This is a genomic window from Streptomyces sp. NPDC031225, from assembly GCF_055570355.1.
Genome location: NZ_JBVIHJ010000002.1, coordinates 206073 through 317861, shown reverse-complemented (window position 1 = coordinate 317861; position 111789 = coordinate 206073). Strand labels below are relative to the sequence as shown.

Below are 111789 nucleotides of genomic sequence, written 5' to 3'. Positions count from 1 at the left end.
CGCCGGTGCGCAGGAGGCCATGCAGTTCGGCATCCTCGCGGGCTACGAGATGACGGGCGTCCGCGTCACGCTTCTCGACGGTGGCTACCACGAGGTCGACTCCTCGGAGCTCGCCTTCAAGATCGCCGGTTCGCAGGCCTTCAAGGAGGCCGCGCGCAAGGCCAGCCCTGTGCTCCTTGAGCCGATGATGGCCGTCGAGGTCACCACGCCCGAGGACTACATGGGTGAGGTCATCGGCGACATCAACTCCCGCCGTGGTCAGATTCAGGCCATGGAGGAGCGGGCCGGTGCCCGCGTCGTGAGGGGCCTCGTGCCCCTCTCGGAGATGTTCGGCTACGTCGGAGACCTCCGCAGCAAGACGTCGGGTCGCGCAAGCTACTCGATGCAGTTCGACTCCTACGCCGAGGTTCCGCGGAACGTCGCCGAGGAGATCATCGCGAAGGCCAAGGGCGAGTAACGCGCCGCGTTCGCACGCTTTAGGCTTGACTCCGGAGCCCGGAGGGGCATTCACCCGCATTTGTGGGAGAGTGCCCCCGGGCCGAGGCTTTCCAGCAAAGATCACCTGGCGCCGATGAAGCAAGGCGTTCCAGAACCACTCCACAGGAGGACCCCGTGGCGAAGGCGAAGTTCGAGCGGACTAAGCCCCACGTCAACATCGGCACCATTGGTCACATCGACCACGGTAAGACGACCCTTACGGCCGCCATTACCAAGGTGCTGCACGACGCGTACCCGGACCTGAACGAGGCCTCGGCCTTCGACCAGATCGACAAGGCTCCCGAAGAGCGCCAGCGCGGTATCACCATCTCGATCGCGCACGTCGAGTACCAGACCGAGACGCGTCACTACGCCCACGTCGACTGCCCCGGTCACGCGGACTACATCAAGAACATGATCACGGGTGCGGCGCAGATGGACGGCGCCATCCTCGTGGTCGCCGCCACCGACGGCCCGATGCCGCAGACCAAGGAGCACGTGCTCCTGGCCCGCCAGGTCGGCGTCCCCTACATCGTCGTCGCCCTGAACAAGGCCGACATGGTGGACGACGAGGAGATCCTGGAGCTCGTCGAGCTCGAGGTTCGTGAGCTCCTCTCCGAGTACGAGTTCCCGGGCGACGACCTGCCGGTCGTCAAGGTCTCGGCGCTCAAGGCGCTCGAGGGCGACAAGGAATGGGGCCAGACGGTCCTCGACCTGATGGCCGCCGTCGACGAGGCGATCCCGCAGCCCGAGCGTGACGTCGACAAGCCGTTCCTGATGCCGATCGAGGACGTCTTCACGATCACCGGTCGTGGCACCGTCGTCACCGGTCGTATCGAGCGTGGTGTCCTCAAGGTCAACGAGACCGTCGACATCATCGGCATCAAGACCGAGAAGACCACCACCACGGTCACCGGTATCGAGATGTTCCGCAAGCTGCTCGACGAGGGCCAGGCCGGTGAGAACGTCGGTCTGCTCCTCCGTGGCATCAAGCGCGAGGACGTCGAGCGCGGCCAGGTCATCATCAAGCCGGGCTCGGTCACCCCGCACACCCAGTTCGAGGCGCAGGCGTACATCCTGTCCAAGGACGAGGGCGGCCGTCACACGCCGTTCTTCAACAACTACCGTCCCCAGTTCTACTTCCGTACGACGGACGTGACCGGCGTCGTGACCCTCCCCGAGGGCACCGAGATGGTCATGCCGGGCGACAACACTGAGATGAGCGTCGAGCTCATCCAGCCCATCGCCATGGAAGAGGGCCTGAAGTTCGCCATCCGCGAGGGTGGCCGCACGGTGGGCGCCGGCCAGGTCACCAAGATCAACGCCTGATCTTGACCCGGTAGGTCCGTAGTTCCTGAGGGGCCCGTACGACTTCGGTCGTACGGGCCCCTTCGGGTTGCCCCCCGCCAGTAGGTGAAGTCTCCGAGAACTCCTGGGGACGGCTCGGCGAGGGTTGCGGCAACTCCCCGGCGCCGGTGCGAGGAATGTTCTTGTCTGGTCGCTGTGGGGTGGTTGTGAGGGTCGTAGCCTGAGGCGTCCGGTGGCCACTCCCGGCCTGGGACCCCCTCGCGAGGACGGACGGACACGCAGGTGTCGATGCAGGACGCGGAGAGCAGAACGTCGGTACCGCGAAGGGTCGTCGGTGGCCGGCCGCTTCCGCCCCTCGCGGTGCCTGCCGCGCCGGGACAGCCCGCCCGCGCCGCGGTACCGGGCCGCGCGGGCCGTCGGCTCTACGCCATCGACGGCATCCGGCTCCTCGCCGCGCTCATGGTCGCCATGCACCACTACGCCGGCACCCGCCGCGTCGACCAGCCAGGCAACCGCATCTGGGACCGGCCGGTCTCCGACATCATGCCGACGGTCTTCCGGTTCTCGTCCTACGGCTGGATCGGCGTCGAGATCTTCTTCGTGATCAGCGGCTTCGTGATCTGCATGTCGTGCTGGGGCCGTACCCCCAGGCAGTTCTTCACGTCGCGGGTGATCCGGCTGTACCCGGCCTACTGGTTCGCCATCGCCTTCACCAGCACCGTCCTGATGCTGCTGCCCGGCGTCTGGGACCGCCTGCGCACGCGGGACGTACTCCTCAACATCACGATGCTCCAGTCCGGTTCGGGCGTCATGAACGTCGACGGCGTCTACTGGACCCTCTGGTCGGAGCTCCGTTTCTATCTGCTGTTCCTGGTCGTGGTGTGGACCGGTCTGACCTACCGCAAGGTCGTCGTCTTCTGCTGTGTGTGGGGCGCCGCGGCCATGCTCGCCCCGATCTCCAAGCTGCCTCTCCTGGAACTGGTCGCGAACCCCGAGGGCGCCTGGTACTTCATCGCGGGCCTCTCCCTCTATCTCATGCACCGCTTCGGCCAGGACCTGCTGCTCTGGGGCATCCTCGCGATGGCCTGGCTGATGGGCCAGCGCGAGCTGGGCATCCGCATCGACGAGGTCGAGCATGTGTCGGGGTGGCGGGGGAGCGTTCTGATCTTCACGGTCTTCCTGCTCGCCATGGTCGCCATCGCCCTCGGCGCCACGGACCGCATCCGCTGGAAGTGGCTGGTGACGGCGGGCGCGCTCACCTATCCGCTGTACCTGATGCACTACGCGGCCGGTACGGCGGTCATCAACCGCCTGCGCGACACGATGGACGCCCGGCTGCTGATCGTGTGCGTCATCGCCGGGTTCATGGTGCTGAGCTGGCTGGTGCACCGGTTCGTGGAGCGTCCGGTGGCGCGGCTGCTGAAGCAGGGGCTGGACACGTCGTTCGCGCGGTTGCGGAACGCGAGGGTCTGACCCCCCGTACGACAGCTCGGGGAACCTGAGTACGAACGCTCATGCGACCGCGTCGCCCGGGCGGTGTGATGGACCCATGCCGGACCTCATACTCGACGACGACCGCGCGACCGGCGCCTGGGTCGCCCCGCTGGTCTCGACGCTCCTCACCCTGCCCGCGTGCCTGGCCGCCTACGTCTTCGGCGGGCTCTCCGTGATGGCGTGCGACTCCTGCGCGGGCCCCGAGGCCGACCGTTTCGCGTCGAGCTTCGACCTCGCCTTCCCGGTGCTGCTCGGGGGCCTGGGTCTCACCCTGTTCCTGCTGGCGGCCGGCTGGGCGCTGCCGTGGGAGCGCCGCAACGCGGCCCGCCGGGTGGCGCTCGCGCTCGCCGCGCCGGCGATGGTGCCGTGTGTGTACCTCGTGTTCGCGGTGTTGGTCGACTGGCCGTAGGGCGGGTGAACGTCATGATCGGGTCATGGGATGGTCTGCCCCGCTCCCTCTCGTGCGCCCGGGGTGTCGTCCTCCTGCCATGAACTCACCCCATCGATATATCCCTGTATTGCAAAAGGAACGCAAATCGCAAGACGGCTTGATCCCTGCTTGAGTGGGGCTTGATCCGGCTGCGTAACACTCAATCCAGCGACAAATCGAGTGACCGTTCGTCCAGTGTCCTGGGGTGGGGATAATGGTTGATGTCGGCGTGATCGGTGGAGGGCCAGGCGGACTTTTTCTGGCCCGGCTCCTGCTGATGCGGGGAATAGCGGCCCGGGTTCATGTGCGTGAGCGCAATCCCGTGGGGGCGACGTTCGGATTCGGGATCGTCTTTTCCGACCGGACCATGTCGGCTCTGCGTGCGGCGGACCCCGAGACGCACGACCGCATCGTCGCGGCCAGCCGTTCCTGGCGCGACATGGAGGTGCGCGTCGGCGGGCGGGAGCTCCGGTACGGCGGGTACGGCTTCACCGCCATCGCCCGGCGTGCTCTGCTGGACATCCTCCAGGAGCAGGCCCTGGCCAGCGGGGCACGGCTCGACCACCGCACCGAGGCCGACGCGGCGGACCTGTGTGCCGAGCACCAGCTCGTCGTGGCCGCCGACGGGGTCGGTTCGGTCACCAGGAGCGCACGCGAGGCGGTATTCGGAACAACGGTGGAGGAGGGCTCCGCCAAGTTCGTCTGGTATGGCACCACTGCGCCGATGCAGCGAGTGACTTTCCCGTTCGTCAAGACCGCATTCGGAGTCTTCGCCGCGCACACCTACCCGTTCGCCGACGGTCTCAGCACCTTCATCGTGGAAACTGATGAGCAGTCATGGCGTGCTGCCGGAATGGATGTCTCCACGGAACGGGCGAATTCCGCAGGCGGAAGTGACGAGTATTCCCAGCAATTGATGGAGGAGGTGTTCGCCGACCATCTCAAGGGACACCCGCTGTTGGTGAACAACAGTCGCTGGGCCAATTTCCGAGTGGTCCACAACCGGGTCTGGTGGCACGACAACCTGGTGCTCCTCGGTGACGCCGCGCACACCGCTCACTTCTCCGTCGGCTCGGGAACGAAGCTCGCGATGGAGGACGCGATCGGTCTGGCCGATGCCCTCGGGGAGTGGAGCGGCTCCGGCAGCCCGCGAACGGTCGCACCCGCCGATCTGGCCCCGGCGTTCAAGTCGTACGAGGAGGCCCGTCGGCCGGCGGTGGCCCGCACCCAGAGCCTGGCGGCTCCCAGCATGCGGTGGTGGGAGACCTTCTCCCAGCGGGTCGACCGGGACCCCGAGAGGTTCGGTTTCCACTTTTTGACCCGTACACCGGCGATCAGCCTGGCGGGACTGCGGCGCCGGCATCCGGAGCGCATCGCCGAGGCGGAGTCGGCCTTCGCCGGCGAGGCCGGGTCGCTCGGTGTCGCGTCGGCCGGGCTCGACACGTCGGCGTCCGAGGGCGGCACGCCTCATGCGCTGGCGTTCCCGCTGCGGCTTGGCGAAACGATTCTCCACAACCGGTTGCTCAGCGTGGTTCCTCCGTCGCCCGGCCAGTCGGACCTCTGTGTGGCTCAGGCGCTGACGGGGAGCAGCCTCGTTCTCGCCGACTGGAGCGGCACCGCCCGGCAGCACGTCACCTGGGTCGGGTCGGCCGCCGCGGAGGAATGGCGCACGGCCGTCCACGAGGCGGGGCTCGCCGGCGCGCTGATCGGGGCGGTGGTGGACGCCGAGGGTGTCCGGGCACAGCCACCGGAGCGGCTCCGGGAGATGCCGGTACTGGTCCTGCTCCTCGGCGATCCGACGCCGGGCACCTTCGCCCGCGCCGTCGCAGCGCTGCCCCCGCGGGAGGCCGGCCGACAGGTTCTCATCGGCCTCGCGTGTCCCGCCGGCCGTCCGAGCCGGCAGTACGCCGACCGGTTGTCGGCCTGCGCGTCGGCAGCCGCGGCGGCGGGCGCGGTCGGCATCCATCTGCGCCTGCCGGACCCCGGCACCTCGACGGAGTCGGCCGCCGGGGTCGGAGAAGACCTCTGGACGGTGGTCCTGGAACTGGCCGACCGGCTGCGAACCGAGTCCGGACTGCCCTTGATCATCGATGCCGTCGGAGGCTGGGCCCTCGACGCCCCGGGGCACACGGCCGACAACTGGCCCGCTCGTCTGCACACCGCGCTGGTCGCGGGGCGCGTGGACGCCGTCGCGTCCTTCCCGCTGACGCCCTCGACCCGCTGACGCACCCGCTCCTTCCTCACCCCCCACCGCTCACCACCGTCGCCATGCCCTATCGAGTGGAGATTGCTGAGATGACTGCTTCCTACGAACCCGACGAGGCGGAACGCCCTTCGGACGAGGCCGAGTCGACGCCCTTCGTCCGAAGAACGCCGGAGCCCGTCGCCGTCGTCGGCATGGGCTGCCGGTTCGCCGGCGGCGTCGGCTCACCCGAGGACTACTGGCGACTCCTGATGGAGCGCCGCGACGGCATCGGGGAAGTCCCTCAGGAGCGCTGGGAGTCCTACGAGGAGGCCGGCCCCCAGAGCGCCGCGGCCCTGCGCGAGGTGACCCGCGGCGGCGGCTTCCTGGACGACATCGCGGGCTTCGACGCCGACTTCTTCGGCATCCTGCCCCGTGAGGCAGAACTGATGGACCCTCAGCAGCGCATCGTGCTGGAGGTCGCCTGGGAGGCGCTCGAACACGCCGGGATACGGCCGCGCTCGCTGGCGGGCGGTGACACGGGCGTCTTCATCGGCGTCGGTTCCGACGACTACGGGCGCCGGATGCTGGAGGACCTGCCGCGGATCGAGGCATGGACGGGGATCGGCGCGGCCTTCTGCGCGGTCGCCAACCGTGTCTCCTACACCCTCGACCTGCGCGGATCGAGCCTGGCCGTGGACACCGCCTGCTCCGCCTCGCTGGTCGCCCTCCACCTCGCGTGCCAGGCGCTGCGCTCCGGCGAATGCCCGGTGGCGCTGGCGGGCGGCGTGAACATCATGGCCGGCCCCGGGCTGACCATGGTCCTGGACGCGGCCGGTGCGGTCTCGCCGGACGGGCGCAGCAAGTCCTTCGACGCCTCCGCCGACGGCTACGGCCGCGGTGAGGGCGCCGGCGTCGTCGTACTCAAGCGTCTGTCCGACGCGCAGCGCGACGGCGACCGGGTCCTCGCGGTCATCCGCGGCAGCGCGGTCAACCAGGACGGCCGTACCAACGGCATCATGGCGCCCAGCGAGGAGGCCCAGGCGCATCTGCTGCGCCAGGCGTACCGGTCCTGCGGCATCGACCCCGCCACCGTCGACTACGTCGAGGCGCACGGCACCGGCACCCGGGCCGGAGACCCGATCGAGGTCGGGGCCATGGCCCAGGTCTTCGGCCCGCGTCCGGCCGACCGGCCCTGCCTGGTGGGCTCCGCGAAGCCCAACATCGGGCACCTGGAGGCCGGTGCGGGCGTGGCCGGGCTGATCAAGGCCGTACTCGCGCTGCACCACGGTCAGATACCGCCGCAGGCCGACTACTTCACCACCCCCAACCCGGCCATCCCGTGGGACGAGGCGGGGCTGAAGGTGGTCACCGAACCCACCCCCTGGCCGGTCACCGACCACCCCCGGCGAGCCGGTGTCTCCGGTTACGGCTACGGCGGAACCATCGGCCACGTCGTCCTGGAGGAGGCCCCCGCCCCGGCACCCCGTCGGCAGGTGGGCGGCGAGAACTCGGGCACGCTGCTCCTCCCGCTGTCCGCGGTCACCGAGGCGGGCGTGCGCGCCCAGGCCGGACGCCTGGCCGAGTGGCTGGCCGGACCCGGCGCCGGGACCCCGTTGACCGACGTCGCGGCCACGCTGTCGGTGCACCGCGACCACGTCCAGTCCCGGGCCGGAGTCGTGGTGGCCGACGCGGAGCAGGCCGTGCGACGGCTCACCGCGCTGGCGGAGCAGCGCCCCGAGGACGGGGTGGAGACCGGTGCCGTCCTTCCCGCGGCCGACGACGCGGTCTGGGTCTTCTCCGGCCACGGCGCCCAGTGGATCGGCATGGGCCGCGAACTCCTGGAGCGCGAGCCGGTGTTCGCCGCCGTGCTCGACGAGATCGAGCCGGTCTTCCTGGCGGAGATCGGGTTCTCGCCCCGCCAGGTGCTGATCGACGGCGATCTCGTCGAGGTGGACCGGATCCAGCCGATGATCTTCGCGATGCAGGTGGCGCTCTCCGCCGTCTGGCATGCGCGGGGCCTGCGGCCGTCCGCCGTGATCGGTCACTCGGTCGGCGAGATCGCCGCCGCTGTCGAGGCCGGCGTCCTGAGCCTGCTCGACGGCTCCCGGCTGATCTGCCGGCGCTCGGCCCTGCTGCGCCGGGTCGCGGGCAAGGGCGCGATGGTCATGGTGAACCTGCCCTTCGACGAGGTCGCCGAGCGCCTGGCCGACCGGGCGGACATCAGCGCCGCCATCGCCGCCTCGCCCGGCTCCACCGTGGCCGCCGGCGGCGTCGACACCGTCGCCTCGGTCGCCACCGGCTGGGAGGCGCAGGGCCTGACCGTCCGCCGGGTCGCCTCCGACGTCGCCTTCCACAGCGACCACATGGACCCGCTCCTCGACGACCTGCGGCGCGCCGCCGACGATCTGCGGCTGAACGAGCCCGTGATCCCCGTCTACAGCACCGCCCTCGCCGACCCGCGCAGCGTCGCCCCGCGCGACGGCGACTACTGGGCCGCCAACCTGCGCAACCCGGTCCGTTTCGGCAGTGCCGTCCAGGCGGCCGCCGAAGACGGCCACCGCGCCTTCCTGGAGGTCTCCGCCCACCCTGTGGTCGCGCACTCGATCGTGGAGACCCTGGGCGAGAGCGGCATCGACGACATCGTCGTCGCGCACACGCTGCGCCGGAACAAGCCGGAGCTCGACACCCTGCTGGCGAACGCCGCCGCCCTGTTCAGCCACGGCGTCCCGGTCGACTGGTCCGCCACCGCCCGCGGCACGCTGGTCGACCTGCCGGTCCGTGCCTGGCAGCACCGGCCGTTCTGGTACGGCTCCGCGCCGGCCGCTCAGCTCGGCGGCGGACAGCACGACCCGCTGAGCCACACCCTGCTCGGCCGCGGGGTGACCGTCAACGGCACCACCCCGTCGCGGCTCTGGCAGACCTACCTGGACGAGAAGTGCCGCCCCTACCCCGGCGACCACCCGGTCCAGGGCGTCGAGATCATCCCGGCGACGGTCCTGCTGAACACGTTCTTCACCGCCGCCGCGGACGGATCCGCCCTCCCCGGCCTCACCGAGGTCAACCTGCGGGTCCCGGTGGCCGTCAGCACCCCGCGGGAGGTGCAGGTGGTGCTCCAGGAGGGCGCCCTGCGCATCGCCTCACGCATCGTCGGCGCCGAGGAGGCCGACTCGGACGGCGCCTGGCTCACCCACACGACCGCGGTGGTCTCCCCGGCCACCGAGGTGGGGACGTGCCGGCTGGAACCGGCCGGGATCCGCTCGCGCTGCCCGGAGGTGCTGCCCGAGGAGTACGTGATCGACCGGCTCGCCGGCATCGGCGTGGCCGCCATGGGCTTCCCCTGGCGGGTGCGCGAGATGCGGCGGGGTGAGGGCGAGCTGGCCGCCGTCGTCAGTGCCACGCCGGACGGCTCCGCCCCGTCGTCCTGGGCGAGCGTTCTCGACGCCGCCCTCTCCATCGCCTCGGTGGCCTTCCCCGGCAGCCCGATCCTGCGGATGCCCGCCCACATGCACGAGGTCGCCGTGCTCGGGGACTGCCCGGCGGAGGTCGTCCTGCACGTGCGCTGCGCCGACGGTCCGGCGGCGGTGGACACCGTGGACGTGCTGATCGCCGATTCCGACGGCGAGGTCGTCGCCCGGTTCGGCGGACTGCGCTACGGCGTCCTCGACGGCGACCCGGGTGCGACCGCGAGCCCGCGCCGCCTGGTGAGTGAGCTGTCCTGGCAGGCGCAGGACCCGTCCGGGGAGCGCGGACCGCTGACCGACGTGGTGCTGCTGGGCGACCGGGAGGCCGCGCGGCTGATCGGCGAGGGCTTCTCACGGGCGGGTGTCCCGTGGCGCGCGGCCGCCGACCCCGAGCAGCTCGGGACGGTCGGCCCCGGGACCGCGGTCCTGGTCGTTCCCGGCCGTGAGCACGGTCCCGCCCCGGCCGCGGTCACCGCCTCCTGGCTGCTGACCCGAACGGTCCAGCAGCTGGCCCGACAGCGGTCCGGCGAGCGCCCGGTCGTACGCGCGGTGACGCGAGGCGTCCGGGAGAGCCTGCGTCAGGAGGCGCTGGGCGACTCGGTGCTGTGGGGTCTCGGCCGGGTGCTGGCCGGTGAGCACCCCGATCTGTTCGCGGGGGTGGTCGACCTCTCCGCCCGTCCGGCCGACGAGGAACTGGCCGCCCTGGTCGACCTGGTCCGCGAGGACGCCGGACGGCGACCCGGTGAGGAGGTCGTCTCCCTGCGCGGTGCCCTGCGCGAGGTGCCGAGGCTGGTCGCGGTCGAACGCGAGCCGGAGCGAGCCGCCCTGGAGTGCCGTGCCGACGGCACCTACCTGGTCACCGGCGGTCTCGGTGTGCTGGGTCTGGAGGTGGCCACCTGGCTGGCGGGCCGCGGCGCCCGGCGCCTCGTACTGGCGGGCCGGACGGCTCTGCCGCCGCGTTCGCAGTGGCACTCGGTCCAGGACCCCGCGACACGTCAGCGGGTCGACGCGGTGCAGATGCTGGAGGGCCTGGGCGTCACGGTGCGCACCGTCGCCGTCGACGTCGCCGACCGCGAGGCCCTCGCGGCGGCGCTCGACCCGGAGACGCTGGGGCTGCCCCCGATCCGCGGTGTCGTGCACGCGGCCGGTGTGCTCGACAACCGGATGGCCGTCGACGTCGACGAGGCGTCGTTGGCCGCCGTGCTGCGCCCCAAGGCCGCGGGCGCCCTGGCCCTGCACGAGCTCTTCCCCGCCGGCGTCCTCGACTTCATGGTCCTCTTCTCCTCCTGCGGCCAGCTTCTCGGCCTGCCCGGCCAGGCCAGCTACGGCTCGGCCAACGCCTTCCTGGACGCGCTGGCCTGGCATCGCGCGGCCCTCGGCGACCGCACGCTGAGCGTCGCCTGGACCTCCTGGCGCGGGTTGGGGATGTCGACCTCCTCCGAACTGATCGACATCGAGCTGGCCGCCCGCGGCACCGGGGACATCTCGGCCGCCGAGGCCTTCCGCAGCTGGGAGTTCGCCTCCCGCTACGACCTGTCCTACGCGGCGGCCATGCGGATCCTGCCGCCGGAACCCGGCGTGGAGCGCCCTCGGCTGCTGGCCGAGCTGGCCGTCCCCGACGCAGACACACCCGGCCAGGCGGAGACCGAGTGGGCGGCGCTGGCCCCCGAGGAGCTGCGCGGCTACCTGGTGGACGAGGTCCGCTCCCAGGTGGCCGGGGAGCTGAAGTTCGACCCGGACACCTTCGACGTCCGCCGCCCGCTCATGGAGATGGGCCTGGACTCGGTGATGACCGTGGTGATCCGGCGCCGGCTGGAGAAGATCTTCCGGCTCTCGCTGCCGAGCACGCTGCTCTGGGACCGCCCCACGGTGGCGGCCATCGGCGAGTTCCTGTTCGAGCTGCTCCGGACCGCGGGCACCGAGGAGCCGCGCGGAGCGGAGCCGGAGCTGGTCGAGCCGCTCGTCGGCTGACCCGCTGCGAGCACGTCTCAAGGCCATGGCGGGCCGGACGACCGGCCCGCCCGACTACGGGACCCATGGTGCCGCCCGGCTCGCACGAGCTGCCGGCCGGGCGGCACCACCAGGGAGGGGAGAAGATGTTGCGTACCGGCGTGGTCGGTTGGCCCCGTGAGGCCGCCGACCGGTACATCGCCTCGGGACTGTGGCGACGGCGACCGCTGGGCAGCTGGGTGTGGGACTGGGCGGACCGCTACGGGCACCGCACCGCCGTGGTGGACGGCGGGATCCGGCTCAGCTATCGCGAACTCGCCGAGCGGACCGACGCGTTGGCGGAGCGCCTGCTCGGGCTCGGTCTGGGGAACGGCGACAACCTGCTGGTCCAGCTGCCCAACTGCTGGGAGTTCCTCGGCCTGTTCCTGGCCTGCCAGCGGATCGGGGTGGCGCCGCTGCTGGCGCTGCCGGCACACCGGGAGCACGAGCTGGCCTACCTCGCGGATCTCGCGGACGCCGCGGCCATCGTCGTACCGGACATGCTGCGGGGCTTCGACCACCAGTCGCTGGCCGCGCGGATCGCCTCGGAACGCCCGGGGGACTGCCCGGTGCTGGTGCTCGGTGGCGAGCCGGATCCCGGGCATCTGGATCTGTCGGCGATGCTCAGCCCGGAATCCGGCGCCACGGAACGGCGTGCCCGGCTCGACGCGTTGGCCCCGGAGCCCGAGGAGGTCGCGTTCTTCCTGCTCTCCGGTGGGACGACCGGCCTGCCGAAGATCATCGCGCGGACCCACAACGACTACGAGTACAACGTCCGGCGCAGTGCCGAGGTCTGCGGTTTCTCCCCGGAGACCGTCTACCTCGCGGTGCTGCCGGTGGCCCACAACTTCGCGCTGGGCTGTCCGGGAGCGCTCGGCGCCCTGTCCGTCGGCGGCCGGGTCGTGATGTGCCCGTCGCCGCGTGCCGAGATCGCCTTCCCGGAGCTGGCCAGGGAACGGGTCACGGTCACCTCCGTGGTCCCGGCCGTCGCCAGGACCTGGCTGGAGGCCGCCGATGCCGCAGGACCGGACCTGGAGAGCCTGCGCGTGCTCCAGGTCGGAGGGTCGGTGCTGCCGGCCGATCTGGCGCAGGGCCTCGCCCCCACCCTGGGCTGCACCCTGCAGCAGGTGTTCGGGATGGCGGAGGGGCTGCTCAACTACACCCGGCTGACCGACCCGCCGTTCGTGGTCAGGACCACCCAGGGCCGGCCGATCTCCGAGGCGGACGAACTCCTGATCGCCGGTCCCGACGGCCGGCCGGTCGAGGAGGGCGAGACCGGGGAGCTGCACACGCGCGGCCCCTACACACCGCCCGGCTACTTCCGCGCACCGGAGCACAACGCCCGCGCCTACACCCCGGACGGCTGGTACCGCTCCGGTGACCTGGTGCGCCTCCACCCCAGCGGCAACCTGGTGGTCGTGGGGCGGATCAAGGACCAGGTCAACCGGGGCGGCGAGAAGATCGCCATCGACGAGGTGGAGGGTCTCGTCCGCCGTGCGCCGGGGGTCACGGACGCGGCCGCCGTCGCCCTGCCCCACCCCGTCCTCGGGGAGTGCGTGGGGGTGTGCGTCGTACCCCAACCCGGCTCGCACCCGACGCTGGCGCACATCCGGGCGTACTTCGAGGAATGCGGCGTCGCGGCCTTCAAGCACCCGGACGAACTGCGGCTCGCGCCGGCCCTGCCGCTGACGGCGGTGGGCAAGGTCGACCGCAAGCAGCTGCTGGACCTGTTCGCCGTCGCACAGCCCACCACGGCACCCGCCCTCGGCCGTATCGCCTGACGGACCGAGCCATCCGCTCATCGAGCAAGGAGTCGATCCATGACCGACCGAGTTCCCGAGGTCGTGCTGTCGCCGGAGCAGGCGGCGCTCCGCCTGAAGGGCGTGGACCACCTCGCCTGGGTGACCTGGAAGCCCGAGGAGACCGTGCGTTTCTACCGTGACGTGCTGGGTCTCCCCCTGGTGCACGCGATCACCGCCACCGGCTGGGTGAGCGAGACCTTCCCGGACTTCGTGCACTTCTTCTTCGCCCTCGGCAAGGGCGACCACCTGGCCTTCTTCTACTATTTCGGGCTTCCCGAGGAGGAGCAGCCCGGTGACCTGATGCACAGGTCCCGGCACCTGGCGCTGCACGTCGACACCGAGCAGGAACTGCTCGACTGGCGGGCCCGGCTCAAGGCGCACGGTGTGCGGGTCACGCCGCCACTCGCCCACGAGCTGCTGGAGTCCATCTACTTCGACGACCCCAACGGGATCCAGCTGGAGATCACCCGCCCGCTGCGCCCGTTCGCGCCCATCGACGCCCGGGACGCCGAACTCACCCTGCGCGCCCTGTCCGACGTCACCCGCAGCGGCAAGCCGACCGTGGAGGAGATGTGGCTCCGCAAGGGCGAGCTGTCCCGAGCCCACACCGAGGAGCAGAACCGATGACGACCCTGTACGTGCTCGGCATCCCCGAGTTCGGTGCCTTCGTGGCGGCCGCCGAGAACCAGGACATGACCGTCCGCCGGTCCGGTGACTACGTCGAGGTGACCACGGACGGACCGCTGGAGATCCAACGGGCGCAGGTGGGTGCCGGGCCCGCGATCTGGTTCGCGGCTCTCACCGCGGGCTACCGGGGACGCCTGGTCACCTTGGACGAGGACCGCCTGCTTCTGGTCGACGAGTGACCGAGGGCGTGCGGCCCGTGCCTCACCCGTGGTCCCGGCGGGTGGTGGTGTGCCGGCCCAGCAACGTCCCGGTGGTGTCGAGGAAGGGCAGCAGCGCCGGGGCCTGTTGCCCGTCACGCCGCCAGGTCGCGTGGATGGGGGCCTCGTACTGGAGCCCCTGCCACGGGACCAGGCCGACGGTGCCCCGGGCCAGGTCCGCGGCCACGGCGATCTGGGGCAGCAACGCACAGCCCATACCGGCCGCGACGCAGGTCCGCAGGGCGCCGATGCTGGTCAGTTCCGCCGCCACGCGCGGGCGGGGCCCCGGCGCGGATCCGAGTGCCTCCTCGAACATCAGCCGGTAGCTGCAACCGGACTCCGTCACCAGGAAGTCGACGCCGGCGAGATCGGCGTTGGTCACCGACTCCCGCTGTGTCAGCGGGTGGCCCTTGGGGGCCACGACGACGACCGGTTCCGGTACCAGCGGCATGCTCTCCAGATCCGGGTGGTCCGGGGGCGCGCCGAAAGTGAAACAGAGGTCCAGTGTTCCTTCACGCACTCCGCTGCGGCACTCCTCGCGGTTCCCGGGGCGCAGCACCACATGCACCTTCGGGCAGTCCTCACGGAAGCGGGTGAGCAGCGCGGGGAGCCGGTAGACGCAGAGTGTCTCCGGTGCCCCGATCAGCAACTCCCCTCCGGGACTGCCGACTTCTGTGACGGCCGCCCTGGCCTCCTCGGCGAGGGAGAGCATTCTCTCGGCGTAGTCGACCAGGCGGCGGCCGGCCGGGGTGAGCCGCAGACCCCGGTTGGACCGCTCGAACAGGCGCACACCCAGATCCTGTTCCAGTGCCTTGATCTGTTCGGTCACGCTCGACTGCGCGTAGTTCAACCGCTCGGCGGCGCGCGTCACGTTCAACGCGTCGGCCACCGTGCGGAACGTACTGAGCTGCCGCAACTGCATGATGCTGTCCCCCCGGCGTCGGCATCGGCTCTCCCGATGATGCCATCGGAAGCTCCCGTTTCCGATCGACTTCCGCTCTTGTCAAGCTTTGGTTCCGACCTCTTTTACGGCCGCCACTCTTCCCCCCGGCCGTTGCCGCTTCATGAAAGGTGTGTCATGTCTGCGCCAACTACGCAGGCCTCCGGTGTCTCCAGCGAGGCGCTCGCCGAGGATCCCGGACGCCGACGGCTGCTGCTCATCGGCCTCTCGCTCGGCTACTTCATGGTTCTCCTCGACACCAGTGTGGTGAACGTCGCCCTGCCCGCCATCCGCAGCGACATCGGCGGCGGACTGTCCGGGCTCCAGTGGGTGGTCAACGGCTACACCCTGACCTTCGCCGCCCTGCTGCTCACCATGGGAGCCCTGTCCGACCGCTTCGGCGGGCGCCGGGTCTTCATCGTCGGCACCTGGGCCTTCCTCCTCGCGTCGCTGATCACGGTCTTCGCGCCGAACCTCGGCGTGCTGATCACCATGCGCGCCCTGCTCGGTGTCGCGGGAGCCGCGCTGCTGCCCTCCTCCATGGCCGTCATCGCCACCACCTTCACCGACCCGGCTCAGCGCGCCCGCGCACTCGGCTCCTGGGCGGCCATCACCGGTGCCGCGCTGGCCACCGGCCCGGTCCTCGGCGGCGTCCTCACCGACGCCCTCGGCTGGCGCAGCATCTTCGCCATCAACGTGCCCGTGGCGCTGGTCAGCGTGCTCGTCGCCCGTGCCCACGCGCCCGAGACCAAGCGGAACACCGGCCGTGGCGTGGACCTGCCCGGCCAGATCAGTGCGGTGCTCGCGCTCGGCGGACTCACGTTCGCCGTGATCCAGAGCGAGAACCTCGGCTGGGGCTCGAAGCCCGTGCTGGGGGCGCTCGCCGTGGCGGTGGTGGCCGGGGCGGTCTTCCTGGTCGTGGAGCGCCGGCCGGCCGGGCCGCGCGGCCCGATGCTCCCGCTGATGCTCTTCCGCAACGCCACGTTCTCGGCCAGCGTGCTCAACGGCCTGCTCGTCAACTTCGGCCTCTCCGGGCTGCTGTTCGTCATGTCCCTGTACTTCCAGCAGGCCCGTGGCCTCTCCGCCCTGCTGGCCGGCTGCGCCTTCCTGCCGCTCACCCTGCCGACGGCGTTCAACCCCGTCTACACGGGCCGGCTGGTCGCACGGTCCGGACCGCGGAAGCCGTCCGTCCTGGGCTTCGCGCTCCTGACGGTCGGCGCGGCCGTTCTCATCGGCGGCGTCACGGGGACGGGAACCACCCACACCCTGCTGATCGGGATCGGCCTGCTGGCCTTCGGGTTCGGTGTGTCCTTCGCGATTCCCTCCCTGGTCACGGCGACCGTCTCGGCCACACCGAAGGAGCAGGTCGGCATCGCGTCCGGCGTGCTGAACTCCGCTCGCCAGACCGGTGCCGTCATCGGGGTCTCGGTGCTCGGCTCGGTGCTGCACGCGGCCGGCGACCCCACGGACGGCAGCCGCACCGCGCTGATCATCGCCACAGCGGTGCTCCTGCTCGGGCTGCTGCTGTCCATCGCCTTCATCGGACGGAACAGGCAGCCGGCCTAGCCGGCTGACCGGTTGCGTGCCGTCGGCGCCGTCGCCTCGGCACGCAACCGGCAAAACCGCCCTGCGGAAAAAATCAGGAGCATGACAATAGTGACGTGATCGTTCGCACCGGACCGGGGGAGAAGGATGTTGCACGTCAACATACTTGGCACGCTGAGCGCACGAATAGGCGAGTGCTCCGTGGAACCGACCGCTCTCAAACAGCGCAGAGTCCTGGCTCTGCTCGCGCTGTCCGGGGGGATGGTCTCCAACGACCAGCTCATCGAGGAGATCTGGGAGGAGACCCCGCCCAAAAGCGCGGTGACAGCACTTCAGACCTACGTGCTCGCCCTGCGCAAGCGCATCAGCGGCGCCGGCGTGGACGGAAAGCAGGTCCTTGTCACCCATGACGGGGGCTACCAGATCAGGCTCGCCGACGGCGGACTGGACGCCGACGTCTTCGGGGAGCACGTGCAGACCGGTCACCGGCTCGTCGCCGCCCGGGACTTCCAGAGCGCGGTCGACGCGTACCGCAGGGCGGAGGGTCTGTGGCGCGGCGGCCCGTTCACCGACGTGTCACCCGGCCCGCTCCTCGCCATCGAGGCGGCTCGCCTGGAGGAGCTGCGCATCGGTGCTACGGAGGGACGCATCGAGGCGGAGCTGCGTCTGGGCCGACATCGCAGCGTCGTGAGTGAACTGAGCGCACTCACGGCTCAGCATCCGCTTCACGAACATCTCCACGCCCAGTACATCCTCGCCCTGCACCGCTCCGGCAGACGGGACCAGGCGCTCGCCGCGTACAGCAGAGTGCGTACGTCGTTGCGACGGGAACTCGGCGTCGAGCCGTCGCCGCGGCTGTGGCACCTCCAGCGCGACGTGCTGATGGCCGAGAACCTCTACACCAGCGCGAACGACGAGCTCGGCGGCTTCCCTGGCGAGCGCAAGTCCGCCTGACCGGCGCGGGAGCACAGACCCGGGTCGTGCCGACATCCCCCGCGGCGCGGCCCGCGAGCGCCGGCCGGGCCCTGGGAGCCCCCGTCTCCAGCAGGGCCCGGCCGGCCGCCGCTCTTTCCCACCGTCCCCGTAGATACGGAGTGTCATGACTTCCCTGCTCGACGGACCGACCACCGTTCGCGGAACCGGAGCGAGAGCGGCAGAACTCGGCGAACTGCGAAGAAAGGTGCTGGCGGGGCCGAGTGAGGCGGCGACCCGGGCACAGCACGCGAAGGGGAAACTGACCGCACGCGAGCGGATCGAACTGCTGCTGGACGAGGGCTCCTTCAACGAGGTGGAGCCCCTGCGCCGGCACCGGGCCACCGGGTTCGGCCTGGAGGCCAGGAAGCCGTACACCGACGGTGTCATCACCGGCTGGGGCACGGTGGAGGGCCGCACGGTCTTCGTCTACGCCCATGACTTCCGCATCTTCGGCGGCGCGCTGGGCGAGGCCCACGCCACGAAGATCCACAAAATCATGGACATGGCCCTCGCGGTGGGCGCGCCCCTGGTGTCGCTGAACGACGGCGCGGGCGCCCGCATCCAGGAGGGCGTCACGGCACTGGCCGGCTACGGCGGCATCTTCCAGCGCAACACCAAGGCCTCCGGTGTCATCCCGCAGATCTCGGTGATGCTCGGCCCGTGCGCCGGCGGCGCCGCCTACAGCCCCGCCCTCACGGACTTCGTCTTCATGGTCCGCGAGACCTCGCAGATGTTCATCACGGGACCGGACGTGGTCAAGGCCGTCACCGGTGAGCAGATCTCCCAGAACGGGCTCGGCGGCGCGGACGTGCACGCCGAGGTCTCGGGCGTGGCGCACTTCGCCTACGACGACGAGCGCGCGTGCCTGGAGGAGGTCCGGTTCCTCCTGTCCATGCTGCCGCAGAACAACCGGGAGACCCCGCCGCAGGAGCTGTCCGAGGACCCGGCCGACCGCCGCTGCGAGGCGCTGCTCGACCTGGTGCCGGCGGACGGCAACCGCCCGTACGACATGCGCAAGGTGATCGAGGAGCTGGCCGACGACGGCCAGTTCATGGAGATCCACGAGCGCTGGGCCACCAACGTGATCTGCGCGCTGACCCGGATGGACGGGCAGGTCGTGGGCATCGTCGCCAACCAGCCGCAGTCCCTGGCCGGGGTGCTCGACATCCACGCGTCGGAGAAGGCCGCGCGGTTCGTGCAGCTGTGCGACGCGTTCAACATCCCGCTCGTGACGCTCCTGGACGTGCCGGGCTTCCTGCCGGGCGTGGACCAGGAGCACGGCGGCATCATCCGCCACGGCGCCAAACTGCTGTACGCGTACTGCAACGCGACGGTGCCGCGGATCTCACTGGTGCTGCGCAAGGCGTACGGCGGCGCCTACATCGTGATGGACTCCCGCTCGGTCGGCGCGGACCTGGCCTTCGCGTGGCCGACCAACGAGATCGCGGTGATGGGCGCGGAGGGCGCCGCCAACGTGATCTTCCGACGGGACATCGCCGCCGCCGACGACCCCGAGGCCAAGCGCGTCGAGATGGTGCAGCACTACAAGGACGAGCTGATGCACCCCTACTACGCGGCCGAACGCGGCCTGGTCGACGACGTCATCGACCCGGCCGCCACCCGCGAGGTACTCATCCGGTCCCTGCGGATGCTCGGCACCAAGCACGCCGACCTCCCCGCCCGCAAACACGGCAACCCGCCCCAGTAGCCACCCGGTACCGAGGAAGGCAGCGATGACCCCCGCCACCACGCCGATGGTCCAGATCGTCAAGGGCGAGCTCACCGACGACGAGCTCGCCGCACTCACCGCCGTGCTCCTGGCCCGCGCGGCCGCGGCCCGTCGTACGGCCCGGACCCGTCTCGCGCGCGGCGGCCGGTATCCTCGGGCCGGCTGGCGCCGCCCGGAGCGCGTCGCCCCCTACCGCAGCCCCGTCAGCTGGCACTGATCCTGGAGACTTCCATGCCTGGCCGATCCGAGAACGGCAGCGGGCCGCGCGAGTCGTTCGCCCCGGAGCAGATGACCGGCCGGGAGTTCTACGGCCTCCTCACCGCCCTGGTCGTGCCCCGGCCGATCGCCTGGGTCTCCACGATCGGACGTGACGGGGTCGACAACCTGGCGCCGCACTCCTTCTTCACCGTCGCGTCCGTGGAGCCGCCCATCGTGCAGTTCACCTCGGTGGGACTCAAGGACACGTTGCGCAACGTCGAGGAGACCGGCGAGTTCGTCGTCAACCTGGCCTGCGAGAAGGACTTCGAGACGATCAACGCCACGGCCACGGACTTCCCTCGCGGGATCAGCGAGTTCGAGGCCCTCGGCATCCGACGGGAGCCGAGCCTGTCGGTCAGGCCGCCCAGGGTCGCGGGAGCACCGGCGGTGCTGGAGTGCGCGTTGCACAGCACTCTGCGGATCGGTGACTCCACCCTCGTCCTCGGCCGCGTGCTGCACGCCGCCGTCCACCGGGAGATGCTCGTCGACGGGCATCCGGACAGCGCCCTGCTGCGGCCGCTGGCACGGCTCGGCAAGGACGAGTGGGCCACACTGGGCACGGTGCGCGAGATCAAGCGGGTCCGCTACGCCCCCGGGTCCGAAGCGTCCCGCTGAGTCTGACCGGCGGTCGTCCGGGGTGGTTCACCCGGGAGCCCGGAGCGGTACCGGGCAGGTCCGTCGCGTATCCGGGCTGCGGTATCCACGTCCGGTGGCGAGGCGGCCATCGCCTGCCGCGTCGGCCTTGTGTTTGACCTGCGTCACTCCCGGGGTATTGTCTCCGGCTCGATTGGCCAGGCCCGTGCCCCGTATGGCAGACTAGCGGGGTTGCTCGGTCGAGTGTTGATGCTGTGCGCCTCCCGCCGGGAGGACCGGAAGCGAGTCCCACAGTACTCGTCGCCCTAACTGCCGTAAGGCAGCGCTGGGGCGGACGTACGGGAATCTTTCGGGAAGCGGAGTGCGGCACTGGCCAGGCGCCCGGTGAACCTCTTTCCCAGACAAGGGTGTTCGAACAAGGGACATCTGTGTCGGTGAGAGTGCGACACACCCGACCGCGTGGGTCGGCGGAAGTCAAAGGAACACCGGGTTCCAGAGCGGTAAATAGACAGGACTACGGAGTAGCCATGGCGGGACAGAAGATCCGCATCCGGCTCAAGGCCTACGACCACGAGGTCATCGACTCTTCGGCGAAGAAGATCGTCGAGACGGTGACTCGCACTGGTGCGTCGGTCGCGGGCCCGGTGCCGCTGCCCACTGAGAAGAACGTGTACTGCGTCATCAAGTCGCCGCACAAGTACAAGGACTCGCGCGAGCACTTCGAGATGCGCACGCACAAGCGCCTGATCGACATCCTCGACCCGACGCCCAAGACCGTTGACTCTCTGATGCGACTCGACCTCCCGGCCGGTGTCGACATCGAGATCAAGCTCTGAAGGCCGGTGATCTGAGAATGGCTAAGCAGATCAAGGGCATCCTGGGCGAGAAGCTCGGCATGACGCAGGTGTGGGACGAGAACAACCGTGTTGTTCCGGTCACCGTCGTCAAGGCCAGCCCCAACGTCGTGACCCAGGTGCGTACGAACGATGTCGACGGCTACGAGTCGGTCCAGATCGCCTTCGGCGAGATCGACCCTCGCAAGGTGAACAAGCCCCTCAAGGGTCACTTCGCCAAGGCCGACGTCACGCCCCGCCGCCACCTCGTCGAGATCCGCACCGCGGACGCCTCCGAGTACACGCTGGGCCAGGAGATCTCCGCGGAGGTCTTCGAGGCCGGCGTCAAGGTGGACGTGACCGGCAAGAGCAAGGGCAAGGGCTTCGCCGGTGTCATGAAGCGTCACAACTTCAAGGGCCTCGGCGCCGGTCACGGCACCCAGCGCAAGCACCGCTCTCCCGGCTCCATCGGTGGCTGCGCCACCCCGGGCCGTGTGTTCAAGGGCCTCCGCATGGCGGGTCGCATGGGCAACGAGCGGGTCACCACCCAGAACCTGACCGTTCACGCCGTTGACGCGGAGAAGGGCCTGCTCCTCATCAAGGGCGCGGTTCCTGGTCCGAACGGCGGCCTCGTCCTGGTCCGCACCGCGGCCAAGGGGGCCTGAGGACTATGAGCACCATTGACATTCTGTCGCCCTCCGGCGACACCGCCGGGACTGTTGAGCTCCCGGCCGAGATCTTCGACGTCGAGAAGATCAGCATCCCGCTGCTTCACCAGGTCGTCGTCGCGCAGCTGGCCGCCGCCCGTCAGGGCACGCACAAGGTCAAGCGTCGTGGCGAGGTCCGTGGTGGCGGCAAGAAGCCCTACCGCCAGAAGGGCACCGGCCGCGCCCGTCAGGGTTCGACCCGTGCGCCGCAGTTCGCGGGCGGTGGTGTCGTTCACGGCCCCACGCCGCGTGACTACTCGCAGCGGACCCCGAAGAAGATGAAGGCCGCGGCCCTGCGCCACGCCCTCACCGACCGGGCCCGCAACAACCGCATCCACGTCGTCTCCGGCGTCATCGAGGGCGAGTCGCCTTCGACGAAGGCCGCCAAGACGCTCTTCGGCAAGATCAGCGAGCGCAAGAACCTGCTGCTCGTGATCGACCGCGCCGACGAGGCCGCGTGGCTGTCCGCACGCAACCTGCCCCAGGTCCACATCCTGGAGCCGGGCCAGCTGAACACGTACGACGTTCTCGTCTCGGACGACGTGGTCTTCACCCAGGCCGCTTTCGAGTCCTTCGTGTCTGGCCCCAAGGCCGCTGACACCGAAGGGAGCGAAGCCTGATGGCTACGCGTCACCCGAGCATCGCCTCGAAGGCCGCCAAGGCCAAGAAGGTAGCGCGCGTCGCCAAGGCGAAGCGTCACGCCACCGAGGGCAAGAACACCGTCGTCACGCCGGCCAGCAAGTCGTTCACGGACCACCGTGACGTCCTGCTCAAGCCGGTCGTGTCCGAGAAGAGCTACGCGCTTCTCGACGAGGGCAAGTACACGTTCGTCGTGGCCCCCGGCGCCAACAAGACCCAGATCAAGCAGGCCGTCCAGGCGGTCTTCTCGGTCAAGGTCACCGGCGTCAACACGATCAACCGCCAGGGCAAGCGCAAGCGGACGAAGACGGGCTTCGGCAAGCGTGCCGACAGCAAGCGCGCGATCGTGACCCTTGCCGAGGGCGACCGTATCGACATCTTCGGCGGTCCGACCGCGTAAGCGGGTCGGATCGTCCGATATCGGACGAGGACTGAGAAATGGGAATCCGCAAGTACAAGCCGACTACGCCGGGCCGTCGTGGCTCGAGCGTCGCCGACTTCGTCGAGGTCACGCGGTCCACGCCGGAGAAGTCGCTGGTCCGCCCGCTGCACAGCAAGGGCGGCCGTAACAACGCCGGTCGTGTGACCGTTCGCCACCAGGGTGGCGGACACAAGCGCGCCTACCGCGTGATCGACTTCCGTCGTCACGACAAGGACGGCGTGCCGGCGAAGGTCGCGCACATCGAGTACGACCCCAACCGCACCGCGCGCATCGCGCTGCTGCACTACGCGGACGGCGAGAAGCGCTACATCCTCGCCCCGCGCAACCTGCAGCAGGGTGACCGCGTCGAGAACGGTCCCGGGGCCGACATCAAGCCGGGCAACAACCTGGCGATCCGCAACATCCCGGTCGGTACCACGATCCACGCGATCGAGATCCGTCCCGGTGGCGGCGCCAAGTTCGCCCGCTCCGCAGGCGCCTCGGTACAGCTGCTGGCGAAGGAGGGCACGATGGCCCACCTTCGTATGCCCTCCGGTGAGATCCGCCTGGTCGACCAGCGCTGCCGCGCCACGGTCGGCGAGGTCGGCAACGCCGAGCAGAGCAACATCAACTGGGGCAAGGCCGGCCGCAAGCGCTGGCTTGGCGTCCGTCCGACCGTTCGCGGTGTGGCGATGAACCCGGTTGACCACCCGCACGGTGGTGGTGAAGGCAAGACCTCCGGTGGACGTCACCCGGTCTCGCCGTGGGGTCAGAAGGAGGGTCGTACTCGTTCGCCGAAGAAGGCTTCGAACAAGTACATCGTCCGCCGCCGCAAGACGAACAAGAAGCGCTAGGAGCGGGTTTAGATGCCGCGCAGTCTCAAGAAGGGGCCCTTCGTCGACGACCACCTGATCAAGAAGGTGGACGCCCAGAACGAAGCAGGCACCAAGAACGTCATCAAGACCTGGTCCCGTCGCTCCATGATCGTGCCGGCCATGCTCGGCCACACGCTCGCGGTGCACAACGGCAAGACCCACATCCCGGTGTTCGTCACCGAGTCGATGGTCGGCCACAAGCTCGGCGAGTTCTCGCCGACGCGCACCTTCCGGGGTCACGTCAAGGACGACCGGAAGTCGAAGCGCCGCTAACCGCGGATCGCATTCAGACACGTAAGTAACTGAGAGGGACAACCATGGAAGCCAGGGCCCAGGCGCGGTACATCCGCGTTACGCCCATGAAGGCCCGCCGCGTGGTGGACCTTATCCGTGGCATGGATGCCACGGAGGCTCAGGCTGTTCTGCGATTCGCTCCGCAGGCAGCCTCAGTGCCCGTCGGCAAGGTGCTCGACAGCGCCATCGCCAACGCCGCGCACAACTACGACCACACCGACGCCGACAGCCTCGTCATCTCCGAGGCGTACGTCGACGAGGGCCCGACCCTGAAGCGGTTCCGTCCGCGTGCCCAGGGCCGTGCCTACCGGATCCGCAAGCGGACCAGCCACATCACCGTGGTCGTCAGCAGCAAGGAAGGAACCCGGTAATGGGCCAGAAGGTAAACCCGCACGGGTTCCGGCTCGGCATCACCACGGACTTCAAGTCCCGTTGGTACGCCGACAAGCTGTACAAGGACTACGTCAAGGAAGACGTCGCCATCCGTCGGATGATGACGTCCGGCATGGAGCGCGCCGGTATCTCGAAGGTGGAGATCGAGCGCACCCGTGACCGCGTCCGTGTGGACATCCACACGGCCCGTCCGGGCATCGTCATCGGCCGCCGTGGCGCCGAGGCCGACCGCATCCGCGGTGACCTCGAGAAGCTCACGGGCAAGCAGGTCCAGCTGAACATCCTCGAGGTCAAGAGCCCCGAGACGGATGCTCAGCTGGTTGCCCAGGCCGTTGCCGAGCAGCTCTCCTCCCGCGTCTCCTTCCGTCGTGCCATGCGCAAGAGCATGCAGGGCACGATGAAGGCCGGCGCGAAGGGCATCAAGATCCAGTGCGGTGGCCGCCTCGGTGGCGCCGAGATGTCCCGCTCGGAGTTCTACCGCGAGGGCCGCGTGCCCCTGCACACGCTCCGCGCGAACGTGGACTACGGCTTCTTCGAGGCCAAGACGACCTTCGGCCGCATCGGCGTGAAGGTCTGGATCTACAAGGGCGACGTCAAGAACATCGCTGAGGTCCGCGCCGAGAACGCCGCAGCCCGTGCCGGCAACCGCCCGGCCCGTGGTGGCGGCGCCGGCGCCGACCGCCCGGCCCGTGGTGGCCGTGGTGGCGAGCGTGGCGGTCGCGGTCGTAAGCCGCAGCAGGCTCCCGCCGCCGAGGCCCCCAAGGCCGAGGCTCCGGCGGCTGCCGCTCCGGCTGAGAGCACCGGAACGGAGGCCTGAGGGACATGCTGATCCCCCGTAGGGTCAAGCACCGCAAGCAGCACCACCCCAAGCGCCGCGGTCAGGCCAAGGGTGGTACGACGGTCGCGTTCGGCGAGTACGGCATTCAGGCCCTCACGCCGGCGTACGTGACCAACCGCCAGATCGAGGCGGCTCGTATCGCGATGACCCGCCACATCAAGCGTGGCGGCAAGGTCTGGATCAACATCTACCCGGACCGCCCCCTCACGAAGAAGCCCGCCGAGACCCGCATGGGTTCCGGTAAGGGTTCGCCCGAGTGGTGGATCGCGAACGTGCACCCGGGTCGGGTCATGTTCGAACTGTCCTACCCCAACGAGAAGATCGCCCGTGAGGCCCTGACTCGCGCAGCCCACAAGCTGCCGATGAAGTGCCGGATCGTCAAGCGCGAGGCAGGTGAAGCGTGATGTCGGCCGGTACCAAGGCGTCCGAGCTGCGCGAACTGGGTGACGAGGAGCTTCTCAACAAGCTCCGCGAAGCCAAGGAAGAGCTGTTCAACCTCCGCTTCCAGGCGGCGACGGGTCAGCTCGAGAACCACGGTCGGCTGAAGGCCGTCCGTAAGGACATCGCGCGGATCTACACCCTGATGCGTGAGCGCGAGCTGGGCATCGAGACGGTGGAGAGCGCCTGATGAGTGAGAGCAACGTGACTGAGCAGACTGCAGAGGCCCGCGGCTTCCGCAAGACCCGTGAGGGTCTCGTCGTCAGCGACAAGATGGACAAGACCGTCGTCGTCGCCGTCGAGGACCGCGTCAAGCACGCGCTGTACGGCAAGGTCATCCGCCGTACCAACAAGCTCAAGGCGCACGACGAGCAGAACGCTGCCGGCGTCGGCGACCGGGTCCTCCTCGCGGAGACCCGCCCGCTGTCGGCGACCAAGCGGTGGCGCGTCGTCGAGATCCTCGAGAAGGCCAAGTAAATCCTCCTGCGGGGCATTCCTCGCAGGACAGTTCCGCCAGGCTCCGGGAGCCGCTCCGCTGAGCGGCTCCCGGGGAACCGGCAGACAAACAGGAGATAGACGTGATCCAGCAGGAGTCGCGACTGCGTGTCGCCGACAACACTGGTGCGAAGGAAATCCTTTGCATCCGTGTGCTCGGTGGCTCCGGTCGCCGCTACGCGGGCATCGGTGACGTCATCGTCGCCACCGTCAAGGACGCGATCCCCGGCGGCAACGTGAAGAAGGGTGACGTCATCAAGGCGGTCATCGTTCGCACCGTCAAGGAGCGCCGCCGTCCGGACGGCTCGTACATCCGCTTCGACGAGAACGCCGCTGTCATTCTCAAGAACGACGGCGACCCTCGTGGCACCCGTATCTTCGGCCCGGTGGGCCGGGAGCTGCGCGAGAAGAAGTTCATGAAGATCATCTCGCTCGCGCCGGAGGTGCTGTAAGCATGAAGATCAAGAAGGGCGACCTGGTCCAGGTCATCACCGGTAAGGACAAGGGCAAGCAGGGCAAGGTCATCGCGGCCTTCCCCCGTGAGGACCGTGTCCTGGTCGAGGGTGTCAACCGGGTCAAGAAGCACACCAAGGCCGGCCCGACCGCCAGCGGTTCGCAGGCCGGCGGCATCGTCACGACCGAGGCGCCCGTCCACGTCTCCAACGTCCAGCTGGTCGTTGAGAAGGACGGCAACAAGGTTGTCACGCGTGTCGGTTACCGCTTCGACGACGAGGGCAACAAGATCCGCGTTGCCAAGCGGACGGGTGAGGACATCTGATGACTACCACCACGACTCCGCGTCTCAAGACGAAGTACCGCGAGGAGATCGCGGGCAAGCTGCGTGACGAGTTCTCCTACGAGAACGTCATGCAGATCCCCGGCCTCGTCAAGATCGTGGTCAACATGGGTGTGGGCGACGCCGCCCGCGACTCCAAGCTGATCGAGGGCGCCATCCGCGACCTCACCACGATCACCGGTCAGAAGCCGGCCGTCACCAAGGCCCGCAAGTCCATCGCGCAGTTCAAGCTGCGTGAGGGTCAGCCGATCGGTGCCCACGTCACGCTCCGTGGCGACCGCATGTGGGAGTTCCTGGACCGCACCCTGTCGCTCGCGCTGCCGCGCATCCGCGACTTCCGCGGTCTGTCCCCCAAGCAGTTCGACGGCCGTGGCAACTACACCTTCGGTCTCACGGAGCAGGTCATGTTCCACGAGATCGACCAGGACAAGATCGACCGTACCCGGGGTATGGACATCACCGTGGTCACCACGGCGACCAACGACGCTGAGGGCCGCGCCCTCCTTCGTCACCTCGGCTTCCCCTTCAAGGAGGCGTGAGCGAGATGGCGAAGAAGGCTCTGATTGCCAAGGCTGCTCGCAAGCCCAAGTTCGGCGTACGTGGCTACACGCGCTGCCAGCGCTGCGGCCGTCCGCACTCCGTGTACCGCAAGTTCGGCCTGTGCCGCGTCTGCCTTCGTGAGATGGCTCACCGTGGCGAGCTGCCGGGCGTGACCAAGAGCTCCTGGTAGTCCTGTCTTTTAGGGACTCCCGAAGCTCTCGGTAAGTAAAGGGATTGGTCAGGGGCCCACCCTCCATGGCTTAGGCTAGGAGGGTTGGGCGCCCTGACGCCCATACGACTTACTACGCCGTAGGTCCACCGCACCGCACCCGCCTCGTCTCGGATCGAGGAGAGGGATGGGCACCTGGAAACCCCGGCGAGAGAGGCCGAAGGCCAATTCATGACCATGACTGATCCGATCGCAGACATGCTTACGCGTCTGCGGAACGCGAACTCGGCATACCACGACTCAGTGACGATGCCGGCGTCCAAGATCAAGTCTCACATCGCGGAGATCCTCCAGCAGGAGGGCTTCATCACGGGCTGGAAGATCGAGGACGCCGAGGTCGGCAAGAACCTCGTCCTCGAGCTGAAGTTCGGCCCGAACCGTGAGCGCTCCATCGCGGGCATCAAGCGGATCTCCAAGCCCGGTCTCCGGGTGTACGCGAAGTCCACCAACCTGCCGAAGGTGCTGGGCGGCCTGGGCGTGGCGATCATCTCCACGTCGCACGGGCTCCTCACTGGACAGCAGGCCGGCAAGAAGGGCGTAGGCGGAGAAGTCCTCGCCTACGTCTGGTAGAAGGGAACGGAGGAAACAGCTATGTCGCGTATTGGCAAGCTCCCCATCACGGTTCCCGCCGGCGTGGACGTCACCATCGACGGCCGTACGGTCTCGGTCAAGGGCCCCAAGGGGACCCTGAGCCACACCGTCGCTGCGCCGATCGACATCGCCAAGGGTGAGGACGGCGTTCTCAACGTCACCCGCCCCAACGACGAGCGTCAGAACAAGGCCCTGCACGGCCTGTCCCGCACGCTGGTGGCGAACATGATCACCGGCGTGACCGAGGGTTACGTGAAGAAGCTCGAGATCAGCGGTGTCGGTTACCGCGTGGCGGCGAAGGGTTCGAACCTCGAGTTCGCGCTCGGCTACAGCCACTCGATCACGGTCGAGGCGCCCGAGGGCATCTCGTTCAAGGTCGAGAACCCGACCCGCTTCTCGGTCGAGGGCATCGACAAGCAGAAGGTTGGCGAGGTTGCGGCCAACATCCGCAAGCTGCGCAAGCCCGACCCGTACAAGGCCAAGGGTGTCAAGTACGAGGGCGAAGTCATCCGCCGCAAGGTCGGAAAGGCGGGTAAGTAAGCCATGGCATACGGACAGAAGATCCTCAAGGGCGACGCTTACAAGCGTGCCGCGATCAAGCGTCGCCACATCCGGATCCGTAAGCACATCTCGGGTACGGCTGAGCGTCCGCGTCTCGTCGTGACGCGCTCCAACCGCCACATCGTGGCCCAGGTCATCGACGACATCAAGGGTCACACCCTGGCGTCGGCGTCGACCCTGGACACCACGATCCGCGGCAACGAGGGCGACAAGTCCGCGCAGGCCAAGTCGGTCGGCGCCCTGGTCGCCGAGCGCGCCAAGGCCGCCGGCGTCGAGGCTGTCGTATTCGACCGTGGTGGCAACCAGTACGCCGGGCGCATCGCCGCCCTGGCGGACGCCGCCCGCGAAGCCGGACTCAAGTTCTGAGTCGCTTCCGTAGCTAGCGGAAAGAGAGAGGTAATCCAATGGCTGGACCCCAGCGCCGTGGAAGCGGTGCCGGTGGCGGCGAGCGGCGGGACCGGAAGGGCCGTGACGGCGGCGCTGCTGCCGCCGAGAAGACCGCGTACGTTGAGCGCGTTGTCGCGATCAACCGCGTCGCCAAGGTTGTGAAGGGTGGTCGTCGCTTCAGCTTCACTGCGCTCGTCGTAGTGGGCGATGGCGATGGCACCGTCGGTGTCGGCTACGGCAAGGCCAAGGAGGTGCCGGCCGCGATCGCCAAGGGTGTTGAAGAGGCCAAGAAGCACTTCTTCAAGGTCCCCCGTATCCAGGGCACCATCCCGCACCCGATCACGGGTGAGAAGGCTGCCGGCGTCGTTCTGCTCAAGCCCGCGTCCCCCGGTACCGGCGTCATCGCCGGTGGCCCGGTGCGTGCCGTGCTCGAGTGCGCCGGTATCCACGACATCCTGTCGAAGTCGCTCGGCTCGTCGAACGCGATCAACATCGTGCACGCGACCGTGACGGCTCTGAAGGGCCTGCAGCGTCCCGAGGAGGTCGCGGCCCGCCGCGGTCTGCCGCTCGAGGACGTCGCCCCCGCGGCTCTGCTGCGTGCACGTGCCGGGGCGGGTGCGTAATGGCTCGCCTCAAGGTCACGCAGACGAAGTCGTACATCGGCAGCAAGCAGAACCACCGTGACACCCTGCGGTCCCTTGGTCTCAAGGGGATCAACACCGTGGTCGTCAAGGAGGACCGCCCCGAGTTCCGCGGAATGGTGCACACCGTCCGCCACCTCGTGACGGTTGAGGAGGTCGACTGATCATGGCGGAGAACAACCCGCTCAAGATCCACAACCTCCGTCCCGCCCCGGGCGCCAAGACCGCCAAGACCCGAGTGGGTCGTGGTGAGGCGTCGAAGGGTAAGACGGCCGGTCGTGGTACCAAGGGCACGAAGGCCCGTTACCAGGTTCCGGAGCGCTTCGAGGGTGGCCAGATGCCCCTCCACATGCGTCTCCCGAAGCTGAAGGGTTTCCGTAACCCGTTCAAGACCGAGTTCCAGGTCGTGAACCTCGACAAGCTGGGCGCGCTGTACCCGGAGGGTGGCGAGGTCACCGTCGAGGGTCTCGTCGCCAAGGGTGCCGTTCGCAAGAACAGCCTTGTCAAGGTCCTCGGCCAGGGCGAGATCTCCGTGGCGCTGCAGGTGACGGTGGACGCCGTCTCCGGTTCCGCCAAGGAGAAGATCACCGCCGCCGGCGGTACCGTCACCGAGCTCGTCTGAACACCACAGGCGTCTCGATGACTTGAGCGATCCCGACCGGGGATACCCCATAAAAGGGGTATCCCCGGTTGGTCGTTCCACGGGGAGCTGTGTCGCCGGTAAGGTAGCCTGCACTGTCCTTTTCTGTACCCACCATCATTCGTCGAACCTCAAGACCGTCACCCTTGACGCAGTAGCGCGGGGGTCGCAGGAGGCACCGTGCTCACCGCGTTCGCCCGGGCGTTCAGGACACCCGACCTGCGCAAGAAACTGCTCTTCACGCTCGGCATCATCGTGGTGTACCGCGTGGGTACCCATGTCCCGATCCCGGGTGTCAACTACACGGCTGTCCAGCAGTGTGTGACCGAGGCCTCCGGCAACCAGGGCCTCTTCGGCCTGGTCAACATGTTCAGCGGTGGCGCGCTGTTGCAGATCACGATCTTCGCGCTCGGCATCATGCCGTACATCACCGCGAGCATCATCCTGCAGCTGCTGACCGTGGTCATCCCGCGTCTCGAAGCCCTCAAGAAGGAGGGCCAGGCCGGTACGGCGAAGATCACGCAGTACACCCGCTACCTGACGGTGGCCCTCGCCATCCTCCAGGGCACAGGTCTGGTGGCCACCGCGCGCAGCGGCGCCCTCTTCGGCACCTGCTCGGTCGCCAGCCAGATCGTCCCGGACCGCGCGATCTTCACCACCATCGTCATGGTCATCACGATGACCGCCGGTACGGCCGTCGTCATGTGGCTCGGTGAGCTCATCACCGACCGCGGCATCGGCAACGGCATGTCGATCCTGATGTTCATCTCGATCGCCGCCACCTTCCCGTCCGCGCTGTGGGCCATCAAGAAGCAGGGCACCCTCGCCGACGGCTGGATCGAGTTCGGCACCGTCATCGCCGTCGGCCTGGTCATGGTCGGCCTGGTGGTCTTCGTCGAGCAGGCCCAGCGCCGCATTCCGGTGCAGTACGCGAAGCGCATGATCGGCCGTCGTTCCTACGGCGGTACGTCGACGTACATCCCGCTGAAGGTCAACCAGGCCGGCGTGATCCCGGTCATCTTCGCCTCGTCGCTGCTCTACATCCCGGCACTGGTGGCGCAGTTCTCCGGCGGGACCTCCAGCTGGAAGACGTGGATCGAGACGAACCTGACCAAGGGCGATCACCCGATCTACCTGGTCAGCTACTTCTTGCTGATCGTTTTCTTCGCCTTCTTCTATGTCGCCATCTCCTTCAACCCCGAAGAAGTAGCCGACAACATGAAGAAGTATGGTGGCTTCATCCCGGGCATCCGGGCTGGCCGACCGACCGCTGAGTACCTGAGTTACGTACTCAACCGGATCACCTGGCCGGGTTCGCTGTATCTGGGGCTGATCGCTCTTGTACCAACGATGGCGTTGGTCGGGTTCGGGGCAACCGGTAACTTCCCGTTCGGCGGGACCAGCATCCTGATCATCGTGGGTGTGGGTCTTGAGACGGTGAAGCAGATCGAGAGCCAGCTCCAGCAGCGCAATTACGAAGGGTTCCTCCGCTGATGCGTATCGTCCTCGTCGGGCCGCCGGGTGCCGGCAAGGGAACGCAGGCCGCGTTCCTCGCCATGAACCTGTCGATCCCGCACATCTCCACGGGCGACCTGTTCCGCGCCAACATCAGCCGGCAGACGGACCTCGGCAAGCTCGCGAAGTCCTACATGGACGCGGGCAACCTGGTTCCGGACGAGGTCACCATCGGGATGGCCAAGGACCGCATGGAGCAGCCCGACGCGGTGAACGGCTTCCTGCTGGACGGCTTCCCGCGCAACGTCTCGCAGGCCGAGTCGCTCGACGAGATGCTGCAGACCGAGGGCATGAAGCTGGACGCGGTGCTGGACCTCGAGGTACCCGAGGAGGAGGTCGTCAAGCGCATCGCCGGCCGCCGGATCTGCCGCAACGACTCGGCGCACGTCTTCCACGTGTCGTACAAGGCTCCGAAGCAGGACGGCGTCTGTGACGTGTGCGGCGGCGAGCTGTACCAGCGCGACGACGACTCCGAGGAGACGGTCCGCACGCGGCTGGAGGTCTACCACACGCAGACCGAGCCGATCATCGACTACTACAAGGCTCAGGGCCTGGTGGTCACGATCTCGGCGCTCGGCAAGGTGGAGGACGTCACCGGCCGCGCCATGGAGGCGCTCAAGCGCGAAGGCGACGCCGCGTAGCGGTTTTGCCGAGTACGACAGCCGCGGTCCCCTTTCCAGGGGACCGCGGCTGCTGTGTGGGTGCACGTATCGTTGAGGGCGCCCATCCCCTGCAGGTTTCCCCGGTTCCAGAAAGGCTCCCGCCGCATGGTGCAGATCAAGACCCCCGAGCAGATCGCCAAGATGCGCGAGGCGGGGCTGGTCGTCGCCGCCATCCACGCGGCGACGCGTGAGGCCGCGGTGCCCGGGGCCACGACCAGGGATCTCGACCAGGTCGCGCGCAAGGTGCTCGCGGAGCACGACGCGAAGCCGAACTTCCTGGGGTACGGCGGTTTCCCGGCGACGATCTGCACCTCCGTGAACGAGGTGGTCGTCCACGGCATCCCGTCCGACGATGTCGTCCTCAAGGACGGCGACGTCATCTCCATCGACTGCGGCGCGATCATCGACGGCTGGCACGGCGACGCCGCCTACACCGCCTTCGTGGGTTCGGGCCACGCTCCGGAGCTGATCGAGCTCTCCCGGGTGACCGAGGAGTCCATGTGGGCCGGCATCGCCGCGATGAAGCAGGGCAACCGGCTCGTGGACGTCTCCCGGGCCATCGAGACCTACATCCGCCGCCAGCCGAAGCCCGGCGGCGGCCGCTACGGGATCATCGAGGACTACGGCGGCCACGGCATCGGCACCGAGATGCACATGGACCCGCACCTGCTGAACTACGTGGACCGGCGCCGGGGAAAGGGCCCGAAGCTGGTCACCGGGTTCTGTCTGGCGATCGAGCCGATGGTGTCCCTGGGCACGCCGCGCACGGAGGTCCTCTCCGACGACTGGACCGTCATCACGACGGACGGAACGTGGTCGTCGCACTGGGAGCACTCGGTGGCGCTGACCGACGAGGGCCCGCTGGTCCTGACGGCTCCGGACGGCGGCAGGGCGAAGCTGGCCGAGCACGGCGTCACGGCCGCACCCGACCCGCTGGCTTAACGATCTACGCTGCGGGGCATCCTTCCTCGATTCGTCTTTCCGGGTGCCCTGACGTAGACTGACTCGTCGGCTCTCGTGCACCCGCATGCCTGCATGCGCCCCTGAGGGGGAAGCAAGTGAGTCGATCAAGGTAGTCGATTCGAAGGGCGAAGCGTGGCCAAGAAGCAAGGTGCCATCGAGATCGAGGGCACTGTCGTCGAGTCTCTTCCGAACGCAATGTTCAAGGTTGAGCTCCAGAACGGCCACCAGGTCCTGGCGCACATCAGCGGCAAGATGCGTATGCACTACATCCGTATCCTCCCTGATGACCGGGTCGTGGTGGAGCTGTCTCCGTACGACCTCACGCGTGGCCGGATCGTCTACCGGTACAAGTAGATCTTGCCCGCATCCCGCTGCGGCGGGGTGGTGGCACTGACCCGGAGAACCTCACTAATGAAGGTCAAGCCGAGCGTCAAGAAGATCTGCGACAAGTGCAGGGTGATCCGCCGTCATGGTCGGGTCATGGTCATCTGCGAGAACCCGCGCCACAAGCAGCGCCAGGGCTGATCGCACACAGGCCACACCCTCTGCCTTCGCAGAGACTTCGCGCGACGCGAGCTGAATTGTAAATACGTGGAGCCCGGACACCTGGTGTCCGACACCCTCGGTTCGGAGGCCGAGGACCCGGTCCGTACCAAATCTTCCCCAGGGGAGAGGACGGCGGCTGGGAGCTGGTTCTGCGTCAGACCTCCGAAGATCAACTGGAGCCATTGAATGGCACGCGTTTCCGGTGTTGACATCCCGCGCGAAAAGCGTGTGGAGGTCGCCCTGACCTACGTGTTCGGTATCGGTCGGACTCTGTCCCAGCTGACGCTGGCCGAGACCGGCATCGACCCGAACACCCGCGTTCGCGACCTCTCCGAGGAGCAGCTCGTCGCGATTCGTGAGTACGTCGACAGCAACATCAAGACCGAGGGTGACCTCCGCCGTGAGGTCCAGGCCGACATCCGCCGCAAGGTCGAGATCGGTTGTTACCAGGGTCTCCGTCACCGTCGTGGTCTGCCCGTCCGTGGTCAGCGCACCAGCACGAACGCTCGTACCCGCAAGGGCCCGCGTCGCGCCATCGCCGGCAAGAAGAAGCCGGGCAAGAAGTAGTCCTCAGCGGACAACGCTTCATCAGCGGTCTTCGCTGTAGGACCGACCACCTCCCCGTAGGAGTTAATAGATGCCCCCCAAGGGTCGTCAGGGCGCTGCCAAGAAGGTGCGCCGCAAGGAAAAGAAGAACGTCGCTCATGGGCACGCCCACATCAAGAGCACGTTCAACAACACGATCGTCTCGATCACGGACCCCTCGGGCAACGTGATCTCCTGGGCCTCTGCCGGCCACGTCGGCTTCAAGGGCTCGCGCAAGTCCACCCCCTTCGCCGCGCAGATGGCCGCCGAGTCGGCCGCCCGCCGCGCGCAGGAGCACGGCATGCGCAAGGTCGACGTCTTCGTCAAGGGTCCCGGCTCCGGCCGTGAGACCGCGATCCGCTCCCTCCAGGCCACCGGCCTCGAGGTCGGTTCGATCCAGGACGTCACGCCCACCCCGCACAACGGGTGCCGTCCGCCCAAGCGTCGTCGCGTCTGACGCGCTGGTTCAGGTCGGCGCGGCTGTCGGCTGGGGGTGTGGGGGTCGCCCCCCACACGGTGCAGCACGGGTGCCGTCCGCCCAAGCGTCGTCGCGTCTGACGCACTGGCTCCGGGCGGCTCGGCTGCCGTCCGCAGGCGCTGCCGCGTCTGAGGCCAGGTTGTCTTGAGGGTGTGGGCGGTACGGCTCTTCGGGGCGGTGCCGCCCGTACTCTTGCAGTGCTCGTCCCTTTTGCCGGGGACGGTTCCGTCGGGCGTCAAATAGCGGGCGTCCACGAGAGAAGGATCCACACATGCTGATCGCTCAGCGTCCCTCGTTGACCGAAGAGGTCGTCGACGAGTTCCGTTCCCGGTTCGTGATCGAGCCGCTGGAGCCGGGCTTCGGTTACACCCTCGGCAACTCCCTCCGCCGTACCCTCCTGTCGTCGATTCCCGGTGCTGCTGTCACGAGCATCCGGATCGACGGTGTCCTGCACGAGTTCACCACCGTGCCGGGCGTCAAGGAGGACGTCACCGACCTGATCCTCAACATCAAGCAGCTGGTCGTCTCCTCGGAGCACGACGAGCCTGTCGTGATGTACCTGCGCAAGCAGGGTCCGGGTCTGGTCACCGCCGCCGACATCGCGCCTCCGGCCGGTGTCGAGGTCCACAACCCCGACCTGGTCCTTGCCACGCTCAACGGCAAGGGCAAGCTGGAGATGGAACTGACGGTCGAGCGTGGCCGCGGTTACGTCTCCGCCGTGCAGAACAAGCAGGTGGGCCAGGAGATCGGCCGTATTCCGGTCGACTCCATCTACAGCCCGGTGCTCAAGGTCACGTACAAGGTCGAGGCCACGCGTGTCGAGCAGCGCACCGACTTCGACAAGCTGATCGTCGATGTCGAGACCAAGCAGGCGATGCGTCCGCGTGACGCCATGGCCTCCGCCGGTAAGACGCTGGTCGAGCTGTTCGGTCTCGCCCGTGAGCTGAACATCGACGCCGAGGGCATCGACATGGGCCCGTCTCCCACGGACGCCGCCCTTGCCGCCGATCTCGCGCTGCCGATCGAGGAGCTGGAGCTCACCGTTCGGTCCTACAACTGCCTCAAGCGTGAGGGCATCCACTCCGTGGGTGAGCTCGTGGCACGCTCCGAGGCCGACCTCCTCGACATTCGCAACTTCGGTGCGAAGTCCATCGACGAGGTCAAGGCGAAGCTGGCCGGCATGGGCCTGGCCCTGAAGGACAGCCCGCCCGGATTCGACCCCACGGCCGCCGCCGACGCCTTCGGCGCCGACGACGACGCGGACGCGGGTTTCGTGGAGACCGAGCAGTACTGATCGGTTGATGCCGGTGAGCAGCCGCTCGCCGGGTTCCTGACCCCGGTACCTGATACGGCCGGGGCAGACACACAGGAGAAGAAGATGCCGAAGCCCACCAAGGGTGCCCGTCTGGGCGGCAGTGCCGCGCACGAGAAGCTGCTCCTCGCGAACCTCGCGAAGTCGCTGTTCGAGCACGGCCGTATCACCACGACCGAGGCGAAGGCGCGCAAGCTGCGTCCGTACGCCGAGCGTCTGATCACCAAGGGCAAGAAGGGTGACCTTCACAACCGCCGTCAGGTGCTCCAGGTGATCACGGACAAGAGCGTCGTGCACACGCTCTTCACCGAGATCGGCCCGCGTTACGAGAACCGTCCCGGTGGCTACACCCGTATCACCAAGATCGGTAACCGTCGTGGCGACAACGCGCCCATGGCTGTCATCGAGCTGGTCGAGGCGCTGACGGTCGCGCAGCAGGCGACGGGTGAGGCCGAGGCCGCCACCAAGCGTTCCGCCAAGGACGCCGAGGCTGCTCCGGCCGCCGAGGAGACCAAGGTCGAGGAGACCGAGGTCGTCGAGGACGCCAAGCCGGCTGAGGCCGACGAGGAGTCCAAGGACGCGTAAGCGTCTGCCCGGGTTCTGTCCGCCTGCGGCCGCGGCTTCGTCGTGGTTGCTCGCGCAGTTCCCCGCGCCCCTTCAGGGCGTCGGCGGGTCCGTTCCTTTCGGGGGCGGGCCCGCTTTCGTGTTGCTGAGAGGATCTCTGGGTGAGTGACGAAGTAGCTGCCGGGTATGTCCGCGTCCGCCTCGATCTGTCGTATGACGGGACCGAGTTCTCCGGCTGGGCCAAGCAGGCCGGGGGACGGCGGACCGTGCAGGGGGAGATCGAGGACGCGCTGCGGACCGTGACGCGGTCCGGGGACGTGACGTACGAGCTCACCGTGGCGGGGCGCACCGACGCCGGGGTGCATGCGCGGGGGCAGGTGGCGCATGTGGATCTGCCCGAGGAGCTGTGGGAGGAGCACCGGGAGAAGCTGCTGAAGCGGCTTGCCGGGCGGTTGGCGAAGGATGTGCGGGTGTGGTCGCTGCGGGAGGCTCCCGCCGGGTTCAACGCCCGGTTCGCGGCTCTGTGGCGGCGGTACGTCTACCGGGTGGGGGACCAGTCCGGTGGTGTGGACCCGTTGCTGCGCAACCATGTGCTGTGGCACGACTGGGAGTTGGACATCGCGGTCATGGACGCCGCCGCCAAGTCCCTCGTCGGGGAGCACGACTTCGCGGCGTACGCGAAGAAGCGTGAAGGGGCGACGACGATCCGCGAGATCCTCGACTTCGGGGTGCGGCGGCGCTCGGACGGAGTCGTGGAGATCGAGGTCCGGGCCGACGCCTTCTGCCACAACCAGGTGCGGTCCATGGTCGGCGCGCTGCTGTTCGTGGGGGACGGGCACCGGGGTGCGGAGTGGCCGCGGAAGGTGCTGGACGCGGGTGTCCGGGACAGTGCCGTCCATGTCGTACGGCCGCACGGGCTGACGCTGGAGGAAGTCGGTTACCCCGCCGACGAGTTGCTGGCGGCGCGGAGCAAGGAAGCGCGGAACCGGCGGTCGTTGCCGGCGGCCGGTCGCTGACCGGCCGCCGACGTAGGACCGCAGTCGGGGTCACTGCCTGACGGTGAAGTACTGCCAGGCGCCCCAGGTGTCGAGGTTGGTGTTGTCCCGGCTGCTGTGCACGTACTGCGCGGCCACCCGGTACCTGTTGTTCAGCCCGTTGGTGAGGGACATTTTCTGGCGGCCGGTGCTGCTGGAGCTGAGGGCCGCGCAGGCCGAGGTGCTCTGCGTGTGCCAGGCACCGCTGTAGTACCGCTGCACCCGGAACTTGACGCACTGCCCGGCCTTGTTGGGCGAGACGGTGACGTCGAGCTGCTCTGTGGCGGTGCGGTGGTACACCCGGTAGAGGGTGCTTCCGGTGGTCGTGCTCGTGTAGTAGCCGGACAGCTTCTGGGTGACCCCCGCGTAGGTGTGCACCGCACGGGCGGCGGTCTTCGGGGCGTACCGGTAGTCACCCGTGAACACCGCGCTGAAGGTGGTGTTGCGGGTGAGCTTGTACGACGCCGTCAGATCGCCGTGGGAGTCCACCGCCCCGGACTTCACCAGGACCTTCGTGCCGCTGTACGGCTGAGCGTAGATCGACACCGTACGGCTGTTGTAGGTCGTACCGAGGTGTGCGGTGATCTTCGCGGACTGACCGTAGTTGTAGGTCGAGTGGTCCGTGGTGACGGTCAGGGACGTCGAAGCCCGGGACACCTGGACGGTGGCGGTGCTGCTGCTGGACTTGTGCGAGGCGTCACCGCCGTAGGACACCTTGTAGGTGTTGGCGCCGCCGATCTGCGGGGTGTCCTTGAAACTGAACGAACCGTCCGTGGCGAGCTTCGCGTCGGCGAGCGCGACACCGGAGGTGTGCCCGAGGTCGGCCTTCGTCACCTTGACGACCTGACCGGTGGTGAAGGGCCTCCCCGAGATCTGGCCGGACACGGTCAGCGCACCGGCGCGCGGGGCTGTGCCCGGTGCCGTCAGGGTGAGCGTGACGGGGAGCTTGGCCACCTGGACGAGTCCGGTGGCGCTCGCCGCCTCGTGGGTGTCGTCGCCCGCGTAGCTCGCGCCGTACGTGTACGTGCTCTCCGCCGACGGGGTGTCGGTGAACGTGAAGGAGCCGTCTGCCCTCGTCGTCACGTCGGGCAGCGCGGTGCCGTTGCGCGTCACCTTGACGACCTGGCCCGGGGCGAGCGCCGCGGCCGAGGTCAGGGTGCCGGTGACGGTCAGGGACCGGCCCGGGACCGCCGTCGCCGGTGCGGTGAGCTGGAGCGAGGTCGCCGCCCTGGGTTCCGGTGCCGCAGGTGCCTCGCTGACGACCGGTGCGCTGATCGTCTGCACGTCGGGGCTGTCGGCGGTGCCGCCGGAGAAGGCGAGGAGCGCGCTGGAGGGCAGCGTCGGTGTCGCGTCCACCACCTGTGTCCCGTCGATCCGGACGTACAGATGGCCGGCGTCGATCTGGACGTCGATCTGGTGCGTGCCCTGGCGCAGGGCAGTGGTGAGGGGGACCACCGACTGGTAGTCGATCGCCGACGAGCCGGCCGAACTGCGGCCCACGCCCACGAAGTTCATCGCCTGGAGCGTGTTGTTGAAGCCGGTGCCGAATGCGATCACCGTGCCCGGCCGGCCCGCGATGCCGAGGCCGTCGCCGTTCGCGCCGAGCGCCGAGGCGGAGTTCTGGGCCGGGTCGAGCAGCGAGAGCGTCATGCCCTTTCCGCCGGTGCCGGGACCGAACTTCGCGGTGAAGGTGGCCCGCAGACCGTCGGTGCGCAGCGCCTTGCCGTACACCGCCGTGCCCGCCTGGTAGTCGGTGGCCGGGGTCAGCTGGACGCCGCCGCCGTCGGCGGGCACCGCCGAGCCGTTGGTCTGCCACTGTCCGTCGGCGACCGAGGTGGTGGTGGCGGTGCCGGTACCGGTGCCCTTGATCGGCACGTACATGGCGCCCTGGGCGTTGCCGTTCTCGTCGGTGCCGGTGCCGGTGACCTCGTAGAAGGCGTTCAGGTCCGCCGCCGATCGCGGGGTGAACGTCACGGTCTGCACGGCGGTCTGCTCGGGGCCGATGACCAGGCCCTCCGACAGCTGCACCGGGCTGTTGAAGTCACCCGTGGGCGCCTTGGCCTTCGTCACCTTCACCGGGATGTTGCCGGTGTTGGTGATCGTGAACGACAGCGACCTGGAACTGCCGATCGGGACCTGTCCGAAGTCCAGCGCGTCGGTGGAGAACTCCAGGTGCCCCTGCCCGGTGATGGCGGTCGCGGTGATCGGCACGCTCAGTGTGTGCGTGGCGCCGCCGCCGCTGCTGGTGAGCACGAGGGCGTCGCTGTCGTCCTGGTCGCTCTCCGGCGCGTAGGCCACCGAGAGGACGAACGAGCCGCCGGCGGGCACGACCGTGCCCGTGCTCGGCAGCCCCGAGGCGGTGAAGGCGCCGCCGGGTGCGGAGATCGAGTCGATGGTCTCCGGCTCGGTACCGGTGTTGGTGACCTGGAGGTTCCGCGTCGAGGTGCTGCCGGTGGGCACCTCCCCGAAGTTCAGGGCGCCGGGTGCCGCGCCGAATCCTGGTCGGGTGCCGACGCCGTGGAGCGCGAAGACCAGCTTCTGGCCGTCCGAGAGGTTCGCGGTCAGGGTGCCGTTGATGCCGCCGGTGGTGGTCGGGGCGAAGGTGATCGGCACGTCCAGGGTGGCGTCCTGCGCGAGCGCGGTGGGCTGGTCGGGGGTGGGCACGGTGGACGGGTCGACCGAGAACGCGCCGGAGGCCTTGAGCCCGGTGATGCTGACGTCCTGGGTGGCCGTGAGCTTCATCGCGGCCGAGTCGCTGCTGCCCGTGGCGACCTGGCCGAAGTCGAGGGAGGCCGCGGTCAGGGCGGTCCTGGCGGGGCTGCCGAAGCCGTAGAGGACACCGTCGCGGGTGCCGACGTACACCTTGCCGTGGGCTGCGGTCGGTGTGCTGAACTTCGTCGCCGTGCCGATGGGCGCGGACCACAGCAGCTGGAGCAGACCGTTGCCGTCGGGGGTGGGGCTGTAGGCGCGCAGGGTGCCGTCGGCTCCGGAGGCGTTGCTCGCGGCGGTCATCCACACCAGGGCGCTGGACTCGTCGTCGCCGTTGGAGGTGACCAGGGGGGAGCCGCTGGTGTAGCCGAAGGTGTCCTGGCTCTGCCCGGTGAGGGTGAGCGCGGGCGTACCGCCGTTGCGGACGCCGTACTTCAATGCGCGCAGCGGGCCCTGGTTGCCGACGACGTAGACGTAGCCGCCGTCGCCGCCCCAGAACGCGGGGTGTCCCCACATGCCCTGGTAGGGGCCGGACACGTTCACCGCGGCGTCGCCGCCCTGGGGGCCCTGGCCCATGCCGCCGAGGTTGTCGCGGTCGAGCAGGAAGATGCGCCCGTCCTTGCCCTGCTGGATCAGCAGGTGGGGGTGCTCGCTGGTACCGAAGCCGTCCGGCAGCGCCATCGGGGCGCCCGAGGAGATGTCCTGGTCGGTCAGGTCCAGGGTCGCGGCGTCGCTGGGGCTGAAGAAGTCGGCGGTGCTGAGGCTGTTGTCCGCGCCGACCTGGAGACGTACGACGGACTCGGCGAGAGTGCCCTGAACGGTCTTGCCCGGTCCGGGCGCCGGGCTGATGCCGTTGCCGGTGCTGAAGAAGATCCGGCCGGAGCCGTCCGAGACCAGTCCGCCGCCGGACTGCCAGATGCCGGCGCCGCCCGTGCTGGCACCGGTCACCGTGGCCCACATGGAGGTGATGCTGTGCTGGGCGGTGCTCACGCCGACCACGTAGCCGCGGTACGGCCACGCGTCGCAGTGGCCGCCGAAGCCCGCGTAGACGACGCCGTCCATCAACAGCAGGCCGGGGCGCTGCTGCTCGTAGAAGGCGTCGAAATCGTTGCCCGGGTCGTTGACGGGGCTTCCGGCGATGGTGACCGGCCAGCCCGCGCGCTCGGCTCCGGACGCCGGGTCCACCGCGTGCATCAGCCACTTCGGGTGACGGTGCGTGGAGGTGCCGTCGTCGACCTTGGTGGTGAAGTAGAGGGAGCCGGTGGCGGAGTCGTAGACGGGGGTCGCGGTCGCGCCCACGTTGGGCACCAGGTCACCGCAGCCGATCGCCGAGGCCGGCCACGCCGGTCCGTAGTTCTTGCTCCACTCGATCGCACCGGTCGTACGGTCGAGGCCGTACAGGGTGTTGCTCTCGGTGACCGCGATCACCTGGTCGCCCAGCACCAGCGGCTGGGCGTATATCTGCCCGTCCAGCTTGGTGGCGAAGAGCCGGCCGAAGGCGGAGGACTGGACGACGGCCGGGGAGAGCGCCGACTCGTCCTGGTCCCAGTTGGTGCGCAGGTTGTCGACGCCCTGGGTGGTCTGGTCTGCCTGGGCCGTCAGCAGGCCGATCGTCGTGCCGATCAGCGCCGCAGTGGCCACGGCCACGACGGCGAAAAGACGTCTGCGTCGCCGGTCGCGGTGACGGCCACCGCGTGCGGGCATGGAAAACCCGGGCAAATCGGGACCCCCCTCTGGTGTCCGCGCCCGGAACGGTCACAGGTACGGCACAAACGTGAAGACTAAGTGGTTGTTCCTATCACCAGTTGGCCCGATTGTGCACTGCGGGGTGCGCATCGCGTCGAGATCGTCATCCGTCTCGGCTGTGCGGCATCGCTGCTACCCCTGTGACCCGTGATGAAACCATCGCTTAACAAGAAAGTTGAGGCGTAAAGCGAAAAGCCGGTTATGCTTTCGCGGTCCGGTCGAGAGTTCGATTTATGGGGATGGCCGAACATTCGGGTGAGGTAGGCAGGGCCGGGCGGCCCTGGGGGGTTTGATGACTAGTGCAGTTGACGCTTCCACGCGCTCGCGTCGGCGTCGGCGGGTCGTGGAGAATCACGGGCTCCTGCCGCAGCCGCCGGACGACGTCGAGAAGTACTCCTACACGCGCCGCCACCTGTGGGTTCTGACGGTGGGCTCGCTGATCAGTTTCGCGTGCCTCGGGGTGAGCCAGCTCCTGTTCACGGCGTCGAGTCCGTGGTTCTGGCTGACACTGCCACTGCTGGCGTTCATCATCGCGGACTACCTGATCTCGCTGTACCTCGACGGGCTCAGCAAGGACTTCGACGTCAAGGGGCACAAGCGTCTCGTCCGCGAGTGGCGGCCGGCCAGGTATCCGAGCGTGGACATCTTCCTGCCGGTGTGCGGGGAGCCGCTGGAGGTGCTGCACAACACCTGGGTGCATGTGAACCGGCTGGCCGGCAGCTATCAGGGCGTCGTGAGGACGTACGTCCTCGACGACGCCGCCGAGGACGAGGTCGGGGCCATGGCCGCCGACTTCGGGTTCCACTACGTGGTGCGGCCCAACCGCGGCTGGTTCAAGAAGGCCGGCAACCTCAACCACGCCTTCGAGAGGACCGACGGCGACCACATCCTCATCCTGGACGCCGACTTCGCGCCGCGCGCCGACCTGCTCGACGAGCTGCTGCCGCACATGGACGCCGACGAGAAGGTCGCCATCGTGCAGTCGCCGCAGTTCTTCCGCATCGTCGACGCGCAGAACTGGATCGAGCGAGGCGCGGGCGCCGTGCAGGAGCAGTTCTACCGCTCCGTCCAGACCTCCCGTGAGGACCATGACGGGTCCATCTGTGTGGGCTCCTGCGCCATCTACCGGCGCGCGGCCCTGGAGCAGACCGGCGGCATCACGCTGATCGAGCACTCCGAGGACATGTACACCGGCTTCGATCTGCGGGCCCTCGGCTGGAAGCTGCGCTACGTGCCCGTAGCGCTGTCCGCCGGCGTGTGCCCGGACACCGCCGGTGCGTTCCACAACCAGCAGTACCGCTGGTGCATGGGCTCGCTGGAACTGCTCACCAGCAAGCGGTTCTGGGAGATGGACCTCAAGTTCAAGACGCGGCTCTGTTACGTGTCGGGGTTTCTCTACTACCTCCAGACCGCGCTCGCCACGTTCATCGCGCCGATCATCCCGCTCGGTCTGATGATCCTTCGCCCGGACCTGATGCGAGCCGAGGCCACCCTCTGGGTGCTGCCGAGCGTCGCGTACGTCACGCTGGTGCTGCCGCTCTGGCACCGGGCGCCGTACCGGCTGGAGGCCTGGGCCGTCCGCATCATGTACGGGTGGTCGCACGTCTTCGCCGTCTGGGACGTGCTGCGGGGCCGCCCGATGGGCTGGAAGCCCACCGGTTCGGCGGGCGCCAAGAAGAACGGCATGCGCCGCTACTGGAACTGCATGATCCTCTGGACCGGCGGCACCGCCGTGGCCTGGATCCTCGTCGCGGCCTGGCGCCTGCTCACCCTCTATCCGCCGGACTTCGCGCTGATGCTGTCCGCCGGCCTCTTCTACGCCATGGTCGTCGGCCGTGTTCTCGTCCAGCCGCATGCCCAGGAAGTGCAGGAAGCGACCGCATGACTTTCTCCGTACCCCAGGTACGAGCTCTGCGTCCTGTGCGGGCGCTGGCCGCCGTCCTGCTTGCCGGCGTGCTGTCGGCCGGATGCAGCACGTTCTCCGACGAGGGTCGCGCCCAGTACGAGCGCGGCCAGGGCGAGCAACCGGCCGCCACCGGCACGGCCGAGGCGACCGGGTCGGCGAAGCCCGAGCCGCCGTACGACGTACGGCCGCTGCTGGAACCCAAGAAGAAGTACCTGGGGCTGGCCGCCGACGGTGCCCCCGCCAAGATGACGTCCGTCCAGGACTTCGCCAGGCGGGCCGGCAAGAAGCCCAACCTGATGGAGTTCTACTCGGCCTGGGGCGACCAGTACGAGCAGCGGCTCGTGCGGAACTCCTGGGACTACGGCGCGGTGGCGTTCATCGCCTGGGAGCCGTTCAAGACGAGCATGAAGGACATCGCCTCGGGCAAGCAGGACGCGTACATCCACGAGTACGCGCAGTCCGTCAAGGAACTGAACCTGCCCGTGGCGATCAGCTTCGCGCACGAGATGAACGGCTTCTGGTACCCGTGGGGCACCAAGAAGACCACCGCGGCCGAGTTCACCGCCGCGTACAAGCACGTCCACGACATCTTCGACGACGAGGGCGCCACCCAGGTCATCTGGGTGTGGAGCCCGAACGTCACCCACCCGATGCCGAAGGTGAAGCTCAAGCCGTACTGGCCGGGCGACGAGTACGTCGACTGGGTCGGCGTCATCGGCTACTACGGGGCCACAGGGCCGAGCACGTACCGGACGCTGTACGGGCCGACGATGACACAGATCCGTACCTTCACGAAGAAACCATTCATCATCGCGGAGACCGCCGCGCAGGCCGGTGAGCGCAAGCCCGCCGACATCAAGTCCCTCTTCCAGGGGACCGCCGAGCGCGACGACGTCATCGGGTTCGTCTGGTTCAACTTCGACAAGGAGACGGACTGGCGCATCAACAGCGGTCCGCTGTCCGAGAAGACCTTCAAGGAGCAGGCCGCGAACCCGGACTTCGGATTCGATGTGACGAAACCATGAGCGATCCGACCACGCCCACATGGGCGGACGAGTCCGAGTTGCACGACGAATACGCGTACGGGCAGCAGTACAGCCAGACCGACCAGCAGCAGTACGGTCACACCGAGGACAGCGGGCGGCGGTACGCGCAGCGGGAGAGCCTCAGGCAGTACGCGCAGCAGGCCCAGACCCGCCCCCAGGCGCAGCCGGCCCACTCGCCGGACCAGGAACAGGCCGGCGGCTACCAGCCCGGCTACTTCACCGAGACCGGCAGCTGGCGCTTCGACGTCCACGGCCGGACGTCCTCGTACACCGACCAGCAGGCGTACGACACCTTCGCACCCTTCGACCCGTACGCCTCCTACACCGCCGTCGAGCCCGAACGGGCGGCCCCCGCGGCCGTGGAGCCCGAGCCGAAGAAGCCCGGCTACACGCTGCCGCCCGTCGCGGAGTCGTCGTGGGCCGTGGACACGCGGCGCAGCAAGCTGCTCGGGCGCGGGGTGCTGCTGTGCATTCTGCTCGTGCAGGCGGGGCTCTCCCTGCGGCTGACCGGGACGGCCTTCCAGGACGAGGCGCTCTACATCGCGTCGGGCCACTACGAACTGGCCAACCTCCTGCACGGCACCAAACTGCCGGTGGACTTCGCGGCCTACTTCTCCGGGCACCCCAAGCTGTATCCGGTGCTGGCCGGCGCCGTGGACAGCCAGTTCGGCCTCGCCGGCGTACGCGTGGTCAGCCTGCTGTTCATGCTGGGTGCCACCACGCTGCTTTATTCGCTGACCCGGCGGCTGTTCAACCTGCGTGCCGCACTCGGCGCGGCCGCGCTCTTCTCGGTGCTCCAGTCGACGATGGTGCTCGGCAACTTCGCCACGTACGACGCCGCTGCCATCTTCCTGCTCGGACTGTCCGCCTGGGCGGTGGTGCGCACCGACCGGATGAATGCCATGGCCGTGCTGCTCGCGGCACCGCCGGCCGCACTGGCGTTCGGCGTGAAGTACGCCTCCGGTCTGTACATCCCGACCCTGGTGGTTCTCGCAGTGATCACCGCGCACCGGCACCGCGGCGTTCGCGCGCTGAGCCGTGGTGTGGTGCTGGGTACGGGCATCGCGGCCCTGCTCGGGATCGGCGCCTACTTCTCCGGACCGCTGGGCGGCATCAGCTCCACCACCACCGACCGTGCGAAGGGCACGGACACGGCGGCGACGATGCTCCAGCACAGCGCGGAGTGGGGCGGGCTGGTCTTCCTGGCCGCGCTCGGCGGCACGATCGCCTACGTGCTGCGCGCGCGGATGGGTGAGATGCCGTGGATCGGCGGCGAGACCTCGGGGCGCTGGCGGCGCACCGCGCTCGGCCTGCTGCTGACCGGCACCGCGCTGCTCGCTCCCGCCTACCAGATCCACCTCCACACCGAGATCTCGCTCTACAAGCACGTCGGCTTCGGACTGTTCTTCGCCGCGCCGCTGGCCGGCCTCGGTATGGCCCGCCTGGTCGGCCCGCACTTCCGGCATCCACAGCTCGGGATCCTGCTGTACGTCGTCACCCTCGTGTTCGGCATGGTGCAGGCCCAACAGGCGTACAGCTTCCCGGACTCCACGCAGATGACCTCGTACCTGCGCACGGTTGTCGACAGGAAGGGCACCTACCTCGCCGAGGAGCAGGAGGTCCCCGCCTACTACCTGCGGGACAAGACCAACTGGACGCAGTGGCAGAACTCCTACTTCATGGACTACCGCGGCAAGGACGGTAAGCAGTACACCGGCCCCGACGCGTTCCGGCAGGCCGTCCGTGACGGAAAGTTCGACGCGATCGTGATGCACGGCAATGTCAGCCCGGTGACGTACGAAGCGGTGCAGGAGGGGTTGAAGGACAACTCCCACTACCGGCTGGCGGCCGTGTTCCCCTACACCACGAGCAGCGGAGAGCACGCCTACCGGATTTGGGTGAAGCGATGAGTCCCCATGCCCCCGCTCCGTACGGTGGCGGGTACCCCGACGCCCCGGGCGGCCACGATCCCTACGCGGAACAGGGCGCCCACGCCGGGCAGGGCACGTACGCCGGAGGCCAGGGCGGCTACGCCGACCCGGGCGCGTACGGCGCTCCCGGTCAGTACACCGATCCGGGCGGGTATCCGGGCAGGCAGGACTCGTACGCTCCCGAGCCCGCCGCTCCGGAACCGGTCGACCCGCAGTCACCCGCGGACGAGCCGGCCGACGAGGAGCCCGAGGGCCCGAAGGGCGGGCGGCTTGCCACCGCGGTGGTCTTTCTGGTGCCCACGGCGCTCGCCCTCGCCCTGATCCTGCGCGGGATCGGTGACCGCCAGCTGTGGCGCGACGAGCACGCCACCTGGTGGGCGGCCACACTGTCCTTTCACGACCTGAGCCTGCTGATCCGCTCGATCGACGTCGTGTTCACGCCGTACTACGTGCTCATGCACCTCTGGATCGCCCTCGCCGGGGACTCCCCGACCGCGATGCGCATCCCCGGTGCGGTGGCCATGGCGGCCTCCGCGGGCCTGCTGGCCCTGCTCGGGCGGCGGCTGTTCACCACACAGGTGGGACTGCTCGCGGGGCTTGCCTTCGCCGTCGTGCCGGTCACCACGCGGTACGGGCAGGAGATCCGCCCGTACGCCTTCGCGGTGGCCGCGGTACTGCTGTCGACACTGCTGCTCGCCAGGGCGCTGGACAAGCCGTCGTTCAAGGTGTGGGTCGCCTACACGCTGTCGGTGCCGCTGATCGGCTGGAGCCACCTGGCCTCGATGGCTGTCCTCGGCGCGCATCTGGTGATGATCCTCATCGCTCGGCGGGACGGCGACAAGATCGTGGGCTGGGCCTATGCCGCGGCCTGCACGCTGGGCCTGTGTTTCGTCCTTCCCACGGCGATCTCCGGCTCGGGGCAGAGCGGACAGATCGCCTGGAACAATCCGGTGCTGAAGGACCTGATCGACTTCCCCAAGAACCTCTTCGGGGCCTGGGCGGTGGCCGTGCCGGTCATGGCGCTCGGCGCGCTCGGGCTGTTCTTCGCGGGACGGCGTGCCCTTCCGCTGGCCGTCTGGATCGTGCTGCCGCCCCTGGCGACCTACGCCACCGCCGCACAGCTGCACCTCTTCCTGCCGCGCTATCTGCTCTTCACCGCGCCCGCCTGGGTACTGCTCGCCGCCGTCGCCGTGGTGCGGATCGCAGGACCGGTGGCCGGGGCGAAGGCCGGTACGGGAGCGGCGGCGCGGCGAGGCTTCGGCTGGGTGCTCGTGGCGGCAGCGGTCGCCGCGATCGCCTTCCAGTCGCTGCCCGGCATCCGTGAGACGCGGCACAACGCACTGGGCGAGCCCGATTTCCGCGGCGCCGCCCAGCTCATCGAGGCCGGGCAGAAGAAGGGCGACGGCATCGTCTTCAGCGGTGTGATGTCCGAACGCCGTGCCATGGACTACGAACTGCGGGACGACGCCGGCCGCCCGCGCGACTCGCTGATGTACCGCACCCCGCAGGAACTGGGGTCGTTCGGGGCGCTCGAATGCCCGGATTCCGCGAGGTGCCTGGCCAAGGCCGACCGACTGTGGCTCGTGTCGACGACGCTCGACGGGCAGCCGTTCAGCGGCATGCCGAAGACGACGGCGACCGTGATCCAGAAGAGCTTCAAGGTCGTGAAGACCAAGAAGCTGCAATACCTCCAGCTCGTGCTCCTCGAGAGGACACGCGCGGCGACGGACGACCCGTCCAAGGACGAGGACGACGCCGCCAAGCGCAAGGTGCATGCCTGAGTTGGGTTCCGGACGCGGGACGACCCGCGTCCGGCGGGGGGAGCAATCAATTGGGGAGGGAAAGAAATGACGTATGACCTGGGGGGTACCCGCGTCACGGTGGTGATGCCCACCTACAACGAGGCGGCGAACCTGCCTCGGATGGCCGAGCTGGTCCTCGGGCTGCCCGTCGAGGGGCTGCATCTGAAGATCGTCGACGACTCCAGTCCGGACGGCACCGGGCGGATCGCCGACGAGCTCGCGGAGAAGTACAACGCCGACCTGCCCGCCGGGCGGCGCCGGATGAGTGTGCTGCACCGGACCGAGAAGGACGGGCTCGGGCGGGCGTACGTCGCGGGTATGAGCGCCGCCCTTGAGGAGGGAGCCGAGTACGTCGTGCAGATGGACGCCGACGGCAGCCACCCCGTGGAAGCGGTCCCACGCATGCTCGGCACGGCCATGGCGTCCGGGGTGGGCCTGGTCGTCGGCAGCCGGTACGTGGAGGGCGGCTCGCTGGACGAGGAGTGGGGCAGGCACCGCGTCCTGCTCTCCCGCTTCGCCAACCGCTACGCCAGGACCGTGCTCGGCACCAAGATCCGGGACATCACCGCCGGCTTCAACCTGTGGTCGGCCGCCACCCTGCGTGACATCGACCTCGCGACCCTGGACAGCGCCGGCTACAGCTTCCAGGTCGAGCTGAAGTTCAAGGCCGTACGGGCCGGACACAGCGCGGTCGAGATCCCGATCCGTTTCGAGGAGCGCACCGAGGGCGTCTCCAAGATGAACCTCGCGACGCAGCTCGAGTCGGCTCTGGTGCCGCTGCGACTGCGAATGCGCAACCGGCGGGACTGAGCGGGATGGTGAGCGGACGCCACGCGCTTCCCTCCCGGTGGGGGAGGCTGTACCGCGAGATCGCGAAGTTCGGCATGGTGGGGGCCTCGGGCTTCGTGGTCAATCTCGCGGTCTTCAACCTCGTCAGGACTGCCACGGACTGGCAGACCGTCAGGGCGAGCGTCCTGGCCACGGTCGTCGCGATCATCAGCAACTACCTCGGGCTGCGCTACTTCGCGTACCGCAACCGGAACGAGGAGGACCGCAACAGCCGCAGGAAGGAGCTGACGCTCTTCCTCCTCTTCAGCGCGATCGGCCTGGTCATCGAGAACTCGGTGCTCTACGCGACGACCTACGGCCTCGGCTGGGACGGCACGCTCGCCACGAACATCAGCAAGTTCCTCGGCATCGGCGTCGCGACCCTCTTCCGCTTCTGGTCCTACCGCACCTGGGTCTTCAGGACGGCATCCGGCGGGCGGACGGCCGCCGGCCGGCCGGAACCCGACGTGCCGCGTCCCGAGCCTGCCCTGAGCGGGTCCCGGGAGAAGACCTGACCGAGCAGGTCCCGGCGCGCCGCCGCGTGCCGGGTCACTCGCTCGCGGCCGTCGACGCCTGGGCCTCGCCGCGGCGGTGGATCTGGCGGAAGGTGAACTCGGCCAGGTTGTCGCCGATGCCGAAGACCGCGGTGTCCTTCTCCGTCACGTTCTTGCCGCTCGCGAAGCCGGCGATGGTGAAGTAGGCGTAACGGCCGTAGGAGTTGGACGTCGTGCGGCAGATCGCGGAGTTGCAGAAGGCCTTGACCGCGCCGCCGGACAGCGACTTGACGATGTCCTTCTTGGTGTCGACCTGGCCCTTCGCCTTCGCGGCCTGGGCCTCGGTGTCGAAGACGGCCACGCCGACGGTCACCGAGATGCCGTCCTTGGTGTAGCTGACGCGCATGAACTCGGTGCAGCTGTTGGCCTTTAGGAGCTTTCCGAGGCTGGGCTGGACGGCGTCGGCGGCGGCACAGTTCTTCGTGTCGGTCGTCGTCCCCTTCTTGTACACGGTCGAGCCCATGGTCAGCTGCGTGCCCGGGAAGAGGATCTGCGCGCTGAGCGGGGCCGTGTCCTTGGCCTTGCTGGCGATGAAGTCCCTCGGGTCCAGCGGCGGCGGGGCGCTGGTCGGCGCGAACGACGGCGCGGTCCCGGTGGCGCTCGGGATGTCGGCGGTCACCGGCAGCGAGGCGGTCGGCTTGTTGGCCTCGTCGCCGTTGTTCGCCGATACGACGGCCATCGCCACCGCGGTGCCTATCGCGATCGTGGCGAGCGCGCCGCCGGCGATGAAGAACACCCTGCGCCGCCTGTTGCGGATCTCGGACGCCTCGGCGAGCGCGGCCCAGTCCGGGGTCTGCTCGCCCCCGCCGCTGCTCCACGGCTGCTGTGACTGCGGTTTCCAGGGATCCCACTGGGACGGGGGTCCCCCCTGCTGCCCAAAGCTCATGGGGCGCATCTTAGACGGGGGACGGGAGGTGCTGTCGGGCCTGTGGACACCGGCCCGGGGACCTTTCCGGCAGGGGTGCACATCTCGGTCCGCGAGGTGCTGTGACACCTGCCGCGGCGGACTCGTTTTGACCCGTCCGGGGCGGCACGGGTAACCTTGCGGTTTGTTATGCGTATCGGCTTGGTCGTTCTCACGCGACAAACCCTTGCGTAGGTTCCCTGGAGCAGTTACCAGTGGGCGGCATACGGGCATCGTCCCCGGCCATTGTCGTCCCCAGCTGCACGATCGCTTCAGTGATGCCATGTGTCAGCACCCATCCACTGAAGAAGAAGGCTGCGAAGTGCGTACGTACAGCCCCAAGCCCGGCGATGTGACTCGCCAGTGGCACGTCATTGACGCTCAGGACATCGTCCTGGGCCGTCTGGCCACCACCGCTGCGAACCTCCTCCGTGGCAAGCACAAGCCGACCTATGCCCCGCACATGGACATGGGCGACTTCGTCATCATCATCAACGCCGACAAGGTTCACCTGTCCGGCAACAAGAAGACCCAGAAGCTGGCGTACCGCCACTCCGGCTACCCGGGTGGTCTGCGCTCCGTCCGCTACGACGAGCTGCTGGACAAGAACCCCGAGAAGGCCGTCGAGAAGGCCATCAAGGGCATGATCCCCAAGAACACGCTGGGCCGTCAGATGCTCTCGAAGCTGAAGGTCTACAGGGGCGACGTGCACCCGCATGCTGCGCAGCAGCCGGTGCCGTTCGAGATCACCCAGGTCGCGCAGTAGTTCCGGCCACCCCCTAAACAGAAAAGAATCTGAGGAGCATCGTGGCCGAGACCACTGTTGAGCAGCCGGTCGAAGAGACCGAGACCGACACCGAGCTTGTCGATGTCGAGAGCTACACCACCGAGTCCGAGGTCCCCGTCGAGGGTGAGTACACCTCGGAGTCCCTCGCCGGCCGCTTCGGCGACCCGCAGCCGGCCGCCGGCCTGGGCCGCCGCAAGAACGCCATCGCGCGCGTTCGCATCGTGCCCGGCACCGGCAAGTGGAAGGTCAACGGGCGCACGCTCGAGGACTACTTCCCGAACAAGGTCCACCAGCAGGAAGTCAACGAGCCCTTCAAGGTGCTCGAGCTCGACGGCCGCTACGACGTCATCGCCCGCATCTCGGGTGGCGGCGTCTCCGGTCAGGCCGGTGCCCTGCGCCTCGGCGTGGCCCGCGCGCTGAACGAGGCCGACGTGGACAACAACCGCGCCGCCCTCAAGAAGGCCGGTTACCTCCGCCGCGACGACCGTGCGGTCGAGCGCAAGAAGGCCGGTCTGAAGAAGGCCCGCAAGGCCCCGCAGTACAGCAAGCGTTAAGCTTCGCTGCCTGCAAGCTCGTACTCGCACGTCAGCAGTACGTACGACGTACGTCCGAACGCCCCGGCGGCACGCCACAGTGCCGCCGGGGCGTTCGTTTATCACGGCCTTGGGCGTATAACGGCACAAGGCGCTCAAGGGCTCATGTGATCGGATGATCTCCGTAACTGCCGCTTCCTCAGGAGGACAAGTGGGACGACTCTTCGGCACGGACGGCGTGCGCGGTGTCGCCAACGCGGATCTGACGGCCGAGATGGCGCTCGGTCTGTCGGTCGCGGCGGCGCACGTGCTGGCCGAGGCGGGTTCGTTCGAGGGCCACCGCGCGACGGCGGTCGTCGGACGCGATCCGCGCGCGTCCGGGGAGTTCCTGGAGGCCGCCGTGATCGCCGGCCTCGCCAGCGCCGGCGTGGACGTCCTGCGCGTCGGTGTGCTGCCGACCCCCGCGGTGGCGTACCTCACGGGCGTGCTCGGTGCCGACCTCGGCGTGATGCTCTCCGCCAGCCACAACGCGATGCCCGACAACGGCGTCAAGTTCCTCGCGCGCGGCGGGCACAAGCTCGACGACGCGCTGGAGGAGCGGATCGAGGCGGTCTACGAGGAGCACCGGCGCGGTGAGCCCTGGGAGCGGCCGACCGGCGGCGGTGTCGGCCGGGTCCGTGAGTACACCGAGGGCTTCGACAAGTACGTGGCGCATCTGATCGCCGTACTGCCGAACCGGCTCGACGGGCTGAAGATCGTCCTCGACGAGGCGCACGGAGCAGCCGCGCGGGTGTCGCCGGAGGCGTTCTCGCGGGCCGGTGCGGAGATCGTCACGATCGGGGCCGAGCCGAACGGGCTCAACATCAACGAGGGGTGCGGGTCCACGCATCTCGGGCTGCTGAAGGCCGCAGTCGTCGAGCACGGTGCGGACTTCGGCATCGCGCACGACGGGGACGCGGACCGGTGCCTCGCCGTCGACCACACCGGTGAGGAGGTGGACGGCGACCAGATCATGGCCGTGATCGCGCTGGCGATGCGGGAGCGCGGTGCTCTGCGGGCCGACACCGTCGTGGCCACCGTCATGTCCAACCTCGGGTTCAAGCTGGCGCTGGAGCGGGAGGGGCTCAACATCGTCCAGACCGGTGTCGGGGACCGGTACGTGCTGGAGGCCATGAAGGAGCACGGGTACGCGCTGGGCGGTGAGCAGTCCGGACACGTGATCATCCTCGACCACGCGACGACCGGGGACGGGACGCTGACCGGGCTGATGCTGGCCGCCCGGGTGGCGTCGAGCGGGCGGTCCCTGAAGGAACTGGCCTCCGTGATGGAGCGGTTGCCGCAGGTGCTGATCAACGTGCCCGACGTGGACCGGACTCGGGTCTCGACGTCCGGGGAGCTGGCGGCGGCGGTGGCTGACGCCGAGCGGGAACTCGGTGAGACGGGGCGGGTGTTGTTGCGGCCGTCCGGGACCGAGCCGTTGGTTCGGGTCATGGTCGAGGCCGCGGACATCGATCAGGCTCGGGCTGTTGCCGGGCGGCTCGCCGATGCGGTGAAGTCGGCGCTCGGCTGATTTCCGGGTCCGGGGTGGGGGGTTCTGTGCGTTGCGGGCTGCGGCGGCGTCGTGGCTGGTCGCGCAGTTCCCCGCGCCCCTTAGGGGGTTGCAGGCTGCGGCGGTGTCGTGGTTGGGCGCGCCCGCGCGGCGGAGCCGCATGTGGATACAGCCCCGCGCCCATGCGGCGGAGCCGTATATGGATACAGCCCCGCGCCCCTAAGGGCGTTGCGGGCTGCGGCGGCGTCGTGGTTGGGCGCGCCCATGCGGCGGAGCCGTATATGGATACAGCCCTGCACGCCTATCAGGGGCGCTTTCGCCACAGCCACTTCTGGACGAGCAGGGTGGCTGTGCCCGCGAGGACGATGCCCAGCAGGTTCAGCAGGAGCTGGTTCGTCGAGCCGACCGTCTGGCTTGTGTCGCCGTAGGCCAGGGCGATCGCCGCGTTCGCGGCCGCCGGGACGGTGGTGACCGAGATGGCCACTCCCACCAGGGCTCCCGACTTCGCCGACGTCAGACTCAGGGTGCCCGCGACGCCCGCCAGGACCGCCACGACGAAGGAGAAGGCGTCCGGGGCGTACACGAAGGCGGTGTTGGGGCGGTCGCCCTCCAGGTCGGCCCGGTGGAAGAGGTTCAGGGCGTCCATGAACCAGGTGAAGCCGACCGTCACCGCCATCGCCACCGCGAAGCCCACCAGCAGGGCGATCAGCGAGCGCAGCGCCAGGCGTGGGTCGCGCCGGACGATCGCCGTGCTGAAGGCCGCCAGGGGGCCGAACTCCGGGCCCACCGCCATCGCGCCCACGATCAGGATCGCGTTGTCCAGCACCACACCGCAGGCCGCGATCATCGTGGCCAGCGTGAGGAAGGCCAGGTAGGTGATGGAGAGCGTCGACTCCTCGTGCGTCGCCTCCGCCAGGTGCTCCCACAGCACCGCGTCCGCGCCCTCGCCGGGTGCCTCCTCCTCGGCCTTGTCGGCGCGCTTGGAGAGCGACAGGTCGATGTTCTCGACGGCGATGGAGCCGGTCGTGTCGAGGCCCAACTCCCTCAGCCCGCCGATGAGTTCGTCCCCGGCCTCCCGGGCCGCGTCGCACATCACGACGTCGCCCGCCGGGTTGCGGGCGGTGCCCGGCAGCACGACGAGATGGGTGGTGCCGACCGTCCTCTCGATCAGACGGACCACGTCGTCGGTCTTCTCGGCCGGGGTGATCAGGCGCAGATGCAGCATGACGCCTTTCTAACAGGCGCCGCTCCTCAGAGTTTGCGGAGGCTCAGCTTGCGCACCTTGTGGTCCTGGCCCTTGCGGATGACGAGGGTGGCGCGGCCCCGGGTGGGGGCGATGTTCTCCACCAGGTTGGGCTTGTTGATGGTGCGCCAGAGGGTGCGCGCGTAGTCGACGGCCTCCTCCTCCGAGACCTGGGTGTACTTGCGGAAGTACGACTCGGGGTCCTTGAAGGCCGTCGCGCGGAGCTTGCGGAAGCGGTTGAGGTACCAGCGCTCGATGTCCTCGGCGCTCGCGTCGACGTACACGCTGAAGTCGAAGTAGTCGGCGAGACCGACGCGGGTGCGGCCGTCGGTGCCGGGGAGGGCGGGCTGCAGGACGTTGAGGCCCTCGACGATGAGGATGTCGGGGCGGCGGACCGAGAGCCGCTGGTCCGGGACGATGTCGTAGATCAGGTGGGAGTAGACGGGGGCGGTGACCTCGTCCTTGCCCGCCTTGATGTCGGCGACGAAACGGGTCAGCGCGCGGCGGTCGTACGACTCCGGGAAGCCCTTGCGCGACATGAGCCCGCGGGCCTGGAGCTCCCTGGTGGGCAGCAGGAAGCCGTCGGTCGTCACCAGCTCCACGCGGGGGTGCTCGGGCCAGCGGGACAGGAGCGCCTGGAGGAGACGGGCGACGGTCGACTTGCCCACGGCGACCGATCCCGCGACGCCTATGACGAACGGTGTGCCCGACTGGGAGCCCTGTTCGCCCAGGAAGGTGTTCAGGGCGCCTCTGAGGCCGTCCGTGGCACCGACGTACAGGTTGAGGAGCCGGGACAGCGGGAGGTAGATGTCCCGCACCTCGTCGAGGTCGATGACGTCACCGAGACCGCGCAGCTTTTCCACCTCGTCGGCGGTGAGCGGCAACGGCGTCTTCTCCCGCAGCGCGCTCCACTCGGAGCGGGTGAGATCGACGTAAGGAGTCGCCTCCGGCTTGTGCCGGTGGGCGCTCCGGGGCATCGGGGAGACCGGAGAGATCACAGTCCATTGTTAACGGAGTTTGAACGGGGTGGGGGGTGGGGTCGGTCACGTCGGGCTGTGAGCGACCTGTTTCGGTGAGGTCAGGTGAAGTCGGCGTAGGCGAGGTGGGTCGCGCAGAGGCGGCAGCGGAAGAGGTAGGCGGCGGGCTGTTCGTCCCTGTCGAGCGAGCCGGGGAAGTCCTCGAACCGGTCGGCCGGCCACTTGCGGCGTAGGTGGGGGACCCGATTTCGTAGGTGAGAAATGACTCCCCCTGGCGGGCCGGCTGCGACGGATTGAGCCCGGCCGGGGACTCACTGGTGCGGAAGTCGACGTCGCTGTCGGCCGAGGGCCCAGTGAGCAGGGATGAGCGTGAGCCAGAACCACATGGCGGCTTCCGTGTTGACGAAGGCCATGGGAATGGAGAGACCAAAGATCAGAACGCTGGAACCGAGTTGGGCGGTGAAGCGACGGCGGGCCACAGCGGCGGATGACGCGGGCGAGGGGTGCACCTGGCGTTGCGTGAGCAGCAGCAGGGTTGTGTGCACCGCATGGATCGCCGCCATGGCACCCGCGTAGAGGGCGACGGCTTCGGGCTGAGAGGCGTACTCGGCCAGGAGCCCGGTGGGGAAGGGCAGCAGCGCGACCAGGCCGAGACCGAGGAGGATCAGGCGGGTGACCACGGCCGTCTCGATGGGCAGTGCGGTGAGGATACGGCGGTGGTCACGCCAGAATCCGGCGATGAGGGTGAAGCTGAGTGTGAAGGCGCCCAGGCTGGGCAGCGCATCGCTCAGGGCCTTGTGGAATGCGGCATCGTCCAGATGTGCGGGGACCGCCACGTTGATGACGAGCAGTGTCATCGCGATGGCGTATATGCCGTCGGACAGAGCGATCAGGCGCGCCGCGCCCAGGGAGTTCTCGTGTATGTGCGTCTTCGGAACAGGCTCCGTCATGTCGACGACAGTAGGGCGCGATGCCCTGGCTGTAACGCATCGACCAAGGCTTGGGCGGCCCTCGCCTGTGGATGGTCGACAATAACCGCTGTACCGATGTACCAAGGCCGGTCAATGTCTCTCCGGCCGGGCGGAAAGGCGCCGGCCATACCGACTCGAACGCCGGCGCGACCGTCCTGCGGCCCACCTGGACTCACCGGCTCGTTCCGACCGGTGCCCGAATATCCGGAATCGGGCACGAAGTGCCGTGTTCCGGCGGGCTTCGGCCCCTAGGCTGCCGCGCATGTGCGGAATCGTGGGATACGTGGGGTCGCAGTCGGCGCTCGATGTCGTGATGGCCGGGCTGAAGCGGCTGGAGTACCGGGGGTACGACTCGGCCGGTGTCGCCGTGCTGGCGGACGGCGGGCTGGCGGCGGCCAAGAAGGCCGGGAAGCTGGTCAATCTGGAGAAGGAGCTGGTGGACCGGCCGTTGCCGGCGGGGCCCACCGGGATCGGGCACACGCGGTGGGCCACACACGGCGGGCCGACGGACGCGAACGCGCATCCGCATCTGGACAACGCGGGCCGGGTGTCGGTCGTCCACAACGGGATCATCGAGAACTTCGCCCTGCTGCGGGCCGAGCTGGAGGAGCGGGGGCACGCGCTGGTCTCGGAGACCGACACCGAGGTCGTCGCGCATCTGCTCGCCGAGGAGTTCTCGGTGACGGCCGACCTCGCGGACGCGATGCGGCTGGTGTGCAGGCGGCTGGAGGGGGCGTTCACGCTGGTCGCGGTGCATGCGGACGCGCCGGGCGTCGTCGTGGGGGCGCGGCGGAACTCGCCGCTGGTGGTGGGTGTGGGGGAGGGGGAGGCCTTTCTCGCCTCCGACGTCTCCGCGTTCATCGCCCACACGCGCTCGGCGATCGAGCTCGGCCAGGACCAGGTCGTGGAGCTGCGCAGGGACGCGGTGACCGTCACCGGCTTCGACGGCCTGCCCGCCGAGGTCCGCTCGTATCACGTCGACTGGGACGCCTCCGCCGCCGAGAAGGGCGGCTACGACTACTTCATGCTCAAGGAGATCGCCGAGCAGCCGAAGGCGGTCGCCGACACGCTGCTCGGTCGTATCGACGCGGCCGGCTCCCTGACGCTGGACGAGGTCAGGATCTCCGACGCCGAGCTGCGGGAGGTCGACAAGGTCGTCATCGTGGCCTGCGGTACGGCCTTCCACGCGGGGCTCATCGCCAAGTACGCCATCGAGCACTGGACCCGGATCCCGTGCGAGGTGGAGCTGGCGAGTGAGTTCCGGTACCGGGACCCGATCCTCGGCGCGCGGTCCCTCGTCATCGCCATCTCCCAGTCCGGGGAGACCATGGACACCCTGATGGCGCTGCGGCACGCCCGTGAGCAGGGTTCCAAGGTGCTGGCGATCTGCAACACCAACGGGTCGACGATCCCCCGGGAGTCGGACGCGGTGCTGTACACGCATGCGGGGCCCGAGGTCGCCGTGGCGTCGACGAAGGCGTTCCTGACGCAGCTCGTGGCGTGTTACCTGGTGGCGCTGTACCTGGGGCAGGTGCGCGGCACCAAGTGGGGCGACGAGATCTCCGCCGTCATCCGGGACCTGTCGCAGATCTCCTGCGAGGTCGAACGGGTGCTGGAGACGATGGAGCCGGTGCGGGCGCTGGCGCGGTCGCTGGCCGACAAGAACACGGTGCTGTTCCTCGGGCGGCACGTCGGGTATCCGGTGGCGCTGGAGGGTGCGCTGAAGCTCAAGGAACTCGCCTACATGCACGCCGAGGGCTTCGCGGCGGGGGAGTTGAAGCACGGGCCGATCGCTCTCATCGAGGAGGATCTGCCGGTCGTGGTGGTCGTGCCGTCACCCCGGGGGCGGTCGGTGATCCACGACAAGATCGTGTCCAACATCCAGGAGATCCGGGCCAGGGGCGCCCGCACGATCGTGATCGCGGAGGAGGGGGACGAGGCGGTGGTGCCGTACGCCGACCATCTGATCCGGATCCCCGCAACGCCGACGCTGCTGCAACCGCTGGTGGCCACGGTGCCGTTGCAGGTGTTCGCCTGTGAGCTGGCGACCGCCCGGGGCAACGAGGTGGACCAGCCCCGGAACCTGGCGAAGTCGGTCACTGTGGAGTAGTCGGCTGCCCGGTCCTGTACAGGTTGCGGGCGGCGCGGATCAGCCAGAACTCCAGCACCCATCCGGCGATCACAGGCAATCTGATCGAGGGGTGCTGGATTCCGTTGACGAGAAGGGTGACGAGGAGCACGGGCCACAGCGTGGCCAGCGCGGTCACGAGCACGAAGTGGCCCGTCACACGCCCGGTCCTCTTCGGGCCTTCCGTCTGCTTCGACTCGTCCGCCGGGGTCCGCGGGGCGGGGGCCTTCCGTTCGCGCGGCTGGGGGATCTCCGCCGCCGGGCGGGCCGGGAGGGGGACGAGGGCGGCGGCCGGAACGGCCTTGTCCAGTACGGCGATCCGCTCGGCCGTGACGTCCCCGAACAGGGTCGGCTCCACGTCCACGCGGAAGCCGTCGAGGCCGATGAGGCGCCGGGCTCCGTCGGGATACGTGGTCATCGCGGCGCAGGCGTCGTACCGCACGGTGACCAGGCCGCCCGGCGTCGACAGCGTCACGCCCGCCTCCCCGATGAGCAGCGTGACGTCCTCGTCCTCCAGGGACGGGTGCAGGGTGCCGGAGACCCCGGACGGCGAGAAGCGGGGAGCGGGGGTGAGCCCCGCCCAGTCGGCGCCCTTGGTCGGCACCTGGAGCAGCCCGCCGTCCCACGCCTCGCGGGCGACCTCGCGCAGGTCGTCGACGCCGACCGCCCTGAGTTCGTCCCGGTGCTGCTCGGGGGTCAGGATCCGGTGGCCGGTCAGCAGGCTGAGCGCGTACGACGGCAGCAGGGACGCGCCGAGATCGGGGACGTCGTAGCGCTTGAGCAACTTCCCGCGCGCGGAGTCCAGTTCGGCCTGCTCGATACGGCCGGCGCGCAGCCGGGCGAAGGTGTCGACGAACCCGCCGACCACCGCGTCCTGCTTCTGCGGCAGCGCGTCGGCGTACGCGGTGAGGGTGGCGGAGTCGGCGTCGCGCGGGGAGTAGTCGGCCTCCGCGGAGTACGAGTAGCCGCCCTTCTGACGCAGGTCCTGGAAGAGGGCGCGGCCCAGGACCTCGGCGAACACGGCGGCCGCGGTGGAGCGGCGCAGTACGGAGGTGAAGACGAGGTGGCCGTCGTCGCCGCGGAGATAGGCGGGCGTGACGGGCAGCGCGCTGGTCGCGGCCGGGGCGGGCAGGCGGCGGCCGGCGGGCAGGGTGAGGTCCAGGCCGTCCGGGACGCGGTCGCCGGTGAGCCACAGGACCGCGTTGTCGCGGGTGAACCGGGTCCTGGCCCAGTGGCGCACCTGGTCGGCCGTCAGGCTCCAGGTGCCGAGTTCGTCGTAGCTGGACAGGCCGTAACCCTCGGCGCCGTAACGCCAGAGCGGCATCTGGGACATGGGGCCCTTCCCGCGGCTGCCCGCCTCGGTGCGCAGGATCTCCTTCTCCGTCTCCAGCCGGTCCATCGGGAGGTCGCCCAGCGCCGCGCAGACGCTGTTGAGATACGTGACGACCTCGTCCTCGTCGCCGCTGACGTGGAAGAGGGTGAAGCTGTCCGCCGTGGCGCCGTTGTAGTGCAGGTCGGACAGGCCCAGGCGGTGCAGGGCGAGATGCTCGACGAGGTGGGTGAGGCCGGCCGTGGGCAGGGTCTCGTCGGCGTGGCCCACGCGGAAGAAGAGACCGGCGGTGATCTCGCCGGGGCGCGGGGCGAAGAGGGTGGGGATGCCCTGGACGGTGGTGTGGCTGACCACGCCGTCGAGAACGCCGAGGGCGTCGAGGGCGTTCGGCGAGTCGAGGTCTGCGGCGGTCGTGTCGTCGTGCGTGGTCATGGGGGCGTCGATTCCTTCGGGCTTCAGAGCGTCGCGAGTGCGGCCGTGCGGTCCTGTGTGAACCGGCTCTTCCAGTCGGGCAGGTACCGCCAGAAGGACTCGGAGGCCGTGTCGCCCAGGGCGGCGAAGTGCGGGGCGGCGTCGGCGAGATGGCCGCCGAGACAGAAGGCCAGGGCGAAGGTGCTGTGGTCGCCGGTCCAGTGCCAGTCACGGCGGTGGTCGGGGTGCAGGACGGACGCGCGGGCGGCGCGGCGCAGTTCGTCGCGGACCGAGATGTCCCGCAGGTACTCCGTGGCCCGGGCGCCTTCCAGATCGATGAAGTGCTCGATGTGCGCCTCGGCGACCAGGACGCCCCCGCACTGCTCGGCGAAGGCGTGCGCGGCCTCCCACGAACCGCCCCACTTGGGGCACAGCTGCTGCAGCAACCGGGACTGCGCGACGACGTGGTGCGCGTCGTGCTCCGCCAGCCGGTCGTAGCGCCGCCGGGCCTCGGACTGTCCCAGTACCAGCCCACGTGCGGTCGCCAGCCGGGCGGTCCACGCGGGGACGTACGACGGATGCTCCGCACACACCTCGATCAGCAGCCGTTCCGCCTTGCGCAGCCAGTCGTGGAACAGCTCGGCCTGATCCCACGGGACGTCCTCACCGTGCCCGCGGCCGCGGGCGAGCCGGCCGAGGTGGATGTACCGCTCGGCGAGCAGCGTGCGGGGGAGCGGGTCGGTGGGCCGGTCCTTCACGGCCTTCTCCAGGAACCACTCGGTCCGCTCGATCCCGGCGAGGAGCGTCGCCGCGAAGGAGACGTCGGCGGTGGACGTGATCTCCTCGAAGAAGGCCCGCGTGGCCGCCCAGTCACCGTCCCACGCGGCGCTGCGCAGCGGCGCGAGTCCGGGCACCGCGTCGAACGGGTCGGTCACCGGTGGTGGTGTCCCGCCGACAGCACTTTCGCCCATACGACGGTCCCCCTGGCCTTGTCGATACGCGGTGCTGCGCAGGCTAGCAGGAGGGGTTACGCGGGGTTACCGAGTTATGGAAGTGCTCTTGAGGGCGTCGAGGAAGGCGGAGAAGGGGGCGGGCGGGAAGGTGAGGGTGGCGGTGCTGGGGGTCTTGGAGTCGCGAACGGCTATGTGGGTGGGGCGGGTTGAGATCTCGACGCAGTTGTTGCCGTCGTCGGGACCTGAATAGGACGACTTCCGCCAGTTGTCCATGGGCCTCACAGCTCTTTCGCCAGCCGGTTGATGAAGTCACGCGACTGTCCGGGGTCGAGTGATACGGCTTCCACCTTACGGAAGCGCGTTCGAAAGGCGGTGAGTTGTGCCTCGGAGTCGATGAAGGCCGAGCCATGGGGTACGTCGCGCACCACGGTGTCCAGCTTGGGAACGGGGCCGCCTGCGTACGTCATGGTGCTGGCGGCCGAGGCGAAGCCGTCCAGGTCGAAGGGGATGGCACGGATGGTGATGTTGTCCGCTTCGGAGAGTTCCAGAAGTCTGAGGAGCTGTGCCCGACAGGCGGCCCGGTCACTGACCCTGATGCGCAGGGCCGACTCATGGATCACCGACTCGTAGGTAACGCTGCTCTGTTGACGCCTCATACGATGCCGCACGCGCAACTGGAGCTCGTCGTCGGTGAGTTCAGGCACTCTGGCCGAGAAGACGGCGCGGGCGTAGTCCTCGGTCTGCAATAGCCCCGGCACGTACAGGATCGCCACCTCGTGCAGGAAGGTGGCGTGGTGCTCCAGTTCGGCGAGGTCGAGGAACGAGGTGGGCAGGTGCCCCCGGTACTCCTCCCACCAGCCGCGTGTCCGGTCGGTGGCCATCACTGCCAGGGCGTCGATGAACTCCTGGTCCGTGCAGTCGTAGTGGGATGCGAGGCGGCGTACCCGTTCGTCGCTCACTCCTGCGAGTCCGGATTCGATCTGGGTGATCTGGACCCGGTTCGCCCCGAGCAGCGCCGCTGCCTCGATGGTGGTGAGCCCGGCCCCCTCGCGGAGCCTGCGTAGCTCGACCCCCAGGCGCAGGTGACGCGCAGTTGGTTCGCGCCTCAGGACCATCGGTTGCTCCTCGGATCAACATGCCTGCCCGGGTGGCTCGTTCGGGGGCAGATTACGCGACTCGCTTGCCATGTATTACATGAAAGCCCTACCGTCGGTGACATAGCGCGCACTCTGCGGAAGCGCACCGCCCCGTCCCGCCATGACGGCCGCGACACTGCAACCGCGCCCAACCCCCCACCACCGAGACGGAGTTCACGCATGCCCGAAAGCGAACCCTGGGAGTACACGCTGTACATCCCGAACGACGTCCGAGCCGTCACCGTCGCCCGCCGCACCCTCCGCCTGATCCTCCCGATGCACGGCCTGATCCGCCTGACCGACACCGCCGAACTGCTCGCGGCGGAGCTGGTCTCGAACGCCGTACGTCACACGAAGGGGCCGGCCGCGTTGCGGGTGCGGTGGTCGGCGGGGGTGCTGCGGATCGGGGCGTGGGACGCGGACCCGGAACCGCCCGAACCGCCGGGGGAGTTGGAGGCGATCACCGAGCTGGAGGCGGGGCGGGGGCTGGCGATGGTCCGCGCCTGCGCCGACCTGTGGGGATGGCATCCGCTGGCGAGGAACGGCAACCGGGGGAAGCTCGTGTGGTGTGACCTGGCCACGGCGTAGCTCGTTGATCAGCGCCAGTGCATCGGCACCGGCGGGCGGATCGAGAACTCCTCCACCCGCCGGGCACACCTGGCTCAGGTCGTCGTCAGTGCCGCCAGGGCGCGGTCCATCGCGGCGTTGAATTCTTCCGGCGTCAGCGGCAGCCGGGACTTGACGTCCCGGCTCCACTGGTCGGCGAGGACCTCGGCGGAGCCCGCCTCGACACCGTCGAGCGCCGCGTCGGCCAGGTCCGACGGCGCGAGCTTGGCCACGGGCCAGCCCGCGGCCATGTCGGTGTCGGCCAGGCCCAGGTGCACGGCTGTCACGAGCGTGCCCTGCTCGGCGAGTTCCAGGCGGACGCCGTTGGTCATGGCCCAGGCGGCGGCCTTGGTCAGGTGGTAGGCATTGGCGCCGCTGCCCCCGAACCACGACATGGCGGAGAGGATGTTGACGATGGCGCCCCCGCCGTTCCTGGCGAGCGTCGGCGCGAACTCCCGGATCATTGCCAGGTGGCCGAACGTGTTGGTCTCCAGCTCGCGCCGCACCGCGTCCAGCGAACCGGTCACCAGGTCGGTCCCCGTCTGGATCCCGGCGTTGTTGATGAGCAGCGAGACATCCGGGGCGGCCTCGGCGGCGGCCCTCACGGATGCGGGATCGGCGATGTCGAGGGGCAATACCTCGACCCCGGGCAGGTCCACGGTCTCGGGCCGGCGGGCTGTTGCGTAGACCTTGCGGGCGCCCCGTTCGAGCAGGCGCTGGGTGAAGGCGCGGCCCAGGCCGCGGTTGGCTCCGGTGACAAGGGCAACTGAGTTGTTGATGTCCATGCCCGGTACGCTAAAACCTGACGTTAACGTCAGAGGCAAGTGCGGGTCTTCAGGGCCGCGATGAGGGGATTCACCATGACCGCCACAGACGCCGCGACCGAGCGGCTGATCCGCATCGGAGAGGTGGCGCGGGGCGCCGGGGTCTCGGTACGCGCCGTGCGCTACTACGAGCAGCAGGGGCTGCTCATCGCGGAGCGCAGCCCGTCCGGCCAGCGCCTCTACCGGCAGGATGCCGTTACCCTGGTCCGTTTCTTCCAGCAGATGTTCGCCGCCGGCCTGACCAGCCGAAGGATCATGGAACTCCTTCCGTGCTGGGTCTCCGGGCACACCGACGTCGACCAGCGAGCCATGCTGCGCGCCGAGCGGGACCGCATCCAGGCCAAGGTCGACGACCTGCAGGCTGCCCTGGACCGTCTCGACGAGGTCATCGCGATCACGGACACGCACCCGTAGGCACGGCCGGGGCGTTCAGATCTGCAGCTCGGGAGGGAAGCCTGTCCAGCGCAGTTCGGCGGGCAGGTGCCGCATGTCGTTGGAGACGAGGACGGAGGCGGGGCGGCCGGGCGCGTACCGGATGACCGTGAGCGCCGCGTTGCCGTGGTTGAGGCCGAGCCAGCGCCACTTCGGCGCGTGCATGGCGTCCCGGACGAGCCAGGCGACGAGGAAGTTGTGGGTGATGACCAGGTCGTGCCGGTCCTCCTCGCCGGCCACCGGGCCGGTGAACAGGTCCAGCGCCCGGTGGGCCAGCGCGGCACCCTGCTCCCGCTCCTCGTCGGTGGTGTCGGCGAGGAATTGAAGGTAGAAGTCCGCTGATTCGGCGGGGAGTTCGTCCCTCGGGGGCACGTAGGGGACGTAGTCGCCCGCGACCTCCGAGATGCGTGCGGGGACGTTCTTCAATTGCTCGCCGACCAGGCGGGCGGTCTGTTCCGCCCGCGGGAGCGGACCGTGATGGAGGGCTGTGAAGGGGATGCCCTGAAGGCGCCGACCGAGCAGTGTCGCCTGCTGTCGGCCCGCCTCCGTCAGCCCGCTCTCGTCAGGCAACGCCTCCCCGTGCCGGGCGAGATAGAGGTAACGGGTGGCCGTGCTGGTCATCCGGGTTTCCTTTGCTCGACAGATACGCCGCTCGAAAGGGTGAACGTACTCCATACGTCCGGATGGGATCCGTGAGGCCGACGGCCCGGCGCGCACGCCACGGGTGGGTGGCGTTGCTGCCGGGCCGTCAGTCACTCACGCGGTCTCACTTCCCGTGCAAAGCCTTGCGGCGACGTCCGCGAAGCACCAGCACGCCGCCGGCAGCGATGACCAGCAGGCCACCGAAGGCGCTGTACGTGACAGCGCTGCTCGCCCCGGTGGAAGCCAGGCCGCCGGACGTGCTGCTCGGGGTCGGCCGGCCGACGAGTGCGCCGATCTCCCCCTGCGCACGGGTCCCGGTCGTGCCGGTGGCGGAGACAACCGGCGCGGGAGCGGTCGGCGTGGGGGCGGGCGACGGCTTGTCAGCGGTGGTCCCCGACGCGGACTTCAGCTGAAGAGTCGTGATCGAGTACGGCGGCAGCGTCTGTGCGACCGCCGTGCCCCGCTTCGCCGTCTTCAGGGCGGTGCCTCCCTTGGCATACGAAACGGTCGTGACCGCCCCTGCGGCCGGGGTGAATCCGGCGTACGAGAGCGACACCTGCGCCGCGTTCTGCGGGCTCTTGTTGATCAGCATGACGTTCAGAGCGCCGTTGCCGCTCCGCACCGCGTGCACGGCGACCGAAGAGTTGCCCGAGGACGACTTGACCATGGTGTCGCCGGGCCGCGCCAGTGCGGTCAGCGAGCGGATGCCCCAGTAGGTGGGGAAGGGCGTCTCGCGCGGCGGTTCACACTTCCCCCCGGCGCAGGTTCCGGCGGAGAGCACACCCCCGTCCTGGTAGTCGGTCTGGCCGTTGACGGTGGTGGGTGCGTCGCCCGAGCCGTTGTGCAGGTTCCACCAGTCCACGTGGGTGGCACCCTGCTCGAACCAGGTCATGTAGGTGTCCGGTGCGAACAGGGCCGAGGCCTGGCTGGTCAGGGCGGGCGAGAAGGCGGTGTCGGTCTCGGTGACCGCGATCTCCACCGAAGCGGCTCGCGAGCCCGCGTACTTGGCGATCAGCGAGCGCAACGAGGACCTGACACCGGTGATCCGGGAGGGGGTGTTCAGCAGGTCGGCCGTGGTTTTGCCGCCCGGATACCAGTGGACGATGACGAAGTCGATCGAGCGTCCCGCGATGGAGAGCACCGTGTTGTTCCAGTCGGCGCTGTCACCGGGAGCCTTTTCCTTGTCCGGCCAGAAGCCGGGGGTGGTGAGCACCGCTCCGATCTTCACCTTCGGGTCCACGGCCTTCATCGCCTTCGCGTAGGCGACCAGGTTCTTCCCGTACTCCTTCGGGCTCTTGTCGGCGTGGTTGTCGGTTTCCCAGCCCTTGCCGTTGCTGTAGTGCCCGTTGCCGTAGACCTCGTTGCCGATCTCCCAGTACTTCACGCCGTAACCCTTGTCGACGTTGGCGTACTTGACCCAGTCGGCGGCCTCCTGGGGGGTGCCGGAGCCGTAGTTCGCGGTCAGGATCGGCTGGGCGCCGACCTTCTTCGCGGTGGCCATGAAGCTGTCGAAGTCGGTGTTGGGTACGATCCAGCCGCCGTTGCCCATGGTGTGGGTCTTCCAGTGGAAGTCGTCCGCGCCGGAGCCGCCGGGATAGCGAAGCTGTCGAACTCCCGCGGCCTTCATCAGCGATGACACCTTGGCGTCCCCCATGTGCTCGTCGCCGACGCCCGTGTTGATGCCGGCACCGCTGCTGGGCACCGTGCCCAAGGAGGTACCGGCATCCACACGGATGCCGACGGTCGAGGCGGCGTCCGCGCTGGGCGCCAGGGCGCCGACACCGGCCGAGGCGGCGAGCACCGCCACCGCCCCCGCGAGAAGGCGCCGGCGCATCCGGCTACGGCGGGGCGTGCGACCCCGAGGCATCGGCTGCTCGGCGGATCTCGGGTCGTCTGATGACACTTGTGGAGCTCCGATCGGGTGGTGACACAGAGGGCGTAGCGCCGCTGACCACGGCTCGCCCTCGTCGGTACAGCCCTATGTGGCCGCTCGGAGCGGAAAGGTTGCCATCTCAATGATCTTTTTCGCCGAGAGGCGGTCGCACCGTCTCACCGGCCCCGGTGACCCGGTGCCCCGGTGACGGCATCCCCGTGCCGGCTCGTGACCGGAGAGCCGGGCCCCGGGGTGTCGGGCGGATCGTAGAGTGCGCGGATGAGCATCATCGGGGTCGGTATCGACGTTGCCGAGATCGAGCGGTTCGCGGCGTCGCTGGAGCGTACGCCGGGGATGGCCCGGCGGTTGTTCCTGGACAGCGAGCTGTTGCTGCCCAGCGGCGAGCGTCGGGGCGTGGCCTCGCTCGCCGCCCGCTTCGCCGCCAAGGAGGCGCTCGCCAAAGCCCTCGGGGCGCCGGCCGGGCTGCACTGGACCGACGCCGAGGTGTACGTCGAGGACAGTGGGCAGCCCCGGCTGCGGGTGACCGGGACCGTGGCCGCGCGGGCCGCCGTTCTCGGGGTGCGGTCGTGGCATGTGTCGCTCAGCCATGACGCGGGGGTGGCGTCGGCCGTGGTGATCGCGGAGGGGTGAGACCCCCGAACCCGGGCGGCCTGTATGGCGGTGGGTGAAGGGGGCACTCGGCTGTTCGGCAGCACGACCGGCTGAGCCGGTTCCGACTCGCCGGGGAGGGGTTCCATGGAGGGCATGGCGGACATGCAGGCTGCGACAGACCGCATCGGTCTCGCCTACAAGGGCTTGGGAGGGGTTCCCATCTGGGTGATCGTCGCGATCATCGTGCTCGTCACGGTCTGGGCGCTGGTCGGAGCGGTCCGTCGCCACCGTTCCTAGGGGGACTCGGGGGCCCGTATACGTACTCAACGTCGTCGGCCTCTTCTGCGGGTGGGTGTGGGTGGGCAAGGCTCGCCGCGGTCGATCCGGCTGATGCCCGTCCCGCCCCTTCACAGCGACGCGAACAGTTCGTCCAGCGGGGCCGGGACCCGGTCGGGGGCGAGGGCCTCGACCAGGAGGTGGCCGTAGCGGATCTTGCGGCCCTTCTTCGTGCCGAGGAAGCGGCGGAGCTGCTGGTGGCGGGGGCGGTCGTGCTGGGCGGGCTGGGAGAGGAAGGTCTGCCAGGGGCGCAGGTCGCCCTCCGTCTCCACGATCTCCTCGACGCGTGCCGTGCCCAGCGCGCGGATGAGTTCGTCCTCCAGGTCCGACACGCACACGAACACCGCCGGGTCCACTGCTCCCGCCCGCTCCAGGCCGCGGTCGTAGAAGGGGCGTTCGCGTTCGTCGCACAGGCCCGTCAGGCGCAGGCCCAGGCCGGGTGGGCCGAGGAGGGCGGCGTAGCGGGCGACGCTCATCGCGCCGCCCATCGACACGGCGGCCACCCCTTCCGCGGCCAGGTCCCGGTCACGGCGTGCGGCCAGCGTCTCGACCGCCGCGAGGTCGCTCGGGCCCTCCAGCAGGACCGCTGTCCGTACCCCCAGTTGGCCCGCCAGATCCCTCGCCTGCTCACCGGAACCGCCGTTCGCCCAGCCGTCGACCGCGTCCCGGAACGCCCCCATGTCTGCCATACAGGGAGTCTGCACCCCGGGCCGTCGGCACGGCACCTGATATCCGGCGGACCGGGCCCGCCCTGTTCGGCTTCGCCCGGGACGGGGGAGACTCGGACCCATGCGTACTGCGTACAGCGTGGAGACGGTCAGGGCGGCCGAGCGGGACCTGATGGCCCGGCTGCCGGAAGGCGCGCTCATGCAGCGGGCGGCGGCCGGGCTGGCCGCGGCCTGCGCGGATCTGCTGGGGCGGGTGTACGGCCGTCGGGTCGTGCTGCTCGTCGGGAGCGGCGACAACGGCGGGGACGCCCTCTACGCGGGCGCGCGGCTCGCGAGGCGCGGGGCCGGGGTCGCCGCGGTGCTGCTCGCGCCCGAACGGGCCCACACCGGCGGGCTCGACGCGCTGAAGCGGGCCGGAGGGCGGGCCGTGGGAGTCGACGGCGCCGACGAACTGATCCGACGAGCCGACCTCGTCCTCGACGGGATCGTCGGCATCGGAGGCAAGGGCGGACTGCGGCCCGACGCGGCCCGGCTGGCCGAGGCCGCCGACACGGCGGGTGTCGCCGTCGTCGCCGTGGATCTGCCGAGCGGGGTCGACGCCGACACCGGGGAGGTGCGCGGGGCTGCCGTGCGGGCCGACCTGACCGTGACGTTCGGGACGCACAAGCCGGGGTTGCTCGTCGATCCCGCGCGGGAGTACGCCGGGTCGGTGCGGCTCGTCGACATCGGCCTCGCCCTGCCCGGCGAGGCCGAACTGGAGGCCCTCCAACACGCCGATGTGCGGCGGCTGTTGCCGGTGCCCGGCGGGGAGAGCGACAAGTACCGGCGAGGCGTCGTCGGGATCGCCGCCGGGTCCGCGCGGTACCCGGGCGCGGCCGTGCTCGCCGTGTCCGGGGCGCTGCGGGGCGGTGCCGGGGCCGTGCGGTACGTCGGGCCCGCCGGGGACGCCGTGCTCGCCCGCTTTCCCGAGACCCTCGTCTCCGACCGGGGACCGAAGCACGCCGGACGCGTGCAGGCGTGGGTCGTCGGGCCGGGAGCCGGTGATGACGCCACGGCCGTCGCCGAGGTGCTGGCGTCGGACGTGCCGGTCCTCGTCGACGCGGACGGACTGCGGCTCGCCGACCGCGACGCCGTACGCGCGCGTACCGCGCCGACCCTGATGACCCCGCACGCCGGAGAGGCCGCCGCGCTCCTCGGGGTGCCGCGCGAGGAGGTCGAGGGGGCCCGGCTGGCCTCGGCGCGGGAGCTCGCCGCCCGCTACGGCGCGACCGTGCTGCTCAAGGGCTCGACCACGCTGGTCGCCGACGCCGGGGGCGGGGCCGTACGCGTGAACCCGACCGGGACGGCTTGGCTGGCCACCGCCGGCAGCGGGGACGTGCTGTCGGGTCTCGCGGGGTCTCTGCTCGCGTCCGGGCTCGGCGCCCTGGACGCCGGCAGCGTGGCCGCGTATCTGCACGGGCTGGCCGGGCGGTTCGCGGCGGACGGGGCGCCGGTGGGGGCGCACGAGGTGGCGGAGGCCGTTCCGGCGGCCTGGCGGGACGTGAGGGACGCATGAGCGTGAACTAACACCTGATGGGACTAATGCCGGTCGGCCGAGTGTGCGGAGCCGAAAGGGCGATGTTTCGCTGGCCGCATGGATGAGCCACACATACACGGCACCACGCGGCGTGAGTTGCTCGGCGGCGCGGCGGTCGTTCTGGGGAGTCCCGTTCTCGGTTTCCACGGTGATCCGCAGGATCCGCCCGACCCGCAGCAGTCGCAGGACCCGCCCGGCGAGCCGGACCCGCAGGATCTGTCGGATCCGTCCGGCGAGGAACCCGGCGGCAGTTGCGGCAGCGACTACGACGCCGAATTCGAGGAACTGCTGGCAGCCGCCGAGGAACCCGAGGACGTCGGGGCCGGCGACCGCTCCCTCGCCGCCGCCAAATGGGCTCGCCCCATACGGAAGCGGGCCCGGGTGACGATGCGTTACCGGGTGCGCGGCAACTGGCTGGTCGGCTACCACACCGGAGTGGATCTTGCAGTGCCGAAGGGCACCCCGCTGTACGCGGTGGGCACCGGCGTCGTCGTCCTGGCCAGCTGGTCGGGGTCGTACGGGAAAGCCGTGACGATCAAGATGAGCGACTCCCGCTACGTCGTCTACGGCCATCTCTCGCGCATCTCGGTCGCGCGCGGGGCCAAGGTCAAAGCCGGGACGCGGATAGGGAGCAGCGGCAGCACCGGGCGCGCCACCGGCCCGCATCTGCACTTCGAGGTCCGCGCCCGCCGACCGTACGGTTCGGACATCGACCCGGTGAAGTACCTGGCCAGGCACGGTCTCACCCTGTGACGCACACGCGTGTGCGCATCACCGGGGATGTGCTCAGCGGTGGTGTCGGTCGCCTCTGAGACACTGGGGGCGCCATGAACGAGACAGCAACTGCCCCGACCGCACCGCTCCGCGCCCGTGCCGAGATCGACCTGGCCGCGCTGCGGGCCAATGTGCGGGCCCTGCGCGCCCGTGCGTCGGGGGCCGCCCTCATGGCCGTGGTCAAGGCCGACGCGTACGGCCACGGCGCGGTGCCGTGCGCCCGTGCGGCGGTCGAGGCGGGCGCGCAGTGGCTGGGCACCGCCACGCCGGAGGAGGCCCTCGCGCTGCGCGGGGCCGGACTTCCGGGGCGGATCATGTGCTGGCTGTGGACACCCGGCGGACCCTGGCGGGAGGCGATCGAGGCCGACCTCGACGTGTCCGTCAGCGGGATGTGGGCGCTGCGGGAGGTCACGGAGGCGGCCCGGCAGGCCGGTGTCCCCGCGCGCGTGCAGCTCAAGGCGGACACCGGGCTCGGGCGGGGCGGCTGCCAGCCCGGCGAGGACTGGGCCGAGCTGGTCGCGCGGTCACTGGACGCCGAGGCCGACGGCCTCCTCCGGATCACCGGCCTCTGGTCGCACCTCGCCTGCGCCGATGAGCCCGGGCACCCCTCCGTCGCCGCCCAGCTCACCCTCTTCCGGGAGATGGTGGCGTACGCCGAGGGCCGGGGCGTCCGCCCCGAGGTGCGGCACATCGCCAACTCACCCGCCACGCTCACCCTTCCGGAGAGCCACTTCGACCTCGTCCGCACCGGCATCGCGGTCTACGGCATCTCGCCCAGCCCCGAGACCGGCGGCCCCGCCGACTTCGGACTGCGACCGGTGATGACGCTGTCGGCGTCGATCGCGCTGGTCAAGCGAGTACCGGGCGGCCATGGGGTCAGTTACGGCCACGGCTATGTCACCCCCGGCGCAACGACCCTCGGCCTTGTGCCCGTCGGCTACGCGGACGGCATCCCGCGGCACGCCTCCGGGGCCGGCCCGGTGCTGGTCGACGGCAAATGGCGCACGGTGGCCGGACGGATCGCCATGGACCAGTTCGTCGTGGACCTCGGCGGCGACGAGCCCCCGGCCGGCACCCGGGCCGTGCTCTTCGGCCCCGGCGACCGGGGCGAGCCCACCGCCGAGGACTGGGCGCAGGCCGCGGGCACCATCGCCTACGAAATTGTCACCCGCATCGGAACACGCGTTCCCCGCGTCTATGTGAATGAGGAACAAGCGGGGTAAGCGCACAGTGCGTCCGACCACGGCGCGTGCGAGAACGGCGCGTCCGGGAACACCTACGTCAGTGCCCTCACGAGTGCCACGGGCAGCACTGGCACTATCAGCATCACCGGCATCACTTGACCCAGCGAACAGGAGCGGTACGTGAGCGAGAGCAGTGCGGAGGCCGCCGCGTCGGTGGCCCTCGCCTCCGCCACGGGGGCGGGCGCCGGCTGGCGGCGGGCGACCGGGTTCGCGGGCGCCGCGATAGGGGTCGTCGCCGCGGGCGCCGCGGCCGGTGTGGCCATCGAGCGGCTCACCGTCGGGCGCGGAATGCGGCAGAAGGCGCGACTGGCCCTCGACTCGACCGGGCCGTACGGCGCCCTGCGTGGCACACCCGGCAAGGCGCTCGCCGACGACGGCACCGCGCTCTACTACGAGGTCGACGACGTCGACCCGGAGGCCGCGCCCGCCCTGTCGCCCCGCAGGCGCCGCCTGTTCGGGCGCAAGGCCCCCGCTCCGGTCACCGTCGTCTTCAGCCACGGCTACTGCCTCAGCCAGGACTCCTGGCACTTCCAGCGCGCGGCCCTCAGAGGCGTCGTACGGACGGTGCACTGGGACCAGCGCAGCCACGGGCGGTCCGGACGCGGGGTGCGGCAGGTGCAGGACGGGGTGCCGGTCGACATCGAGCAGCTGGGCCGCGACCTGAAGGCCGTCATCGACGCGACCGTGCCGCAGGGGCCGATCGTCCTCGTCGGGCACTCCATGGGCGGGATGACCGTCATGGCACTGGCCGACCAGTACCCCGAGCTGATCCGCGACCGGGTGGTCGCGGTGGCCCTTGTCGGCACGTCGTCGGGACGGCTCGGCGAGGTCAACTTCGGCCTGCCCGTCGCGGGCGTCAACGCCGTACGGCGGGTGCTGCCGGGCGTCCTCAAGGTGCTCGGGCAGCGAGCCGACCTCGTGGAGAAGGGACGGCGGGCCACCGCCGACCTGTTCGCCGGGATCATCAAGCGCTACTCCTTCGCGTCCCGGGACGTCGACCCGGCCGTGGTCCGGTTCGCCGAGCGGATGATCGAGGGCACCCCGATCGACGTGGTCGCCGAGTACTACCCGGCGTTCGACAACCACGACAAGACCGCCGCCCTCGCCCACTTCGTGGACAAGCCGGTGCTCGTGCTGTCCGGGGTGGGGGACATGGTCACCCCGAGCGAGCACAGCGAGGCGATCGCCTCCCTGCTGCCGGAGGCGGAACTGGTGCTGGTCCCGGACGCCGGACATCTGGTCATGCTGGAACACCCGGAAGCGGTCACCGACCGCCTCGCCGACCTGCTCACCCGCGCGGGGGCGGTGCCCGCAGGGGCTACCGTTGGCGGTTATGGAAGCAGTACCGCGCAACCCGGTTGAGACCGAGCTGACCGTCACCTCCCCCGAGCAGATGCGCGAGCTGGGCCTGAAGCTCGCCAAGCTGCTGCGCGCCGGGGACCTCGTGATGCTCAGCGGAGAGCTCGGCGCGGGCAAGACGACGCTGACCCGCGGGCTCGGTGAGGGACTCGGGGTGCGAGGGGCGGTCACCTCGCCGACCTTCGTGATCGCCCGGGTGCATCCCTCCCTGGGGGACGGGCCGCCGCTCGTCCACGTCGACGCGTACCGCCTGGGCGGCGGGCTCGACGAGATGGAGGACCTCGATCTCGACGTGTCGCTGCCGGAGTCGGTGATCGTCGTGGAGTGGGGCGAGGGCAAGGTCGAGGAGCTGACCGACGACCGGCTCCAGGTGCAGATCCACCGCGCGGTCGGCGACACCACCGACGAGGTACGGCACGTGACGCTGACGCCGGTCGGTGAGCGGTGGACCGCGGCCGACCTGAGCGTGCTCACGGCCTGAGCGCCGCCCGCGCATCGCGTGAACGTTCCGACAACGCGTCGGCAAGATGTTGCGTTCGGCGTCTTGTGCGTGGTCACATGGTACCCACCTCGTAGTTAGGTCTACCTAACCACGCCCGCCCCCGAACTTCAGGAGGCGTCCATGGAAGCCACCGAGAACCGTCAGCAGCCGCAGTCGCAGCCGTACGCGATCGTCGGCGGCCTGTCCATGCGCGATCTGCTGGCGTCCTGCGCGGCGGCGGAGGCCGTCTCGACGCCGCCGCGGGTGCCCGATCCGGGGACCGGCCGCCGGGCCACCGGGCACGAACGCCCCAGGGCCGCCTGAGCGGTCCTTCGGGCACGAATGCCCCGGGCTCGCCGCGGAGGTCCGAGGGCAGGCGGACGCCCCGGGGCCGCCCCGGAGGTCCGAGGGCAGGCCCTAGCGGATCACCACGACCTTCGCGCCGATCGTCGCGAAGGCCCACATCGCGTCGCCGTCCTCAGGGGACTCCCGGATGCCCCCCGTCCGCGCGGTGGAGGCATCGGCCGCCGCGTCGTCGAGGGCCGAGCTGAAGCCGACGGCCACGCCGTCGACGCCGGTGAAGCGGACCACGTGCTCGACGGGCGTGCCGTCGGTGCCGGTCACGGCTCCCGACCGGGAGGTGACCGTGTAGACGCCGGGGGCGGGGTGGATGTTTCCCGGGGTGACCGGGAAGGTGCGGGTGACCAGGTCGCCGGGTGCGACGAGCCAGACGCGGTCGTCGTCCAGGGAGTACACGACGCGGGCGCCCGTGCCGGAGCTCGGCGGGAGGGCGGTGGGGTGCCGCTTGTCCCGGGGGACCTTGGAGACGGTGGCCACGGGGACGTCACCGGTGTGTGCGCGGGTGGGCACCGTCGCGGAGGCCTGGTAGGCGAGGAAACCGACCGTCGCCACGGCCGCTGCGGTGAGGGCGGTCACGAAGGCTGCGTTGCTGGGCACCGGGCACCTCTTGAGCAGTTGGTCCTGATTTGTGGCGACCGTAGCAGTTGCCGGCCGTGTGCTGCGTCGTCGTGGCCTGTCGCGCGCACGCGGCGGAGCCGCTGTCGATACAGCCCCGCGCCCCTTAAAAGCGGTCTGCGGCCGCGTCGCCTCTCAGGAGCCGTAGGCTGTTTGCGTGCTCTTGCTCGCTCTGGATACCGCCACCCCCGCCGTGACCGTCGCCCTGCATGACGGAGGGGACGTCGTCGCCTCCTTCAGCCAGGTGGACGCGCGCCGGCACGGGGAGCTGTTGTTGCCGGCCGTCGACCGGGTGCTCGCGGACGCGGGGGTGAAGCTGGACGCCGTCACCGGGATCGTCGTCGGCGTCGGACCCGGTCCCTACACCGGGCTGCGCGTCGGGCTCATGACCGCGGACACCTTCGGGCTCGCGCTCGGAATCCCCGTGTACGGGATGTGCACCCTGGACGGGCTCGCCCACGCCGCCGACCCGGGCGACGGACCCTTCGTCGTGGCGACCGACGCGCGGCGCAAGGAGGTCTACTGGGCGCGCTACGAGGACTCCCGTACGCGCACCGGGGAACCCGCCGTCGACCGGCCCGCCGACATCGCCGAGCAGGTCAGGGGACTGCCCGCGGTCGGCGCCGGGGCGCTGCTCTACCCCGAGGTATTCCCGGACGCCCGCGAGCCCGAGTACGTCTCGGCCGCCTCGCTCGCCGCCCTCGCCGCCGAACGGCTCGCCGCCGGGGTGGAGCTGCCCGCGCCCCGGCCGCTGTATCTGCGGCGGCCCGACGCCCAGGTGCCCAAGAACTACAAGGTGGTCACCCCCAAGTGACCACACCCGTGAATCCCGTGCTGCGTGAGATGCGCTGGTGGGACATCGACCCCGTCCTGGAACTGGAGAAGGACCTCTTCCCGGAGGACGCCTGGTCCCGGGGCATGTTCTGGTCCGAGCTCGCGCACTCCCGGGGACCCGCGGCGACCCGGCGGTACGTCGTCGCCGAGGCGGGCCGACGGCTCGTCGGGTACGCGGGGCTCGCCCTCGCCGGCACCGCGGCCGACGGCGACCCCGGCAACGGCTCCGACGGCGGCCCGGGCGCCGGGGCCGACGTACAGACGATCGCCGTCGCCCGCGACCACTGGGGCACCGGACTGGGCTCGGTGCTGCTGACCGAACTGCTGCGGGCCGCGACCGACTTCGAGTGCGCCGAAGTGATGCTGGAGTGCCGGATCGACAACATCCGCGCCCAGAAGCTCTACGAGCGCTTCGGCTTCGAGGCCATCGGGTTCCGGCGCGGCTACTACCAGCCGGGCAACGTGGACGCCCTGGTCATGCGGCTGACCACAGCATCCGACAGCGGCCTGGCTTCAGGACCGACATCCGAACGGGGAACCGAGATCAATGGCTGACGAACCGCTTGTCCTGGGTATCGAGACCTCCTGTGACGAGACCGGCGTCGGCATCGTCCGGGGCACCACCCTGCTGGCCGACGCCATCGCGTCCAGCGTGGACGAGCACGCCCGCTTCGGCGGCGTGGTGCCGGAGGTGGCCAGCCGGGCGCACCTGGAGGCCATGGTCCCCACCATCGAGCGCGCCCTGAAGGAAGCGGGCGTCAGCGCCAGGGACCTCGACGGCATCGCCGTCACCGCCGGTCCCGGACTCGCCGGCGCCCTGCTCGTCGGGGTCTCCGCCGCGAAGGCGTACGCCTACGCCCTCGGCAAGCCCCTCTACGGCGTCAACCACCTCGCCTCCCACATCTGCGTCGACCAGCTGGAGCACGGGCCGCTGCCCGAGCCGACGATGGCGCTGCTCGTCTCCGGCGGGCACTCGTCCCTGCTGCTGTCCTCGGACATCACCTCCGACGTCCGGCCCATGGGCGCCACCATCGACGACGCGGCCGGTGAGGCCTTCGACAAGATCGCCCGCGTGCTGAACCTCGGCTTCCCCGGCGGTCCGGTCATCGACCGGTACGCGCGCGAGGGCGACCCGTCGGCCATCGCGTTCCCGCGCGGTCTGACCGGGCCGCGCGACCCGGCGTACGACTTCTCCTTCTCCGGGCTCAAGACGTCGGTCGCCCGCTGGATCGAGGCCAGGCGGGCCGCGGGGGAGGAGGTGCCGGTGCGTGACGTGGCCGCGTCCTTCCAGGAGGCGGTCGTGGACGTGCTGACCCGCAAGGCCGTGCGGGCCTGCAAGGACCAGGGCGTCGACCACCTGATGATCGGCGGCGGCGTCGCCGCCAACTCCCGGCTGCGGGTCCTCGCCCAGGAGCGCTGCGAGGCCGCCGGGATCCGGCTGCGGGTACCGCGTCCCAAGCTGTGCACCGACAACGGCGCGATGGTCGCCGCCCTCGGTGCGGAGATGGTGTCCCGCAACCGGGCCGCCTCCAGCTGGGACCTGTCCGCCGACTCCTCCCTGCCGGTGACCGACCCGCATGTCCCGGGCCACGACCACGTGCACGAGGTCAGCAAGGAGAACCTGTACTCGTGACGGTCGCGTTGATGTGGGAGGCCCGGGCGGCCGAGGGACGCGCTGAGGAACTCCTCGCCTGGGCCCGCCGCCAGGACCTTCCCGTACGACCGCTGCGGCGCGAGACCTTCCGGGCGCCGCAGGACCGCGTCCTCGTGCTCACGTGGTGGGACGCGCCCTACGACGCAGAGCTGCCCGAACTCCCCGAGCCGGACGGCGAGTTGGTCGCCCGGGCGGTGCACCGGTGGCGGTTCGAGTCGCTGGGGGCGGACTGAGCCGCCCGGTGCGGGCTGACACGGGGGCGCGCAGAGCCGAGCGCAGGCCGAGCTCACCCCCGTGCCGACCTCACCCCGTCCCCGACACCTCCGTCTCGCAGCGCAGCCGCCTGTCCGGGCCCAACTCCCGCACCGGGCCCGTGAGAAGCAGCCGGGCCGTGTGCCGGGTGTCCGCGCTCGACGCCGCCAGCCGCAGCTCCAGGTCGCCCGGTTCGACCACCCGGCGGCCCTTGCGGTCGGTGAACGCCGACAGGTCGGCGTGGAAGCGGAACGTGACACGGCGGGACTCGCCCGGGTCCAGCTCCAGCCGCCGGTAGCCGATCAGGCGGACGTCCGGCCGGGTCACCGAGGCCACCGGGTCGTGCAGATACAGCTGGACGACCTCGGCGCCCGCGCGGTCCCCCGTGTTGCGGACGGTGAGGGCGAGGTCGTAGGAGCCGTCGGTGGTGATCCGCGGCGCCGATCCCTCGAAGTCCTCCCAGGCGAACTCCGTGTACGAGCGCCCGTGTCCGAAGGCGTACAGCGGGGTCGGGTCCAGGTTGCTGGCCCCGCCCGCGAGGCCGAGCGGCGGCTGGAGGTAGGTCCAGGGCTGGCCGCCGGGCAGCTGCGGGACGCTCACCGGAAGGCGGCCCGAGGGGTTCACCCGGCCCGACAGTACTCCCGCGACCGCCGGGCCGCCCTCCTCGCCCGGGAAGAACGCCTGGACGACCGCGCCGAGCCGGCCCTGCCAGCGGCCGAGCGCGTAGGGGCGGCCGGTCAGCAGGACCAGCACGACCGGGACGCCCGTCGCGACCAGGGCGTCCAGCAATGCCGCTTGTACGCCCGGCAGTTGAAGATCCGTCACATCGCAGCCCTCGCCCGACGTGCCCCGCCCGAACAGGCCCGCCCGGTCGCCGAGCACCGCCACGCAGACGTCCGCCTCGGCCGTCCGCGCCACCGCCTCCTCGAAACCGGCGGTGTCCGGGTCGTCGACCCCGCAGCCCTCGGTGAACGTCACCTTGGCGTCGGGGAGTTCGGTGCGCAGGGCCTCAAGGACCGTGGGGACCTCGATGCCCATCGGCACGTCGGGATGGTGGGTCAGGACATGGGAGGGGAAGGAGTAGCAGCCGAGCATGGCGAGGGCGTCGGCGGCGCGGGGGCCGACGACCGCGATCCGGGTGTCGGGGGCCAGCGGGAGCAGCCCGGCCGGGTTGTCGAGGAGGACCACCGACTCCTCGGCGAGACGGCGGGCCAGCGCGCGGTTCGCCGTCGAGTCGAGGTCGATGCGCTCGGCGGGCTCGGGGTTCCAGTTCTCGTCGAGGAGGCCCAGCTCGCACTTCTGGAGCAGGACCCGGCGGACCGCCCGGTCGATCAGGGACTCGGGGACCTCTCCCGCCCGGACCGCCTCGATGAGCGGCCTGCCGTAGCACTTCACCGTCGGCAGTTCGACGTCCAGGCCCGCCTCCAGCGCCGCGTGGGCCGCGCCCGCCTCGGAGCCGGCGATCCGGTGCTGGGTCTGCAGGAAGCCGACGCCGAAGTAGTCGGCGACCACCGTGCCGGTGAACCCCCAGGCCTCGCGCAGGAGTTCCGTCAGCAGGCCGGGGTCGGCGGAGGCCGGGACGCCGTCCGTGTCGGTGTACGCGGCCATCACCGAGCGGGCCCCGCCCTCGCGCAGGGCGAACTCGAAGGGCGGGAGGGTGATGTCGGCGAACTCCCGGACGCCCGCGCGTACGGGCGCGAGGTTGCGGGCGCCGGCCGAGGAGGCGTACCCGGCGAAGTGCTTGAGCGTGGCGACGACCCCCGTCGACTCCAGGCCCCGGACATACGCCGCGCCGATCGTGCCCACCAGGTACGGGTCCTCGCCGATCGTCTCCTCGACCCGTCCCCAGCGCGGGTCGCGGACGACGTCCAGAACGGGAGCCAGGCCCTGGTGGACCCCGACCGTGCGCAGGTCGCGGCCGATGGCGCCGGCCATCTCCTCGACCAGTGCGGCGTCCCAGCTCGCGCCCCAGGCCAGCGGGACCGGATAGGCCGTGGCCCGCCAGGTGGTGAAGCCGGCCAGGCACTCCTCGTGCGCGAGCGCGGGAATGCCGAAGCGGCCGGCGTCGACGATACGGCGCTGGGCGCGGGCCAGTGCCTGCGCGCCCAGCGCCGGGTCCACGGGGGCGGTGCCGAAGGGCCGGGTGAGCTGACCCAGGCCCTGGGTGATCAGCTCGTCCCAGTCGTACTCGGCGGTCATCTCGCTCTGCAGGGGAGCCACTCCGTCCCCGTCCGCGCTGGCGCCCACCCACACGCCGTACAGCTGGGCGGTCTTCTCCTCGAGGGTCATCCGGGAGAGAAGGTCGTCGACGCGGGCGGCGGCGGTCAGGGCGGGGTCACGCCAGGGCGCGGTGGTCATGTAACTCCTGTCGGGCTCGACGTCGGGTCGACCTTCGCGAATGTTTCGAGCTGTCATCCGAATGTTTTGGGAACCTAGGGCCGTCGAGAGGGTTCGTCAAGAGGTCGCGCAGGGATACGATCGCCGCCATGACACCCCCGGAGCCCGCTGAAACCCGGACGACTTCCCCTGCGGCAGGACGGTCGGGCCAGACCGCGACCCTTGCCGAGATCGCCCGTGAGGCGGGCGTATCGGCGCCGACAGTTTCGAAGGTCCTCAACGGCAGAGCCGATGTCGCGCCCGCGACCCGCAGCCGCGTCGAGGACCTGCTGCGCGCCCACGGCTACCGGCGCCGCCGCGCCGAGGCGAGCCGTTCGCCCCTGATCGACCTGGTCTTCCACGAGCTGGAGAGCGCGTGGGCGATGGAGGTCATCCGGGGCGTGGAGAACGTGGCGCGCGACGCGGGACTGAGTGTCGTGCTGAGCGAGAGCGCGGGCCGGCTCACCCCCGGGCGCACCTGGGCCGACCAGGTCGCCGCCCGCCGCCCCCACGGTGTGATCCTCGTGCTGTCCGGGCTCGACGAGTCCCAGCGCGCACTCCTCGGCAGCAGGTCGATCCCGTTCGTGGTGATGGACCCGGCGGGCGATCCCGGCGCCGACGTGCCCTCGATCGGCGCCACCAACTGGCAGGGCGGGCTCGCCGCCACCCGGCACCTCGTCGAGCTGGGACACGTCAGGATCGGTGCGATCAGCGGGCCGTCCCGGATGATGTGCAGCCGCGCCCGCGTCGACGGCTACCGGGCCGCCCTGGAGACCGCCGGGCTGCCCGTCGACCCCGCGCTGATCATGGCCGGCGACTTCCACCACGAGACCGGCTACCGCCAGGGCCTGGAACTCCTGCGCCGCCCGGACCGGCCCACCGCGGTCTTCGCCGGCAACGACCTCCAGGCCCTCGGCCTGTACGAGGCCGCGCGCGAACTGGGGCTGCGCATTCCGGAGGACCTGAGCGTGGTCGGGTTCGACGACCTTCCGGTGGCTCCCTGGGTCGGCCCGCCGCTGACGACCGTACGACAGCCCCTGACCGAGATGGCCGAGGCCGCGGCCAAGCTGGTGCTCGACCTGGGCCGGGACGACGGAAACCAGGCGGCGACCCGAGTGGAACTGGCCACGAGCCTGGTGGTGCGCAGCAGTACGGGGGGGCCGCCGGCGGTTTGACCGGGGGTGTCGCGGTGGGCGGGGCCGGCGGTGCGGGGTGGTGCGACCGGTTGTGGGGCGGGGTGCGGGTGCGTCGTGGCTGGTCGCGCAGTTCCCCGCGCCCCTGGGTGGGGGTGGTGGACGCGTCTTCAGTCGTACGGCGTGGCTGGGGTGCGGCAGGGGTGGTGTGGTTGAGGGGTGGGCTATTGACGGGTGGGGTGCCCGTGCCCACTCCCCTCCGAAGTCAATCGGTTGTTCGACCGAAACTTTCGGAGGCGCCCGCAATGAGATCTCTGAGATCCGGCTTGCCCCTCGCGGCACTCGTCACCTGAGGCCTGGAACGCGACCTGCACCCAGTCCGGCGCGGCGGTCAGCTGCTCGAACGCCTCCTGCAACGGGACGGTTCCGGACGGCGGCTCGGTGGCCTTCGGATTCAATGGCTCGTGGCGTGGCAGCAACCCGGTACCCGCCCTTGAGCTGGGGTGATGACCGCATGAGAAGTCTGAGAATTTCCGAAGTAATCCCCTCTGAAGGTTCCTGCCCGTAATAATTCGGAATTACGTTCCTCCGTGTGACTGCGACGGGACAGGAAGAGAGCGGAGACGCCGGCATAAGACCGGGCCGGCGGCCGGGACTGCTGAAGGCCGCCGGCCTCGGTCTGGCGGGCCTCCTGGTGCTCGGCATCGGGACGGCCGGCTGGGTCTACTGGCATCTGAACGCCAACATCAAGAGCGTCGACATCAACAGCGCGCTCGGCGACGACCGCCCCGCGAAGGCGGTCACCACGCCCACCCCGTCCGGCACCGCCTCCGCCGCCCCCCTGCCCACCGAAGCCGTGAACATCCTGGTCCTCGGCTCGGACTCGCGCAGCGGCAAGGAGAACCAGGCGCTCGGCGGCGGCAGCAGCACCGGCGCCCGGTCCGACACCGCGATGGTCGTGCACATCGACGCGGGGCGGACCACGGCCACCGTCGTCAGCATCCCGCGCGACACCCTCGTCACCCGCCCGTCCTGCCCCCTGTCGAGCGGTGGCTCCACGGCGGTGGCGTACGGCGCGATGTTCAACAGCGCCTACTCGGCGGGCGGTCCGGTGTGCGCGGTCAAGACCGTCGAGTCGATCACGGACGTCCGCATGGACCACTACGTCGAGATCGACTTCTCGGGCTTCGCGAAGCTGGTGAACGCGCTCGGCGGGGTCACGGTGACCACGGACGAGGACATCGACGACAACGACAGCCACCTGCATCTGAAGGCCGGCACCCACCACCTCGACGGCAAGACGGCCCTCGCGCTCGCCCGCACCCGGCACGGCATAGGCGACGGCAGCGACCTGGGCCGCATAGGCCTCCAACAGAAGCTGGTGAAAGCTCTGTTGGAGCAGATCTCGTCGACGAACCTCCTCACCAGCCCCACCAAGCTGTACTCCGTCGCCGACGCGCTCACCGGCAGCCTCACCACCGACACCGGCCTCGACTCGCTGGCCGAGCTGATGAGCCTCGGCGAGAGCCTGAAGGGCCTGTCGAGCGACGAGGTGAAGACGGTGACCATGCCGGTCGTGACCGCGCCCTCGAACCCCAACCGGGTGGTGGCGGAGGAGCCGGCGGCGAGCAAGCTGTGGGAGTCGCTCCGCTGAGGAATCGGACAACTGTTGCAACCATCGGGCGTCCAGGGGTGTCTGTTGCGGTGACCACACTGCAGTAACCAGGGGGAACACCTATGTCCAGCTCGCGTTCGTACACAGCATGGTCCGTACCGCTGATCGCCGGAGTGCTCGCGCTCGGCGGGATCCCCGCCCTCGCCGGCAGCGCCGTGGCGGCCGAATCGAAGGCCGTCCAGGACGACTTCAACGGCGACGGCTACAAGGACCTCGCCGTCGGCGCCCCGATCGCCACCATCGACGGCAAGCAGGGGGCGGGCTACGTCACCGTCATGTACGGCGGCCCGCACGGCCTGACCAAGGACCACCGCACCATCATCAGCCGTTCCACCAGCGGAATCCCGGGCGATCCCGCCGCGGGCGAGAACTTCGGCTACCAGCTGTCCACGGGGGACCTGGACGGCGACGGGCGCACCGACCTGATCATCGGTCAGGCCTCCTCGACCCGGGACGCGGTCGTCGTCTGGGGCGCCAAGGAGGGCCTGTCCGGCGGGGTGTCCGTGCCCGCGGCGACCACCCAGGCGGGCGACTTCGACGGCGACAGCTGGCCGGACCTGGTCCTGTTCCGCGGCGGCCGCTCCCCGGGCGACGACCCGCTGGGAACCGAGGCCACCGTCTGGCGGGGCCCGATCTCCAGGGCCGGGAAGCCGACCGCCACGCAGGACTTCGGCTCGACCAAGGTGGAGCCCTTCGACGTGATGTCCGCCGCCGCCGGGGACGTCAACGGCGACGGCCGCGACGACCTCGCGCTGACCGTCTACCTCGGAGACGGCGGCGTCGGCTCCCAGCTCTACCTGTCCAACGCCTCGGGAGGCGCCTTCACCTATGCCGCCGGCCCCGAGGGCAGCGGGCAGGTGGCCTTCGGCGACGTCAACGGCGACGGCTTCGACGACGTCGTCCGGGGCGTCCCGAACGAGTCCACGGTCACCGTGGCCCTCGGCTCCGCCTCCGGTCTGAAGCCGGCGTCGACCTGGAAGTCGTACAGCCAGGACACCGAGGGGGTCCCCGGCGCCACGGAGGAGGAGGACCGTTTCGGCGACGCGGTTTCCGCCCGTGACGTCAACGGTGACGGCTACGCCGACGTGGCCGTGGGCGCGCCCGGCGAGGCGCTCGGCGACAAGGGCGGGGCGGGCATGGTCAACGTCCTCTACGGCAGCCACGACGGCCTGACCGGCAATGCCGCCCAGGGCTTCACCCAGGACACCGAGGGCGTCCCCGGTGCCGCGGAGTCGAGCGACAACTTCGGCGGCTCGGTCAGCCTCCTCGACATCAACGGCAACGGCTACGCGGACCTCGCGGCGGCGGCGCCCCGCGAGAACCTGACGGAGGGCGACAGCACCGGTGAGGGCGCGGTCTGGTCCCTGCGGGGACGTCCGACGGGCATCGTGACGGACGCGGCGTTCACCTTCGGCCCCCGGACGGTCGGGGCGCCGGTCGCGAGGGCGTGGTTCGGCGGAGTGCTGTCCTAGCAGGTCAGGGCCCCGGATAGGGCTACGGACAGGGCCACAGACAGGGCCCCGGTCCAGGGTCCGGAAAAAATCTCCGAAGAAATCCGCGGAGCCTGTCGATTCCGGCCTCTCACGATCGACGCACTGGTGAGAGGCCGGGAAGGACCGGCCCGCAGCGACCGAGGAGTCACCATGCCGCGTTACCTGTCGATGGTGCAGATCGACGAGAAGACCGCCCCCGCCGAGGGCCCCAGCGACGCGCTGATGCAGCGCATGGGCGAGCTGATCGAGGAGATGACGAAGGCCGGGGTGCTGCTGGACACCGCCGGGCTCACGCCGACCGCGCAGGGGGCCCGGGTGCGGTGGGAGAAGGGCGAGCTGTCGGTGACGGACGGGCCCTTCACCGAGGCGAAGGAGGTCGTCGGGGGGTACGCGATCGTCCAGGCCAAGGACATGGCCGAGGCGATCGAGTGGACCAAGCGCTTCCTGAAGGTGCACGAGGAGCACTGGACGGTCACCTGCGAGGTGCGGGAGATCGCGGAGGGCTGAGCCCGCTTCCTTGGCTGGGGGACCGTACGGGTGTCGAATGGGGGGCTGTGACCACCTCACAGCCCTCCCGCACCGACGCCCGCAGCTCCGTCGAGACCGTCTTCCGCATGGAGTCGCCCCGCATCATCGCCGGCGTCACCCGTGTCGTCCGGGACGTCGGCATCGCCGAGGAACTCGCGCAGGACGCGCTGGTCGCGGCTCTTGAGCAGTGGCCGCGCGACGGCGTCCCCGACAACCCGGGCGCCTGGCTCATGGCCATCGCGCGACGCCGGGCCGTGGACCTGGTCCGGCGCCGGGAGAACTACGCCCGCAAGCTGGCCGAGATCGGCCGGGACATGTCGGACACCGCCCCGCCGGAGGAGCCGTCCGACCCCGAGGACATCGACGACGACCTGCTCAGGCTGGTCTTCACCACCTGTCATCCCGTCCTGTCCGCGGAGGCCCGCACCGCCCTCACCCTCCGTCTCCTCGGCGGCCTGACCACCCCGGAGATCGCCCGCGCCTTCCTCGTCCCCGAGGCCACGGTCGCCCAGCGGATCGTGCGCGCCAAGCGGACCCTCGCCACGAAGAACATCGCCTTCGAGGTGCCCTACGGCCCCGACCGCGAGGCCCGTCTCGGCTCGGTGCTCGACGTCATCTACCTGATCTTCAACGAGGGTTACGCCGCCACGGCAGGCGACGACTGGCTGCGTCCCTCCCTGTGCGAGGACGCCCTGCGCCTGGCCCGTCTGCTGTCCGCCCTGATGCCCAAGGAACCCGAAGTGCACGGCCTCGCCTCCCTGTTGGAGTTCCAGGCCTCCCGTACGGCAGCCCGCACCGGACCGCGCGGCGAACCGGTCCTCCTCAAGGACCAGCACCGCAGCCGCTGGAACCGCATGCTCATCGCCCGCGGCATCAAGGCCCTGGCCCGCGCCGACGCCACGGCCACCGGCGCCCCCGGCCCCTACGTCCTCCAGGCCACCATCGCCGCCTGCCACGCGCACGCGTACTCCTACGAGGAGACCGACTGGCGGGCCATCGCCACCCTCTACGGTCTGCTCGCCGCCCGCGCCCCCTCCCCGGTCGTCGAACTCAACCGGGCGGTCGCCGTCTCGATGGCCGACGGCCCGGCCCCGGCCCTGGAGATCGTCGACGCGCTCACCGGCGAACCCGCCCTGTGCGACTACCACTTGCTGCCGAGCGTGCGCGGCGATCTCCTCGCCCGCCTCGGACGGACGGCCGAGGCGCGGGCCGAGTTCGAACGGGCGGCCGCGCTGACCCGCAACGAACGGGAGCGTGAACTGCTGCTGGACCGGGCGCGGGAGTGCGGTCGGTAATCCCTTGTCGAACAGTTGCACATCAGTAAATTCGTTCCCCTGCTGTCCCGTTGGCGACCTACAGTGATCCAGTCTCTGTGTGGAGACCGTGAAAACCCTGTAGAGGATGACAACTTGAGACTGTTCACGCGCCACCGTGCCGCGGCGCTCGCGACCGCGGCGGCGCTCGCCGCGGTGGGCACCCTGGCCGCCGCGCCCGGCGCCGCCGCCGACGACGCGGGCCCCTGGCCGGGCACCGAGGGCCGGATCCTCACCGACGGGCCGGTGCTCGTCGACACCGTCACCGGCAAGCAGACCGCGGTGCCCAACACCGCCGGCTGGTATGCCGCCTGGGCCCCGGACGGCAGTCGGCTGGTCACCTCCTGGAGCCAGATCACCAGCATCCGCCCCAGCGGCGGCTCGAAGTTCGACCTGCCCTGGGCGGAGGGAATGCGCTCCAGCGCCCAGTACCAGGACCTCACCTTCTGGTGGGGTGGCCGTTACGTCGTCTTCTCCACCGGCGGCCAGCTCGCCTACGGCCCCTCCGACGCCTCCTGGGCGCCCCGCCCGCTGCTGTCGTCGGCCCTGGAGCCGTCCACCGTCTGCGACACCGACCCGACGGTGAGCCCGTCCGGCACGGTCGCCTTCGAACGCCGTATCAACTACGGCTGCTACGACAACGCCGGCGTGTACGTCTACGACCCGTCCGCCAAGACGGTCAAGCGGGTCCTCGGCAACGCCGGGCAGCCCGCATACTCGCCCGACGGCACCAAGCTGGCCTTCGTCCGCAAGGACACCGACGGCAAGCAGCAGATCTTCACGGCCAAGGCCGACGGCACCGACGTTAAGCAGCTCACCACCGGGCCCGGTTACGTCGCCAACCCGTCCTGGTCGCCCACCGGCACCCGGATCGTCTTCGACGCGCACACCACGGGCGACAGCACCGACGTGCAGACCACCGAGTACGCCGACGTCGCCACCGGTGAGCGCACGGCCGTCCCGGGCACCCCGCAGGGCGGCAACCCCAGCTGGCAGCCGCTGCGCAAGAACACCACCGCCCGGATCTGGGGATCCGGCAGCACCCCGACCGTCGTCGCGGCCTCCCGCTGGACCTGGAACAAGGTCGGCACCAGCACGCCGGGCCTGATGGACGCCAAGGCGGCCGTGCTGACCAACCAGGACAGCACCGCGTACGCGCTGACCGCGCCCGCGCTGGCCGGCAAGAAGCAGGGGCCGGTCCTCGCGACCCCGAAGGGCGGGCTGTCGGCGGCGGTGAAGGCCGAGCTGAAGCGGGTGCTGAAGCGGGGCGCCAACGTCTACCTCCTCGGCTCCCCGTCCGTCCTGAGCTCCACGGTCACCTCCCAGGTCAAGGCCCTCGGCTTCACGCCCAAGCGGCTGACCGGCGCGGACCGCTTCGCGACCTCGGTGGCCGTGGCCAAGACGATCACCACCAGCCCGAAGTACGTGTTCCTGGCCTCCGGCACCGACGCCTACGCGTCCCTCCCGGCGGCTGCCGCGGCCGGCGCCGACGGCACGAGCAGCGCGGGCGGCCTCGTCCTGACCAACGGCAAGAAGCTGTCCTCGTCGGTGAAGTCGTACCTCAACGGCCTCAACCCGGACAAGACCATGGTCATCCCGGTGGGTGCGGACGCCAGGTACGCGCTGACCCACACGGACTTCTCCCGGTGGCCGTCCTCGTACTCGTACTACCCGATCTCGGGGAAGACCAGGGCCGCCCTCTCGGTGGCCGTCGCCAAGTTCTGGTGGAGCACGCCGAGCAACGTGGCCCTCGCCTACTCCGGTTCCTGGCGTGACGGGCTGTCGGCGGCCGGGGCGATGAACATCTTCGGGCCGGTCCTGTGGACCTCCCGCGCCTCCCTCTCGCCCGAGCTGACGAGCTATCTGCTGCGCGAGTCCGCGAGCACCAACTCCGTGATCGCCTTCGGCGGTACCGGCAACCTCTCGGCGGCCACCCTCGGTTCGGCGGGCGCCTCGGTCGCCGCGAACAGCGCCCAGGTCGTCTACACGCCGTTCCGCAACGGCGACGAGCCGGCGAGCAGCCGCACGAGCGCCCTGCGCACCGGCGGCGACGTGACCCGGAACGCCACCGCGGCGCGCACCGGCCCGGTCGGCGCCGACCCGCACCTGGAGTCGCTCAGGACGGTCCAGCACCAGTAAGAGCCCTCGCGGGGGCGCCGATCAGCATGGTCGGCGCCCCCCCGACCCGGGTCAGGAACACGGTCGCCGAGTGCGGCCCGTGCTGCTTCGGCAGCGCCTTCCGTCGCAGCTCCTCCGGCTCGACGGCCGACCCCCGCTTCTTCACGGTCAGGATGCCGACCCCCCGCTCCCGCAGCAGCGCCTTCAACTTCTTGACATTGAAGGGGAGTTGATCGGTGATCTCGTAGGCGGTGGCGTACGGGGTCGGGTGCAGTGCGTCGGCGGTGACGTAGGCGATCGTGGGGTCGATCAGCCCGCCGCCCACCTCCTCGGCCACCTCGGCGACCAGGTGGGAGCGGATGACGGCGCCGTCCGGCTCGTACAAGTACCGCCCCACGGAACGGACGTCGGGATCGGGGAGCCCCCGGCCGAGCAGCGTCCGCGGTCCCGGCAGCAGGGTGGCCCGTACGGCGCCCGGCGCGGTGCCGAACCAAAGCACCGCCTCCTTCACGTCCCCGCCGTCGGAGATCCACTCCGCCTCGGCCTCCGCGGGGACCGCCTCGTGCGGAATGCCGGGGGCGACCTTCAGCGCGGCGTGCGGGGCCTTGAGCGCCGTCCGCACGGCCCATGACAGCGGCGGCGAGTACGCCTCCGGATCGAAGATCCGCCCGCGCCCGCCGCGCCGCGCGGGGTCCACGAACACGGCGTCGTACGAGGCCGTGTCGACCTCCGTGACGTCCGCCTCCCGTACGTCGATCAGGCCGGCGAGTCCCAGCGCGTCCGCGTTCGCCCGCGCGGCCGCCGCCGTCAGCGGGTCCCGGTCCACCGCGAGGACCCGGATCCCGGCCCGGGCCAGCGCGATCGCGTCACCGCCGATCCCGCAGCACAGGTCGGCGACGGAGGTCACGCCCAGGGCCCGCAGCCGCTCCGCCCGGTAGGCCGCCACGCTCGCCCGGGTCGACTGCTCGACCCCGTTCGGGGTGAAGAACATCCGCCCCGCGTCCCCGGCCCCGAACTTCGCCGCCGCCCGCTGCCGCAGCCGGGCCTGGCCGAGCGCCGCGGAGACCAGTTCGGCGGGGTGCCCGCGGCGCAGCCTGGTCGCCACGGCGAGTTCGTCGGCGGGGGCGGTGCCGCGCACTTCGTCGAGGAGGGCGCGGCCTTCGGGGGTGAGGAGGAGGTCGAGGTCGTTCACCGGGTCATTGTGGGCCAGTCGGAGGACGGCGTGCTCGGGGCGGCGGTGTCGGCCCGGGTGCGCTGCCGTGGCCTGCGAGGATCCGACCTCATGGGAACGGTAGGACAAACCTATAAAAACAGTGTCTTTTTGATGGCGCTCCGCAGCGGACTCGTCCTTCTGGCGGTGACTGCCCTCGTCTCCGGCTGCGCCCGGCCGGACGGGACCGACCTGCGGCGGCAGCAGCCCCACAAGGCACCCCCGGCCCCCGCCGCCCTCGCCCCCGCCTCGGACCTCCAGGCCGACAAGATCCGCATCCGGACCGCGAGGTGGCGCGACGAGCAGGCCCGGACCGCCGTCGCCAGGCGCTGGGGCCTGAGGAAGGCCCCCCTCACGGCCCCGCCCGCGCCCGTGGAGAAGCCGCACATCACCACCCGCCACGGCTTCGAGGTCGACGGCCACGAGGAGCAGGGACTCCCGCCGGTCTTCACCACGATCCCCACCCGGCAGAAGATCGTCTTCCTCACCATCGACGACGGCGCCGAGAAGGACCCCGTGTTCCTGCGCATGATGAGCGAGCTGAGGGTCCCGTACACCGCCTTCCTCAGCGACTACCTGGTCAAGGACGACTACGGGTACTTCGCGAAGATGCGGGACGCAGGGGTCGTGCTCGACAACCACACGCTCCACCACCCCTACCTGCCGGCGCTGTCGTACGCCCGCCAGAAGCACGAGATCTGTGGCATGCAGGACGTCATCGAGAAGCGCTACGGCACACGGCCCGCGCTCTTCCGGCCGCCCTACGGCAACTACAACGAGGACACCCTGCGCGCCGCGAAATCCTGCGGGGTCCGGTACGCGCCGATCTGGAACGAGGAGGTCTACGTGGATCACTGGGAGTACCGCGAGGACGACCAGAAGATCCACCCCGGCGACATCGTGCTCAGTCACTTCCGCGGCCGGGAGGACTGGAAGGGCACGATGCCCGACATGGTCCGCCGCTTCCTGGACAAGGTCACGGCCGAGGGCTACGCCGTCGCACGCATCGAGGACTACCTGTGAGACCGCGGACACTGGTCGCCGCCGGACTGGCGGCCCTACTGCTCACCGGCTGCGCCCCGTCCGTCGACCCCATCGAACGGCTGGGCAGGAAGGCGGCACAGCGGGTGGGGTCGTACGGGCCGGCCGGCGCGCACGGACAGCCGTACCGCCGCTGGGGCCTCACTGCGCCGCTGCCCGCGCCCCCGCGGCCCCCGGCGCGCCACGCGGCGGTGGGCCGGGGTGTCCCGCCGGTGGTGAAGCGGGTCAGGACGTCCGACAAGGTCGTCTTCCTCACCTACGACGACGGTGCCGAACGGGACCCGCGGTTCGTCGACATGGTCCGTGAACTGCGGCTCCCCGTCAGCATGTTCCTCACGGACAGCGTCGTCGGCCCCGGGTACGGCCACTTCGCGCGCCTGCAGTCGGTCGGCGCGAGCATCCAGAACCACACCCTCGACCACCCCGCCCTGCGCGGCCTGCCGTACACCGGCCAGCGCGCCGAGATCTGCGGCCAGCAGGACAAGACGAGGTCCCGCTTCGGCATCCGGCCCCGGTTCCTGCGCCCGCCCTACGGCACGTACGACGCGACGACCCTGCGTGCGGCGGCCGACTGCGGACTCTCGGCGATCGTGCTGTGGAGCGTCCCGGCCGAGGACGGCGGACCGCGGCGGCCGCTGCGCGCGGGGGACATCGTGTCGGTGGCGTCCGGTGACGCGACGGGCCCGACCCTGACGGAACGCACCACCACGGTCCTGCGGGAGATCCAACGACGGGGGCTGACGGTGGGACGGCTGGAGGACTACGTCTAAGGCCCATCGGGGGATGCCCTAACGCGCCGTGTGCACCGCCAGGGTCACGAAGAACAGCGCGACCATCCCGTGCGCCGCCCCGGTGTGCGGGCGCCCGCCCCGGAGGAAGAGCCCGGCCGCGGCCAGGGCCGGTACCGCGAACACGCCCGCGGCCACGGCGGCCGCCGTCCCCTGCCCGCGCATCCCCAGGAACAGGACGACCGTCAGCCCCAGCATGACCTCCGCCAGGACGAGGATCGTCAGGACGCAGCCGTCCGCCGCCGAGGAGACGGAGGCCGGGGCGCGGTCGGTCATGCCGTGACGGTACGGGAGAGACGCCCCGCGACACCCGGAAACGGCACGGACAGCGCGGCGAATTAGCAGTCCGCTTGACCGAGTGCTAATCGCGGTCATAGTCTCGGGTCTGGCACTCCCCACTGGAGAGTGCCAACACAGCGACGGGCAGGTCCGGCACCCGCGACGACGGATCCACCTGGTCGCCACCTCAGACAGTTAACCCCGTGAGTTCCCGAAGGGGGAGGTCGGATCGTGACGACCACCAGCTCCAAGGTTGCCATCAAGCCGCTTGAGGACCGCATTGTGGTCCAGCCGCTCGACGCCGAGCAGACCACCGCCTCTGGCCTGGTCATCCCGGACACGGCGAAGGAGAAGCCCCAGGAGGGCGTCGTCCTGGCCGTTGGCCCGGGCCGCTTCGAGGACGGTAACCGTCTTCCGCTCGACGTCTCCGTCGGCGACATCGTGCTGTACAGCAAGTACGGCGGCACCGAAGTGAAGTACAACGGCGAGGAATACCTCGTCCTCTCGGCTCGCGACGTCCTCGCGATCATCGAGAAGTAAAGGGGGTCTGGGGGGCGACCCCCAGAATTCCCAGTAACCCCAAGCACATCTTGCTTGTGAGCTGCGCCCCGGGCCCCCGCGACCTTATGAAGCCGGGCGTCTGGGGCGCAGTTCGTTTCACCCACGTTTTTCGAGAGGGCTGAACCGCTCCCATGGCGAAGATCCTGAAGTTCGACGAGGACGCCCGTCGCGCCCTTGAGCGCGGCGTCAACAAGCTTGCCGACACGGTGAAGGTGACGATCGGCCCCAAGGGCCGCAACGTCGTCATCGACAAGAAGTTCGGCGCCCCCACCATCACCAACGACGGTGTCACGATCGCCCGCGAGGTCGAGCTCGACGACCCGTACGAGAACCTCGGTGCGCAGCTGGTGAAGGAGGTGGCGACCAAGACCAACGACATCGCGGGCGACGGTACGACCACCGCCACCGTGCTCGCCCAGGCGCTGGTCCGCGAGGGCCTGAAGAACGTCGCCGCGGGTGCCTCCCCGGCGCTGCTCAAGAAGGGCATCGACGCGGCCGTGGCCGCGATCTCCGAGGAACTCCTCGCGACCGCCCGCCCGATCGACGAGAAGTCCGACATCGCCGCCGTGGCCGGTCTGTCCGCCCAGGACAGCCAGGTCGGCGAGCTCATCGCCGAGGCGATGGACAAGGTCGGCAAGGACGGTGTCATCACCGTCGAGGAGTCCAACACCTTCGGTCTGGAGCTGGACTTCACCGAGGGCATGGCCTTCGACAAGGGCTACCTGTCGCCGTACATGGTCTCCGACCAGGAGCGTATGGAGGCCGTCCTCGACGACCCGTACATCCTGATCAACCAGGGCAAGATCTCCTCGATCCAGGACCTGCTGCCGCTCCTTGAGAAGGTCATCCAGTCGGGTGCCTCCAAGCCGCTGCTGATCATCGCCGAGGACGTCGACGGCGAGGCCCTGTCGACCCTGGTCGTCAACAAGATCCGCGGCACCTTCAACGCGGTCGCCGTCAAGGCCCCCGGCTTCGGTGACCGCCGCAAGGCGATGCTGCAGGACCTGGCGGTCCTCACCGGCGCCACGGTCATCTCCGAGGAGGTCGGCCTCAAGCTCGACCAGGTCGGCCTGGACGTGCTCGGCAGCGCCCGCCGCGTCACCGTCACCAAGGACGACACCACGGTCGTCGACGGTGCCGGCGACTCCTCCGAGGTCACGGGCCGCGTCGCCCAGATCAAGGCCGAGATCGAGAACACCGACTCCGACTGGGACCGCGAGAAGCTCCAGGAGCGCCTCGCGAAGCTGGCCGGCGGCGTGTGCGTGATCAAGGTCGGCGCCGCCACCGAGGTGGAGCTGAAGGAGAAGAAGCACCGTCTGGAGGACGCCATCTCCGCGACCCGCGCCGCGGTCGAGGAGGGCATCGTCTCCGGTGGTGGCTCCGCGCTCGTCCACGCCGCCAAGGTCCTCGAGGGCGGTCTGGGCAAGACCGGCGACGAGGCCACCGGTGTCGCCGTCGTCCGCAAGGCCGTCGTCGAGCCGCTGCGCTGGATCGCCGAGAACGCCGGCCTGGAGGGTTACGTCATCACCTCCAAGGTCGCCGAGCTCGACAAGGGCCAGGGCTTCAACGCCGCGACCGGCGAGTACGGCGACCTGGTCAAGGCCGGTGTCATCGACCCGGTCAAGGTCACCCGCTCCGCCCTGGAGAACGCCGCCTCCATCGCCTCCCTCCTCCTCACGACCGAGACCCTGGTCGTCGAGAAGAAGGAAGAGGAGGAGCCGGCCGCCGGTGGTCACAGCCACGGCCACTCCCACTGAGCCCACAGCTCGAAAAGGAGCCCCCGCCCCCTCACCGAGGGAGCGGGGGCTTTCCCCTTCGCGGGTCACGGGAGTCGCGCCGTCATTCTCCGAGCACCCCCAGCTGTTCCATCAGCCCCGCCAGGTCGTACTGCCACCATCCCTCGTGGATCCTCCCGTCCCGGAACCGGTGCCAGGTGGTCCCGGTCATGGTCACGTTCTGCCCGGTCGCGGCGATGCCCACGAACTCACCGGTGTGCTTTCCGGCCCAGGTCCAGCGGGTGCACACCCGGTCGTCCTGGGCGATCTGGTCGTCCACCCGGAAGGTGAACTCGAAGGCCCGCCGCCACCCCTCGTACTCCTCGCGCGACGCCGCCAGTCCCAGATCCCCGGGACGGGACGGGAGGTGGTCCCGGAAGTCCTCGTCGAACCGTTCGAACAGCTCCGCGGTGTCACCGCGCCCGGCCCGCTCGAAGAACTCCCGCGCGACGACCGTGTTGAGCTGCTCGTCCCGCACCACGTCGAGATCCGTGAACGTGGGCGGCGCGTCGCACAGCGCGACCATGTCCTGGAAGATCCTCTCCGTCTCCGGCAGCCCGGAGTTGCGCATCGCGTCCTCGTACGACGGGAACTCCACGATCTCGACGACGTGCGACGCGTCGGCCCGGTCCTTCCCGACCACCGCATGCGTCGCGGTGCGCTTCCCCTTGGTCCGCTCGACCCAGGTGTCCATCAGCCGGTCCATCTCGTCGAAACGGCTGGTCCTGCACTCGATGAGCTGTACGAAGGTCATGACACCATCGCCTCCGGCCCCCCTGGATCCGGTAGTACGCCCCCATTGTCCGCCCTGCGGTGCCCGCGCGCGCGAGCCGGACCTACTGCGGCCCGTACTTCCGCCCCGTCTTCGACGTGATCCCGCCCAGCAACCCCCGGGGCGCCACCTTCACGACCCCCATGAGCGCCTTGTAACGGGGGTCCGGGATCGACAGGGACTTGCCGCGGGCCAGGTCGGCGAGGGCGGCGGCGACCAGCTTGTCCGCGTCGAGCCACATCCAGCCGGGGATGTTGTCCGTGCCCATCCCGGCCCGCTGGTGGAACTCCGTGCGCACGAAGCCGGGGCACAGGGCCATCAGCCGTACGCCGGTCCCCGCCAGGTCCTTCGCCGCGCCCTGGGTGAACTGCACGACCCACGCCTTCGAGGCGCCGTACGTCCCGCGGGGCACGAACGCCGCCACCGAGGCGACGTTCACGACACCGCCCCGCCCGCGCTCCCGCATCGCCTCCGTCGCCGCCGACGTCAGCCGCAGCACCGCCTCGCAGTGCACCTTGAGCATCTTCAGCTCGTCGGCCATGGAGACGTCGAGATAACGGCCCTTGTTGCCGAAGCCCGCGTTGTTGACCAGGAGGTCGACCGGGGACCTGCGGTCGGAGAGACGGGCGCCGACCGCCTCGATGCCGGGGTCCGTGGCGAGGTCGGCGGTGAGGACCTCCGCCTCGATGCCGTGACGGTCGTGGAGCTCGGTCGCCTGCTCCTGGAGCCGCTTGGTGTCGCGGGCCACCAGCACCAGGTTGTGCCCGTCAGCCGCCAGCCGTCGCGCGAACGCGGCACCGATGCCCGCGGTCGATCCCGTAATCAATGCCGTTGTCATGGCGCAAGGTTAATGACCGGGACCGACGGAGTCCGCCTGCCGAGGGCCCGTCAGGCGCCGTGCTTCTCCACGTAGTCGAGTGCCCACTGCCGCAGCTCCGGATGGAGTGCCTCGCCGGCCGCCAACAGCCTTGGCTGGAGCGTCCGTTCGGTGGTCATCGCGCGGAACGCCAGGGCGACCGTCACCTCGTGGTCCGGTCGGTGCACGATCTCGACGGCGTCCCCGGCACGGATCTCACCGGGTGCGATCACCCTGAGATACGCCCCCGGCGCGCCCTTCTGCGTGAACCGCTTCACCCACCGCTGCTCGCCCATGTGGCCCTGGAAGGTGCCGCACGGGATACGCGCGCAGGTGACCTCCAGCACCACGTCGGGCCCGATGCGCCAGCGTTCGCCGATCAGTGCCCCGGAGACGTCGACGCCCCGCGTCGTGAGGTTCTCGCCGAAGAAGCCGTCGGCCAGCGTGCGCCCCAGTTCGCGCTCCCAGTCGTCCATGTCCTCGCGGGCCATCGCGTACACGGCCTGGTCGTCGCCGCCATGGTGCTGCTTCTTGCACACCGCGTCCCCGGCCAGCGCGCTCCCGCCGACGCCCTTGGGGCCCGGTGCCGCCACCCGCACGGGCCCGTCGACCGGCCGCTTGTCGATACCGGTGACCCCCTCCGGGTTGTCCGTGTACGTCACGGCTTTCGCGCCGCCCAGATTCACCGACAGAAGCTTCATGAGGGGCACGGTAGGCGACCGGCGCCCAAAGGTGCTGTGCATTATTCGGCGGTACATCAAAGCGGCGCTTATCCTCGAAAGGTGATCGAAGCCCGTCATCTCCGTGTCCTGCGTGCCGTCGCCGCCACCGGCTCCTTCTCGGCCGCGGGGCGCGAACTGGGCTGCACCCAGCCCGCGGTGAGCCAGCAGATGAAGGCCCTGGAGACGTCCGTCGGCACGCCGTTGCTGATCCGCAGCGGGCGCGGGATGCGGCTGACGCAGGCGGGGGAGGCGCTGGTGCGGCACGCCGCCGGGATCCTGGCCGGGCTCACGGCAGCCGAGGAGGAGGTCGCCGCCATCGCCGGGCTCCGGGCCGGCCGCGTGCGGCTGGTCTCCTTCCCCAGCGGCAGCTCCACCCTCGTCCCCACCGCCCTCGCCGCCCTGCGCGCCGCGCACCCCGGCACCCGGGTCTCCCTGGAGGAGGCCGAACCGCCACACTCCGTCGGCCTGTTGCGGGAGGGCGACTGCGACCTCGCGCTCGCCTTCCGGTACGAGGGGGCCGCGGGCGGCGACGAGTGGGACGACCTCGTCGTACGTCCCCTGCTGACCGACCGGCTCGTCGCCCTCGTGCCGGAGCGGCACCGGCTCGCGCGCGCCGGGTCCGTGGCCATCGGGGAGCTGGCCGGGGAGCCGTGGATCGCCGGATGCCCGCGCTGCCGGGGCCAGTTGGTCGAGGTGTGCGAGGGCGCAGGATTCACGCCCCGCATCGACTTCGCCACCGACGACTATCCGGCGGTCATCGGCCTGGTGGGCGCGGGCCTCGGCGTCGCCGTCCTGCCCCAGCTGGCCATCGAGTCGGTACGGCCACGAGGGGTGCGCACGGTCGCGCTGGAACCGGCGGTCCGGCGGGAGATCGTCGCGCTCACCCTGCCCGACCTGGCGCAGGTGCCGGCGGTGGCGGCGACGCTGGAGCAGCTCGCGGTCGCCGCGGGCCGAAAGTAGCGGGGACCGGAAGTAGAAGAGAGGGCACGCGGTCGCGTGCCCTCTCTGGAGAAACGTTCCTTCAGTTGTTCGATACGCCGCTCCCGACGGATGCCGCGGACACCAGCCGGTGCCGAGCCCGTCCCATGAGCTCCTCGCGCTCGTCCTCGGTCAGCCCGCCCCACACGCCGTACGGCTCTCTCACCGCCAGTGCGTGCGCCGCGCACTGCGCGCGCACCGGGCATCTCATGCAGACCTCCTTGGCCGAGTTCTCGCGAGCGCTTCGAGCCGCACCGCGCTCGCCCTCCGGATGGAAGAAGAGCGAGCTGTCCACGCCGCGGCAGGCAGCCAGGAGCTGCCAGTCCCACAGGTCCGCGTTCGGTCCGGGAAGGCGGGAGAAATCTGCCATTGCGTGACCCCTTGTAACCGATCTGGGAGGTTGTCGAACTGTGCGGTGTCCAAGACCGTACGTCTACGATCTAAGGAGATGAAAATATGACTCATTGCGAATCTAGCCTCAGACACCAGGAAATGGGAAGAAAAGGGTCTGAATGGGGCATGGGTTGTGATGAAACGTTGTGGGTCCACCGCGCATGTCTGCACCGTGTCCGCGCCCTCACGTAGAGTGCCGAAGACGGTGCACGGCCCCGTAACTCTTTCGGGTGACCGTCGTTGAGAGTACGGAGGCGGTTGAAGACAGAAGTGCTCGGGCAGGCGTCCGAGACGGTCGACCGCACAGGTGACGATTTCGTACCAGCCTGGAGGCTCAAGGTGACGTGCATCAGCTGCGGAGGACGGCCATGACATCCGTCCTCGTCTGCGACGACTCCCCGCTTGCCCGAGAGGCGCTCCGCCGCGCGGTCGCGACCGTGCCCGGCGTCGAGCGCGTGACGACCGCGGCCAACGGCGAGGAAGTCCTCCGCCGCTGGGGTGCGGACCGTTCGGACCTGATTCTGATGGACGTACGCATGCCCGGTCTGGGCGGCGTCGAGACCGTGCGCCGGCTGCTGTCCGCCGACCCCGGTGCGCGCATCATCATGCTCACCGTCGCGGAGGACCTGGACGGCGTGGCGCTCGCGGTCGCCGCCGGTGCGCGCGGCTATCTGCACAAGGACGCGTCGCGTGCCGAGCTGCGGGCCACCGTGACGCAGGCGCTCGCCGACCCGACCTGGCGGCTCGCCCCGCGGCGGCTGCGGTCCGCCGAGATGGGCGCGGCCCCGACGCTCACAGCCCGTGAGATCCAGGTGCTCGAAGGCATGAGTCACGGCCGTTCCAACGCGGAGATCGGGCGGGAGCTCTTCCTCTCCGAGGACACCGTCAAGACACATGCCCGCCGGTTGTTCAAGAAGCTCGGGGCCTCGGACCGGGCGCACGCTGTCGCACTCGGGTTCCGCTGGGGCCTGGTGCGCTGAGCATTCCGTCGCCCGAGGTCGTAGTAAGACTGCGGGCTGTTCATGGCTGGTCGTGCGGTTCCCCGCGCCCCTGACGGGGCGCGGTTGCGAGGTCCGTCAAGTGACTCCTTCGGTGCCCGCTCCTTGTTTCGGCGCGGATGCCGCATCCTTGAGATGTGGAGTCTCTCGGGGACGATTCGATCGAGCGGAAGGGGAGGGCGCAGGGAATGAGTTCCGGCGCACCTGCTCATAACGCTTCGGTGCACAACAACCAGCGCGATGCCACGGATCCTTCGACGCCGGGGCACCATGGACCGATGCGTGACGACGAGGCTGCTCATCCCCATGGGGCGATCGGTGCGCTCGTCCACAGTGCGGTGGAAGGGGATGAGCAGGCCACGCACGACCTGCTCGCCCATGTCCACCCGCTGGCCCTGCGCTACTGCCGCACCCGGCTGTCCCGTCTGCCGGGCGATGCCCGGCACTTCGTGGAGGACCTCGCGCAGGAGGTCTGCGTAGCCGTCCTCCTCGCCCTGCCGCGCTACCGGGACACCGGGCGCCCCTTCGAGGCGTTCGTCTTCGCCATCGCCGCGCACAAGGTCGCCGACCTGCAGCGCGCCGCGATGCGTCACCCCGGTTCCACGGCCGTCCCCTCGGACGAGATGCCCGAGCGGCCCGACGACTCGCTCGGCCCCGAGGAGCGGGCCCTGCTGAGCAGCGACGCCGAATGGGCCAAGAAACTGATGGCCAACCTTCCCGAGAACCAGCGCGAGCTGCTGCTGTTGCGCATCGCCGTGGGGCTGACGGCGGAGGAGACGGGCCAGATGTTGGGAATGTCACCCGGTGCGGTCCGGGTGGCCCAGCACCGGGCGCTGAGCAGGCTGCGGGCCCTGGCCGAGCAGTAGTTGCCCGGTTGAACGGCGGGTGCGGCCGTTCCGTACGAACACACGAAGCCAGAGGCCGTTCCACGCTGTGGAATGTGCCACCCCCGCTTCCCGTTAGCATGGACATCCGCACCGATCAAGGCCATTTGGGGAAGGTGTCATGACTGCAAACGTCGACGGAGTGCCCGAGAAATTCGCGACGCTCGGGCTGACCTACGACGACGTGCTGCTGCTGCCGGGCGCATCCGAGGTGCTCCCCGGCGCGGTCGACACCTCGTCCCGCATCTCCCGCAACGTCCGGGTGAACATCCCGCTGCTCTCGGCGGCCATGGACAAGGTGACCGAGTCCCGCATGGCCATCGCGATGGCCCGCCTCGGTGGCGTCGGCGTGCTGCACCGCAACCTGTCCGTCGAGGACCAGGTCAACCAGGTCGACCTGGTGAAGCGGTCCGAGTCCGGGATGGTCACCGACCCGATCACCGTGCGCCCGGAGGCGACCCTCGGTGAGGCCGACGCCCTGTGCGCCAAGTTCCGCATCAGCGGCGTCCCGGTCACCGACGCGGCCGGCAAGCTCCTCGGCATCGTCACCAACCGGGACATGGCCTTCGAGTCGGACCGCAGCCGTCAGGTGCGCGAGGTCATGACGCCGATGCCGCTGGTCACCGGCCGGGTCGGTATCTCCGGCACCGACGCCATCGACCTGCTGCGCAAGCACAAGATCGAGAAGCTTCCGCTCGTCGACGACTCCGGTGTCCTCAAGGGCCTGATCACCGTCAAGGACTTCGTCAAGGCGGAGAAGTACCCCAACGCCGCCAAGGACTCCGAGGGCCGGCTCCTCGTCGGTGCCGCCGTCGGCGCCAGCCCCGAGGCCCTGGAGCGCGCCCAGGCGCTCGCCGCGGCCGGCGTGGACTTCCTGGTCGTCGACACCTCGCACGGCCACAACAGCAACGCCCTCAGCTGGATGTCGAAGATCAAGTCGAGCGTCGGCGTCGACGTGATCGGCGGCAACGTCGCCACCCGTGACGGCGCCCAGGCGCTGATCGACGCCGGTGTCGACGGCATCAAGGTCGGTGTCGGACCGGGCTCCATCTGCACCACCCGTGTGGTCGCCGGCATCGGTGTCCCGCAGGTCACCGCCATCTACGAGGCCTCCCTCGCCGCCCGTGCCGCGGGCATCCCGCTGATCGGCGACGGCGGCCTGCAGTACTCCGGCGACATCGGCAAGGCGCTCGCCGCCGGCGCCGACACCGTGATGCTGGGCTCGCTGCTGGCCGGCTGCGAGGAGTCCCCGGGCGAGCTGCAGTTCATCAACGGCAAGCAGTTCAAGTCGTACCGCGGCATGGGATCCCTGGGTGCCATGCAGTCCCGCGGCCAGGGCCGGTCGTACTCGAAGGACCGCTACTTCCAGGCCGAGGTCTCCTCCGACGACAAGCTCGTGCCCGAGGGCATCGAGGGCCAGGTGCCCTACCGCGGCCCGCTGGCCAACGTGCTGCACCAGCTCGTCGGCGGACTGCGCCAGACCATGGGTTACGTGGGCGCGGCCACCATCGGCGAGATGGAGACCAAGGGCCGCTTCGTGCGGATCACCTCCGCGGGTCTCAAGGAGAGCCACCCGCACGACATCCAGATGACCGTCGAGGCGCCGAACTACAGCCGCAAGTAGGCATCGGTCGACAAGGGGCGGCCCCGGGAGACATCCGGGGCCGCCCTTGTCGTACCCGTCGGCGATACTGGAAGACGCTGAACGCATCAGGGAAAGGCCACACATCGTGACTGAGATCGAGATCGGGCGCGGCAAGCGCGGCCGCCGGGCGTACGCCTTCGACGACATCGCCGTCGTCCCCAGCCGTCGTACGCGCGACCCGAAGGAGGTCTCGATCGCCTGGCAGATCGACGCCTACCGGTTCGAGCTGCCCTTCCTGGCCGCCCCCATGGACTCAATCGTCTCCCCGGCCACCGCGATCCGCATCGGTGAGCTCGGCGGCCTGGGCGTGCTGAACCTCGAAGGCCTGTGGACGCGGTACGAGGACCCGCAGCCGCTGCTCGACGAGATCGCCGGGCTTGACGTGGACAACGCCACCCGCCGTCTCCAGGAGATCTACGCCGCTCCCATCAAGGAGGAGCTGATCGGGCAGCGCATCAAGGAGGTGCGCGACTCGGGCGTGGTCACCGCGGCCGCGCTCTCCCCCCAGCGCACGGCGCAGTTCTCCAAGGCCGTCGTGGACGCGGGCGTCGACATCTTCGTCATCCGCGGTACCACGGTCTCGGCCGAGCACGTCTCGGGTTCGCACGAGCCGCTGAACCTGAAGCAGTTCATCTACGAGCTCGACGTCCCGGTGATCGTCGGCGGCTGTGCGACGTACACGGCGGCCCTGCACCTGATGCGCACCGGCGCGGCGGGCGTGCTGGTCGGCTTCGGCGGCGGCGCGGCACACACCACGCGCAACGTGCTGGGCATCCAGGTCCCGATGGCGACGGCGGTCGCGGACGTGGCCGCCGCCCGGCGTGACTACATGGACGAGTCCGGCGGCCGGTACGTCCACGTGATCGCCGACGGCGGTGTCGGCTGGTCCGGCGACCTGCCCAAGGCCATCGCCTGCGGCGCCGACGCGGTGATGATGGGCTCGCCGCTCGCCCGCGCCACGGACGCGCCGGGCAAGGGCAACCACTGGGGCATGGAGGCGGTGAACGAGGAGCTGCCGCGCGGCAAGAAGGTCGACCTCGGCACGGTCGGCACGATCGAGGAGGTGCTGGCGGGTCCGTCGCACATCCCCGACGGCTCCATGAACTTCTTCGGAGCGCTGAAGCGGGCCATGGCGACGACCGGGTACAGCGAGCTGAAGGAGTTCCAGCGCGTCGAGGTGACGGTGGCTGACTCGCAGCACAAGCGGTAGGGCCCACGGCGGTTCGAGGGCCGGCCATCCCGGGTGGGGTGGCCGGCCCTTCGCGTGCCCTGACGGCTGTGCGAGGCGGGCGGCGCGTGGGGTGGTGCGCGGTTGCTTTCAGGTGGAAACGGGCAGGTCAGCCGGGGCGAGGGCGATAACGTCCGCGTCGGCGCCCCAGGTTTCCCACGCGCCCCCCTTCACAACCGATGCGCCGCCCCTTCGCCGGGCACCGGCAGCGTCAGAGCGCCGCCTTCCTGGCGCCGGTGAAGGCGACATACGCGGCGATCGCGAAGAACACGAACGTCAGCGGGTCGGCGTCCGCCTTCCAGGCCTCCTGGAGGACGTCGAAGTGCTGGAAGAAGAGTTCGCTGAAGCTCAGCGTGGTCTCCTTGGCGCCGATGATGCCCTCGCCCACCAGCTGGCCGATGTAGACGGCGCCCAGCGACAGGACCGCGCTCGCGACCGGCAGCACGGGGTTGCGGCCACCGAGACGCCCTGCGGCGAGGCCTACCAGGAAGCCGACGCCGACCGCCGCCCAGCCGATCTCGTGCTTGGTCAGGCCGATGATCGCGCCGTAGACACCGCCGGCGACAACGGCGGCGACGAAGGCGGCCACCAGACCGAGGCCGATGTTGTTGCGCACGGGAGCGGGGGCGGGGACGGCCCCGTACGGGACCCCCGGTGCCGGAGGCGGGGGTACGGCGCCCGGCTGCGGGGCGGACGGAGCACCGTCGGCAGGCTGCTGCGCGTACGGGTTGCCGTCGACCGGCTGGGTCTGGGGCTGCGGCTCGGCAGGCTCGACAGGCGGCTGGGCAGGCGGTGGTGCTGACTGGCTCATGACAGAAATCCCCCCACGGGATGGAACAAACGGAATGGTGAAGCAGAGAAGCGTGCGCACGACTGTGCGACGAGTGAGGGGAGATTAACAGGTGGGTCCGACAGAGCCACCGGTGTTTTGACGTCAGAGGCGGTGCGCCGCTCCTGTCGGTGTGGCCCCCCGCGTGTCCAGCAGCAGCTGCGCCTTCACCGACAGTCCCTGCAGGTCGTACGTCCGGTGCTGCTGGAGCAGGATCGTCAGGTCCGCGTCGGCCGCCGCCTCGTAGAGGGAGTCCGCGCGGGGGACCGGGCGGTCCAGGACGCTCCAGGACGGGATGTGCGGGTCGTGGTAGCTGACGGACGCGCCGAGTTCCATCAGGCGTACGGCGACCTCCTGGGCGGGGGTGCCCTGCTGGTCGGCGAGGTCGGGCTTGTAGGTGACGCCGAGGAGGAGGACCCGGGCGCCGCGCGCGGACTTGCCGTGCTCGTTGAGGAGGGCGGCGGCGCGCTGGACGACGTAACGGGGCATCTGGTCGTTGACCTGCCGGGCGAGTTCGACCATGCGCAGGGTGCGGCCGCCCGCGGGGCCGCCGCCGGTCAGGTCGCGGGAGACCGCGTGGCCGCCGACGCCGGGTCCGGGACGGAACGCCTGGAAGCCGAAGGGCTTGGTCTCCGCGCAGCGGATGACGTCCCACAGGTCGACGCCGAGGTCGTGGCAGAGGACGGCCATCTCGTTGACGAGGGCGATGTTGACGTGCCGGAAGTTGGTCTCCAGGACCTGGACCGTCTCGGCCTCACGCGGGCCACGCGCGCGTACCACCTTGTCGGTGAGGCGCGAGTAGAAGGCGGCGGCGGATTCCGTGCACGCGGGCGTGAGGCCGCCGATCACCTTGGGGGTGTTGGCGGGTGTGAAGTCGCGGTTGCCGGGGTCGACGCGGCTGGGGGAGTAGGCGAGGTGGAAGTCGCGGCCCGCACGCAGGCCCGAGCCCTCCTCCAGGATCGGGCGCAGGAACTCCTCGGTGGTGCCCGGGGGCACGGGGGACTCCAGGATCACCGTGGTGTGCGGGCGCAGGCGCTCGGCGAGGGTACGGGCCGCCGCCTCGACCTGGCTCAGGTCCAGACGGCCGTCCGGGTCCGGCGGGGTCGGTGCGCAGATGACCGCCGTGCGCACCCGGCCGAGTTCGGCGGGGCCCGCGGCCGTCCGGAAGCCCCCCGAGAGCATCCGGCGCAGTTCGGCGGGGCTGAGGGAGCCGGCCTCGGGACCGGTGCGGTAGCCGAGGGTGGCGATGCCGGCGGCGACGGCGGCCTGGGCCAGCGGCAGTCCGTAGGGGCCGAGTCCGATCACGGCGAGATCTGCGGGCATGGCGGGGGCCGTCCTTCCCAGTAACCGAAGCGGGACAGGTGCGCAAGCCCGGTGGACTGGATGAGCGAGCGCAATGTCAGACTAGGAGTAAATATGACCGAAATACGGGATTGATTCCGTGTGTCGTCCCATGGGCCGGGGAGTCCGAAGGGCGGACGGCTTCAGGGGCCGCGATCCGCGCTCTTGTGTGGCCTTCGGGGTACACGACGGTGAAAGTTATCCACAGGCTGAGGGTGACTGGTGGCCGAAGTCGGGCAAGCCGGTCAGACTTTGGGCACGGGTGGATACGTGCGGGGCCGACGTGACCGACAGCTGGAGGCAGTGGTGAGGACAGCGACACTGGGGCCGGCGCAACGCGCCGAGTCACTCGCATCAATGGCCGAGCGCGAACTGGACATCCTGGTGGTGGGAGCCGGCGTGGTCGGTGCGGGAACCGCGCTCGACGCGGTGACCCGGGGCCTGTCCGTGGGGCTGGTCGAGGCGCGTGACTGGGCGTCGGGCACCTCCAGCCGCTCCAGCAAGCTGATCCACGGCGGCCTGCGCTATCTGGAGATGCTCGACTTCGCCCTCGTACGTGAGGCGTTGAAGGAGCGCGGACTGCTCCTCGAGCGGCTCGCCCCGCATCTCGTGAAGCCCGTGGCCTTCCTGTACCCCTTGCAGCACAAGGGCTGGGAGCGGTGGTACGCCGGCTCGGGCGTCGCGCTCTACGACGCCATGTCGATGGCCCGCGGGCGCGGCCGGGGTCTGCCCACGCACCGGCACCTGAGCCACCGTCACGCCCTGCGCGTCGCGCCCGCCCTGCGCAAGGACGCACTGGTCGGGGCGCTCCAGTACTACGACGCCCAGATGGACGACGCCCGCTTCGTGGCGACCCTCGTGCGCACGGCGACCGCCTACGGCGCGAAGACCGCCAACCGCGCCCGTGTGACCGGGTTCCTGCGTGAGGGCGAGCGCGTGGTCGGGGCGAAGGTGCAGGACGTCGAGGCGGGCGGGGAGTACGAGATCCGCGCCAAGCAGGTGGTCAACGCGACCGGGGTGTGGACCGACGACACCCAGGCGATGGTCGGGGAGCGGGGACAGTTCCACGTCCGCGCCTCCAAGGGCATCCACCTCGTCGTGCCCAAGGACCGCATCAACTCCTCCAGCGGACTGATTCTGCGCACCGAGAAGTCCGTGCTGTTCGTCATCCCCTGGGGCCGGCACTGGATCATCGGCACGACCGACACCGACTGGGACCTCGACAAGGCGCACCCCGCCGCGTCCAGCGCCGACATCGACTACCTGCTGGAACACGTGAACTCGGTGCTCGCCGTGCCGCTCACGCGGGACGACGTGCAGGGCGTGTACGCGGGCCTTCGGCCGCTGCTCGCCGGTGAGTCGGACGCCACCAGCAAGCTCTCGCGCGAGCACACCGTGGCCCATCCGGTGCCGGGGCTCGTCGTGGTGGCGGGCGGCAAGTACACGACCTACCGGGTGATGGCCAAGGACGCCGTCGACGAGGCGGTGCACGGGCTCGACGCCCGGGTCGCGGAGTGCGTCACCGAGGACGTGCCACTGGTGGGCGCCGAGGGATACCGGGCGCTGTGGAACGCGCGGGCGCGGATCGCGGCCCGCACCGGGCTGCACGTCGTCCGCGTGGAGCATCTGCTGAACCGGTACGGCGCCCTCGCGGAGGAGGTCCTCGACCTCATCGCCTCGGACGCCACCCTGGGCGAGCCGCTGCACGCCGCCGACGACTACCTGCGCGCCGAGGTCGTCTACGCCGCCTCGCACGAGGGCGCGCGGCACCTGGACGACGTGCTGACCCGGCGCACCCGCATCTCCATCGAGACCTTCGACCGGGGCGTGCGCTCGGCCCGCGAGGCCGCCGAACTGATGGCGCCGGTGCTGGGCTGGGACAAGGACCAGATCGAGCGCGAGGTCGAGCACTACGAGAAGCGGGTGGAGGCCGAGCGGGAGTCGCAGCGGCAGCCGGACGACCTGACGGCGGACGCGGCGCGGCTGGGGGCGCCGGACATCGCGCCGTTGTTGTAGCCCGCTGGAGGGCGGGCGGCGAGGGGGGCGGGGTCGGTCCGCATCACTCGAACGAGTGTCGCGGGCCGGGATCTTCGTTCGGAACCCGCTCGTTCTACGAGGTGCGGGGGCAGAACTCGGCGGCGAGCAGGGCCGGTTCGAGGTCGGGATCCGCGATCGACGTCGTGTTCACACGGAAGGTGAGGACACGACGGCCGTCGACCGTGGCTGCGGTGCGCACGTAGCTGCCGGTGATGCGGCCGTTGTGCCCCCACACCGTCGTGCCGCACGGCAGCTTCACCGGGAACAGTCCCATGCCGTACAGGCCGTGTGCGGTGCGGGTGTCCGTCATCTCGCGCAGCCAGTGCGGGGAGAGCAGCCGGCCGCCCAGCAGTGCCGCGTAGAAGCGGTCCAGGTCGGCGAGCGTGGTCACCAACTCGCCCGCGGCTCCGGCCACCCGGGGGTCGAGTGCGGTGACGTCGGTCCCGTCGGCGGTGTAGGCGCGGCCGTGCGGGGAGGGGAGGGAGGTGCGCGAGCCGGGAAAGGAGGTGCCCGTCAGACGGAGCGGGGCGATGACGCGCCGCTCGGCCTCGGTGGCGTAGGAGTTGCCGGTGACCTGCTTGATCACCATGCCGAGCACGACGTAGTTGGTGTTCGAGTACGCGTAGCGGCCGGGGGCGGCCGGGGGGTGGGTGAGCGCGATGCGGACGGCTTGAAGCGGGGTGAGGGGGACCAGGCCACGGGTGTCCGCGGTGAAGTCGTGCAGGCCGCTGGTGTGGGTGAGGAGTGCGCGCAGGGTCAGTGCGCGGCCGTCGTTGCCCGCTCCGCGCACCAGGCCCGGCAGGTGCTGCTCCACGGTGTCGGACAGCTTCAGCCGGTGTTCCGCGGCCAGTTGGAGGACGACCGTGGCGATGAAGGTCTTGGTGAGGCTGCCGGCGCGGAAGTGGTCGGCGCGGGCGATTCCCGGGCCCGCCTCGGCGTAACGGGTGCCGCCCTGTTCCCGGGCCAGGAGCGCCGCGGCGGGAGCGTCGCCGTGCGTGACCAGCAGGGGGAGCAGCGCGTCCGTGGGCGGGGTCGTGGGCTGGGTCGGGGTCGTGGCTGGGGTGGGGGTGGAGGGCGGGGGCGAGGGCGGGGGAGCGGAGAAGGCCGCCGGGGCCAGGGCGAGCAGCGCCAGGGACACCGGGACCGCCAGGAGTGTCCGGAGCGGTGGCATGGGGGATGGGGGCCTTTCTTGTCGGGTCCATCATGCGGGGTCGGGCGGTGGGGTGGTCGGGGTGGGCGGGCCGTTGCGGTGGGCGGGTGGCCGTAGGGGTGGGTTGGCAGCTGGGTTGCCGTGGGGTGGGCCGGCGTTCGCGGTCGCAGGGCGGGGGTTTTGCCTGGTCCGCGGGGAAGTCCACGGGGGAGCGCGGTCCGGCGTGCACAGGGCTGGGTGCCAACTCGGCTGTGATTTCGGGGCAATGGGTGGCGAAGGGGAGTGAGTGGAGGGAGCTGTGGAGGGAGGGGTGCCGCGGTGTGGCGGGACCTGTGTGTCGGCGTTGTCGGGCCGTACCGCGGGTGGGGCGGAGCCAGGGGCACCCTGGGCGTCGGCCACTTGTCGGGTGAGGGACAATGGAGGCTCTGTCAGGGCGGGTTCATGAGGGGACGCATGTCGGACGCGGAGCGGGCGGGAGCATCCCGGCAGGACGAGAACGACCGTCTCCTCGCCGGGCGGTACCGGCTGGGAGGAGTGCTCGGGCGCGGAGGCATGGGCACGGTGTGGCGCGCCGAGGACGAGACCCTGGGCAGGACGGTGGCCGTCAAGGAACTGCGGTTCCCGTCCAGCATCGACGAGGACGAGAAGCGCAGGCTGATCACGCGCACGCTGCGGGAGGCCAAGGCGATCGCGCGGATCCGCAACACCAGCGCGGTGACCGTGTACGACGTGGTCGACGAGGACGACCGGCCGTGGATCGTGATGGAGCTCGTCGAGGGCAAGTCGCTCGCCGAGGTCATCCGCGAGGACGGCCTGCTGGAGCCGAAGCGTGCGGCGGAGGTGGGCCTCGCGATACTCGACGTGCTCCGGTCCGCGCACCGCGAGGGCATCCTGCACCGGGACGTGAAGCCGTCCAACGTGCTGATCTCCGAGGACGGCCGGGTCGTGCTCACCGACTTCGGCATCGCCCAGGTCGAGGGCGACCCGTCCATCACCTCCACCGGCATGCTCGTCGGCGCGCCCTCCTACATCTCCCCGGAGCGGGCCCGCGGGCACAAGCCGGGACCCGCCGCCGACATGTGGTCGCTCGGCGGGCTGCTGTACGCGGCGGTCGAGGGCGCCCCGCCGTACGACAAGGGTTCCGCGATCGCGACGCTCACGGCGGTGATGACGGAGCCGCTGGAGGAGCCGAAGAACGCGGGGCCGTTGAAGGACGTCATCTACGGTCTGCTCACCAAGGATCCCGCCCAGCGGCTGGACGACGACCGTGCCCGGACCATGCTCACCGCGGTGATCCATGCGCCCGAGCCGAAGGTGGCCGAGCCTGAGCCGGCCCCGGACGCGACGAGGGTGGTGCCCTTGCCGGCGCAGCCCGAGGAGCGTGCGGGCGGGGAGCGGTTGCGCGGGGCGCTGCGTTCCATGCGGAAGGTCGCCGGGGCGGCGGCGACGTCCGCGGCCGCTTCCAGGCCCAAGTCCGGTGGCCGTACGGCTGGTTCGGGCGGCGGGAAGGTGCCGGCCCAGGCTTCCGAGGCCGCGTCGGCGGCGGCCCCTGCCTCTCCGGCCTCTCCCGTGGCTCCGGCTTCCCCGGCGGCTCCGGCCTCTCCTGAGACTTCCGCTTCCTCCGCTGCTCCGGCTTCTCCCGTGTCTCCGGCTTCTTCCGCGTCGAAGGGGAAGGGCGCCGGGAGTGCGGCGGCCGGGTCAGAGACGACGTCGGTATCGGCATCGGCCCCGGTGTCGGCTTCCGGTGCGGCGGCCGGGGTCCGGGACGGGAAGACGCAACAGGCCGACGCCGTCTCGGAAGGCCGGAGTTCGGGGTGGCCCGTGATGACGCCGCCGCCGGACCTGGCGCCGAGGCCGGTGCCCAGGGCGCCGCTGACGGACGTGGTGCCGCGACGGACGCTGGTCATCATCGCCGTGGTCGTGGCGCTCGCGGTCATCGGCACCGTGCTGGCCCTCACGCTCGGCGGGGACGACAGTACCGACGGGGCCAAGGGCGGCACCAAGGTGTCGGCGGGATCGAGCGCCAGTGCCGACACCAAGGAGGACGAGAGCGGCGGCACTCGGACCGACGAGACCGCCACCGCGTCCGTCTCGCCGGACACGGGTGCGGGAGCGGGGGCCGCGAACTCGCCGAGCGGGCAGGAGAGCGGCAAGAGTTCGGAGGGCTCCACCGGCTCGGGCGGCGCAGCCGGCGGCGCTGCGGTGGCTTCGACGTACAAGGGGGGCCAGGGTTACTCGATCGGGCTGCCTGCGGGGTGGAAGTTCCAGACCGGCAGTTCCGCAGGCGACCGGCTCACCGGGCCCGACGGACAGAAGCTGCTCGTCGCCTGGACCAGTACGCCGAAGGGTGACCCGGTGGCGGACTGGGAGAACCAGGAGCAGGGCATGCGCCGCTCGCAGTACACCAAGATCCGAATAGAGAAGGTGGACTACCGGAGCTGGAACACGGCGGACTGGGAGTTCACCTATGAGGAGAGCGGGACGAAGTACCGGACGATCGACCGCGGATTCGTCGTCAACGGCCATCTCGGATATGCCTTGATGTACACCGCGAAAGCCGCGAAATGGGGCACTGAGCTGCGCAAGGACACATGGCAGACGCTCGCTCGTACCTTCGAACCGAAGTCGTGACGCGCCGTGCGCTGAGTGGTCCCGTGTTTGGGCCGTGAGATCTGGCATCCCCTCTTTGCGAGTTGCCTCCGGCACGTATCGTGAGTGTTCGAGGACCGTACGCATCCGGGTTCGGGTACGGAACGGTCCTGAAGGCGAACGGAATTGACCAGCCGGACAGCCGGGGGAGGCAACGTGGACGACTATGCGGGCCGGGTACTCGCCGACCGTTACCGCCTGCCGCTGCCTCCGTCCGACGAGTACGAACTCACCGACTCGCGCGCCTTCGACACCTACAGCGGCCAGGAAGTCCTGGTCAGGCAGGTTCCGTTGCCCGAGGTCGTCGAAGCTGAGGTGCTCGACGCGGAGGGGCTGCCCGACGGGTTCACAGCCCGGGACCCCCAGGCCGCACGGCGGAACTC

Annotated in this window: 113 protein-coding genes and 1 pseudogene (2 of these 114 running past the window's edge); 88 read left to right on the top strand and 26 right to left on the bottom strand. The window is 70.0% G+C overall.

Translation table 11 applies throughout. The features are described from left to right. The 9 genes from fusA to ACZ48Z_RS04270 all read left to right on the top strand — a co-directional run. Positions 1-457: the 3' end of an elongation factor G gene (gene fusA, locus ACZ48Z_RS04310; protein WP_468734243.1), read on the top strand. The gene continues 1673 nt to the left of window position 1, outside the view; the window shows 457 of its 2130 coding nt (coding positions 1674-2130); its start codon lies beyond the left edge, outside the window; its stop codon occupies positions 455-457. A gap of 155 nt (positions 458-612) precedes the next feature. Next, positions 613-1806 carry an elongation factor Tu gene (gene tuf / locus ACZ48Z_RS04305; protein WP_468734242.1) on the top strand — a complete coding sequence of 398 codons (1194 nt, stop codon included), beginning with the start codon at positions 613-615 and terminating at the stop codon, positions 1804-1806. 267 nt (positions 1807-2073) lie between these two features. Then, positions 2074-3258: an acyltransferase family protein gene (locus ACZ48Z_RS04300; RefSeq protein WP_468734467.1), complete on the top strand. Its 1185-nt coding sequence runs from the start codon at positions 2074-2076 to the stop codon at positions 3256-3258. 76 nt (positions 3259-3334) lie between these two features. Continuing rightward, positions 3335-3688 (top strand): hypothetical protein, encoded by a 354-nt coding sequence (locus ACZ48Z_RS04295; protein ID WP_468734241.1) that lies wholly within the window; start codon positions 3335-3337, stop codon positions 3686-3688. Between the two features lie 235 nt (positions 3689-3923). Beyond that, positions 3924-5933, top strand: a complete 2010-nt coding sequence (locus ACZ48Z_RS04290; RefSeq protein ID WP_468734240.1) for an FAD-dependent monooxygenase — start codon at positions 3924-3926, stop codon at positions 5931-5933. Positions 5934-6004: 71 nt separating this feature from the next. Continuing rightward, positions 6005-11326, top strand: coding sequence for a type I polyketide synthase (locus ACZ48Z_RS04285; RefSeq protein ID WP_468734239.1), 5322 nt, complete (start codon positions 6005-6007; stop codon positions 11324-11326). 125 nt (positions 11327-11451) lie between these two features. After that, positions 11452-13125: a (2,3-dihydroxybenzoyl)adenylate synthase gene (locus ACZ48Z_RS04280; protein ID WP_468734238.1), complete on the top strand. Its 1674-nt coding sequence runs from the start codon at positions 11452-11454 to the stop codon at positions 13123-13125. A gap of 39 nt (positions 13126-13164) precedes the next feature. Further along, complete coding sequence (locus tag ACZ48Z_RS04275) at positions 13165-13773, top strand: VOC family protein (protein ID WP_468734237.1); 609 nt, start codon at positions 13165-13167, stop codon at positions 13771-13773. Then, positions 13770-14012, top strand: a complete 243-nt coding sequence (locus tag ACZ48Z_RS04270) for a hypothetical protein (protein WP_468734236.1) — start codon at positions 13770-13772, stop codon at positions 14010-14012. Before ACZ48Z_RS04275 ends, ACZ48Z_RS04270 begins: the two co-directional genes overlap by 4 nt. A 22-nt stretch (positions 14013-14034) precedes the next feature. Here the strand turns inward: ACZ48Z_RS04270 and ACZ48Z_RS04265 are convergent, their stop codons facing one another. Beyond that, on the bottom strand, positions 14035-14952 hold the full coding sequence (locus ACZ48Z_RS04265; RefSeq protein ID WP_468734235.1) for a LysR family transcriptional regulator: 918 nt from the start codon (positions 14950-14952) through the stop codon (positions 14035-14037). 156 nt (positions 14953-15108) lie between these two features. Between ACZ48Z_RS04265 and ACZ48Z_RS04260 the strand changes: the two genes are divergently transcribed. The 36 genes from ACZ48Z_RS04260 to truA all read left to right on the top strand — a co-directional run bounded on the left by ACZ48Z_RS04260 (position 15109) and on the right by truA (position 38030). Then, positions 15109-16536: an MFS transporter gene (locus ACZ48Z_RS04260; protein WP_468734234.1), complete on the top strand. Its 1428-nt coding sequence runs from the start codon at positions 15109-15111 to the stop codon at positions 16534-16536. Positions 16537-16716: 180 nt separating this feature from the next. Beyond that, on the top strand, positions 16717-17469 hold the full coding sequence (locus ACZ48Z_RS04255; RefSeq protein ID WP_468734233.1) for an AfsR/SARP family transcriptional regulator: 753 nt from the start codon (positions 16717-16719) through the stop codon (positions 17467-17469). Positions 17470-17614: 145 nt separating this feature from the next. After that, positions 17615-19198, top strand: coding sequence for an acyl-CoA carboxylase subunit beta (locus ACZ48Z_RS04250; protein WP_468734232.1), 1584 nt, complete (start codon positions 17615-17617; stop codon positions 19196-19198). Between the two features lie 25 nt (positions 19199-19223). After that, entirely contained in the window at positions 19224-19436 is a 213-nt protein-coding gene (locus ACZ48Z_RS04245; RefSeq protein WP_468734231.1) for an acyl-CoA carboxylase epsilon subunit, read from the top strand. A gap of 14 nt (positions 19437-19450) precedes the next feature. Then, the gene (locus tag ACZ48Z_RS04240) at positions 19451-20092 is read left to right on the top strand and encodes a flavin reductase family protein (protein WP_468734230.1); all 642 of its coding nucleotides are present in this window, start codon (positions 19451-19453) and stop codon (positions 20090-20092) included. Between the two features lie 506 nt (positions 20093-20598). Continuing rightward, positions 20599-20907 (top strand): 30S ribosomal protein S10, encoded by a 309-nt coding sequence (gene rpsJ / locus ACZ48Z_RS04235; protein ID WP_003948644.1) that lies wholly within the window; start codon positions 20599-20601, stop codon positions 20905-20907. A 17-nt stretch (positions 20908-20924) separates the two neighbouring features. Next, positions 20925-21569, top strand: a complete 645-nt coding sequence (gene rplC, locus ACZ48Z_RS04230; RefSeq protein WP_020118531.1) for a 50S ribosomal protein L3 — start codon at positions 20925-20927, stop codon at positions 21567-21569. A 5-nt stretch (positions 21570-21574) separates the two neighbouring features. Next, positions 21575-22231: a 50S ribosomal protein L4 gene (rplD, locus tag ACZ48Z_RS04225; RefSeq protein ID WP_057607914.1), complete on the top strand. Its 657-nt coding sequence runs from the start codon at positions 21575-21577 to the stop codon at positions 22229-22231. Continuing rightward, positions 22231-22650 (top strand): 50S ribosomal protein L23, encoded by a 420-nt coding sequence (rplW, locus tag ACZ48Z_RS04220; protein WP_328749695.1) that lies wholly within the window; start codon positions 22231-22233, stop codon positions 22648-22650. Before rplD ends, rplW begins: the two co-directional genes overlap by 1 nt. A gap of 38 nt (positions 22651-22688) precedes the next feature. Then, entirely contained in the window at positions 22689-23525 is an 837-nt protein-coding gene (gene rplB, locus ACZ48Z_RS04215) for a 50S ribosomal protein L2 (RefSeq protein WP_057584677.1), read from the top strand. 12 nt (positions 23526-23537) lie between these two features. Beyond that, positions 23538-23819: a 30S ribosomal protein S19 gene (gene rpsS / locus ACZ48Z_RS04210; RefSeq protein WP_003992359.1), complete on the top strand. Its 282-nt coding sequence runs from the start codon at positions 23538-23540 to the stop codon at positions 23817-23819. A 44-nt stretch (positions 23820-23863) separates the two neighbouring features. Beyond that, on the top strand, positions 23864-24211 hold the full coding sequence (gene rplV / locus ACZ48Z_RS04205) for a 50S ribosomal protein L22 (protein ID WP_030619142.1): 348 nt from the start codon (positions 23864-23866) through the stop codon (positions 24209-24211). After that, complete coding sequence (rpsC, locus tag ACZ48Z_RS04200; protein WP_468734229.1) at positions 24211-25050, top strand: 30S ribosomal protein S3; 840 nt, start codon at positions 24211-24213, stop codon at positions 25048-25050. The genes rplV and rpsC overlap by 1 nt, the downstream gene beginning before the upstream one ends. A 5-nt stretch (positions 25051-25055) precedes the next feature. Further along, a complete protein-coding gene (gene rplP / locus ACZ48Z_RS04195) occupies positions 25056-25475 on the top strand; it encodes a 50S ribosomal protein L16 (protein ID WP_004927269.1) in 420 nt (139 codons plus the stop codon). Beyond that, entirely contained in the window at positions 25475-25699 is a 225-nt protein-coding gene (gene rpmC / locus ACZ48Z_RS04190; RefSeq protein WP_005481220.1) for a 50S ribosomal protein L29, read from the top strand. Before rplP ends, rpmC begins: the two co-directional genes overlap by 1 nt. Then, the gene (rpsQ, locus tag ACZ48Z_RS04185; RefSeq protein WP_007384073.1) at positions 25699-25986 is read left to right on the top strand and encodes a 30S ribosomal protein S17; all 288 of its coding nucleotides are present in this window, start codon (positions 25699-25701) and stop codon (positions 25984-25986) included. Before rpmC ends, rpsQ begins: the two co-directional genes overlap by 1 nt. Before the next feature lie 101 nt (positions 25987-26087). Next, on the top strand, positions 26088-26456 hold the full coding sequence (gene rplN / locus ACZ48Z_RS04180) for a 50S ribosomal protein L14 (RefSeq protein WP_003992364.1): 369 nt from the start codon (positions 26088-26090) through the stop codon (positions 26454-26456). Positions 26457-26458: 2 nt separating this feature from the next. After that, on the top strand, positions 26459-26782 hold the full coding sequence (gene rplX, locus ACZ48Z_RS04175; protein WP_127832083.1) for a 50S ribosomal protein L24: 324 nt from the start codon (positions 26459-26461) through the stop codon (positions 26780-26782). Continuing rightward, positions 26782-27339, top strand: a complete 558-nt coding sequence (gene rplE, locus ACZ48Z_RS04170) for a 50S ribosomal protein L5 (protein WP_369030559.1) — start codon at positions 26782-26784, stop codon at positions 27337-27339. Before rplX ends, rplE begins: the two co-directional genes overlap by 1 nt. Positions 27340-27344: 5 nt before the next feature. After that, entirely contained in the window at positions 27345-27530 is a 186-nt protein-coding gene (locus ACZ48Z_RS04165; protein WP_003948630.1) for a type Z 30S ribosomal protein S14, read from the top strand. 210 nt (positions 27531-27740) lie between these two features. After that, entirely contained in the window at positions 27741-28139 is a 399-nt protein-coding gene (gene rpsH, locus ACZ48Z_RS04160) for a 30S ribosomal protein S8 (RefSeq protein ID WP_468734228.1), read from the top strand. A 21-nt stretch (positions 28140-28160) separates the two neighbouring features. Continuing rightward, on the top strand, positions 28161-28700 hold the full coding sequence (rplF, locus tag ACZ48Z_RS04155) for a 50S ribosomal protein L6 (protein ID WP_468734227.1): 540 nt from the start codon (positions 28161-28163) through the stop codon (positions 28698-28700). Positions 28701-28703: 3 nt separating this feature from the next. Beyond that, positions 28704-29087, top strand: a complete 384-nt coding sequence (gene rplR, locus ACZ48Z_RS04150) for a 50S ribosomal protein L18 (RefSeq protein WP_057607911.1) — start codon at positions 28704-28706, stop codon at positions 29085-29087. Positions 29088-29125: 38 nt separating this feature from the next. Next, the gene (rpsE, locus tag ACZ48Z_RS04145; RefSeq protein WP_371669683.1) at positions 29126-29731 is read left to right on the top strand and encodes a 30S ribosomal protein S5; all 606 of its coding nucleotides are present in this window, start codon (positions 29126-29128) and stop codon (positions 29729-29731) included. Continuing rightward, on the top strand, positions 29731-29913 hold the full coding sequence (gene rpmD / locus ACZ48Z_RS04140) for a 50S ribosomal protein L30 (RefSeq protein WP_006376032.1): 183 nt from the start codon (positions 29731-29733) through the stop codon (positions 29911-29913). Before rpsE ends, rpmD begins: the two co-directional genes overlap by 1 nt. 2 nt (positions 29914-29915) lie before the next feature. Next, positions 29916-30371: a 50S ribosomal protein L15 gene (gene rplO, locus ACZ48Z_RS04135; RefSeq protein ID WP_189190330.1), complete on the top strand. Its 456-nt coding sequence runs from the start codon at positions 29916-29918 to the stop codon at positions 30369-30371. Between the two features lie 198 nt (positions 30372-30569). Next, on the top strand, positions 30570-31883 hold the full coding sequence (secY, locus tag ACZ48Z_RS04130) for a preprotein translocase subunit SecY (RefSeq protein ID WP_468734226.1): 1314 nt from the start codon (positions 30570-30572) through the stop codon (positions 31881-31883). Then, positions 31883-32545: an adenylate kinase gene (locus ACZ48Z_RS04125; protein ID WP_468734225.1), complete on the top strand. Its 663-nt coding sequence runs from the start codon at positions 31883-31885 to the stop codon at positions 32543-32545. Before secY ends, ACZ48Z_RS04125 begins: the two co-directional genes overlap by 1 nt. A gap of 126 nt (positions 32546-32671) precedes the next feature. Then, on the top strand, positions 32672-33508 hold the full coding sequence (gene map, locus ACZ48Z_RS04120) for a type I methionyl aminopeptidase (protein ID WP_468734224.1): 837 nt from the start codon (positions 32672-32674) through the stop codon (positions 33506-33508). Between the two features lie 153 nt (positions 33509-33661). Next, a complete protein-coding gene (infA, locus tag ACZ48Z_RS04115) occupies positions 33662-33883 on the top strand; it encodes a translation initiation factor IF-1 (RefSeq protein WP_003948620.1) in 222 nt (73 codons plus the stop codon). 57 nt (positions 33884-33940) lie between these two features. Next, positions 33941-34054, top strand: coding sequence for a 50S ribosomal protein L36 (rpmJ, locus tag ACZ48Z_RS04110; protein ID WP_003998809.1), 114 nt, complete (start codon positions 33941-33943; stop codon positions 34052-34054). Positions 34055-34261: 207 nt separating this feature from the next. Beyond that, positions 34262-34642: a 30S ribosomal protein S13 gene (gene rpsM, locus ACZ48Z_RS04105; RefSeq protein WP_328749708.1), complete on the top strand. Its 381-nt coding sequence runs from the start codon at positions 34262-34264 to the stop codon at positions 34640-34642. A gap of 70 nt (positions 34643-34712) precedes the next feature. Further along, positions 34713-35117, top strand: coding sequence for a 30S ribosomal protein S11 (gene rpsK / locus ACZ48Z_RS04100; protein WP_003956432.1), 405 nt, complete (start codon positions 34713-34715; stop codon positions 35115-35117). 292 nt (positions 35118-35409) lie between these two features. Beyond that, a complete protein-coding gene (locus ACZ48Z_RS04095) occupies positions 35410-36432 on the top strand; it encodes a DNA-directed RNA polymerase subunit alpha (protein ID WP_003966937.1) in 1023 nt (340 codons plus the stop codon). A gap of 84 nt (positions 36433-36516) precedes the next feature. After that, complete coding sequence (gene rplQ / locus ACZ48Z_RS04090; protein WP_468734223.1) at positions 36517-37035, top strand: 50S ribosomal protein L17; 519 nt, start codon at positions 36517-36519, stop codon at positions 37033-37035. 140 nt (positions 37036-37175) lie between these two features. Further along, positions 37176-38030 carry a tRNA pseudouridine(38-40) synthase TruA gene (truA, locus tag ACZ48Z_RS04085; RefSeq protein WP_468734222.1) on the top strand — a complete coding sequence of 285 codons (855 nt, stop codon included), beginning with the start codon at positions 37176-37178 and terminating at the stop codon, positions 38028-38030. Between the two features lie 30 nt (positions 38031-38060). Here the strand turns inward: truA and ACZ48Z_RS04080 are convergent, their stop codons facing one another. Continuing rightward, the gene (locus tag ACZ48Z_RS04080; protein ID WP_468734221.1) at positions 38061-42404 is read right to left on the bottom strand and encodes an Ig-like domain-containing protein; all 4344 of its coding nucleotides are present in this window, start codon (positions 42402-42404) and stop codon (positions 38061-38063) included. A 391-nt stretch (positions 42405-42795) separates the two neighbouring features. Between ACZ48Z_RS04080 and ACZ48Z_RS04075 the strand changes: the two genes are divergently transcribed. From ACZ48Z_RS04075 to ACZ48Z_RS04050, 6 genes are all read left to right on the top strand, one after another. Then, entirely contained in the window at positions 42796-44388 is a 1593-nt protein-coding gene (locus ACZ48Z_RS04075) for a glycosyltransferase family 2 protein (protein WP_468734220.1), read from the top strand. Next, entirely contained in the window at positions 44385-45434 is a 1050-nt protein-coding gene (locus ACZ48Z_RS04070) for a glycoside hydrolase family 26 protein (protein ID WP_468734219.1), read from the top strand. The genes ACZ48Z_RS04075 and ACZ48Z_RS04070 overlap by 4 nt, the downstream gene beginning before the upstream one ends. Continuing rightward, positions 45431-47365, top strand: a complete 1935-nt coding sequence (locus ACZ48Z_RS04065) for an ArnT family glycosyltransferase (protein ID WP_468734218.1) — start codon at positions 45431-45433, stop codon at positions 47363-47365. Before ACZ48Z_RS04070 ends, ACZ48Z_RS04065 begins: the two co-directional genes overlap by 4 nt. After that, entirely contained in the window at positions 47362-49167 is a 1806-nt protein-coding gene (locus ACZ48Z_RS04060; protein WP_468734217.1) for a glycosyltransferase family 39 protein, read from the top strand. Before ACZ48Z_RS04065 ends, ACZ48Z_RS04060 begins: the two co-directional genes overlap by 4 nt. Positions 49168-49233: 66 nt before the next feature. Next, positions 49234-49998: a polyprenol monophosphomannose synthase gene (locus tag ACZ48Z_RS04055; protein ID WP_468734216.1), complete on the top strand. Its 765-nt coding sequence runs from the start codon at positions 49234-49236 to the stop codon at positions 49996-49998. A gap of 5 nt (positions 49999-50003) precedes the next feature. After that, complete coding sequence (locus tag ACZ48Z_RS04050; RefSeq protein ID WP_468734215.1) at positions 50004-50531, top strand: GtrA family protein; 528 nt, start codon at positions 50004-50006, stop codon at positions 50529-50531. Positions 50532-50565: 34 nt separating this feature from the next. Here the strand turns inward: ACZ48Z_RS04050 and ACZ48Z_RS04045 are convergent, their stop codons facing one another. Next, positions 50566-51456: a hypothetical protein gene (locus ACZ48Z_RS04045; RefSeq protein WP_468734214.1), complete on the bottom strand. Its 891-nt coding sequence runs from the start codon at positions 51454-51456 to the stop codon at positions 50566-50568. 340 nt (positions 51457-51796) lie between these two features. On the opposite strand from ACZ48Z_RS04045, the gene rplM reads away from it, so the two are divergent. From rplM to glmM, 3 genes are all read left to right on the top strand, one after another. Beyond that, the gene (gene rplM / locus ACZ48Z_RS04040) at positions 51797-52240 is read left to right on the top strand and encodes a 50S ribosomal protein L13 (protein WP_468734213.1); all 444 of its coding nucleotides are present in this window, start codon (positions 51797-51799) and stop codon (positions 52238-52240) included. Positions 52241-52281: 41 nt separating this feature from the next. Then, a complete protein-coding gene (gene rpsI / locus ACZ48Z_RS04035) occupies positions 52282-52815 on the top strand; it encodes a 30S ribosomal protein S9 (protein WP_468734212.1) in 534 nt (177 codons plus the stop codon). 190 nt (positions 52816-53005) lie between these two features. Then, positions 53006-54364, top strand: a complete 1359-nt coding sequence (gene glmM, locus ACZ48Z_RS04030; protein WP_468734211.1) for a phosphoglucosamine mutase — start codon at positions 53006-53008, stop codon at positions 54362-54364. 283 nt (positions 54365-54647) lie between these two features. Here the strand turns inward: glmM and ACZ48Z_RS04025 are convergent, their stop codons facing one another. The 4 genes from ACZ48Z_RS04025 to ACZ48Z_RS04010 form a co-directional block, all read right to left on the bottom strand. Then, positions 54648-55568: a DUF389 domain-containing protein gene (locus ACZ48Z_RS04025; protein WP_468734210.1), complete on the bottom strand. Its 921-nt coding sequence runs from the start codon at positions 55566-55568 to the stop codon at positions 54648-54650. A 26-nt stretch (positions 55569-55594) separates the two neighbouring features. After that, positions 55595-56563: a type I pantothenate kinase gene (coaA, locus tag ACZ48Z_RS04020; RefSeq protein ID WP_468734209.1), complete on the bottom strand. Its 969-nt coding sequence runs from the start codon at positions 56561-56563 to the stop codon at positions 55595-55597. A gap of 101 nt (positions 56564-56664) precedes the next feature. After that, the gene (locus tag ACZ48Z_RS04015; protein WP_468734466.1) at positions 56665-56826 is read right to left on the bottom strand and encodes a CbrC family protein; all 162 of its coding nucleotides are present in this window, start codon (positions 56824-56826) and stop codon (positions 56665-56667) included. Positions 56827-56874: 48 nt separating this feature from the next. Beyond that, a complete protein-coding gene (locus ACZ48Z_RS04010; RefSeq protein ID WP_468734208.1) occupies positions 56875-57513 on the bottom strand; it encodes a TMEM175 family protein in 639 nt (212 codons plus the stop codon). A gap of 283 nt (positions 57514-57796) precedes the next feature. Between ACZ48Z_RS04010 and glmS the strand changes: the two genes are divergently transcribed. Continuing rightward, the gene (gene glmS / locus ACZ48Z_RS04005; RefSeq protein ID WP_468734207.1) at positions 57797-59644 is read left to right on the top strand and encodes a glutamine--fructose-6-phosphate transaminase (isomerizing); all 1848 of its coding nucleotides are present in this window, start codon (positions 57797-57799) and stop codon (positions 59642-59644) included. On the opposite strand, the gene ACZ48Z_RS04000 is transcribed toward glmS, so the two are convergent. The 4 genes from ACZ48Z_RS04000 to ACZ48Z_RS03985 form a co-directional block, all read right to left on the bottom strand. After that, positions 59631-61424: a M16 family metallopeptidase gene (locus ACZ48Z_RS04000; protein ID WP_468734206.1), complete on the bottom strand. Its 1794-nt coding sequence runs from the start codon at positions 61422-61424 to the stop codon at positions 59631-59633. The two genes, glmS and ACZ48Z_RS04000, sit on opposite strands and share 14 nt — an antisense overlap. Positions 61425-61447: 23 nt before the next feature. Then, on the bottom strand, positions 61448-62374 hold the full coding sequence (locus ACZ48Z_RS03995; protein ID WP_468734205.1) for a hypothetical protein: 927 nt from the start codon (positions 62372-62374) through the stop codon (positions 61448-61450). Positions 62375-62440: 66 nt separating this feature from the next. Further along, positions 62441-62629, bottom strand: a complete 189-nt coding sequence (locus ACZ48Z_RS03990) for a DUF397 domain-containing protein (protein ID WP_468734204.1) — start codon at positions 62627-62629, stop codon at positions 62441-62443. A 5-nt stretch (positions 62630-62634) separates the two neighbouring features. Next, on the bottom strand, positions 62635-63471 hold the full coding sequence (locus ACZ48Z_RS03985; RefSeq protein ID WP_468734203.1) for a helix-turn-helix domain-containing protein: 837 nt from the start codon (positions 63469-63471) through the stop codon (positions 62635-62637). Positions 63472-63672: 201 nt separating this feature from the next. Here ACZ48Z_RS03985 and ACZ48Z_RS03980 point away from each other — a divergent pair, with 201 nt between their 5' ends. Next, positions 63673-64080 (top strand): ATP-binding protein, encoded by a 408-nt coding sequence (locus ACZ48Z_RS03980; protein WP_468734202.1) that lies wholly within the window; start codon positions 63673-63675, stop codon positions 64078-64080. Positions 64081-64154: 74 nt separating this feature from the next. On the opposite strand, the gene ACZ48Z_RS03975 is transcribed toward ACZ48Z_RS03980, so the two are convergent. Then, positions 64155-64883: an SDR family oxidoreductase gene (locus ACZ48Z_RS03975; protein WP_468734201.1), complete on the bottom strand. Its 729-nt coding sequence runs from the start codon at positions 64881-64883 to the stop codon at positions 64155-64157. Between the two features lie 75 nt (positions 64884-64958). On the opposite strand from ACZ48Z_RS03975, the gene ACZ48Z_RS03970 reads away from it, so the two are divergent. Continuing rightward, positions 64959-65336 (top strand): MerR family transcriptional regulator, encoded by a 378-nt coding sequence (locus ACZ48Z_RS03970; protein WP_468734200.1) that lies wholly within the window; start codon positions 64959-64961, stop codon positions 65334-65336. Between the two features lie 15 nt (positions 65337-65351). Here ACZ48Z_RS03970 and ACZ48Z_RS03965 read toward each other — a convergent pair whose 3' ends face one another. Both ACZ48Z_RS03965 and ACZ48Z_RS03960 read right to left on the bottom strand, forming a co-directional pair. Continuing rightward, positions 65352-65975, bottom strand: a complete 624-nt coding sequence (locus ACZ48Z_RS03965; RefSeq protein WP_468734199.1) for a histidine phosphatase family protein — start codon at positions 65973-65975, stop codon at positions 65352-65354. 145 nt (positions 65976-66120) lie between these two features. Beyond that, the gene (locus ACZ48Z_RS03960; RefSeq protein WP_468734198.1) at positions 66121-67830 is read right to left on the bottom strand and encodes an LPXTG cell wall anchor domain-containing protein; all 1710 of its coding nucleotides are present in this window, start codon (positions 67828-67830) and stop codon (positions 66121-66123) included. A gap of 318 nt (positions 67831-68148) precedes the next feature. On the opposite strand from ACZ48Z_RS03960, the gene ACZ48Z_RS03955 reads away from it, so the two are divergent. After that, entirely contained in the window at positions 68149-68520 is a 372-nt protein-coding gene (locus ACZ48Z_RS03955; protein WP_468734197.1) for a holo-ACP synthase, read from the top strand. A 123-nt stretch (positions 68521-68643) separates the two neighbouring features. After that, positions 68644-68778 (top strand): hypothetical protein, encoded by a 135-nt coding sequence (locus ACZ48Z_RS03950; RefSeq protein ID WP_468734196.1) that lies wholly within the window; start codon positions 68644-68646, stop codon positions 68776-68778. Positions 68779-68888: 110 nt separating this feature from the next. Here ACZ48Z_RS03950 and ACZ48Z_RS03945 read toward each other — a convergent pair whose 3' ends face one another. Continuing rightward, positions 68889-69506 carry a TOPRIM nucleotidyl transferase/hydrolase domain-containing protein gene (locus ACZ48Z_RS03945; protein WP_468734195.1) on the bottom strand — a complete coding sequence of 206 codons (618 nt, stop codon included), beginning with the start codon at positions 69504-69506 and terminating at the stop codon, positions 68889-68891. Positions 69507-69606: 100 nt separating this feature from the next. Here ACZ48Z_RS03945 and ACZ48Z_RS03940 point away from each other — a divergent pair, with 100 nt between their 5' ends. From ACZ48Z_RS03940 to ACZ48Z_RS03915, 6 genes are all read left to right on the top strand, one after another. After that, on the top strand, positions 69607-71040 hold the full coding sequence (locus tag ACZ48Z_RS03940; protein WP_468734194.1) for an NAD(P)H-hydrate dehydratase: 1434 nt from the start codon (positions 69607-69609) through the stop codon (positions 71038-71040). Between the two features lie 78 nt (positions 71041-71118). Next, positions 71119-71814: a M23 family metallopeptidase gene (locus ACZ48Z_RS03935; protein ID WP_468734193.1), complete on the top strand. Its 696-nt coding sequence runs from the start codon at positions 71119-71121 to the stop codon at positions 71812-71814. Between the two features lie 74 nt (positions 71815-71888). Continuing rightward, positions 71889-73058, top strand: coding sequence for an alanine racemase (gene alr, locus ACZ48Z_RS03930; RefSeq protein WP_468734192.1), 1170 nt, complete (start codon positions 71889-71891; stop codon positions 73056-73058). Positions 73059-73199: 141 nt separating this feature from the next. Continuing rightward, positions 73200-74441 carry an alpha/beta fold hydrolase gene (locus ACZ48Z_RS03925; protein ID WP_468734191.1) on the top strand — a complete coding sequence of 414 codons (1242 nt, stop codon included), beginning with the start codon at positions 73200-73202 and terminating at the stop codon, positions 74439-74441. Then, entirely contained in the window at positions 74413-74919 is a 507-nt protein-coding gene (gene tsaE, locus ACZ48Z_RS03920; protein ID WP_468734190.1) for a tRNA (adenosine(37)-N6)-threonylcarbamoyltransferase complex ATPase subunit type 1 TsaE, read from the top strand. The genes ACZ48Z_RS03925 and tsaE overlap by 29 nt, the downstream gene beginning before the upstream one ends. Positions 74920-75060: 141 nt before the next feature. Then, positions 75061-75243, top strand: a complete 183-nt coding sequence (locus ACZ48Z_RS03915; RefSeq protein ID WP_468734189.1) for a hypothetical protein — start codon at positions 75061-75063, stop codon at positions 75241-75243. A 93-nt stretch (positions 75244-75336) separates the two neighbouring features. Here the strand turns inward: ACZ48Z_RS03915 and ACZ48Z_RS03910 are convergent, their stop codons facing one another. Then, positions 75337-75876 (bottom strand): hypothetical protein, encoded by a 540-nt coding sequence (locus ACZ48Z_RS03910; protein WP_468734188.1) that lies wholly within the window; start codon positions 75874-75876, stop codon positions 75337-75339. A 175-nt stretch (positions 75877-76051) separates the two neighbouring features. Between ACZ48Z_RS03910 and tsaB the strand changes: the two genes are divergently transcribed. The 4 genes from tsaB to ACZ48Z_RS03890 are packed head-to-tail and all read left to right on the top strand — an operon-like array spanning position 76052 to position 78615. Beyond that, the gene (gene tsaB / locus ACZ48Z_RS03905; RefSeq protein WP_468734187.1) at positions 76052-76708 is read left to right on the top strand and encodes a tRNA (adenosine(37)-N6)-threonylcarbamoyltransferase complex dimerization subunit type 1 TsaB; all 657 of its coding nucleotides are present in this window, start codon (positions 76052-76054) and stop codon (positions 76706-76708) included. Next, the gene (locus ACZ48Z_RS03900) at positions 76705-77283 is read left to right on the top strand and encodes a GNAT family N-acetyltransferase (protein ID WP_468734186.1); all 579 of its coding nucleotides are present in this window, start codon (positions 76705-76707) and stop codon (positions 77281-77283) included. Before tsaB ends, ACZ48Z_RS03900 begins: the two co-directional genes overlap by 4 nt. Further along, the gene (tsaD, locus tag ACZ48Z_RS03895) at positions 77276-78361 is read left to right on the top strand and encodes a tRNA (adenosine(37)-N6)-threonylcarbamoyltransferase complex transferase subunit TsaD (RefSeq protein WP_468734185.1); all 1086 of its coding nucleotides are present in this window, start codon (positions 77276-77278) and stop codon (positions 78359-78361) included. Before ACZ48Z_RS03900 ends, tsaD begins: the two co-directional genes overlap by 8 nt. Continuing rightward, the gene (locus tag ACZ48Z_RS03890; protein ID WP_468734184.1) at positions 78358-78615 is read left to right on the top strand and encodes a hypothetical protein; all 258 of its coding nucleotides are present in this window, start codon (positions 78358-78360) and stop codon (positions 78613-78615) included. Before tsaD ends, ACZ48Z_RS03890 begins: the two co-directional genes overlap by 4 nt. A 70-nt stretch (positions 78616-78685) precedes the next feature. Here ACZ48Z_RS03890 and ACZ48Z_RS03885 read toward each other — a convergent pair whose 3' ends face one another. Continuing rightward, on the bottom strand, positions 78686-80992 hold the full coding sequence (locus ACZ48Z_RS03885; RefSeq protein ID WP_468734183.1) for a beta-xylosidase/alpha-l-arabinosidase: 2307 nt from the start codon (positions 80990-80992) through the stop codon (positions 78686-78688). Between the two features lie 128 nt (positions 80993-81120). Here ACZ48Z_RS03885 and ACZ48Z_RS03880 point away from each other — a divergent pair, with 128 nt between their 5' ends. From ACZ48Z_RS03880 to ACZ48Z_RS03850, 7 genes and pseudogenes are all read left to right on the top strand, one after another. Further along, positions 81121-82185, top strand: a complete 1065-nt coding sequence (locus ACZ48Z_RS03880) for a LacI family DNA-binding transcriptional regulator (RefSeq protein WP_468734182.1) — start codon at positions 81121-81123, stop codon at positions 82183-82185. Positions 82186-82494: 309 nt separating this feature from the next. Next, positions 82495-82650 (top strand): annotated as a pseudogene (locus tag ACZ48Z_RS03875) (cellulose binding domain-containing protein); the annotation flags it as partial. A 148-nt stretch (positions 82651-82798) separates the two neighbouring features. Then, entirely contained in the window at positions 82799-83797 is a 999-nt protein-coding gene (locus tag ACZ48Z_RS03870) for an LCP family protein (protein ID WP_468734465.1), read from the top strand. Between the two features lie 83 nt (positions 83798-83880). Further along, positions 83881-85290, top strand: coding sequence for an FG-GAP-like repeat-containing protein (locus tag ACZ48Z_RS03865; protein WP_468734181.1), 1410 nt, complete (start codon positions 83881-83883; stop codon positions 85288-85290). A 171-nt stretch (positions 85291-85461) separates the two neighbouring features. After that, entirely contained in the window at positions 85462-85818 is a 357-nt protein-coding gene (locus tag ACZ48Z_RS03860) for a YciI family protein (RefSeq protein ID WP_057607866.1), read from the top strand. Positions 85819-85865: 47 nt separating this feature from the next. Next, positions 85866-87134, top strand: coding sequence for an RNA polymerase sigma factor (locus ACZ48Z_RS03855; RefSeq protein WP_468734180.1), 1269 nt, complete (start codon positions 85866-85868; stop codon positions 87132-87134). Between the two features lie 114 nt (positions 87135-87248). After that, a complete protein-coding gene (locus tag ACZ48Z_RS03850; RefSeq protein ID WP_468734179.1) occupies positions 87249-89291 on the top strand; it encodes a cell wall-binding repeat-containing protein in 2043 nt (680 codons plus the stop codon). Here ACZ48Z_RS03850 and ACZ48Z_RS03845 read toward each other — a convergent pair. Beyond that, a complete protein-coding gene (locus ACZ48Z_RS03845) occupies positions 89269-90462 on the bottom strand; it encodes a THUMP-like domain-containing protein (protein WP_468734178.1) in 1194 nt (397 codons plus the stop codon). The two genes, ACZ48Z_RS03850 and ACZ48Z_RS03845, sit on opposite strands and share 23 nt — an antisense overlap. Before the next feature lie 132 nt (positions 90463-90594). On the opposite strand from ACZ48Z_RS03845, the gene ACZ48Z_RS03840 reads away from it, so the two are divergent. Then, on the top strand, positions 90595-91503 hold the full coding sequence (locus tag ACZ48Z_RS03840) for a polysaccharide deacetylase family protein (RefSeq protein WP_468734177.1): 909 nt from the start codon (positions 90595-90597) through the stop codon (positions 91501-91503). Beyond that, the gene (locus ACZ48Z_RS03835; RefSeq protein WP_468734176.1) at positions 91500-92291 is read left to right on the top strand and encodes a polysaccharide deacetylase family protein; all 792 of its coding nucleotides are present in this window, start codon (positions 91500-91502) and stop codon (positions 92289-92291) included. The genes ACZ48Z_RS03840 and ACZ48Z_RS03835 overlap by 4 nt, the downstream gene beginning before the upstream one ends. 18 nt (positions 92292-92309) lie before the next feature. On the opposite strand, the gene ACZ48Z_RS03830 is transcribed toward ACZ48Z_RS03835, so the two are convergent. Continuing rightward, complete coding sequence (locus ACZ48Z_RS03830) at positions 92310-92585, bottom strand: hypothetical protein (protein WP_468734175.1); 276 nt, start codon at positions 92583-92585, stop codon at positions 92310-92312. A gap of 234 nt (positions 92586-92819) precedes the next feature. Here ACZ48Z_RS03830 and groES point away from each other — a divergent pair, with 234 nt between their 5' ends. Then, a complete protein-coding gene (gene groES, locus ACZ48Z_RS03825; protein WP_007384130.1) occupies positions 92820-93128 on the top strand; it encodes a co-chaperone GroES in 309 nt (102 codons plus the stop codon). A gap of 152 nt (positions 93129-93280) precedes the next feature. Further along, on the top strand, positions 93281-94906 hold the full coding sequence (gene groL, locus ACZ48Z_RS03820; RefSeq protein WP_468734174.1) for a chaperonin GroEL: 1626 nt from the start codon (positions 93281-93283) through the stop codon (positions 94904-94906). An 82-nt stretch (positions 94907-94988) separates the two neighbouring features. Here the strand turns inward: groL and ACZ48Z_RS03815 are convergent, their stop codons facing one another. The 3 genes from ACZ48Z_RS03815 to ACZ48Z_RS03805 form a co-directional block, all read right to left on the bottom strand. Further along, on the bottom strand, positions 94989-95678 hold the full coding sequence (locus ACZ48Z_RS03815; protein ID WP_468734173.1) for an ester cyclase: 690 nt from the start codon (positions 95676-95678) through the stop codon (positions 94989-94991). A gap of 82 nt (positions 95679-95760) precedes the next feature. Next, a complete protein-coding gene (locus ACZ48Z_RS03810; RefSeq protein ID WP_468734172.1) occupies positions 95761-96534 on the bottom strand; it encodes an SDR family NAD(P)-dependent oxidoreductase in 774 nt (257 codons plus the stop codon). Between the two features lie 50 nt (positions 96535-96584). Next, on the bottom strand, positions 96585-97253 hold the full coding sequence (locus ACZ48Z_RS03805; RefSeq protein ID WP_468734171.1) for an MOSC domain-containing protein: 669 nt from the start codon (positions 97251-97253) through the stop codon (positions 96585-96587). Between the two features lie 81 nt (positions 97254-97334). On the opposite strand from ACZ48Z_RS03805, the gene ACZ48Z_RS03800 reads away from it, so the two are divergent. Next, entirely contained in the window at positions 97335-98234 is a 900-nt protein-coding gene (locus tag ACZ48Z_RS03800) for a LysR family transcriptional regulator (protein ID WP_468734170.1), read from the top strand. 61 nt (positions 98235-98295) lie between these two features. Here the strand turns inward: ACZ48Z_RS03800 and ACZ48Z_RS03795 are convergent, their stop codons facing one another. Beyond that, on the bottom strand, positions 98296-98622 hold the full coding sequence (locus ACZ48Z_RS03795) for a WhiB family transcriptional regulator (protein WP_328749766.1): 327 nt from the start codon (positions 98620-98622) through the stop codon (positions 98296-98298). A gap of 391 nt (positions 98623-99013) precedes the next feature. Here ACZ48Z_RS03795 and ACZ48Z_RS03790 point away from each other — a divergent pair, with 391 nt between their 5' ends. The 4 genes from ACZ48Z_RS03790 (at position 99014) to ACZ48Z_RS03775 (ending at position 103382) form a co-directional block, all read left to right on the top strand. After that, complete coding sequence (locus ACZ48Z_RS03790) at positions 99014-99625, top strand: response regulator transcription factor (RefSeq protein ID WP_003948568.1); 612 nt, start codon at positions 99014-99016, stop codon at positions 99623-99625. Positions 99626-99921: 296 nt separating this feature from the next. Beyond that, a complete protein-coding gene (locus ACZ48Z_RS03785; RefSeq protein WP_328749767.1) occupies positions 99922-100509 on the top strand; it encodes a sigma-70 family RNA polymerase sigma factor in 588 nt (195 codons plus the stop codon). Positions 100510-100648: 139 nt separating this feature from the next. Then, complete coding sequence (gene guaB / locus ACZ48Z_RS03780) at positions 100649-102151, top strand: IMP dehydrogenase (RefSeq protein WP_468734169.1); 1503 nt, start codon at positions 100649-100651, stop codon at positions 102149-102151. Positions 102152-102257: 106 nt separating this feature from the next. Continuing rightward, positions 102258-103382: a GuaB3 family IMP dehydrogenase-related protein gene (locus ACZ48Z_RS03775; protein ID WP_468734168.1), complete on the top strand. Its 1125-nt coding sequence runs from the start codon at positions 102258-102260 to the stop codon at positions 103380-103382. A gap of 229 nt (positions 103383-103611) precedes the next feature. Here ACZ48Z_RS03775 and ACZ48Z_RS03770 read toward each other — a convergent pair whose 3' ends face one another. Continuing rightward, on the bottom strand, positions 103612-104211 hold the full coding sequence (locus ACZ48Z_RS03770) for a hypothetical protein (RefSeq protein WP_468734167.1): 600 nt from the start codon (positions 104209-104211) through the stop codon (positions 103612-103614). A gap of 123 nt (positions 104212-104334) precedes the next feature. After that, positions 104335-105552: a nucleotide sugar dehydrogenase gene (locus ACZ48Z_RS03765; RefSeq protein ID WP_468734166.1), complete on the bottom strand. Its 1218-nt coding sequence runs from the start codon at positions 105550-105552 to the stop codon at positions 104335-104337. Positions 105553-105876: 324 nt separating this feature from the next. On the opposite strand from ACZ48Z_RS03765, the gene ACZ48Z_RS03760 reads away from it, so the two are divergent. Then, a complete protein-coding gene (locus ACZ48Z_RS03760; protein WP_468734165.1) occupies positions 105877-107586 on the top strand; it encodes a glycerol-3-phosphate dehydrogenase/oxidase in 1710 nt (569 codons plus the stop codon). Between the two features lie 94 nt (positions 107587-107680). On the opposite strand, the gene ACZ48Z_RS03755 is transcribed toward ACZ48Z_RS03760, so the two are convergent. Further along, positions 107681-108778: a serine hydrolase domain-containing protein gene (locus ACZ48Z_RS03755; protein WP_468734164.1), complete on the bottom strand. Its 1098-nt coding sequence runs from the start codon at positions 108776-108778 to the stop codon at positions 107681-107683. Positions 108779-109210: 432 nt separating this feature from the next. Between ACZ48Z_RS03755 and ACZ48Z_RS03750 the strand changes: the two genes are divergently transcribed. Both ACZ48Z_RS03750 and ACZ48Z_RS03745 read left to right on the top strand, forming a co-directional pair. Next, the gene (locus ACZ48Z_RS03750; protein ID WP_468734163.1) at positions 109211-111388 is read left to right on the top strand and encodes a serine/threonine-protein kinase; all 2178 of its coding nucleotides are present in this window, start codon (positions 109211-109213) and stop codon (positions 111386-111388) included. A 174-nt stretch (positions 111389-111562) separates the two neighbouring features. Next, positions 111563-111789: the 5' end (the start) of a protein kinase gene (locus tag ACZ48Z_RS03745; protein ID WP_468734162.1), read on the top strand. 2653 nt of this gene lie beyond the right edge of the window; 227 of the gene's 2880 nt are visible here — the first part of the coding sequence; its start codon is at positions 111563-111565; the stop codon falls past the right edge of the window.

Coding starts and splice junctions, on each gene's coding strand:
- ACZ48Z_RS04300 (WP_468734467.1), top strand. CDS start 2,074: ATGCAGGACGCGGAGAGCAGAACGTCGGTACCGCGAAGGGTCGTCGGT.
- ACZ48Z_RS04295 (WP_468734241.1), top strand. CDS start 3,335: ATGCCGGACCTCATACTCGACGACGACCGCGCGACCGGCGCCTGGGTC.
- ACZ48Z_RS04290 (WP_468734240.1), top strand. CDS start 3,924: ATGGTTGATGTCGGCGTGATCGGTGGAGGGCCAGGCGGACTTTTTCTG.
- ACZ48Z_RS04285 (WP_468734239.1), top strand. CDS start 6,005: ATGACTGCTTCCTACGAACCCGACGAGGCGGAACGCCCTTCGGACGAG.
- ACZ48Z_RS04280 (WP_468734238.1), top strand. CDS start 11,452: ATGTTGCGTACCGGCGTGGTCGGTTGGCCCCGTGAGGCCGCCGACCGG.
- ACZ48Z_RS04275 (WP_468734237.1), top strand. CDS start 13,165: ATGACCGACCGAGTTCCCGAGGTCGTGCTGTCGCCGGAGCAGGCGGCG.
- ACZ48Z_RS04270 (WP_468734236.1), top strand. CDS start 13,770: ATGACGACCCTGTACGTGCTCGGCATCCCCGAGTTCGGTGCCTTCGTG.
- ACZ48Z_RS04265 (WP_468734235.1), bottom strand. CDS start 14,952: ATGCAGTTGCGGCAGCTCAGTACGTTCCGCACGGTGGCCGACGCGTTG.
- ACZ48Z_RS04260 (WP_468734234.1), top strand. CDS start 15,109: ATGTCTGCGCCAACTACGCAGGCCTCCGGTGTCTCCAGCGAGGCGCTC.
- ACZ48Z_RS04250 (WP_468734232.1), top strand. CDS start 17,615: ATGACTTCCCTGCTCGACGGACCGACCACCGTTCGCGGAACCGGAGCG.
- ACZ48Z_RS04245 (WP_468734231.1), top strand. CDS start 19,224: ATGACCCCCGCCACCACGCCGATGGTCCAGATCGTCAAGGGCGAGCTC.
- ACZ48Z_RS04240 (WP_468734230.1), top strand. CDS start 19,451: ATGCCTGGCCGATCCGAGAACGGCAGCGGGCCGCGCGAGTCGTTCGCC.
- rpsJ (WP_003948644.1), top strand. CDS start 20,599: ATGGCGGGACAGAAGATCCGCATCCGGCTCAAGGCCTACGACCACGAG.
- rplC (WP_020118531.1), top strand. CDS start 20,925: ATGGCTAAGCAGATCAAGGGCATCCTGGGCGAGAAGCTCGGCATGACG.
- rplD (WP_057607914.1), top strand. CDS start 21,575: ATGAGCACCATTGACATTCTGTCGCCCTCCGGCGACACCGCCGGGACT.
- rplW (WP_328749695.1), top strand. CDS start 22,231: ATGGCTACGCGTCACCCGAGCATCGCCTCGAAGGCCGCCAAGGCCAAG.
- rplB (WP_057584677.1), top strand. CDS start 22,689: ATGGGAATCCGCAAGTACAAGCCGACTACGCCGGGCCGTCGTGGCTCG.
- rpsS (WP_003992359.1), top strand. CDS start 23,538: ATGCCGCGCAGTCTCAAGAAGGGGCCCTTCGTCGACGACCACCTGATC.
- rplV (WP_030619142.1), top strand. CDS start 23,864: ATGGAAGCCAGGGCCCAGGCGCGGTACATCCGCGTTACGCCCATGAAG.
- rpsC (WP_468734229.1), top strand. CDS start 24,211: ATGGGCCAGAAGGTAAACCCGCACGGGTTCCGGCTCGGCATCACCACG.
- rplP (WP_004927269.1), top strand. CDS start 25,056: ATGCTGATCCCCCGTAGGGTCAAGCACCGCAAGCAGCACCACCCCAAG.
- rpmC (WP_005481220.1), top strand. CDS start 25,475: ATGTCGGCCGGTACCAAGGCGTCCGAGCTGCGCGAACTGGGTGACGAG.
- rpsQ (WP_007384073.1), top strand. CDS start 25,699: ATGAGTGAGAGCAACGTGACTGAGCAGACTGCAGAGGCCCGCGGCTTC.
- rplX (WP_127832083.1), top strand. CDS start 26,459: ATGAAGATCAAGAAGGGCGACCTGGTCCAGGTCATCACCGGTAAGGAC.
- rplE (WP_369030559.1), top strand. CDS start 26,782: ATGACTACCACCACGACTCCGCGTCTCAAGACGAAGTACCGCGAGGAG.
- ACZ48Z_RS04165 (WP_003948630.1), top strand. CDS start 27,345: ATGGCGAAGAAGGCTCTGATTGCCAAGGCTGCTCGCAAGCCCAAGTTC.
- rpsH (WP_468734228.1), top strand. CDS start 27,741: ATGACCATGACTGATCCGATCGCAGACATGCTTACGCGTCTGCGGAAC.
- rplF (WP_468734227.1), top strand. CDS start 28,161: ATGTCGCGTATTGGCAAGCTCCCCATCACGGTTCCCGCCGGCGTGGAC.
- rplR (WP_057607911.1), top strand. CDS start 28,704: ATGGCATACGGACAGAAGATCCTCAAGGGCGACGCTTACAAGCGTGCC.
- rpsE (WP_371669683.1), top strand. CDS start 29,126: ATGGCTGGACCCCAGCGCCGTGGAAGCGGTGCCGGTGGCGGCGAGCGG.
- rpmD (WP_006376032.1), top strand. CDS start 29,731: ATGGCTCGCCTCAAGGTCACGCAGACGAAGTCGTACATCGGCAGCAAG.
- rplO (WP_189190330.1), top strand. CDS start 29,916: ATGGCGGAGAACAACCCGCTCAAGATCCACAACCTCCGTCCCGCCCCG.
- ACZ48Z_RS04125 (WP_468734225.1), top strand. CDS start 31,883: ATGCGTATCGTCCTCGTCGGGCCGCCGGGTGCCGGCAAGGGAACGCAG.
- map (WP_468734224.1), top strand. CDS start 32,672: ATGGTGCAGATCAAGACCCCCGAGCAGATCGCCAAGATGCGCGAGGCG.
- rpmJ (WP_003998809.1), top strand. CDS start 33,941: ATGAAGGTCAAGCCGAGCGTCAAGAAGATCTGCGACAAGTGCAGGGTG.
- rpsM (WP_328749708.1), top strand. CDS start 34,262: ATGGCACGCGTTTCCGGTGTTGACATCCCGCGCGAAAAGCGTGTGGAG.
- rpsK (WP_003956432.1), top strand. CDS start 34,713: ATGCCCCCCAAGGGTCGTCAGGGCGCTGCCAAGAAGGTGCGCCGCAAG.
- ACZ48Z_RS04095 (WP_003966937.1), top strand. CDS start 35,410: ATGCTGATCGCTCAGCGTCCCTCGTTGACCGAAGAGGTCGTCGACGAG.
- rplQ (WP_468734223.1), top strand. CDS start 36,517: ATGCCGAAGCCCACCAAGGGTGCCCGTCTGGGCGGCAGTGCCGCGCAC.
- ACZ48Z_RS04075 (WP_468734220.1), top strand. CDS start 42,796: ATGACTAGTGCAGTTGACGCTTCCACGCGCTCGCGTCGGCGTCGGCGG.
- ACZ48Z_RS04070 (WP_468734219.1), top strand. CDS start 44,385: ATGACTTTCTCCGTACCCCAGGTACGAGCTCTGCGTCCTGTGCGGGCG.
- ACZ48Z_RS04065 (WP_468734218.1), top strand. CDS start 45,431: ATGAGCGATCCGACCACGCCCACATGGGCGGACGAGTCCGAGTTGCAC.
- ACZ48Z_RS04060 (WP_468734217.1), top strand. CDS start 47,362: ATGAGTCCCCATGCCCCCGCTCCGTACGGTGGCGGGTACCCCGACGCC.
- ACZ48Z_RS04055 (WP_468734216.1), top strand. CDS start 49,234: ATGACGTATGACCTGGGGGGTACCCGCGTCACGGTGGTGATGCCCACC.
- ACZ48Z_RS04050 (WP_468734215.1), top strand. CDS start 50,004: ATGGTGAGCGGACGCCACGCGCTTCCCTCCCGGTGGGGGAGGCTGTAC.
- ACZ48Z_RS04045 (WP_468734214.1), bottom strand. CDS start 51,456: ATGAGCTTTGGGCAGCAGGGGGGACCCCCGTCCCAGTGGGATCCCTGG.
- ACZ48Z_RS04025 (WP_468734210.1), bottom strand. CDS start 55,568: ATGCTGCATCTGCGCCTGATCACCCCGGCCGAGAAGACCGACGACGTG.
- coaA (WP_468734209.1), bottom strand. CDS start 56,563: ATGCCCCGGAGCGCCCACCGGCACAAGCCGGAGGCGACTCCTTACGTC.
- ACZ48Z_RS04010 (WP_468734208.1), bottom strand. CDS start 57,513: ATGACGGAGCCTGTTCCGAAGACGCACATACACGAGAACTCCCTGGGC.
- glmS (WP_468734207.1), top strand. CDS start 57,797: ATGTGCGGAATCGTGGGATACGTGGGGTCGCAGTCGGCGCTCGATGTC.
- ACZ48Z_RS04000 (WP_468734206.1), bottom strand. CDS start 61,424: ATGACCACGCACGACGACACGACCGCCGCAGACCTCGACTCGCCGAAC.
- ACZ48Z_RS03995 (WP_468734205.1), bottom strand. CDS start 62,374: ATGGGCGAAAGTGCTGTCGGCGGGACACCACCACCGGTGACCGACCCG.
- ACZ48Z_RS03990 (WP_468734204.1), bottom strand. CDS start 62,629: ATGGACAACTGGCGGAAGTCGTCCTATTCAGGTCCCGACGACGGCAAC.
- ACZ48Z_RS03985 (WP_468734203.1), bottom strand. CDS start 63,471: ATGGTCCTGAGGCGCGAACCAACTGCGCGTCACCTGCGCCTGGGGGTC.
- ACZ48Z_RS03980 (WP_468734202.1), top strand. CDS start 63,673: ATGCCCGAAAGCGAACCCTGGGAGTACACGCTGTACATCCCGAACGAC.
- ACZ48Z_RS03975 (WP_468734201.1), bottom strand. CDS start 64,883: ATGGACATCAACAACTCAGTTGCCCTTGTCACCGGAGCCAACCGCGGC.
- ACZ48Z_RS03970 (WP_468734200.1), top strand. CDS start 64,959: ATGACCGCCACAGACGCCGCGACCGAGCGGCTGATCCGCATCGGAGAG.
- ACZ48Z_RS03965 (WP_468734199.1), bottom strand. CDS start 65,975: ATGACCAGCACGGCCACCCGTTACCTCTATCTCGCCCGGCACGGGGAG.
- ACZ48Z_RS03960 (WP_468734198.1), bottom strand. CDS start 67,830: ATGCGCCGGCGCCTTCTCGCGGGGGCGGTGGCGGTGCTCGCCGCCTCG.
- ACZ48Z_RS03955 (WP_468734197.1), top strand. CDS start 68,149: ATGAGCATCATCGGGGTCGGTATCGACGTTGCCGAGATCGAGCGGTTC.
- ACZ48Z_RS03950 (WP_468734196.1), top strand. CDS start 68,644: ATGCAGGCTGCGACAGACCGCATCGGTCTCGCCTACAAGGGCTTGGGA.
- ACZ48Z_RS03945 (WP_468734195.1), bottom strand. CDS start 69,506: ATGGCAGACATGGGGGCGTTCCGGGACGCGGTCGACGGCTGGGCGAAC.
- ACZ48Z_RS03940 (WP_468734194.1), top strand. CDS start 69,607: ATGCGTACTGCGTACAGCGTGGAGACGGTCAGGGCGGCCGAGCGGGAC.
- ACZ48Z_RS03935 (WP_468734193.1), top strand. CDS start 71,119: ATGGATGAGCCACACATACACGGCACCACGCGGCGTGAGTTGCTCGGC.
- alr (WP_468734192.1), top strand. CDS start 71,889: ATGAACGAGACAGCAACTGCCCCGACCGCACCGCTCCGCGCCCGTGCC.
- tsaE (WP_468734190.1), top strand. CDS start 74,413: ATGGAAGCAGTACCGCGCAACCCGGTTGAGACCGAGCTGACCGTCACC.
- ACZ48Z_RS03915 (WP_468734189.1), top strand. CDS start 75,061: ATGGAAGCCACCGAGAACCGTCAGCAGCCGCAGTCGCAGCCGTACGCG.
- tsaD (WP_468734185.1), top strand. CDS start 77,276: ATGGCTGACGAACCGCTTGTCCTGGGTATCGAGACCTCCTGTGACGAG.
- ACZ48Z_RS03885 (WP_468734183.1), bottom strand. CDS start 80,992: ATGACCACCGCGCCCTGGCGTGACCCCGCCCTGACCGCCGCCGCCCGC.
- ACZ48Z_RS03880 (WP_468734182.1), top strand. CDS start 81,121: ATGACACCCCCGGAGCCCGCTGAAACCCGGACGACTTCCCCTGCGGCA.
- ACZ48Z_RS03865 (WP_468734181.1), top strand. CDS start 83,881: ATGTCCAGCTCGCGTTCGTACACAGCATGGTCCGTACCGCTGATCGCC.
- ACZ48Z_RS03860 (WP_057607866.1), top strand. CDS start 85,462: ATGCCGCGTTACCTGTCGATGGTGCAGATCGACGAGAAGACCGCCCCC.
- ACZ48Z_RS03840 (WP_468734177.1), top strand. CDS start 90,595: ATGGCGCTCCGCAGCGGACTCGTCCTTCTGGCGGTGACTGCCCTCGTC.
- ACZ48Z_RS03830 (WP_468734175.1), bottom strand. CDS start 92,585: ATGACCGACCGCGCCCCGGCCTCCGTCTCCTCGGCGGCGGACGGCTGC.
- groL (WP_468734174.1), top strand. CDS start 93,281: ATGGCGAAGATCCTGAAGTTCGACGAGGACGCCCGTCGCGCCCTTGAG.
- ACZ48Z_RS03815 (WP_468734173.1), bottom strand. CDS start 95,678: ATGACCTTCGTACAGCTCATCGAGTGCAGGACCAGCCGTTTCGACGAG.
- ACZ48Z_RS03810 (WP_468734172.1), bottom strand. CDS start 96,534: ATGACAACGGCATTGATTACGGGATCGACCGCGGGCATCGGTGCCGCG.
- ACZ48Z_RS03805 (WP_468734171.1), bottom strand. CDS start 97,253: ATGAAGCTTCTGTCGGTGAATCTGGGCGGCGCGAAAGCCGTGACGTAC.
- ACZ48Z_RS03795 (WP_328749766.1), bottom strand. CDS start 98,622: ATGGCAGATTTCTCCCGCCTTCCCGGACCGAACGCGGACCTGTGGGAC.
- ACZ48Z_RS03790 (WP_003948568.1), top strand. CDS start 99,014: ATGACATCCGTCCTCGTCTGCGACGACTCCCCGCTTGCCCGAGAGGCG.
- ACZ48Z_RS03785 (WP_328749767.1), top strand. CDS start 99,922: ATGCGTGACGACGAGGCTGCTCATCCCCATGGGGCGATCGGTGCGCTC.
- guaB (WP_468734169.1), top strand. CDS start 100,649: ATGACTGCAAACGTCGACGGAGTGCCCGAGAAATTCGCGACGCTCGGG.
- ACZ48Z_RS03770 (WP_468734167.1), bottom strand. CDS start 104,211: ATGAGCCAGTCAGCACCACCGCCTGCCCAGCCGCCTGTCGAGCCTGCC.
- ACZ48Z_RS03765 (WP_468734166.1), bottom strand. CDS start 105,552: ATGCCCGCAGATCTCGCCGTGATCGGACTCGGCCCCTACGGACTGCCG.
- ACZ48Z_RS03755 (WP_468734164.1), bottom strand. CDS start 108,778: ATGCCACCGCTCCGGACACTCCTGGCGGTCCCGGTGTCCCTGGCGCTG.
- ACZ48Z_RS03750 (WP_468734163.1), top strand. CDS start 109,211: ATGTCGGACGCGGAGCGGGCGGGAGCATCCCGGCAGGACGAGAACGAC.